Annotated in this window: 82 protein-coding genes, 1 tRNA gene and 6 pseudogenes; 37 read left to right on the top strand and 52 right to left on the bottom strand. The window is 60.7% G+C overall.

Features of this window, described 5'->3' with window-relative positions; genetic code table 11:
• Together P9230_RS29900 and P9230_RS29895 are read right to left on the bottom strand one after the other, a co-directional pair.
• The coding region (locus tag P9230_RS29900) for a DUF4347 domain-containing protein (RefSeq protein ID WP_127248742.1) at positions 1 to 1,335 on the bottom strand (1,335 nt) is incomplete at its 3' end.
• 92 nt (positions 1,336 to 1,427) lie between these two features.
• Complete coding sequence (locus P9230_RS29895; RefSeq protein ID WP_095826372.1) at positions 1,428 to 1,745, bottom strand: hypothetical protein; 318 nt, start codon at positions 1,743 to 1,745, stop codon at positions 1,428 to 1,430.
• Positions 1,746 to 2,814: 1,069 nt separating this feature from the next.
• Between P9230_RS29895 and P9230_RS29890 the strand changes: the two genes are divergently transcribed.
• Positions 2,815 to 6,582, top strand: a complete 3,768-nt coding sequence (locus tag P9230_RS29890; RefSeq protein WP_278121520.1) for a glycosyltransferase — start codon at positions 2,815 to 2,817, stop codon at positions 6,580 to 6,582.
• A 117-nt stretch (positions 6,583 to 6,699) separates the two neighbouring features.
• Entirely contained in the window at positions 6,700 to 7,776 is a 1,077-nt protein-coding gene (locus tag P9230_RS29885) for a glycosyltransferase (protein ID WP_278121518.1), read from the top strand.
• Between the two features lie 59 nt (positions 7,777 to 7,835).
• Here P9230_RS29885 and P9230_RS29880 read toward each other — a convergent pair whose 3' ends face one another.
• Positions 7,836 to 8,564: a glycosyltransferase family 25 protein gene (locus P9230_RS29880; protein WP_278121516.1), complete on the bottom strand. Its 729-nt coding sequence runs from the start codon at positions 8,562 to 8,564 to the stop codon at positions 7,836 to 7,838.
• A gap of 243 nt (positions 8,565 to 8,807) precedes the next feature.
• On the opposite strand from P9230_RS29880, the gene P9230_RS29875 reads away from it, so the two are divergent.
• Positions 8,808 to 9,668, top strand: coding sequence for a hypothetical protein (locus P9230_RS29875; protein WP_095802886.1), 861 nt, complete (start codon positions 8,808 to 8,810; stop codon positions 9,666 to 9,668).
• Positions 9,669 to 9,780: 112 nt separating this feature from the next.
• Here the strand turns inward: P9230_RS29875 and P9230_RS29870 are convergent, their stop codons facing one another.
• Positions 9,781 to 10,044: a hypothetical protein gene (locus P9230_RS29870; RefSeq protein ID WP_095802875.1), complete on the bottom strand. Its 264-nt coding sequence runs from the start codon at positions 10,042 to 10,044 to the stop codon at positions 9,781 to 9,783.
• A gap of 496 nt (positions 10,045 to 10,540) precedes the next feature.
• Here P9230_RS29870 and P9230_RS29865 point away from each other — a divergent pair.
• Positions 10,541 to 10,783, top strand: a pseudogene (locus P9230_RS29865) (transketolase C-terminal domain-containing protein); the annotation flags it as partial.
• Between the two features lie 39 nt (positions 10,784 to 10,822).
• Positions 10,823 to 11,023 (top strand): annotated as a pseudogene (locus P9230_RS29860) (dehydrogenase); the annotation flags it as partial.
• A gap of 134 nt (positions 11,024 to 11,157) precedes the next feature.
• Here P9230_RS29860 and P9230_RS29855 read toward each other — a convergent pair.
• The 8 genes from P9230_RS29855 to P9230_RS29820 all read right to left on the bottom strand — a co-directional run bounded on the left by P9230_RS29855 (position 11,158) and on the right by P9230_RS29820 (position 21,654).
• Positions 11,158 to 12,573 carry an aspartate ammonia-lyase gene (locus P9230_RS29855; RefSeq protein ID WP_278121513.1) on the bottom strand — a complete coding sequence of 472 codons (1,416 nt, stop codon included), beginning with the start codon at positions 12,571 to 12,573 and terminating at the stop codon, positions 11,158 to 11,160.
• 84 nt (positions 12,574 to 12,657) lie between these two features.
• On the bottom strand, positions 12,658 to 14,154 hold the full coding sequence (locus P9230_RS29850; protein ID WP_127323591.1) for a GMC family oxidoreductase: 1,497 nt from the start codon (positions 14,152 to 14,154) through the stop codon (positions 12,658 to 12,660).
• 9 nt (positions 14,155 to 14,163) lie between these two features.
• Positions 14,164 to 15,264 carry a sn-glycerol-3-phosphate ABC transporter ATP-binding protein UgpC gene (ugpC, locus tag P9230_RS29845; RefSeq protein WP_278121512.1) on the bottom strand — a complete coding sequence of 367 codons (1,101 nt, stop codon included), beginning with the start codon at positions 15,262 to 15,264 and terminating at the stop codon, positions 14,164 to 14,166.
• Positions 15,265 to 15,268: 4 nt separating this feature from the next.
• Positions 15,269 to 16,147: a carbohydrate ABC transporter permease gene (locus tag P9230_RS29840; protein WP_278086719.1), complete on the bottom strand. Its 879-nt coding sequence runs from the start codon at positions 16,145 to 16,147 to the stop codon at positions 15,269 to 15,271.
• Positions 16,137 to 17,021: a sugar ABC transporter permease gene (locus P9230_RS29835; RefSeq protein ID WP_095799992.1), complete on the bottom strand. Its 885-nt coding sequence runs from the start codon at positions 17,019 to 17,021 to the stop codon at positions 16,137 to 16,139. The genes P9230_RS29840 and P9230_RS29835 overlap by 11 nt, the downstream gene beginning before the upstream one ends.
• Positions 17,022 to 17,107: 86 nt before the next feature.
• A complete protein-coding gene (locus tag P9230_RS29830) occupies positions 17,108 to 18,358 on the bottom strand; it encodes an ABC transporter substrate-binding protein (RefSeq protein ID WP_127213911.1) in 1,251 nt (416 codons plus the stop codon).
• Positions 18,359 to 18,439: 81 nt separating this feature from the next.
• A complete protein-coding gene (gene hisD / locus P9230_RS29825) occupies positions 18,440 to 19,750 on the bottom strand; it encodes a histidinol dehydrogenase (protein ID WP_095832827.1) in 1,311 nt (436 codons plus the stop codon).
• A 101-nt stretch (positions 19,751 to 19,851) separates the two neighbouring features.
• Positions 19,852 to 21,654: a thiamine pyrophosphate-binding protein gene (locus P9230_RS29820; RefSeq protein WP_095826381.1), complete on the bottom strand. Its 1,803-nt coding sequence runs from the start codon at positions 21,652 to 21,654 to the stop codon at positions 19,852 to 19,854.
• Between the two features lie 487 nt (positions 21,655 to 22,141).
• Here P9230_RS29820 and P9230_RS29815 point away from each other — a divergent pair, with 487 nt between their 5' ends.
• On the top strand, positions 22,142 to 23,026 hold the full coding sequence (locus P9230_RS29815) for a sugar phosphate isomerase/epimerase family protein (RefSeq protein ID WP_278121510.1): 885 nt from the start codon (positions 22,142 to 22,144) through the stop codon (positions 23,024 to 23,026).
• Between the two features lie 64 nt (positions 23,027 to 23,090).
• Here P9230_RS29815 and P9230_RS29810 read toward each other — a convergent pair whose 3' ends face one another.
• The gene (locus P9230_RS29810) at positions 23,091 to 23,939 is read right to left on the bottom strand and encodes a DeoR/GlpR family DNA-binding transcription regulator (protein WP_278121508.1); all 849 of its coding nucleotides are present in this window, start codon (positions 23,937 to 23,939) and stop codon (positions 23,091 to 23,093) included.
• Between the two features lie 451 nt (positions 23,940 to 24,390).
• Here P9230_RS29810 and P9230_RS29805 point away from each other — a divergent pair, with 451 nt between their 5' ends.
• Both P9230_RS29805 and hisN read left to right on the top strand, forming a co-directional pair.
• Positions 24,391 to 25,575: a Gfo/Idh/MocA family oxidoreductase gene (locus P9230_RS29805; RefSeq protein WP_278121506.1), complete on the top strand. Its 1,185-nt coding sequence runs from the start codon at positions 24,391 to 24,393 to the stop codon at positions 25,573 to 25,575.
• A 29-nt stretch (positions 25,576 to 25,604) separates the two neighbouring features.
• Positions 25,605 to 26,393, top strand: coding sequence for a histidinol-phosphatase (hisN, locus tag P9230_RS29800; RefSeq protein ID WP_067330584.1), 789 nt, complete (start codon positions 25,605 to 25,607; stop codon positions 26,391 to 26,393).
• Between the two features lie 99 nt (positions 26,394 to 26,492).
• On the opposite strand, the gene P9230_RS29795 is transcribed toward hisN, so the two are convergent.
• Positions 26,493 to 27,314 (bottom strand): helix-turn-helix transcriptional regulator, encoded by an 822-nt coding sequence (locus P9230_RS29795; protein ID WP_278121504.1) that lies wholly within the window; start codon positions 27,312 to 27,314, stop codon positions 26,493 to 26,495.
• 131 nt (positions 27,315 to 27,445) lie between these two features.
• On the opposite strand from P9230_RS29795, the gene P9230_RS29790 reads away from it, so the two are divergent.
• Positions 27,446 to 28,501, top strand: a complete 1,056-nt coding sequence (locus P9230_RS29790; protein ID WP_278056349.1) for a Gfo/Idh/MocA family oxidoreductase — start codon at positions 27,446 to 27,448, stop codon at positions 28,499 to 28,501.
• Positions 28,502 to 28,532: 31 nt separating this feature from the next.
• On the opposite strand, the gene P9230_RS29785 is transcribed toward P9230_RS29790, so the two are convergent.
• From P9230_RS29785 to P9230_RS29750, 9 genes and pseudogenes are all read right to left on the bottom strand, one after another.
• Positions 28,533 to 29,348 (bottom strand): IclR family transcriptional regulator, encoded by an 816-nt coding sequence (locus P9230_RS29785; protein WP_245456852.1) that lies wholly within the window; start codon positions 29,346 to 29,348, stop codon positions 28,533 to 28,535.
• 59 nt (positions 29,349 to 29,407) lie between these two features.
• The gene (locus tag P9230_RS29780) at positions 29,408 to 30,982 is read right to left on the bottom strand and encodes an ABC transporter ATP-binding protein (protein WP_278121501.1); all 1,575 of its coding nucleotides are present in this window, start codon (positions 30,980 to 30,982) and stop codon (positions 29,408 to 29,410) included.
• Position 30,983: 1 nt separating this feature from the next.
• Positions 30,984 to 31,586: an ABC transporter permease subunit gene (locus tag P9230_RS29775; RefSeq protein WP_278121499.1), complete on the bottom strand. Its 603-nt coding sequence runs from the start codon at positions 31,584 to 31,586 to the stop codon at positions 30,984 to 30,986.
• A 114-nt stretch (positions 31,587 to 31,700) separates the two neighbouring features.
• A pseudogene (locus tag P9230_RS32460) lies at positions 31,701 to 31,814 on the bottom strand (hypothetical protein); the annotation flags it as partial.
• 17 nt (positions 31,815 to 31,831) lie between these two features.
• Entirely contained in the window at positions 31,832 to 32,788 is a 957-nt protein-coding gene (locus P9230_RS29770; protein ID WP_245418846.1) for an ABC transporter permease, read from the bottom strand.
• 72 nt (positions 32,789 to 32,860) lie between these two features.
• Complete coding sequence (locus tag P9230_RS29765; protein WP_278121498.1) at positions 32,861 to 34,441, bottom strand: ABC transporter substrate-binding protein; 1,581 nt, start codon at positions 34,439 to 34,441, stop codon at positions 32,861 to 32,863.
• Positions 34,442 to 34,522: 81 nt separating this feature from the next.
• Positions 34,523 to 35,401, bottom strand: a complete 879-nt coding sequence (locus tag P9230_RS29760; protein ID WP_278121496.1) for a dihydrodipicolinate synthase family protein — start codon at positions 35,399 to 35,401, stop codon at positions 34,523 to 34,525.
• A gap of 597 nt (positions 35,402 to 35,998) precedes the next feature.
• Positions 35,999 to 36,589: a DUF1349 domain-containing protein gene (locus P9230_RS29755; RefSeq protein ID WP_278121495.1), complete on the bottom strand. Its 591-nt coding sequence runs from the start codon at positions 36,587 to 36,589 to the stop codon at positions 35,999 to 36,001.
• Positions 36,590 to 36,717: 128 nt separating this feature from the next.
• Positions 36,718 to 37,425: a hypothetical protein gene (locus P9230_RS29750; RefSeq protein ID WP_278121493.1), complete on the bottom strand. Its 708-nt coding sequence runs from the start codon at positions 37,423 to 37,425 to the stop codon at positions 36,718 to 36,720.
• A 462-nt stretch (positions 37,426 to 37,887) separates the two neighbouring features.
• On the opposite strand from P9230_RS29750, the gene P9230_RS29745 reads away from it, so the two are divergent.
• The 3 genes from P9230_RS29745 to P9230_RS29735 all read left to right on the top strand — a co-directional run bounded on the left by P9230_RS29745 (position 37,888) and on the right by P9230_RS29735 (position 41,521).
• Positions 37,888 to 39,483, top strand: a complete 1,596-nt coding sequence (locus P9230_RS29745) for a GMC family oxidoreductase N-terminal domain-containing protein (RefSeq protein WP_278121527.1) — start codon at positions 37,888 to 37,890, stop codon at positions 39,481 to 39,483.
• Between the two features lie 135 nt (positions 39,484 to 39,618).
• Positions 39,619 to 40,794: an MFS transporter gene (locus P9230_RS29740; RefSeq protein ID WP_164750355.1), complete on the top strand. Its 1,176-nt coding sequence runs from the start codon at positions 39,619 to 39,621 to the stop codon at positions 40,792 to 40,794.
• 424 nt (positions 40,795 to 41,218) lie between these two features.
• On the top strand, positions 41,219 to 41,521 hold the full coding sequence (locus tag P9230_RS29735) for a hypothetical protein (protein WP_067330561.1): 303 nt from the start codon (positions 41,219 to 41,221) through the stop codon (positions 41,519 to 41,521).
• A 241-nt stretch (positions 41,522 to 41,762) separates the two neighbouring features.
• On the opposite strand, the gene P9230_RS29730 is transcribed toward P9230_RS29735, so the two are convergent.
• Positions 41,763 to 42,620 (bottom strand): universal stress protein, encoded by an 858-nt coding sequence (locus P9230_RS29730; RefSeq protein WP_082954130.1) that lies wholly within the window; start codon positions 42,618 to 42,620, stop codon positions 41,763 to 41,765.
• Positions 42,621 to 43,063: 443 nt separating this feature from the next.
• On the opposite strand from P9230_RS29730, the gene rnk reads away from it, so the two are divergent.
• Together rnk and P9230_RS29720 are read left to right on the top strand one after the other, a co-directional pair.
• A complete protein-coding gene (gene rnk / locus P9230_RS29725) occupies positions 43,064 to 43,528 on the top strand; it encodes a nucleoside diphosphate kinase regulator (protein ID WP_067330551.1) in 465 nt (154 codons plus the stop codon).
• A 159-nt stretch (positions 43,529 to 43,687) separates the two neighbouring features.
• Positions 43,688 to 44,251, top strand: a complete 564-nt coding sequence (locus tag P9230_RS29720) for a nucleoside-diphosphate kinase (RefSeq protein WP_067330548.1) — start codon at positions 43,688 to 43,690, stop codon at positions 44,249 to 44,251.
• Between the two features lie 8 nt (positions 44,252 to 44,259).
• On the opposite strand, the gene P9230_RS29715 is transcribed toward P9230_RS29720, so the two are convergent.
• Complete coding sequence (locus P9230_RS29715; protein WP_278121491.1) at positions 44,260 to 44,805, bottom strand: DUF488 domain-containing protein; 546 nt, start codon at positions 44,803 to 44,805, stop codon at positions 44,260 to 44,262.
• A 705-nt stretch (positions 44,806 to 45,510) separates the two neighbouring features.
• Between P9230_RS29715 and ctaD the strand changes: the two genes are divergently transcribed.
• Entirely contained in the window at positions 45,511 to 47,106 is a 1,596-nt protein-coding gene (gene ctaD, locus P9230_RS29710) for a cytochrome c oxidase subunit I (RefSeq protein ID WP_278121490.1), read from the top strand.
• A gap of 35 nt (positions 47,107 to 47,141) precedes the next feature.
• On the top strand, positions 47,142 to 47,771 hold the full coding sequence (locus P9230_RS29705) for a Tim44/TimA family putative adaptor protein (RefSeq protein ID WP_278056371.1): 630 nt from the start codon (positions 47,142 to 47,144) through the stop codon (positions 47,769 to 47,771).
• Between the two features lie 121 nt (positions 47,772 to 47,892).
• Here P9230_RS29705 and P9230_RS29700 read toward each other — a convergent pair whose 3' ends face one another.
• From P9230_RS29700 to P9230_RS29655, 10 genes and pseudogenes are all read right to left on the bottom strand, one after another.
• A complete protein-coding gene (locus P9230_RS29700) occupies positions 47,893 to 48,183 on the bottom strand; it encodes a universal stress protein (protein WP_278121489.1) in 291 nt (96 codons plus the stop codon).
• Between the two features lie 19 nt (positions 48,184 to 48,202).
• On the bottom strand, positions 48,203 to 48,712 hold the full coding sequence (locus tag P9230_RS29695; RefSeq protein ID WP_278121487.1) for a hypothetical protein: 510 nt from the start codon (positions 48,710 to 48,712) through the stop codon (positions 48,203 to 48,205).
• A 156-nt stretch (positions 48,713 to 48,868) separates the two neighbouring features.
• On the bottom strand, positions 48,869 to 49,159 hold the full coding sequence (locus P9230_RS29690; protein ID WP_278121485.1) for a hypothetical protein: 291 nt from the start codon (positions 49,157 to 49,159) through the stop codon (positions 48,869 to 48,871).
• 82 nt (positions 49,160 to 49,241) lie between these two features.
• Positions 49,242 to 50,771 (bottom strand): FAD-dependent oxidoreductase, encoded by a 1,530-nt coding sequence (locus tag P9230_RS29685; protein ID WP_278121483.1) that lies wholly within the window; start codon positions 50,769 to 50,771, stop codon positions 49,242 to 49,244.
• 370 nt (positions 50,772 to 51,141) lie between these two features.
• Positions 51,142 to 51,798: a fructose-6-phosphate aldolase gene (gene fsa, locus P9230_RS29680; protein WP_278121481.1), complete on the bottom strand. Its 657-nt coding sequence runs from the start codon at positions 51,796 to 51,798 to the stop codon at positions 51,142 to 51,144.
• Between the two features lie 125 nt (positions 51,799 to 51,923).
• Positions 51,924 to 52,294: pseudogene (locus tag P9230_RS29675) on the bottom strand (DUF488 domain-containing protein).
• Positions 52,245 to 52,499, bottom strand: coding sequence for a hypothetical protein (locus tag P9230_RS29670; protein ID WP_127241940.1), 255 nt, complete (start codon positions 52,497 to 52,499; stop codon positions 52,245 to 52,247). Before P9230_RS29670 ends, P9230_RS29675 begins: the two are co-directional and overlap by 50 nt.
• A 178-nt stretch (positions 52,500 to 52,677) precedes the next feature.
• Entirely contained in the window at positions 52,678 to 52,944 is a 267-nt protein-coding gene (locus tag P9230_RS29665; RefSeq protein WP_347404015.1) for a c-type cytochrome, read from the bottom strand.
• A gap of 118 nt (positions 52,945 to 53,062) precedes the next feature.
• On the bottom strand, positions 53,063 to 54,829 hold the full coding sequence (locus P9230_RS29660; RefSeq protein ID WP_278121479.1) for a GMC family oxidoreductase: 1,767 nt from the start codon (positions 54,827 to 54,829) through the stop codon (positions 53,063 to 53,065).
• 27 nt (positions 54,830 to 54,856) lie between these two features.
• Positions 54,857 to 55,615, bottom strand: coding sequence for a gluconate 2-dehydrogenase subunit 3 family protein (locus tag P9230_RS29655; protein ID WP_067330512.1), 759 nt, complete (start codon positions 55,613 to 55,615; stop codon positions 54,857 to 54,859).
• Between the two features lie 188 nt (positions 55,616 to 55,803).
• Between P9230_RS29655 and P9230_RS29650 the strand changes: the two genes are divergently transcribed.
• Positions 55,804 to 56,655, top strand: a complete 852-nt coding sequence (locus P9230_RS29650; RefSeq protein ID WP_095800316.1) for a LysR family transcriptional regulator — start codon at positions 55,804 to 55,806, stop codon at positions 56,653 to 56,655.
• Here P9230_RS29650 and P9230_RS29645 read toward each other — a convergent pair.
• The 3 genes from P9230_RS29645 to P9230_RS29635 form a co-directional block, all read right to left on the bottom strand.
• Complete coding sequence (locus P9230_RS29645; protein WP_082954127.1) at positions 56,645 to 57,502, bottom strand: ATP-binding protein; 858 nt, start codon at positions 57,500 to 57,502, stop codon at positions 56,645 to 56,647. The genes P9230_RS29650 and P9230_RS29645 overlap by 11 nt on opposite strands.
• A 98-nt stretch (positions 57,503 to 57,600) precedes the next feature.
• Positions 57,601 to 58,125, bottom strand: coding sequence for a plastocyanin/azurin family copper-binding protein (locus tag P9230_RS29640; RefSeq protein ID WP_278121475.1), 525 nt, complete (start codon positions 58,123 to 58,125; stop codon positions 57,601 to 57,603).
• Positions 58,122 to 58,535: a DUF5602 domain-containing protein gene (locus tag P9230_RS29635; protein ID WP_127334739.1), complete on the bottom strand. Its 414-nt coding sequence runs from the start codon at positions 58,533 to 58,535 to the stop codon at positions 58,122 to 58,124. Before P9230_RS29635 ends, P9230_RS29640 begins: the two co-directional genes overlap by 4 nt.
• A gap of 428 nt (positions 58,536 to 58,963) precedes the next feature.
• On the opposite strand from P9230_RS29635, the gene P9230_RS29630 reads away from it, so the two are divergent.
• A complete protein-coding gene (locus P9230_RS29630) occupies positions 58,964 to 59,608 on the top strand; it encodes a PTS sugar transporter subunit IIA (RefSeq protein WP_278121472.1) in 645 nt (214 codons plus the stop codon).
• On the opposite strand, the gene P9230_RS29625 is transcribed toward P9230_RS29630, so the two are convergent.
• Positions 59,565 to 60,077, bottom strand: a complete 513-nt coding sequence (locus P9230_RS29625) for an Lrp/AsnC family transcriptional regulator (RefSeq protein ID WP_278121525.1) — start codon at positions 60,075 to 60,077, stop codon at positions 59,565 to 59,567. The genes P9230_RS29630 and P9230_RS29625 overlap by 44 nt on opposite strands.
• A gap of 181 nt (positions 60,078 to 60,258) precedes the next feature.
• On the opposite strand from P9230_RS29625, the gene P9230_RS29620 reads away from it, so the two are divergent.
• The 10 genes from P9230_RS29620 to P9230_RS29575 all read left to right on the top strand — a co-directional run bounded on the left by P9230_RS29620 (position 60,259) and on the right by P9230_RS29575 (position 70,086).
• The gene (locus P9230_RS29620) at positions 60,259 to 61,320 is read left to right on the top strand and encodes a homoserine dehydrogenase (RefSeq protein WP_127324140.1); all 1,062 of its coding nucleotides are present in this window, start codon (positions 60,259 to 60,261) and stop codon (positions 61,318 to 61,320) included.
• The gene (locus P9230_RS29615; protein WP_278121471.1) at positions 61,320 to 62,729 is read left to right on the top strand and encodes an aldehyde dehydrogenase family protein; all 1,410 of its coding nucleotides are present in this window, start codon (positions 61,320 to 61,322) and stop codon (positions 62,727 to 62,729) included. Before P9230_RS29620 ends, P9230_RS29615 begins: the two co-directional genes overlap by 1 nt.
• 136 nt (positions 62,730 to 62,865) lie before the next feature.
• Positions 62,866 to 63,645: an ABC transporter ATP-binding protein gene (locus P9230_RS29610; protein WP_278121470.1), complete on the top strand. Its 780-nt coding sequence runs from the start codon at positions 62,866 to 62,868 to the stop codon at positions 63,643 to 63,645.
• Between the two features lie 46 nt (positions 63,646 to 63,691).
• Positions 63,692 to 64,462 carry a transporter substrate-binding domain-containing protein gene (locus P9230_RS29605; RefSeq protein WP_278111903.1) on the top strand — a complete coding sequence of 257 codons (771 nt, stop codon included), beginning with the start codon at positions 63,692 to 63,694 and terminating at the stop codon, positions 64,460 to 64,462.
• A gap of 161 nt (positions 64,463 to 64,623) precedes the next feature.
• Positions 64,624 to 65,346 (top strand): ABC transporter permease subunit, encoded by a 723-nt coding sequence (locus P9230_RS29600; protein ID WP_067330484.1) that lies wholly within the window; start codon positions 64,624 to 64,626, stop codon positions 65,344 to 65,346.
• Positions 65,347 to 65,356: 10 nt separating this feature from the next.
• Positions 65,357 to 66,046 (top strand): ABC transporter permease, encoded by a 690-nt coding sequence (locus P9230_RS29595; protein ID WP_095800025.1) that lies wholly within the window; start codon positions 65,357 to 65,359, stop codon positions 66,044 to 66,046.
• 114 nt (positions 66,047 to 66,160) lie between these two features.
• Positions 66,161 to 67,390 (top strand): aminotransferase class I/II-fold pyridoxal phosphate-dependent enzyme, encoded by a 1,230-nt coding sequence (locus P9230_RS29590; RefSeq protein ID WP_278121523.1) that lies wholly within the window; start codon positions 66,161 to 66,163, stop codon positions 67,388 to 67,390.
• Positions 67,391 to 67,412: 22 nt separating this feature from the next.
• Complete coding sequence (locus P9230_RS29585; RefSeq protein WP_278121468.1) at positions 67,413 to 68,822, top strand: aspartate ammonia-lyase; 1,410 nt, start codon at positions 67,413 to 67,415, stop codon at positions 68,820 to 68,822.
• 14 nt (positions 68,823 to 68,836) lie between these two features.
• Positions 68,837 to 69,646, top strand: a complete 810-nt coding sequence (locus tag P9230_RS29580; protein WP_095800027.1) for a phosphotransferase — start codon at positions 68,837 to 68,839, stop codon at positions 69,644 to 69,646.
• Entirely contained in the window at positions 69,643 to 70,086 is a 444-nt protein-coding gene (locus P9230_RS29575; RefSeq protein ID WP_127215640.1) for an Lrp/AsnC family transcriptional regulator, read from the top strand. Before P9230_RS29580 ends, P9230_RS29575 begins: the two co-directional genes overlap by 4 nt.
• A gap of 120 nt (positions 70,087 to 70,206) precedes the next feature.
• Here P9230_RS29575 and P9230_RS29570 read toward each other — a convergent pair.
• Both P9230_RS29570 and P9230_RS29565 read right to left on the bottom strand, forming a co-directional pair.
• A pseudogene (locus P9230_RS29570) lies at positions 70,207 to 70,951 on the bottom strand (amino acid ABC transporter ATP-binding protein).
• A pseudogene (locus P9230_RS29565) lies at positions 70,948 to 71,378 on the bottom strand (amino acid ABC transporter permease); the annotation flags it as partial. The pseudogenes P9230_RS29570 and P9230_RS29565, both read right to left, overlap by 4 nt.
• 399 nt (positions 71,379 to 71,777) lie before the next feature.
• On the opposite strand from P9230_RS29565, the gene P9230_RS29560 reads away from it, so the two are divergent.
• From P9230_RS29560 to P9230_RS29545, 4 genes are all read left to right on the top strand, one after another.
• Positions 71,778 to 71,948 carry a hypothetical protein gene (locus P9230_RS29560; protein ID WP_278121464.1) on the top strand — a complete coding sequence of 57 codons (171 nt, stop codon included), beginning with the start codon at positions 71,778 to 71,780 and terminating at the stop codon, positions 71,946 to 71,948.
• 351 nt (positions 71,949 to 72,299) lie between these two features.
• Positions 72,300 to 72,376, top strand: a tRNA-Pro gene (locus tag P9230_RS29555).
• Between the two features lie 64 nt (positions 72,377 to 72,440).
• Positions 72,441 to 72,776, top strand: a complete 336-nt coding sequence (locus tag P9230_RS29550; RefSeq protein ID WP_278121462.1) for a hypothetical protein — start codon at positions 72,441 to 72,443, stop codon at positions 72,774 to 72,776.
• A gap of 295 nt (positions 72,777 to 73,071) precedes the next feature.
• Complete coding sequence (locus P9230_RS29545) at positions 73,072 to 73,338, top strand: hypothetical protein (protein ID WP_127246169.1); 267 nt, start codon at positions 73,072 to 73,074, stop codon at positions 73,336 to 73,338.
• 36 nt (positions 73,339 to 73,374) lie between these two features.
• On the opposite strand, the gene hdaA is transcribed toward P9230_RS29545, so the two are convergent.
• From hdaA to P9230_RS29530, 3 genes are read right to left on the bottom strand one after another with little or no spacing between them, the layout of a single operon-like run.
• Positions 73,375 to 74,079 (bottom strand): DnaA regulatory inactivator HdaA, encoded by a 705-nt coding sequence (gene hdaA, locus P9230_RS29540; protein WP_095826476.1) that lies wholly within the window; start codon positions 74,077 to 74,079, stop codon positions 73,375 to 73,377.
• A 1-nt stretch (position 74,080) separates the two neighbouring features.
• On the bottom strand, positions 74,081 to 75,292 hold the full coding sequence (locus P9230_RS29535) for an AI-2E family transporter (protein ID WP_278121460.1): 1,212 nt from the start codon (positions 75,290 to 75,292) through the stop codon (positions 74,081 to 74,083).
• Positions 75,234 to 75,821, bottom strand: coding sequence for a CDP-alcohol phosphatidyltransferase family protein (locus P9230_RS29530; RefSeq protein ID WP_067330741.1), 588 nt, complete (start codon positions 75,819 to 75,821; stop codon positions 75,234 to 75,236). Before P9230_RS29530 ends, P9230_RS29535 begins: the two co-directional genes overlap by 59 nt.
• Positions 75,822 to 76,125: 304 nt before the next feature.
• Between P9230_RS29530 and purM the strand changes: the two genes are divergently transcribed.
• The 3 genes from purM to P9230_RS29515 are packed head-to-tail and all read left to right on the top strand — an operon-like array spanning position 76,126 to position 78,435.
• Positions 76,126 to 77,205 (top strand): phosphoribosylformylglycinamidine cyclo-ligase, encoded by a 1,080-nt coding sequence (purM, locus tag P9230_RS29525; protein WP_278086692.1) that lies wholly within the window; start codon positions 76,126 to 76,128, stop codon positions 77,203 to 77,205.
• Positions 77,202 to 77,909: a phosphoribosylglycinamide formyltransferase gene (gene purN, locus P9230_RS29520; protein ID WP_066995863.1), complete on the top strand. Its 708-nt coding sequence runs from the start codon at positions 77,202 to 77,204 to the stop codon at positions 77,907 to 77,909. The genes purM and purN overlap by 4 nt, the downstream gene beginning before the upstream one ends.
• A 7-nt stretch (positions 77,910 to 77,916) precedes the next feature.
• On the top strand, positions 77,917 to 78,435 hold the full coding sequence (locus tag P9230_RS29515; RefSeq protein ID WP_067330453.1) for a histidine phosphatase family protein: 519 nt from the start codon (positions 77,917 to 77,919) through the stop codon (positions 78,433 to 78,435).
• Between the two features lie 122 nt (positions 78,436 to 78,557).
• Here P9230_RS29515 and P9230_RS29510 read toward each other — a convergent pair whose 3' ends face one another.
• The 3 genes from P9230_RS29510 to P9230_RS29500 are packed head-to-tail and all read right to left on the bottom strand — an operon-like array spanning position 78,558 to position 79,324.
• Complete coding sequence (locus P9230_RS29510) at positions 78,558 to 78,764, bottom strand: DUF680 domain-containing protein (protein WP_278121457.1); 207 nt, start codon at positions 78,762 to 78,764, stop codon at positions 78,558 to 78,560.
• A 54-nt stretch (positions 78,765 to 78,818) separates the two neighbouring features.
• Complete coding sequence (locus P9230_RS29505; RefSeq protein WP_066995857.1) at positions 78,819 to 79,025, bottom strand: DUF680 domain-containing protein; 207 nt, start codon at positions 79,023 to 79,025, stop codon at positions 78,819 to 78,821.
• Positions 79,026 to 79,078: 53 nt separating this feature from the next.
• Positions 79,079 to 79,324 (bottom strand): DUF680 domain-containing protein, encoded by a 246-nt coding sequence (locus P9230_RS29500; RefSeq protein WP_066995852.1) that lies wholly within the window; start codon positions 79,322 to 79,324, stop codon positions 79,079 to 79,081.
• Positions 79,325 to 79,808: 484 nt separating this feature from the next.
• On the opposite strand from P9230_RS29500, the gene P9230_RS29495 reads away from it, so the two are divergent.
• Together P9230_RS29495 and P9230_RS29490 are read left to right on the top strand one after the other, a co-directional pair.
• Positions 79,809 to 80,477, top strand: coding sequence for a response regulator (locus P9230_RS29495; protein WP_067330446.1), 669 nt, complete (start codon positions 79,809 to 79,811; stop codon positions 80,475 to 80,477).
• 4 nt (positions 80,478 to 80,481) lie between these two features.
• Positions 80,482 to 81,879, top strand: a complete 1,398-nt coding sequence (locus P9230_RS29490; RefSeq protein WP_067330443.1) for a sensor histidine kinase — start codon at positions 80,482 to 80,484, stop codon at positions 81,877 to 81,879.
• On the opposite strand, the gene P9230_RS29485 is transcribed toward P9230_RS29490, so the two are convergent.
• The 5 genes from P9230_RS29485 to P9230_RS29465 form a co-directional block, all read right to left on the bottom strand.
• Entirely contained in the window at positions 81,860 to 82,735 is an 876-nt protein-coding gene (locus P9230_RS29485; protein ID WP_095826471.1) for an ABC transporter permease, read from the bottom strand. The two genes, P9230_RS29490 and P9230_RS29485, sit on opposite strands and share 20 nt — an antisense overlap.
• 13 nt (positions 82,736 to 82,748) lie before the next feature.
• Positions 82,749 to 83,603 carry an ABC transporter ATP-binding protein gene (locus tag P9230_RS29480; protein WP_278086690.1) on the bottom strand — a complete coding sequence of 285 codons (855 nt, stop codon included), beginning with the start codon at positions 83,601 to 83,603 and terminating at the stop codon, positions 82,749 to 82,751.
• Between the two features lie 164 nt (positions 83,604 to 83,767).
• On the bottom strand, positions 83,768 to 84,781 hold the full coding sequence (locus P9230_RS29475) for an ABC transporter substrate-binding protein (RefSeq protein ID WP_095779196.1): 1,014 nt from the start codon (positions 84,779 to 84,781) through the stop codon (positions 83,768 to 83,770).
• A gap of 177 nt (positions 84,782 to 84,958) precedes the next feature.
• Positions 84,959 to 85,738: a 4-hydroxy-tetrahydrodipicolinate reductase gene (gene dapB / locus P9230_RS29470; protein WP_067330434.1), complete on the bottom strand. Its 780-nt coding sequence runs from the start codon at positions 85,736 to 85,738 to the stop codon at positions 84,959 to 84,961.
• 112 nt (positions 85,739 to 85,850) lie between these two features.
• Entirely contained in the window at positions 85,851 to 87,956 is a 2,106-nt protein-coding gene (locus P9230_RS29465; protein WP_278121455.1) for a molybdopterin oxidoreductase family protein, read from the bottom strand.
• Positions 87,957 to 88,213 lie beyond the last annotated feature (257 nt).

The raw sequence follows: 88,213 nt of genomic DNA, 5'->3' as shown, positions 1-88,213 counted from the left end.
GGTATCGCCGGTAGCGCCTGTCGCTCCAGTTGCACCTGTCGAGCCGGTGGCGCCCGTTGCTCCGGTATCACCCGTGGAGCCGGTCGCGCCTGTGGCGCCGGTTGCTCCCGTCGCGCCGGTCGAGCCGGTGGCGCCTGTTGCTCCGGTATCGCCGGTGGCGCCGGTCGCACCCGTAGCGCCGGTCCCACCTGTAGCGCCGGCCGCTCCAGTCGAGCCCGTTGCTCCGGTATCACCCGTAGCGCCAGTCGCACCTGTAGCGCCGGTTGCGCCGGTTGCTCCAGTCGCACCAGTAGCGCCGGTCGCACCCGAAGCTCCGGTATCGCCGGTGGCGCCCGTTGCACCGGTCGCACCTGTGGCGCCCGTCGCACCCGCGCCGGTTGCGCCCGTCGCGCCTGTTGCTCCGGTGGCGCCGGTCGCGCCCGTTGCACCCGCGCCCGTGGCGCCGGTCGCACCCGTGGGGCCGGTCGCGCCAGCCGGGCCGGTCGGGCCTACTTGACTCGTGACGGCGAGACTGCCCCCATTGAATGTATCGCCATTGTCACCATTGTTACCAGCGTCGGTCGCAAAATTGTAAGTATTACCGGCGGCAGGCGTTAGCGTACCGTATAGCTCGAAGCCGCTGGTGTAAATTTGATAAGTATGGGTTGTATCAGGTACTGTAATAGTTATTGCAAAATTGAACGCCACGCCATTGTTCGACTGAGGAAGAACGAAACTTCCAACAATGGTATCTGGATTGGCAGTAGTATCAATGAGATAAAACGTATTTATGCTTTTACTGTTGCCATCGGCTACAGTGCCGGTAAGCGTCAGATTACCCGCCACCAGGAGCCCGATGTAACTTGCTACGCCAACTGGGGTCAGCGGCGGCAGGGGCGCCGACGCGCCCGCACGTGCGGGTAGTTCCCAAGCACCGCCCAGGACTGCCGCACCGACAAGCGAACTGGACGCGCAGACATCCACGCCGACGGCCGCTTCCAAAGCGTCGACGAACGCATCGCCTGCCCTTCCCAGCGCCGTCTCGCAGCTCCATAGCCGCAGTTCGCCGTCCGCAGCGAGCGCCCTGCCGATTGCGGCGAATTCCTCAGCCGCGCCCTTCAACGTCCCGACCGACCATTCTCCTGAAGCGAAATTAACCCGACCCGGCGCGCCATGCGCGATGATGTGGACCGCGCGGAGCTCTTCGTGCCCTCTCAGCGCCGCAGCCATCTGCGCCGCCGGCGCTTGACGGCCATCGAGCAGGATAGCCTGGACCCCCGGCCGGACGTTGCTCAGAACAGTCTCGAGATCGGAGATCGAAGGATCCACAAAGAGAATTTCAGAGGCACGGGCCATGACTGGCTCCTGTTCGCTTCCAATTCATTTCAAAAGGGAAACCGCCCACCGGCTTAGTCGGCGAGCGGCGCGGAAACGGCGCTTGGCCGCGGTCATCTTCCGGACGGCCCGACGGCGCCGCTTGGGCGGCCAACGAGGGGGGCCTCCACGCGGAGGAAACCGGAGGCTTGGAAATTCCCGCCATCGTCAAATGTCCCGATCGCGAGAGAGCCGGCGGTGCTCGGAACCTTCACGGTTATTGCGACAGCGTGGCTTCGCTTGACGGCGGCGGGAAGAATGACCTGGCCGACGATCGCGTTCTTGGCGGCATCCAGAATGAAATAGGTTATATGCTCGGTCGCGTCGCCGATGGGCAAAACGCCCCTAACGGTCACGTCCATTGCAGTAGACGAAGTTGCGTAGGTCATCATGCACTCCCCGATTAGCGGCGGCTGATGCCGCGGCTTCTCCTGCTTGACACTTGATTTTCAATCACCGCAGTGCTGCCCCCGACCCGACGGGCTTGGCCGCAAGGCCGCACGAAAGCTCGCGCGCGAAGACGTGATGGGCTGCAGCCTTTGCTCCAGACGACTCCTGGTCCGATCGGCCGGCAACAAGTCGCAGACGGCGCCGTTCGCCGACGGCCTCGGTTTGAACAGCTCTGTTGAGATTTGGTTTGGATGCGGGGCACGGGAGCCAATCCGCCGCACCTTGCAGCAACAAATTTCCCGCCGGCGCATAGATGGGCACGGGCTGCGCCGCTCAGTTGCGGATAGGTTTGAAGTTTGTCGAAGCGGCGGGCTTCAAACTCCCTGGGAAACGCACGTGATATCACGTGATACACGATCCACTCCCGTCACAGCCGACGCCGATCTCTTGGCGAAAACTCGCGAGAGAGCTCCGGAGTGGAAAAACCCGTTCGACCCGAACAAAAAAGACAAACGCTCACTCGGCCGCGCGCTCACCAACGCACGTGCCTTAGTCGTCCGCGACTTTGGCCTTGCTACTCCGGAACCCTCTGGCTTGACTCCCCTACGACTTCCGCAGAATGCCAGCTACCCACGACCTGTGGGCCCCCCCTCACAGCAGCAAATTAGTAAATTTGAAAATTAGCGATCTGTAAACTATGGAAGCGACTAAACCGGCCTACCTCGAAAGTATTAGGTCGGGAAATATTACAAACCGCAACTCTAGAAAATATTTTTGAAATCCATACCTTAACCCTCACCCGGGAACTTGCGTCAAACCCAGAAACGTGATCGGGATCGAGCTCCCGCTATCCCATTTCGGGGTGGCGATGGGGTCGACGCCAAGCACCGCTTCGTCGATCTTGACGTCGCTCGGCAAATGGCGGTGAAGTGAGCGGAGATCGTCTGAGGACCTTGGCCGCTCCGGTGGCGGGACAAGTAGACAATAGGAGCTTCGAGACGGCTCCGCGAATTCATCCGCGGCACGCAGAGAATGGCATTGCTTGAACGTCGCGCAACGTCAGAGCGAGAGATGGCAATTTCACGGATGACCACTGGCAAGCGACTTTGCCTGAACATGATCGTCAAGAACGAGATGGCGAACCTGCAGCGCTGTCTGGGGGCGGTTGTCGACCACATCGACTGCTGGGTCATCGGCGACACCGGGTCGACCGACGGGACCCAGGATTACATCAGGGCTTTCTTCGCCGATCGCGACCTGCCCGGCGAGTTGCATCAGTTCCCTTTCGAAAATTTCGAGCAGGCCCGCAACGCCGCGCTCGATCATGCGTATGCTTCGCCGCTCGTCTATGATTATCTGCTTTTTGACGACGCCGACATGGAGTTGGTCGTCGAGGACGCGGGCTTCAGGGCGCAGCTCGACTGTCCCGGCTATCGGCTGCTCCAGCGCTCCGGTTCCGACCTCGCCTATTGGAACACCCGCATCGTCAGGCGCGATACCGGCGCCCGCTACCGTGGCGTGACGCATGAATATCTCGACGTTCCCGGCGACGTGAAGGAACTGCAGGGCGTTTGGTACAAGGACCACGCCACCGGATCGAACCGCGTCGACAAGTTCGATCGCGACATCAAGCTCCTGCTGGAGGCGCTGGAGAAAGACCCGGAGAACCACCGATACTGGTTTTACCTGGCGCAGTCCTACCGCGACGCCGGACGCACGGCCGAGGCGGCGGTGGCCTACGCCAAACGCGCGGCGATGGGCGGCTGGGACGAGGAAGCATGGAACGCCCGGCTGCAGGAGGCGCGCTGCCTAAGAAAGCTCGGGGACGACGCAGGCTTCATTCGCCAGGCGCTTGCTGCCTTCAATCAGCGCCCGCAACGTACCGAACCCCTCTACGACCTCGCGCGGTTCCATCGCGAGAAGGGGATGAATGACGCCAGCGTGCTGTTTTCGGAAGCCGGTCTGGCGATCAGGAAACCGGAGCAAGACATCCTGTTTCTCGAGGATTTCATCTACACGACGGGCCTTCGCGAGGAATACGCGATCGCGGCAAACTACGCCAGCGATCCATTGCGCAAGGACCGCGGGTTCGCAGTGTGCAATTGGCTGGCGCTGAGCCGCAGCATCGCCGACGGTTCCCGCGATCTGGCGCGCTCCAACCTGTTCTTCTACATCGAGCCCGCCAAGACGATGATGCCATCGTTCACTGCTCAACCGGTCGGCTTCGTGCCGCCCGACGGCTATCGGCTCTCAAACCCCTCCGTGGCTCGCTGGGACAACCAGATCGTAGTGCTGCAGGGGGCCATCACCTTGGCGGAGGCGGAAGAGAACCTCCGGGCTCGAGCGCCGGATCGAGCGGCGGTGCACACACGCAATTTCTTGCTGCGCATCGACAGCGAATTCGGGATCGCGTCGGCCGACGAGATTTCACAGCCGACCGACTTGCCGCGACCTGCTTACGGCTGCGGCCTCGAGGCCATGCGTCCGTTTGCCTGGGAGGGGCAATTGTGGAGCAGCGCCTATATGCGCGCGTCGGCCGCAGAAGGCGAACCAGTCATCGCGCGCATCGACCATGGCGGGCCTGCACCATACCGGATGACCGACTGGCGCGTGCTCCGGCCGATCGGTGCGAAGGTGAACGGCAACAACTGGCTCCCCCTCGTCAAGCCGGCTGGCATCGGCACCGACCGGGAGCGGCTGCAGTTCGTTTCTGTGGGTGATTCCATCCGCATTGTCGGCGATCAAGGGCAGACGATATCGGAAAAGCCGTCTTCCGTCGCTGCCGACCAGCTCAAGGGAGGCACCCAGGCGATTGCCTTCGAAGGCGGATGGCTGACACTCGCGCACGAGACGCGGGCAAGGCCGGACGGGGCTCAGCCATACTGCCAGCACCGCTTCGTCTGGTTGGACGAAACAGGTTGCTTGGCAAAGATCAGCCGGCCGTTCTTCTTCAATGAAAAGGGGGGTGAATTTGCCGCCGGCCTAGCCTGGCACCCAAAAGACGAGCGCCTGCTGATTTCGTACGGCGTCGCCGAGAGCGAAGCGTGGATCGCCGCCGTCGATGCCTCGGAGGTAAGCTCGCTGCTGGAGAGGACCGACTATTTGTTCGCAAGCGAGGCATATTGGAGCTCACTTGCGACGACGTCGGCGGAGGGTGCGACCATACAAATTGCGGCGGCTCAGCAGCGCAAAGAACCCGGCGACCTCCATCAACAAACCCGGCCTGACAGCGGACTCCCGAAGGAGGCGAGCAGGATTGTCCTCTCCGGCAATGCGAAAGGCACAGAGGAGGTCCTGCTCGAGCTGGCGCCGTTCCTTCGCTTCGCAGACTCGCCGCATGAGCGTCGCGATCAATCCTGGGCGTTCGATAGCCGGATAGCCCCCTTCCTGGACAGGGGAGATGCCGCGCTGCCTCAGATCCACTGCTTTTACGAGGTGCTTTCCGACACTGCGAAGCATCTGACCTTGATTGCCGCCACCACGTCGATGCGCGCCGCAGGCCATCCCGTGAGGGTCTGGAGCTACTCGCCGAACAAGCTTCAATTCCTCGTGCCGCTCGGCGTCGAGGTACGCGCCGCGGATGACGTGATGCCGCGCAGCTTGTTCGAGCGAATGGTCGCCGGCTCCGAGATCCGCTATTTCAGCGACGCCTTTCGCTACGCCGTGCTTTACGAACATGGCGGGTTGTGGATGGATTGCGACGTGGTCATGCTGCGACCGTTTCCGTTCCGCGGCGATTACTTTTTCAATCTGCAATGGCGCGGCGGGCACCAAGGCCACTTCGTCTGCGGCAACGTCATCTATGCCGAAGCCTTCAGCCCCCATTTGAGAGCGCTCTACGAGATGTCAATCGAGCGCTTCTTCGGTGCAAGCGGCAAGGGGTTCGGCGAGATCGGCCCGAAACTGCTCTCCGACTACATCGCTTCGGATCAAGGCGCCGAGCTGCGCGATTGGGTCTTCGGGCCAATGTTCTTTAACGCGATCGATTGGACCGAGATAGGCGAGTTCGAAAAGCCACTCGCCGATGTGGCTGTCTACCTGAATGATGAGCGTGTCTTCGGAACACACCTGTGGACGGCACGAAATGAGGCTCGCTCGGGCGGGGAAGGAGCGCCGCTCATCTCCTTGCTGGTCGAGCCGCTGCGGAGCTTTCCCACACTCATCGATCTTGCTGATCGCTTCAACACCGACAAGAACCGCCATACCGGCAACCGGCATGCTTACGCACGCGTCTACGAGCGGCTGCTGTCGAGCCGGAGACTTTCCATGCGGAGGCTATTGGAGATCGGCCTCTGTCGCATCGCGGCGGAAGGCAACCAGTCCGAGACGCCCTCGGTCGCGCTCTGGCAGTCCTATTTTCCTTACGCCGAGGTGATCGGTGTCGACCTGACGGATTTTTCTCAGTTCAACAATGAGAGGTTCAAGTCTTTCGTTTGCGATCAATCCAAGCTGGAGGATCTGCGCTCCGTCGCGGCGAAGCTGGAACCGGGCTCGCTTGACGTGATTATCGACGACGGCAGCCACGCCTCGTTCGACGAGCAACTGACGCTGCGCGAATTCTTCCCGCTGCTCGCAGAGGGTGGATGGTATTTCATCGAAGACCTCGACTGGCAGCCAACAGGCGAAAATGCCGGTGAAATCACACTCACCAAGCATATCTTGCGAGAAATCCAACAGCACGGCACGGCCCGATCAATCGACCCGGTCGGTATCAGCGACCTTGCCGATCAGTTTGCCGAAATCCGGTTCTTCGACAGCCATTTCGAGCTTAGCCAGGCAAAATTGCTCGGAGGGCTAGTGGCGATCCGCAAGCGCGGAGGCGTCGGCCTTGTTCGATGAGCGTCACAGGGCGGTGCGGTCGGGTTCGGGCGAGTCCAGCCGTTCAGCGGGAGGTCGCTTAGCGACTGCGTCCAATCGCGGACCCCTTCCTTGAAGATAGCGGTCTACACCATCGCGTTGAACGAAGCCGCACATGTCGAGAGGTGGGCAAATTCGGCCGTCGGCGCCGACTATCGGATAGTCGCCGACACCGGCAGCACCGACGACACGGTATCCCGACTGATCAACGCCGGCGTCACCGTGCACCGGATCGCGGTCCGCCCATGGCGCTTCGATGACGCCCGAAATGCCGCGCTGGCACTCATCCCCGCCGACGTCGACGTGTGCTGCACGATGGACATGGACCGTTTCCTCGAGCCCGGCTGGCGCCCCAAGCTGGAGGCGGCCTGGAGACCCGAAACGACAGCCCTCTATTGCCAGACGATCTATAGAGCGAGTGTCGACGACCCCAGACCGTTGCGGCAATGGGCCACCAAGAATTTTCACCATCGCTGGGGATATCGCTTCAAGCGCCCCGTCCATGAGGCCCTCGTCTTCACCGGAGAAAGGGAGGTGGTCACGACCAGCAACGACCTGGTCATGTTCGAGGTGCAGGACCTGGCCAAACCAACCAGGAGCAGCTACCTGCCTCTGATGGAGGTTGCCTACAAGGAAGATCCCGACGACGCACAGATGTGTTTCTGGCTCGGGCGGGACCTGATGTGGGCGAACCGGCCCGACGAGGCCGTTCAATTGCTTGAGCGCTACCTTGGCTTGCCGACAAGCACCTGGGGCGAGGAACGGTCAGAAGCGATGCGCTACATCGCACGCATGATGCCGGACCAGAGATTGGTGTGGTTGGACAAAGCGCGAATGGAAGCGCCGCATCGGCGCGAGATCTGGGCCGACCTTGCGGAGGAACTCCACGGCAGGGCCGACTGGTTGAATCTGTTCTGGGCGTGCAGCAACGGAATCGAAAACACCCGTCGCACCGGAAGCTATCTCGATGACCCGAACTGCTGGGGCTTTCGGCTGTTTGATCTGGGCGCCATCGCCTCATGGCACCTGAATGCGATGGACCGTGCTGTGGAATGGGGGCAGATGGCGCTCGAGCTTGACCCGGGCAATGAGCGTCTCAGGAACAACCTCGATTTCTTCATTCGGCGCCGGCACGAAGATCGAGCAGCGCCGCTCGGCGAAGAAGGTGTTCGGTGAAGGCTATCGGTTGCCTGACGGGACGGACTGGCCGACTGCGGTCAACGCCAGCCTCTCGCTCACGTATTGATCCGTACCGATTCCTCCGGCCGTTCGTCACTGATGACAAGCGGCGGCAAGCACACATAGGCTTTGAGCGAGGGCATCACGCCCGCCATGATGCAATCGATGCCTGCATTGTTCAGCCTTAGGCCGAAGCCTGCAAAATCCACGATCATCGGCCGTATCGGAAGGCACCACTCCAACAGCGCGCGCGCGCCACGTGGCGAGACGGAGTAACAAACCGTGCCGAGCAGATAGCGCGCTCGAAGCAGAGCAGGTTCGATTGCCGCCTCCTGGAAGTCAGCAATATGCGTCATGACTTCGCCCGGAAAGAACTCCAGCCTCGCACCGGTTCCGCCAGGAAGGGCATCTAGCCAGGCATAGCATCGCAGACTTGCACTCCACAGGATGAAATCCCACTCGGCCGGGATGTTCGCCAAGAGCGCGTTCGTATGTCGTTCGAACTCGCGAGAGAAGATCGCATCATCTTCGGCAACCGTTATCACCTTGTGCCGACCGACGGCCTCTCTCCAGAGCGTCACGTGCGAGATGGCGCAGCCCAGACTCCCAGGCGCATACTCCAAATCCGAACTGATAACCCCACGCTCTATCAGCTTGTCGCGGTCGATGGATTTTCCGTCAAATCCGGAGAACCTCCGGACTTCCGGCAGGTGCGAGTTCAACTTGCGAAATTTATCCAGCCGCCCGACACTTCGATCGAGATTGATTACATAAATCTCCGACATGACGCTTTTAGCCCCATTTTGGCGATGGTTCGTCCATTCACTCACTTTGCATCGAGCGAACCAGCTTGCGCCCCGGCCTCCACTTGAGAGAACTTCAAGTCTAGCCGGATCGGTGGTAGCTGGCGAGACGGCCTGGACCAGGCATTCGAACTTTTGGAGGATTTGCGTCCGGCAACTGGAGAGGCTATGAGGCGCCGAGATTTGGCGGTTGGCATCATCGTTGCGGCAGCATCGGCTACCGCAATGGCAAAGTTTTCGGCCATCCTGGACCCGGGCTATGCAGCTATGCCATCCCCCCGGAATAAGACACCCGCGACGCTTCTGTCCGCCCCGCTCGAACTCGCGGGCAATTGGGGCCGCATGCTCCCGCAAGCGGCAGAACAGGTCGTTGAAAAGGCGCGGCGCGTCTGCCTAGACGGCATCCGACTGCTGTCTGATCGCCAGCCGGCAAGGCTCCGCGTCGACCGCCATGGCACCGGACAGCCGGCGATCTGGCTGCATCCCGACGGCAGCAGTATGGCCTGGATCATTGTCGACATCGGCGAACGGGACTGGTCGAAGCTTGCCTACCAGTTCGGCCATGAACTCGGCCATGTGCTTGCCAACAGCTGGCAGGCCGATGCGAAGCCGGCACCGCCTTGCCAATGGCTGGAGGAAGCTATGGTGGAGGCCTTCTCGCTGCGAGGCCTGGGACGCCTAGCGAAAGACTGGAAACAGGACCCGCCTTTCGCAGGTGACAACGCTTTCGGCGATGCCATTGCCGAATATCGCGAGAACGTCATCAAACGCTATACCGCGCTCGCCGACAGCCAGGGGCTAACCCGAAATGCTGCGACGTGGTTCGCCGACCACCGAAACGAGATCGAAATTCCAGGTCTCAATCCGTTCGCGCAAGCAATGTGCCCGACTATTCTCGCAGAATACGAACAGGTTCCCGATTGCGTTGAGGCGCTGGGCGCGCTCAACCGCTGGCCTGGCCGCAGCGGGGTTCCAATCGCCGAATATCTCCGCCGATGGAAAAAGAGCTGTACCGAATTGCACGCCTCGCCGCACCTGCCGGTCCGACTCCAGCAATTGTTGCATGTTACCCGGGAGCGACGCTAACCAAAGCTCGGCAATGTGGCGGGAATCTTGTGATCGGACACATACGGGGGCCTGCGCGGACGCTACGGGTTTCCAACAAAACAGGGTCCAGAACGCCCAAGCCGGCAGTTGGTCAGCGGCCGTCCGTATGTCGTGGCTGATGTGGAAGGGATTGTTGCTTGGCGGCGTCCGGATCGGTCTCCTTCGCCTTCGGCTCGGAGTGTCGCCGACCATATACAAGCCTGAACACAATCGCGAGATAGCCGACCTGCAACAGAAGCGCGGCTAGGAGGCTCCAGGCAATGCTCATCCAGACGGACCCCGTGGCCTCATAGGCCCAGGTTCCGACTACGCTCGACGTGATCAGCATTCCGACCAGAAACTGAGGAAAGTACATCTCCCCAATCCTGCTTCCAGGCACTCGAGGCGAAAATTTCACTATTTTAGCAATCGAGCAAGTATCGCCATCTGTACCAATTTCGACGCAGCACCGAGTTTCTCATTCGAGCAGCACGGTAACGGACGACGCTGGAACGTCAGGTCGAAGCTTGGAGGATGACGTGTTCCTAGGTGAATTCCGAGTTGGAAGGCGAGCGGATGTCCGGCGGGTGGCGATGTCAAACAAGGTCGCCAGCGTGTACACCCGCCGGGGAGTGAGCGACCGACGAAGATGTGGGGACTTTGCGTGGGCCTTTCTGCACCGATTCCTGCCGCAGTACGCCGTTCGTTTCGCTTTTCCATTTCTCCCCCGAAACGAAGACGTAAGCCTTACCCGCGAACTCGCCATTAGAAGGACGCAAAAAGGCGGACCAGGGAATACCGGGTCCGCCTTGTCTGCCGACGGGCTTCGGGGAAGAAGGCTGGGTTCGACAAACTATCCGAGGCAATCTCAGCTGGACAATGAGAGAATTCTTGCGGCCGCGCGCCAAGCTGGCCGGCTGGTGGTGGTGGCGGAAAACCACACCGTCATAGGCGGACTGGGTGAAAGTGTCGCCGCATTGCTTATGCGCGAGGGCGTGACACCCGCCTTTCGGCAGATCGCCCTTCCCGACGAGTTTTTGGACGCCGGTGCTCTGCCGACACTTCACGATCGGTACGGCATCTCGACAACTGAGGTCGTGCGCCGTATTCGCTAATGGACGGGTAAGTGAGGCACGATCTCGGCTCTGCTCTTGATGACGGTGATCGGCAGCCGTAACGCCACCAGGAGCGATTTCGATCAGGTCGCCGCATCGATCCGGGACGGCGAAATACCGATTACCAGGCTCGTGACCCACCGGACCACTCTGGCCAAGAGCCCTCACGACATTGCGCGCTGGTCACGCGAGAAGGCTGGGCTGATCAAGGCTGTCATCGCCGTCCACGACAGGTCCTGACCAGCTGACGTAAGGGCCAGCAGTCTCTTGCGAGCGGCGCCTTACCCATTTGGCGCTGTGCGAACGGCATCCGCTGCGCCAAGCCCGACGACCGGGATGTCCCGGTCATCACTTCCGAGACAGTCTTCCAATCTTCAAGCCGGGGAGGCGTCGGGGAGACCAGCGAACTCAGCGCTGTTGCCAAAAATATGCTCAACCTGGTCGGGAAGCAGAACCCCCGCTTCTTCAACGACTTGGCGTAAGGTCCTCTTCCCTGCCAAAGCGCGCTTGGACAATTCGGCTGCTTTGCCGTAGCCGATCAGTTTTGCTAAGGGCGTTGCCAGAACGAGGGATTGATCAAGCAGCGCTCTGCAACGATCAAAATCGACTTCGATCCCGTCCACGCAGCGCTCTTTGAAAATCCGCATTCCTCTCGTCAACAACCGCATGGATTGCAGGATGTTCAAGACGATCACCGGCTCCATTGCATTCAACTGAAGCTGGCCCGCGCTTGCGGCCAGTGTCACGGTAAGATCGTTGCCAATCACCTGGAAGCTGAGTTGGTTCACCATCTCAGGAATGACGGGATTGATTTTACCCGGCATGATCGAAGAGCCGGCCTGCACGGGTGGCAATCGAATCTCGCCCAGTCCGCCAAGCGGCCCACTGCTAAGCAGGCGCAAATCGTTGCAGATCTTGGTCAGCTTGACTGCGATGCGCTTCAGCACGCCCGAAAAGGAAACGAAGCCGCCGGTGTCCGACGTTGCCTCGATGAAATTACGGGCAGCAACAAGCTGAATGCCTGATATTCGCGACAGATGACCGCAAACGATGCCTGGGAACTCGCGGGGCACGTTAATCGAGGTGCCGATCGCCGAGCCCCCAAGGTTGATTTCCAACAACAATCTCGCGACCGACTGAAGTTGGACGATATCTTCGTCGATGAGTTCAGCAAAGGCTTCGAACTCCTGCCCAACTGTCATGGGCACCGCGTCCTGAAGCTGAGTTCGGCCAACCTTGAGCTCATTCGCGTGCTGGAGCGCCTTGGCGCGAAACGCATCACGCAAATTGACTTGTGCCGATACGAGCCCGTCGCAGGCCCGCAAAACCGTCAGACGGATTGCGGTCGGATACACATCGTTTGTCGACTGGGAAAGGTTTACGTCGTCGTTGGGGTGCAGCCTTGCGTAATCGCCAATTTTGGCGCCGAGTTTGATCAGGGCCAGGTTGGTCACAACCTCGTTGACGTTCATGTTTGTCGACGTACCGGCCCCTCCCTGCATCATGTCAACCGGGAAGTTTTCTTCGATCCCCTTCAGTTCGATGATATCGTCGCACGCATCTGAGATAGCCTGGGCCTTTTCGGGCGAGAGCAGTCCGAGTTCCATGTTTGCAAGACAAGCAGCCTTTTTCACCATCGCCATCGACTGGATGAACTCGGGAAAATCCTTCAGCCGCAGCCCGGACACATCGAAGTTCTGTTCTGCTCGACGGGTGTGCACGCCATAGAGCACGTGGCCCGGTACAGCGAGCGGTCCGATCAGATCCGTTTCGATACGGTCGGCAATCATGGTTGCTAACTCCGCTCAGCCAAGACCTCGGGCGTCACCCACACAGGTGCAAGATTCACAAGTCTGGATACTAAGATGAGGTCCTCACGACCGGCTGATGACGGCGCCAGCCTTGATGGCGAGCGCCGCGATAGTCAGTGCCGGGTTGACGGCCGCGGATGTCGGAAGCACAGAAGCGTCGGTTACATAGAGGTTTGCAATTTCGTGGGAACGGCAATCAGGCGACACAACCGACGTCTCCGGATCGCTTCCAAGCCTGGCAGTGCCACACTGGTGCGAAGTCGTCTTTCTGCCGAAGGTTCGAGTAAGAACGATGGGGAAGCCCGCCCTTCGCATCACACCTCGCGTCCTGCGGATCAGCAGCTCGTGCGCTCCCATGTTGCTGCGAACCCAATGCATGACGATGCGGCCATTCTGAACCGTGACCCGGCTCTCTGGATTGGGCAGGTCCTCGCTGGTCAAGAACCAGCCATAGCAATTGCGGGCTATCAGCCCCGCCAGCCACCGTGGCAGCAAGGGCGCGTTCGCCTTGAGGATGTTACCCGTGATATGTCCAAGCAATTGCACGTTGCCAAGCGGGAAACCTGTTTCCGGATCGGCGTTATAGAAGTCGTTGAATGCCAGGGTCTTCTGGTAGACCGACGTATTGGCCGACCGCGGATCGATCGCCAGCATGGCGGTGGTGTTGTGGTTCATGAAGTTGCGGCCGAGTTGGTCGGAGCCGTTGGCCAGCCCGCGCGGATGCGCGGCATTCGCCGACCGCAGCAAGAGTGCCGCGCTTTGGACCGCACCAGCCGCAACGGCGAAGACGCCAGCGCTGATCCGCCGCTCAACTCCATCCTTGAAAAACACCGCGGCAGTCACCTTGCGACCCGTCGGATCGGTTTCCAGCCGTACGACACTGGCCCCGGTCACGAGACTGACGTTGCTGCTGTTCAACGCGGCAGTCAGCGGTCCAACTTCGGCGTCGATCTTGCCGGAACCCGTGTTGGGAAACGCATCCCAACCGGTCTTTGCGCGGCGAAGCCACTCATTGATGTCGATAGCCAGGGGAAGGCTGGCTGGATGGATCCCCGCCTCTTTCAAGCGAGCGCGCACGGCCGCTATGGCCGGCTCGTCGGGTACCGGCGGAAAACGGTAAGGACCGGTGCGCGGCGGCTCGGTGGGATCCTGCGTGGGGTCACCCCGCACCTTGAAAATCGCCTCGGCTCGCTCGTACCAGGGCTCGAGCTCCTCGTAGGTGATCGGCCATCCAGGCGAGGCGCCGTCCATGTGCGGGCGGGGCGAGAAATCCTCAAGCCTGTAGCGGTACATCACCGCGCCGAAGAATTTGGAATTGCCTCCAACATAGTAATAGTTGCCGGGCAGGAAAGCCTGCCCATCGTCGCCGAGCCACTCTTCGGTCGAACGGTAGAAGCCCTCGAGAAATATCGCCCGGTCGTCGCGCGCCTGGGGCGCGTCGCGCAGGTGCTCGCCACGTTCCAGAATCACGATGCGCCTGCCGGTGCCGGCCAGGCTATGGGCCAGGGAAGCGCCTCCTATGCCTGACCCGATAATGACGATATCAGCTGTTTGATCCACGTCGATGCCTCAGTCTATGCGTTGCTCATTGTCGGCATCGAACAGCACGATCTTGCCAGTATCGACCGCGAGGGTCGCCGAAGTGCGGGCTGCCACGGCCCTTGGCGGCACACGAGCTGTGACTTCGACCCCGCCTGCCTGGAAAAGAGCAAGCGTATCGGGGCCCGTAGGCTCGACAACGTCGATGTTTACCGTGACCGCTTGCGCGGCTTGAGCGCCGGCGACGCTGAACAACTCCGGACGAACGCCCAGCAGAATACTGCGCCCAGCGTATTTGGCTGCCGCTTGTGAAGACAAAGGGATGCCTGAGAGGCGGGCAGCCGCCCCACCTGGGACGTCGATCACCGCGACTGGCCGACCGTCTTCCACGTCAAGTCTCGCCGGAACGATGTTCATGGAGGGCGAGCCCACGAACTTGGCCACGTATACGTTCGCCGGCCGGTCGTAGACCGACTGCGGATCGTCAAGGTGCTGGACCACGCCGTCCTTCATCACGGCAACGCGCGTGGCGAGCGTCATGGCTTCGATCTGGTCATGCGTGACGTATACGATTGTGGTTCCCAATCGTGCATGAAGACGCTTGATCTCGGTTCGCATGTCGACGCGCAACTTGGCGTCCAGGTTGGATAAAGGTTCGTCGAACAGGAACAGCTTGGGTTGGCGCACGATCGCGCGCCCCATTGCCACGCGCTGGCGCTGGCCTCCCGAGAGTTGCGAGGGCTTCCTGTCCAGAAGATGCGTCATCTGGAGCAGGTCGGCCGCCGTCTTGACCGCCTTGTCCCGCTCGGCTTGCGGCACGCCGCGGATCTTCATGCCGAACTCGATGTTCTGGCGCACGGTCATCGTGGGGTACAGGGCGTAGGACTGGAACACCATGGCGATATCCCTATCTTTCGGCGACAGGTCGTTGACAACCCTCCCGGCGATGCGGATTTCTCCACCTGAGATGTTCTCGAGGCCGGCGATCATGTTGAGCAGTGTAGACTTCCCGCAACCCGAAGGGCCGAGCAGCACCAGGAAGTCGCCGGTGCCGATGGAGATACTGACCTCCTTCAGGACTTCGAGGTCACCGTAGAGCTTGCGGGCCCGATCGATTTCAAGCGTTGACATAGCACTAGCCTTTCACGGCGCCGGCGGTCAGACCGCGCACGAAGTAGCGTCCAGCGACGACGTAGACGAGAAGCGTGGGGATGGCGGCAATCATGGCGGCCGCCATGTCGACATTGTATTGCTTGCGCCCCATCGTCACGTTGACGATGTTGTTCAGCGCCACGGTGATCGGCGATGATTGCCCTGCGGTGAACGACACGCCGAAAAGAAAGTCGTTCCAGATCTGCGTGAATTGCCAGATGCAAGAGACCACGATGATGGGAAGCGCGGTCGGCAACATCACTGAAAAGAAGATCCGGAAGAACCCAGCTCCGTCGATTTGAGCCGCGCGGGTCAGTTCGTCCGGGATCGTGATGAAATAGTTCCGGAAGAACAGGGTCGTGAAGCTTATGCCGTATACGGTGTGAACCAGCACGAGACCCGGAATGGTGCCGGAAAGGTGGAGGCGACCAAGCAGCTGCGCCATGGGCAGGATAACGGCCTGGAACGGCAGGAAGCAGCCGAACAGCAACAATCCGAATGTCGCGTTCGCGCCGGCGAAACGCCACTTCGTGAGGATATAGCCGTTTATCGCGCCTATCCCCGTGGACAGGATGACGGCGGGCACGACCATCAGGATGGAATTGATGAAGTATGGCCGCAGTCCCGTGCAGGCCGTGCCAATGCAGGCCTCCTGCCATGCCTTGTTCCAAGCTTCGAAGGTGATCGCCTGAGGCACCCCGATGAAGGAGCCGCCATAGATTTCATCCAGCGACTTGAGCGAGGTGACGATCATCACCCAAAGCGGCATCAGGTAGAAGGCGGCGAGCGCGATCAGCGAGCCATAGATGAACAGGCGACCGATCTGGTGTGAACGACGCGCCGAGCGTGCTTCAGTGCGCATTGCGGTCCTCCCTCAATTCCGAATAGAGGTAGGGAACGATGATGGCTGCGACCGTCATCAGCATCATGATGGCGCTGGCGGCACCTACGCCCATCTGGTTGCGCCTGAACGTCGCGGCGAACATGAAGGTCGAGGGCATTTCGGTGGCGCTGCCAGGCCCGGCATTTGTGAGGGCCAGAACCAGGTCGAAGCTCTTGATCGAGATATAGCTCAGGAGGACGATGACGCTCAGGAATGCCGGGCGCAGCATCGGCACGATGACGCTGAGGTAGATTCGCGGCAGGCTGGCTCCCTCGATCTGCGCGGCCTTGATGATGGAAGTATCGATCGCTCGCAGCCCGGCCAGGAAAATGGCCATCGCGAACCCCGTCGATTGCCAGACCGCTGCGATCACCACGCAGTAGATTGCAAAGCTTGGTTGTGTGATCCAGTCGAAGACAAAACCGGTCCAGCCGAGCTCGTTGACGACCTTCTGCAGGCCGAGGTCCGGGTTCAGGATCCATTTCCAGGCTGTGCCCGTGACAATGAATGACAAGGCCATGGGATAGAGGTAGACGGCTCGCAGGAAGCCCTCCGCCCTCACCTTCTGGTCGAGCAGAATCGCGAGGAACAAGCCCAGCGCGATGGTGATCGCCAGGAACAACGCCGTAAAGATGAAGAGATTGGCGACTGCAGTGTGCCAGCGCGGGGTCGACCACAAACGGACATATTGCTCGAGCCCGACGAAGTCGAACTTCGGGACCATCTGGGACGAAGATAGCGAGATCCAGGCCGTCCAGACTATGAAGAGATAGACGGCAATCAGAACGGCCAGCAGGCTGGGCGACAGGACGAGCCGCGGCAGCCATAGGTCCAATTTGTTTTTGAGCGACATGGGACTGACCAACCTCGCTATTGCGAGCATCGTTGCGGACGGTGTCCCCGCCGGCACGATTGCCGGCAGGGCTTTGGTGGCCTGGACTAGCGGGCGTTGTTGATCCCGTCGACCAGGGCCTGAACAGCATCCTTGGACGACATGTCGGTGACGAAGAATTTGCCGACGACGTCGGTGAAGACGCCGGCGAATTGAGGCTGGGCAGCAAAGCCTTCCGTGAGGCCGCCGAGCATCGCGCCGTTCTTCACCGCCGCCTCGCGGTCAGCATAGCTACGCTTCGCGCAGTCATCGAAACTGTCGACCGGAACGTCGGAGCGAGCCGGGATCGAACCCTTGATCAGGTTGAATTGCTTCTGCACCTCGGGATCCATGATCGATTCTGCCCAGGCGTCCTGGCCTGCTGTGGTCACGGCATCATCGACCTTGAACATGCCAAATGCGTCGATCACGAACTTGAAGTTGGGCTTGTCGGTCGGCGTTGGGAAGCAGAGGAAATCGACGCCGGGCTTGAGGCCCTTGGCAAGGAACTCGCCCTTGGCCCAGTCGCCCATGACCTGCATGGCGGCTTTGCCATCCGCGACCATGCCCGTTGCGACGGCCCAATCACGCCCGGTGAAGCCGTCATCGACAAGTCCGCGGACCTTCCTAAGCTTGTCGAACGTCGCGATCATTTCGGGGCTCGAAAGAGCGCCCTCGTCCAGGTCGATGACTGCCTTCTTGTAGAATTCGGGCCCGTTCACGTCGACAAGGATTGCCTCGAAGACCTCGAGGATCTGCCAGCTCTCGTCACCCATGGCGAGCGGGACCACACCGGCGGCCCGGAGCTTGTCTCCGTCGGCGATCAGCTCATCCCAAGACTTCGGTTCCTTGACGCCGGCCTTGTCAAAAACGGCCTTGTTCGCCCAAAGCCAGTTCTGCCTGTGCATGTTGATCGGGACGGAAATGAAGTCGTCTCCGTTTTTGACGAAGGCAAGCAGCTGCGGGGCGAGCGCCTTGTCCCAGCCGTTCTTGGTGTAGAGATCGTTGAGAGAGCGCAGGACGCCCTGCTTGCCCCAGTCGAGCCCTTCATAACCAAGGAACTGCATCGTTGCCGGGGGGTTCCCGGCGGCAAGACGCGTGCGCAGTGCCTGCAGCGCGTTGGCGCCGCTCAGACCGCCGACCGCGCTATCTTCCCAGGTGTAACCCTTGGAGGCCAGCTTATCGGTGATGACCTTGAGCGCTTTGACCTCGCTTTCGGACACCCAGTGATGAATGCCTTCGACCTTGCCCTTGCTTTCGGCCATTGCCGCGACCGGCATGAAGGCGATCGAGGCAGCTAGGATGGTGGTGAGCTTCATTGTAGTTCCCCTTGTTGCATGCGTTGATGGCTTGATGATCCGGCTCGATCCTGTCGGGCGCGTGCCGGGGCGTGTTGCGCATCAGAGCGGTTCGGCTGCCGATGCGTATGGAACGTTGCGCCGGCCATAGCGGCGGACGCGGATGTTGGACTGCTCGGCGTGGCCGGCGAAACCTTCCATGATGCAGAGGCGCGAGCTGTACTGGCCGACCAAGGCGGACGCCTCATCGGTCTCGATCCGCTGGTAGGTGCAGGTTTTAAGGAACTTGCCGACCCACAGACCGCCTGTATATCGGGCTGCCTTGTTCGTAGGCAGCGTGTGGTTGGTTCCAATCACCTTGTCGCCGAAAGAGACGTTGGTGCGAGCGCCCAGAAACAGAGCGCCATAGTTCTTCATCCTCTCAAGGAAATAGTCCGGATCACGTGTCATGACCTGCACGTGCTCGGAGGCAATGCGATCCGCTTCCGCCACCATCTCATCCAGCGTGTCGCACAGGATGATCTCGCCGTAGTCTTCCCAGGCTTTGCCGGCGACAGCCGCAGTCGGCAGGATTTTGAGCAAACGCTCGATCTCATCGAGGGTATCGCGGGCAAGTTTCTCAGAATTGGTGATCAGAACGGCGGGAGAGTTGACGCCGTGCTCCGCCTGCCCAAGCAGGTCGGTCGCCACGATCTCACCGTCGACACTGTCGTCAGCAATCACCAAGGTCTCGGTCGGACCGGCGAACAGATCGATGCCAACTTCGCCGAACAGCAGCCGTTTCGCTTCGGCGACGTAGGCATTGCCGGGGCCGGCCAGGATATCCACGGGAGCGATCGTCTCAGTGCCATAGGCCATGGCCGCGATCGCCTGGACACCACCAAGGCAATAGATTTCGTCCGCGCCCGCAAGGGCCTGGGCGGCGACGATCTTGTCGGCGATCTTGCCTCGAAACGGCGGAGCGCAAGTGATGACGCGTTCGCAGCCTGCCACGCGAGCGGTCAAGACCGTCATGTGAGCAGAGGCAAGCAGCGGATATTTGCCGCCCGGTACATAACATCCGACATTCTGGATCGGTATGTTCTTATGCCCCAAAATTACGCCTGGTAGCGTCTCGATCTCCAGATCGCGAAGTGTGGCCCGCTGGGCTTCGGCGAATTTGCGTATCTGGTCCTGGGCGAAATCGAGATCCTCGCGCTCGCGTTTGCTCAACGCGTTGATGCATCCGTCAATCTCAGCCTTGGTCAGGCGATAGCTGTCGCGGTCGAACTTGTCGAAGCGGATGGACAATTCGCGCACTGCCGCGTCGCCCCCTTTCTCGACTTGCGCCAGCAATGCCTGGACCGTCGCGGTGACTGCGGGCTGGCCATCGTCTGCGACACTGCCTTTGGCGGGCTTGACCGTGCGTATCATGGCAACAACTCTTGGTTTGCGGGCGCTTGCGCGCCGCATCATCAATGTGGTGGATGGCGAAATGCGAGGGCGGCGCATGACCAACCCTCGCGTCAATTTTGCTAGAGGTGCTGTTCGCGTGCACGCATCTGGGCGTAAGCAGCCTGCTCTTTTTCGTAGTAGGCTGGCGACGGGAAATCCCACCAGCCGGTGGCGAACGGCCCCGCAGCGTCACGCGACACGATGACTTCGACGAGAGCGGGCCCGCCGCATTCCAAGGCTGCCTTCAGGCTGCTTTCGAGATCTTCATCCTTCTCGACTTTCCAGGCCTCGAGCCCGAACGCGCGCGCCGAAGCCGTGATATCGGCCGAATAAGGCTGACCATTGCCCGAGTGATGGTTGAATTCGGAAGCAATGTGACGGCCCATGAACTTGCGCTGACCGCCTCGGATCGACATATATCCCGAATTGTTCAGCACGAGGAAGACCACATTGATGCCGTTCATCGCGGCAGTACCCATTTCGGGCAGCGACATCATGAAGTCACCGTCGCCAACGATCGCCACGACTTGGCGGTCCGGGCATGCGAGCTTTGCCCCCAACGCCGCCGGCACCGCCCAGCCCATTGGCGAATAGGAGCCCGAGGTCAGGTGGGTGCGAGGCTCGTAGACAGGGAAGCTTTGCTTCACCGAGCCCTGGGTATTGCCCGAACCGACAACCACAATACCGTTGCGATCGAGTACCTTGCGCAAAGCGACCAGCGGGCGCTGGGAGGTGAAAGGCGTTTCGCGGCTGTTTTCGCGCGGCGACACCTGAGCGATCCAGTCCGCCTTGGCCTTCTGAACGTCGGCCAGGAACTGCTCGCGTTTGCCCAGAGCCTTCTTAGCATCGCCCTCCGAGATGAGGGCCAGGATCGCCTCCAAGGCCACCTTTGCGTCTGATACGATCCCCACCTCGGTCGGATAGGTCTTGCCGATCTCGCGCGGGTCGAGGTCAATATGGATCAGCTTACCTGGAGGGATCGAGAACGAGACGCCCTTGGCGTAGGAAGATGCCGACCAGTCGGTGAAGCGGCAGCCGACCGAAACGACCACATCTGCGGAAGCAGTGATCTTGTTGCCGCAGGTCGTGCCGGTCTGGCCGACTGCTCCAATGAAGAGCTCGTGATCTTCCGAGATGGCGCCCTTGCCGTTCCAGGTGATCGAAACGGCGGCGCCGACGCGCTCGGCCAGACGCGTCAGTTCGCTCGAGGCGTTGGCCGTGATCGCACCGCCACCGGCGACGATGACCGGGCGTTCGGCACTCAACAGGACCTTGACCGCGGCCTCGATCGCGCTCGGATCGGGATAGGCCACGCCAATGGGAAGGCGCTTTTCCAGCGGATGAATGGTGACATCGGCCGCTTCGACCTGAACGTCCATCGGCACCTCGACATGCACGGGACCCGGGCGGCCGGTGAGCATGGCGTTGAAGGCGCGATGCATAATGCTCGGCAGGACCTGCACGGACTGGGCTTGCCATGCCCGTTTTGTCACCTGCTCGGTGATGCGGGGGAAAGCATTGTCCTGTTGGCGCTCGATCTCCTGCATGGTGCCATGGCCGTGCATGTAGGTCTGTGGCGAGCCGGAGACGTAGAACAGCGAGGTGGAATCGCAATAGGCTGTGGCGAGGCCAATAATTGTGTTGGTCGCACCTGGCCCGACCGATGTTGAACATGCCATTGGCCGGCCGCTTGCACGGAAATAACCGTCCGCCATGTGAACGGCGCTTTGTTCGTGCATCACCTGGATGAAGGGCAATTGCGAGCCTTCCTCCAGGAAGGCATCGAACAGAGACCAGATGCCATGGCCGGGAACACCAGCCACGTATTCGACGCCATATTCCTTGAGCGCTTTCGCGACGATCTGCCCGCCGGTCAGTTTCATTGTTCGACCCTCTTGTCTTTGTTGGCGAGGCGATTGTGGATATGCTCCTCGTCCATGCGCCTAGTAAGCAGTCATCTGTGGCTGCGCGACAAGTTCGCAGGGTAGCTTTAATAGACGCGATGTGACGCGCTGAGAAAGAAGCATTGCGACATATGGGATCGGTCGGTTCCCGTGGGCTGCGAACTCAGCCGCATAGCGGGCTCGTTTTTAATCGGAAGCCATTTTGCCCCCTTAGCAGCGAAATTTGGCGCAATGTGACGCGACCGGAACCTTAGGTCGCGCACGAATTCGGGCTGCCGCGCAGTTCCCCCTCGGCATGCGATATGTCTTGATTGCGCGGGTAATCGGCTCGCGATGGTGAAAGCCATGAGCAATCAGAGTGGTTATCGGCCTGGCGCCGCAGAGCCAGCGAGGCTCTATGCCACATCGTGATCCGGCAGGGACCTGGCATTGGACATAATCCGGTAGTCAAGCGACGGGCACAGCAATGACGACGAAGCGCAACCAGCTAATTCTGCATGCTCTCGTGGCGCGACACGGCACGCTGGCCCTAGATGTGGATATTGCGCGCGAGCTCGGCTTCGACGGACTGGAAGCCTCTGGGGCCAAGGTCCGCGCTTTTCTGGATGCCGGGTTCACTTTCCAGGAGCTGCGCCGCTTGATCGATGACATGTTCATTCCAGGCATCGGATTTCTTCTCGATGTGGAGCGCCACGGCAATGCCCGCAAAGCATTGCTGAAGGACGCGGAAGAGTTGATAGAACTCGCCGTCTCGGTTGGAGCGAAGGGCATTCAGGTCATCACCGGTCCAATCAGTCTCGCGGCTCTCGATCCCGAGGCCAGCAAGAGGCACCCGGATCTTTACCGAGGCGTCGTCGGGCTGCCGATCGAGGAGCAGATCGACATCACGGCGTCCGGGCTGGCAGCCGTCGCCGACCTCGCTGCTCAACGCAACCTGGTCATCTACCATGAGGCGCTGTCCTGGACCCCACTCAATACGATTGACAGGCAGCTTCTGACCATAAGGAAAGCGGCACGCGACAACATACGCGTCGTCGTCGATTTCTGGCACTGTTACACCTCCGGCGACGGCCCGGAACGCATTTCGCAATTGGACAAAGACCTCATCTACGGAGTTCACATTTGTGACTCTCTTGCGTTCAGCGGTAGCATCCCTAACGAGCCTGTTCTTCGCGACGTCGAAACCGGCAAGGGCGTATTGAACCTGAGAGAGTGGGTGGCTGCAGTGAAATCCACCGGCTACGACAGCTGGTGGAGTTGCGAGTTGTTCTGCAAAAAGCAGCACCAGATGGACAGCTACGATGTGGCGCGCGAGTTGAAAATCCTGATGCAGGATCTTGTCGGCTCCTAGTCTTGAGCGATCCGTCATCCGGCAACATCGGACCGACGGCTTGCGAAAGATTTTGTCGCAGTCCTCAGGCTATTCGGTGGATAACTGTGCCTTGGCGTCGAAACGGTTCGAGGGTCTCGGCATCAAGCTGGCGCCCAGCGAGCATATGGTCGATCGCGTCAGGTCCCGAAACCTGAAAGGGGGCGGTTTTCGCGATGCTCTCGGCCGTAGCGACAACTACTCTCGCGGCGCTTCGGCGGCACATAACGCGCTTGATTTCGGCGTCGGGAAGGTCAAAGGCGGTCAATCCGACGGAAGCATGGACCGCGCAATCGGCGACAAAGAACATGTCGGCGTTGAACTGCTCCAATTGCGAAAGGGCGGTAGTTCCAACAGAGCATCCCTTGTCCTGGTCGTACAAGCCGCCCAAAAGAACGACGCTCACTTGACGATGCCCTTCCAGCGCAGTCGCGACAAGTAGGGAATTCGTCACAATCGTTAAAGACATGTCGCGGGGTAAGGCGCCGGCGAAGGCAACACTGAGGGCTCCATGGTGCATCATGATCGTTGCGCCGGATTGTACGAGTTTCGCTCCGGCAGCAGCCAGCGGTGCGAGATCCATGGTCGAGGACCTCGACCGCTCGGGCCCGGTCTTGGCCTCCGATGCCCTTGCCAGCGCTCCGCCATAGACCCTGCGGCAAAGTCCGGCTCTGGCAAGATCGCGTAGATCGCGGCGCACAGTGTCTTCAGAGACACGAAATTCAAGAGCCAGCGCGTTGGCCAGGACCTTGCCATGCTCCGACAGTCTGTCGCGAATGATCACCTGGCGTTCCTCTGCAAGCATCATTCGAACATCCTTGAGACGATGATGTGCGACTTTCTTTGGTTCAGGCCAGCGGATATAAATCCCAAGAGCCTCGCGCTGCAATGTCATCGTGGACCGGCATCGCGCCTGGTCTACGACTAGAGCACCCCCTGCGGCACGCCGCTAGCCAATCCTGCCGACGCGCTATGGAAGTAGACTTCAAGCAGCTACGACGGGGTCTCAACCGCTTCGGTCTGGCGCGTTGCTGGGTTCTGCCTGCGGGCAAATGGTCAGAACGCGCGTTGACTTCTCAGTGACGCCCGGCGTCCTTGCCGCGATTCCATTCCGCCATTGCGGTGATGGTGAGGGAGATCTCGACTCCCATTTTCTGGCGGATCGGACGACCTCACCGATCGCATCACTGTGCGTCACTCATTGGCGCCGTGCGAACTTGTCGCTCGATTGAGCGAGTGGAAGGATGCGTCCAATCGTTCCGCAGCGCAGCCGGCTGTCGGATTGAGCGAGTGCGGCACCGGTCTCCCGACCGGTCCAGAGCTGGGCCGAATGCGCAAGGATATTTATGAACCTTCTGACAAATGACATCCCCCGCAAACCTCGCTTTCGCGCGGGTATGGTTGGAGGAGGGCGAGGTTCCTTTTTTGCAAGCCGGCATCGAACTGCCATGCGGCTAACCAATCGTTTCGAACTGGTGGCAGGTGCGTTCTCGTCTGACCGTCACGCCTGCATTGAAGCCGGGCAGGCCCTAGGAGTGGCTTGGGACCGCACCTACTTCAGCTTCGGCGACATGGCAGCGGCGGAAGCGGCGCGCGATGATGCCATCGAAGTCGCGATTATCGTTACGCCCAACCATCTCCATTTCGAGCCATGCAAATTGTTTCTCGAAGCGGGGATTCCCGTCATCTGCGAAAAGCCACTGGTCCACTCCTCAGAAGAGGCACGCGAGCTCCAGCGGATCGCTGCCGCAAACGAGACGTTCTTCGCTGTAACATACACCTATACAGGGTATCCAATGGTCCGAGACGCCCGCGCTCGCATCCGCGCGGGCGAAATCGGGCAGGTACGCTTCATGCATGTAGAGTACTTGCTGGAATGGTTGGTCAACGACCCCTCGAAGTTGGGCAAGGGCGGGGTATGGCGCGGCGACCCGGCAAAGGCGGGACCGACGGGCGCGCTGGGGGATATCGGAACCCACGCCTTCAACATCCTCGAATTTGTTTCCGGACTCCGGTGCACCGCACTCAACGCCAATTTGATGCGAACCGTTGACTCCTTCGGGCTAGACGACACTGACGTGATCCAGTTGGAATTCGAGGGCGGCGCCAACGGCCTCTTGTGGTCCTCTCTTGCCGCTCCGGGCCACCGCAACGGCCTGCGTTTAAAGATCGTCGGCTCGAAGGCCACCCTCGAGTGGCGGCAGGAGGCACCGGAGACACTCACTGTGTCCCGCCTCGCCGAAGGCGACCTTACCTATCGTCGCGGCCACGGCGACATGTCCTCGGACGCGCAACTTGCGACCAGTCTGCCGGCGGGCTCTCCTGAAGGCTACCTCGAGGCACTCGCCGTTCTATACAGCGATTATGCGACTGCGCTTGAAGCCGGCCGAAACTGGCGAGGTGCGCTCCCGGTGCCAATCGCAGACGTTTACGAAGGGCTGCGGGGCGTTCTGCTTTCCGAGATCAGCGTCAGTTCTTCAGCTTCCAAATCGTGGGTTGCCTTCCCCGGCTCCGAGCAGACGAGCCAATGATCTTCTATCGATCTTTGCCAAGGTGACACATGTCAAAGCTACCGGACTCATCATTCTTGCACCGTCTCGCTGATTTGGCGGATGCCGAGACGCTGCCCCGCTATATGGTCGACCTTGCCGTCGATACCAAGCCGAAGCCCGGATATAGATTCGATCCGGTGACCGAGGCTGATCGAGAAGCAGAAATCGCGTTGCGTGCCGCCATAATGGCGGAGTTCCCGGATCACGCTGTACTTGGCGAGGAATTCGGCGAGACGGGCGGCGGCGACTGGCGTTGGGTGCTTGATCCCGTGGACGGAACCCGACCTTTTATCTGCGGCATCCCCGTTTGGGGAACGCTCATCGGTCTGACGGTTCGCGGGCGCGCCGAGATGGGGATGCTCAGCCAGCCCTATATCGGCGAACGGTTCTGGGCGGACGCGACAGGCTCATGGCGCCAGCGCGCCGGTGAGCCCCAGCCACTCAGGACGCGTGGCATCGACACCCTCTCCGACGCCATTCTCCACACCAACTCCCCCGAACATTTTCACGGCGATCTCAAAGCTGGCTTCGAGCGGCTGAACAGCGCGGTCAAGATGACCCGGTACGGTGGGGAATGTTATGCCTTCGCCATGCTAGCGGCGGGCCGGATCGATCTGGCGGTTGAACCTTCCCTGCAGCCCTACGACATCGTCGCGCTGATCCCGATCATTGAGAAGGCAGGTGGTGTGATCACTCGTCTCGACGGCGGCCGAGCTGAGGAAGGAGGCCCCGTCCTTGCCGCCGCGACGCCGTCGCTGCATCGGTTGGCACTGAATGAACTCGTCCTGAACACCTAAACTGCAAGACATTCAAGCGATTGACCGGGTAGCGTGAAAGTCGGGTTCGTCAAAGCCGAATATAGGGCGGATGGGTAATGCTCTTAGTCGGATCGCATTTCACATCTGGATCATGTCCGAACCATCGCCCAGATATTGCAGCACTTCCCTCGGGATGCCTGGGTCGCTCCTGTCAATCACGGTAAGTTCCTTGAGGTGACTGCGTTGGAGCAAGCCTGGCCCCTTGTAGTGAAGGGCGACCTTAGTCGCATAGGGTTGTCGGAAGGCATTGGCTGCAATGCCGCTGGCGATGCCGAACATGAAGCGTTTCGCATTTCGCTTGACCTGGGCATAGACACCGAAGGTGAGCTCATTGCTCTGGATGCCTTCGAAATCCGCCGTAAATAGCCGGTCCGCAACTGGGAAGCTGAACCCATAGTACTTGAAGACATATTCGGTTCTTCCCGGTCTATCGAAGCTCGGGAACCGCTCGATATAGTAATGCTGGAGAAAATTGTTATTCCTATATAGGCAGAATGCCGATTTCAGAATGAAACCTTTATAGATCGAGGAAAACTGATACCGGTCATAGACACCCAGGATCTCCGAATCCTGCACACTACCGTCGAAGACAATATTCGAGAGGAAGTTGACAAACTCCGGCAGATGGCGCGCCGTTGACATCGCATGAAAAAAGTTGCCGTCAATCAGCGTCCTGAACTCCTCGGGGTCGGAGAAGAGGATCGGAACGCTCAATCCGAAGAAGTTAGCGATCGTGCGCAGATTGGCGCTGGACGGCACATGGGCGCCAGAGAGATATTTGTTAAATTGTTGCCGATTGACGTTTAATTTGCGACAAACAGCGGCGACAGACCCGTGGCGATCGCACAAGGTCCTCAAATTTGCCGCGAGCGCGGCGGTATCCCCCGCGATGTGGTTCACCTCGATCGCCTCCCCTATGACGCGAACAGACGCTATCTGTACGTCAGTTTAATGCAGACTTCAACGAGATGCGAAGTTGGCTGCCAGAGGCGAATGCGCCCATACTTGGGGCCAGATCAGGAGCGCCCGGCATGGCAATTCACGGCAAGACTGGGTGGTCAGTCATGGGGACCGGCACCATTGCCGCGGAGCAGATGGTCGCGGGCATCAGAGCGCAGGGGCATACTCCGTTGTGGGTGGTCAGCCGCCGAAAGATGGACGCAGCTCATTTCGCTCAGGATCTCGACATTCCGCAATGGACGACCAACCTGTCGGAGGCTCTCGGCGATCCTGACGTCGAGTTCACCTATGTCAGCGCGCGATTGAGGCGACGGGCCCATTACATCACTGCTGCGGCGAAAGCGCGCAAGAACGTCCTTTGTGACGGACCAATCTCCGAAAACAGCAAAGTAGCCGCTGAGCTTGCGCGTCTGTGCGACGCCGCCGGGATCGTGCTTGCGGTACATCACCCGTTCCGTGCGTCGGCCATACACCAGACCATGCGCAGACTGATCCTGGATGGTGACATCGGGAAGGTGCAATCGATCCTTCTTACCCGCGAGGGACCGTACAAGCCCGCTGCCAAGCGCAGAAAGGACGATCTCGACAACGAGGGCGACATCTATCTCGACATGTCCGTCGACGACATCGACCTTGCCAGGTTCCTGACGGGTGGAGAACCGCGCGAAGTCTCGGCCATTTGCACTGTTGCCGATGGCAGACCCAACCAGATTTCCTATTCCTTCCAACTCGACGATGGCAGCCTGTTTCATGCATTCGAAAGTTTTGCGATCGCCGACCTGGAAAGCACGGTTGTGGTGGCTGGAGATCGCGGCACGCTGATCGCCCACGGTACGCTGAATGGCAAGGCTTCGGGTACGCTCATGCGTCGGCACGCAGCCAAGAACGAGCTCGTGCCGGTTCGCGACGGGGATTCGCATGTTGCTGCAGTCGAGGACTTTGTCAGCGCCGGGGAGCGCAGGCTGACCTGGCTGGCACGGGGGTCAGATAATGTCGCCGCCCTGCGCGCCGCGGAGGCTTTGGCTAAGGCCGCCTCGAAGCGCCGCACCGCCACAGTTCAAGGAGGGCAGCCAACGAGGGGCCTCCTTAAGCGGGATCAATCTGCACAGGATGCTGCGGGCCAGTGACCCGCACCAGAAAGCGAGGAGCAAGAGCGGCCTAGACGTGCCTGGTGTCACGGGATGGCTTCCCCGAATACCCCATTGCACGGGAGATCTGCCCTGCGATCTCGGCAATTCGCCCTCCGGTCGAGGGGACATTCTCGTCGGTAACACGCGCGATTGGTCCACTGATGCTGATGGCGCCGAGCGGGCGCCCCGATTGATCGAAGACGGGTGCACCGATGCAGCGTCCTCCTATGGCGGACTCCTCGTTGTCGATCGCATAGCCTCGCTCCCGGATAAGTGGAAATTCGGCACGCAATTGGTCGACTGTGGTGAGGGTGTTATAGGTGTAACGGGGCAGCCCCGGCTGCTTCAGCAGCACGTCCACTTCATGCGGATCAAGCCAGGCGAGAATCGACTTTCCGAGGGAAGTGGCGTGCCATGGGTTGACTACTCCCACGGATGCTCCCTGACGCAACGTCTGCATGGCCTCGATACAATCCACGACAACAACCTCGTGGCGCAGCCAAAGTGCGAAGCTTACCGTTTCGTTGAACTGTTCATGCAAGGTTTCCAGATAGGGGTGGGCTACCGTCCGAACGTCCCTGCGGTGGAGTGATTTCTGCCCAAGAATATAAAGCCCAATGCCCAGGACATAGCGATTTCCATTCACCTTTTCGATCAGCCCATGCCCGACGAGACTGGCCACATAACGTGACGTGGTTGGCTGTCCCAGCCCGACCTCGCGCGCGATCATCGACAGCGACATGGGCTGATCAGAGCGCTCAAGAACGCGCAAGACTGCAACCGCCCGATCGACAGCGTCGAAGCGGGCACTTTTTTCCTCGTCGGTGAACAGGTCGTTTGGCAAGATCGTTCCAGCGAATCCCGTGGCAATCGCCCCCTTGGTGCTCCAAGTCGAACCGGTCGTCAATTAAGTCGCGGCGCGGCGTCCAACAGCATTCTTGTGTAAGAGTGCTTTGGCGAACGCAGGACGTCATTCGTTCGTCCCGCCTCAACGATGCTCCCATCCTTCATGATTATGATGGATTGTGCAATTTCGGAGACCAGCGGCAGGTTGTGGGTTATGAAAAGCATCGCAAGGCCGTCCTTCTTCAGATCGAGCAGAAGCTCGACCACGGCCGCCTGAACAGACACGTCGAGAGCCGAAGTGATTTCGTCGCACACCAGAAGCTTCGGTTTGACCGCGAGCGCGCGGGCCACGGCCACGCGTTGACGCTCACCTCCCGATAGATCGCCCGGGTAAAGATCGGCAACCCGTTGCGGTAATCGAACCCGGTCAAGAAGCGACCGCACTTCGGCACCGACCCTTGCTTTGTCAGCCAGCCCCGTCAGGCGAACGGCGCGGGCGATGCTTTGCGCGATCGATTCCTTTGGGTTGAGCGAGCGGTCAGGATTTTGGAAGACGATCTGCATGGCGCTCAAATCTACCTTGGAGCGCCTTGAGACGGCGAACGGCATCAAATGCCCCTCGAACAACAAGCCGCCCGAAGCGTTGCTGTGCAAACCGGTCACGCATCGGCCCGTAGTGGTTTTGCCGCTGCCGCTGCCGCCGACAAGGCCGACGCACTCGCCTTTGCCGACCGAGAATGAAACGCCGTGCACGACCTCGACGTGGCCATGGGCCGCGCGCAGGTTCTTCACCTCGAGGACGCTCTGGATTTTGGCACCGTCGGCCTCGGACGCCGCCGCAGGACCATCGGTTACCAGTCGTGGAATAGCGTCGAGCAGCATGCGCGTATAGTCGTCGCTCGGTGCTGCGAAGACCTGCCTGCGGCTCCCCTGCTCGACGATCCTTCCAGAAAGCATGACGGCCACCCTGTCGGCCACGACGTTCACGACCGCAAGGTCATGGGTGACGTAGACCACGCTGGCGCTGCTGGACTTGATCAGCCTCGCTATCAACTCAAGGATCGTTTGCTGGGTGGATACGTCCAGGCCCGTGGTGGGCTCATCCATCACGATGACCTGCGGAGCCGTGACGAAGGCCATGGCAATTGCGATGCGTTGCAGTTGACCGCCGCTGAGCTCGAAGGGATAGCGTCTCAAAAACTTTTCATCGTCTGGGAGATCGACGCTCCGCAACGCGTCACGCATCAGTTGCTTCATGCCGGTGCCCGAATGGCCGTGCGCCGCAAGAAGCTCGGCCATTTGCTTGCCGACTGACATGCGGGGGCTGAAGCTCGTGGTCGGATTCTGTGGAACCAGCGATACTTTGCCGCCCTGGAAGGCACGTTGCCTCCGGCCCGAGAGTGAGAGGATGTCGGTGCCGCCAATCAAAATGTTGCCGGAGGAAATGCGCATTCCCGGCCGCGCAAAGCCTAGCAAACTCAAGGCGACTGACGTCTTTCCAGATCCCGATTCACCGATGATGGCCAGGACTTCACCCCGCTTCACATGAAGGGAGACGTCGCTGACGATTTCGCGGCCGTTGAGGTCATGCATGAAAAGCGATTGCACAACGAGCGGGATTGCTTCGGTCATTTCAAATCTCTTTCGACCGACCGACCGAGCGCGCAAAGCTGTCGGCAAGCACGTTGACGGCAACGGAGAAGGCAGCAATTGCCAGAGCTGGCGCGATTGCGATCCATGGCGAGATCGTGATGCCAATCCGGTTTTCGCTGATTATCAGACCCCAGTCGGCCGCCGGCGGTGGCAGGCCCAGGCCCAGGTAGCTTAGCGAAGCGTAGAGGATGATCGACCCGCAAAGTCGGACCCCGAAGTCGGCCAGGACCGGTGTCAGCACGTTGGGCAGGATGTCAAGGAAGCAGATTGCGGCCCAGCTTTCCCCGCGCGCGAAGGCAGCTTCAACGTACTCGTTCTTTGATATGTCCATCGTGATCAGTCGCACGATACGGAAGATGCGGGGTGAATGCAGGATCACAATCCCTATGATGACTGTGGGCAGGCTTGGCCCGGTCGAGGCGAGAAGGACGAGAAGAAAGATGGCCGGCGGGAGCGCGTAGATCACGTCGGAAATGGCAATCAGAAAAATATCCAGCGGGCCTCGCCGCAGGCCCGAGTAGATGCCAAGCGGCACCGCGACTACATAGGCCGCCACGGTCGCGCAAAGCGCGACGACGAGCACAGTCCTCCCGCCATAGAGAAAGCGGCTGAAAGTGTCGCGCCCCAGGAAGTCGGTTCCGAGCCAATGCTCGTGGGTTATGGTCGCGAAGGGAGGCCCGACGATTTCATCGAAGGCGTACGGACTGAACAATGGTCCGAACGAGGCGAGGGCAACGATGATGACGACCAGGACCAGAGCGATGCGAGCTGCTGGCTTCGCCAGGGTCAGGCGCAGGACGGAGTGGCGCATACGGTCAATCTCTCCGGCTAGGTCGTACCGCGCGCCACGCGCAGCCTTGGATTAAGAAGAAGGATCAGCGCTTCGGACACCAGGTTGATAAGCACATAGGTCGCCGTGATGATCAGCGTGATGGCCAGCACTGTCGGCATGTCTCGGTTGATAACCGCTTCCGAGAGCGCGCTGCCGATGCCCGGCAGTTGAAAGACGGACTCGGTGACCACCACTCCGCCGGCCAACCAGGCCGCATTCAACGCGATCGTCTGGATGCTGGGTGTGATGGTGTTGGGAAGAACATGACGTAATAGCACCCGCGCGGGGCTTATGCCCCTCAGCCGTACCATATAGATGTATTCGGCGTTCAACACTTCGAGTGCCACCGCCCGCACCATGCGTACGACCTGGGCCAGCGTTGTGCCGAGCAGGGTCAGGACCGGCAAAATGAAAAGGGTCGATTGAGATGAAAGCGGAAGGCTGTCGTTGATCAGCGAAACCGGCGGCAACCAACGAAGATAAACCGCGAAAAGCACAATCAATACCGTGCCGATTACGAACTCAGGCAGGGCAACGGTCACGATTGTCGGAACTGATATCAGGTGGTCGGCCAATCTGTCTTTGTAGATCGCCGCGGCAACGCCGAGCACGAAGGAGAGCGGTATCAGCAGGAGCAGCGATGTGACCGTCAGTATCAGGGTGTTGACGGCCCTCGGCCCAATCGTCTCCCAGACTGGCCGGCCGGACGGAATTGACCGGCCGAAGTCGCCGGTGAGTGCGCCCCCGATCCAGCTGGCATATTGCACGACGGCCGGCCGATCCATGCCAAACTCGCGCCTGAGCGCCTCCACCGCCGAAGGGTCCGCCTTGGCACCGAGCGCTGCCCGGGCCGGATCTCCCGGCAGATATTGGGTCGCGGCAAAGACGACAATGGAGACGGCAAAAAGAGTGACGACAGCCAGGACTATTCTTGTCAACAGAAGCTGCAGCAAGGGTTTATTCAAGGGGTCTCACCTTCAGAGAAAGGGAGCCGCCGCGGCTTGGCCGGACACGGCGGCTGCAGTTTACCCGAGATAGACGCTTTCGAACTGATAATAGCCGAGATTTCTCTGGGTGGAGGGAACGATATTCTTGACGTTGGCGCTGGCGGCGTCGAGAAGATCACGGAAGCCCCAGATGATGTAAGCTCCCTCGTTCCACAGGACCTTCTGAGCCTCCACATAATATTCGCGGCGCTTGGGGCCATCGAACGTGGTTCTTGCCTTGCTTACCCACTTGTCGAACTCGTCACTGGTCCAATCCGGTTCGTTCCAGTAGGCACCCCGGGCATAGCCTTGGCCGAACTGGGATTCGAGAGTGTGCTGTCCCCAATCCGAACTGCCCATCTGCGTCTTTTTGAAGTTCGGGCCGGAATAGTAGCTGTCGGGCGGCACGACCAGAAGTTCGATGTTGACGCCGATCTTCTTGGCCTGGTTGGCGATGAGCGTAGCCGACGCCTGCATGCCTGGAGCGGCATCCGAGGTGTAGAGGGTGATCGCCTGGCTATTGTCAAAGCCCGCCTGCTTGAGCAGCGATTTCGCCTGATCCGGGTCGTAAGCGCGTTGCGGCAGTTCGGAGGCGTAGACTGGATCCGTGATGCAATGCAGGTCGTTGCCAATCCTGCCATATCCCGACAATGCGTTGTCGAGCAGTTGCTGGCGGTCGATCATGAGCCGGAACGCCTGGCGGACGCGCACGTCCGTAAAGGGTTTCAGGTTCGTCATCATGAATTGGTCGGTCGTGGCACCGCTCTTCGAGCGCAGCAGGGTGAGTGCGGGATTTGCTTCAATCAGGCGCGCAAGACTTCCATCGAGCTGAGCCACGGCATCGACCTGGTTGGCCACCAGCGCATTCATGCGCGCGGTCGGGTCGTTGATCGCGATGAATTCGACCCCATCGAGATATGGCTGGTCGGGCGTGCGATAGTTATCGCTGCGTGCCAGCGTCACCCGCTGACCGCGGGACCATGACACAAACTTGAAGGGCCCGGTCCCGATCGGCTTGTCGAAGTCGGTCGTGCCGTCCTTCATGAGGAACATGACCTTGCTGCCCAGCACTTGCGGCAGCAGCGCATAGGGCTGCTTCAATTCGACTTCGACCGTATTGGCGTCGAGCGCGCGTACCCCTTTCGGCTCCATGAGCGGCGCCAGGTTGGGGTAGGCATCGGCCTTGTTGTCAGAATTGAGGATGTACTGGATGGTGTAGACGACGTCCTTGGCCGTGAAAGGCGCGCCGTCATGCCAGACCACACCTTTCTTGAGCTTGATTTTCCAGACGTTGCCCTCGGCGTTGTGAGTGAAGTCATCCGCCAGCTTGTTGTAGAGATTGCCATCCTTGTCGAAGTCGGTGAGCCGGTCGAAGATCGACTGGGCGACGGCGAAATCCATATCGCCTGTCGAGATGAAGGGGTTGAGCGACGATTTCGCCCCGGCTGCGCCTAGACCGACGCGGAGCGTCCCTCCCCGCTTCGGTTCATCGGCCAGGGCCGGGCGAAGCCCCGCCCCGGCAAGCATCATACCGGTGCCCAACAACAAGCCTGTCTTCAGCACATCGCGCCGCCCGATAAGCGTCGAATCTGCCTTTGGGCGATTTATGTCCTTGCTCATTCCACATTCCCTCCTGTTTAGATGGTTTTCTTCGGCTTATTCATTCAACCAATGGGCGGAGCGCCCGCGCCTGGCCACGGCTTAGGCAAGCAGTCCAGCAAGCTTGAGGGCCTTCAGGATGTTTTCCTGATCCTCCTTGGCCAGGTTGCCATTGGGCTTGCGCGGTTCACCCACCTTGCGGCCTTGGGCGTTGATGGCAAACTTGATGCGGGCGGGGAAATTCACGCTCTTGGTCATCTCCCGTGCGAGCGGCGCGATCTTGTCCGTCAGCTTCCGGCCAAGGACGTAGTCGCCGGCTGCGTGGGCGGCGAAGATCTCCCCGTACTGTTTCGGGATGACGGTGTTGATGCCGGAAATCGAGGCCTGCGCCCCAAACAGAAAGCTCGCAATGTTCACGCTGTCCGCCCCAGCGGCAATGGCGACCCGGTCGCCGACGGTCTGGACGAGTTCCGTCACCGGCTCCAGCGCCACTTCCTTCACGCAGATGACTTCGGGCAGCTGGGCGACGCGCTGCATGACGGCAGGGGGGTTGAAGAAATGGTTGTAGTAGATGATGGGCAGAGAGGTCGTCGCCCCGACGTCCTGGATGAACTTCTCCAGCCCCTCCCCCGATGGGGTATTATAGATTGGCGGCCCAAGCATCAGCGCACAGGCGCCGGCCTGCTTGGCTAGCAGACCACGCTTGATGGCGTCGCGGGTGGTGGTTGTGATTATCCCTGCGACTACGCGCAGCTTGCTGTTGGCCGTGGCTGTTTCCACCAAGAGCTCGAGTTCTTGTGCGGAAAGCTCATCCCCCGAACCTGTGCTTCCGCCGACCACGGCAAGGCGAATGCCAGCGCTTTCCATGAACCGAAGCTCACCCTTGAAGAGCTCCAGGTCGAGATCACCATCGGGTCTAAACGTCGAAACGAGCGGCGGGATGATCCCCTTGATCTCGTCCTTTTGAAGCACAGTCGCCATTGCAGTTCCTTATTTCACCTAGTGAAAGTCACTATTACTGAATGAACATCCTGCGAAGCGCGGAGCTTGTCAAGGGCATTTCGCAATGACGGCGCTGAATGACCGAGACAGGCTTGCTGCGCTTGGTTTCAGCCCGCCGAACCCGTTCGCTGGTCAACAGGCATCTTCGTGCGGGGAGCAGTGAAGCCGGCCATAATGCGACGCGGTCGGAGCACCGATCTTGTGGCGCAAGACGAGAATGCACACAGCGGGGTCATGGCATGAGTTGCGCGGGCTTGGTGGCAACCAAATCCCGCACTACACCCTTTGCGACCTTTGCACTCCTGGCGCGGCGATCGCGCTTGTGCTCAAGGCCCCGTACCTCGGCCGATCCGTAAGGATCACTGTTCTTGCGACCTGGAAACAGGCCACCCCCGTAACGCGACGGCGTGACATCCGTGACCCCGATCACAGTGTCCTGCCCCATCTCGCATCACCGTCGGCGTCTGGCAGGGAAAGCGATGCGGACGACCATAAAGGACGGTCAGTCGCTGTTTGCCCGACCGAGATCGATGATATGAGACGAACTGAGGCAGCTGTCCTCAAGGCCAAAGTCAGCTATTGTCCGTTGCGCAGATCGCTGATCTTGGCCACAGAAAGCTGGACGTCAGAGAAAACAGCCGTCGTCCCCTCGCCCGTCGGCGATTGAACGCCCAATCCTATGCGCACCGGCCGCCTTTCGACGCCGGGCAGAGTGAACCAGCGCAGGAAATTCCAGTATTTGCCGTCTTCCGAAAAATGGAACGCGACCGTCTCGCCATCGCAATAAGCACGCAGCCACACGTGGGCGCCCGAATGACGAGGACCGTCCGAGTCGTCGGATGTGCCGCGCGTCACCACGCTCACGATGGTCGGCTTACGCGCGGCAGAAAATTCGAAGGCGATCTTTGCCCAATTGTTGTCGTCGCATTCGATGAAGATCGCGCCGGCGTCGTAAGCGGAGGCGAAGTCGACGGAGACCCTGGCAGACAGCGCAAAATGCTGCTCGTCGATCTCGCGCACCAATCGCGTGACATTCGCGGCCCGGCTTTTGCCGCTCGGGGCGAAGAACCAGTCCGTGTTCGCGTTGGCCCGCAGCCGCACCGAGGCGTTCTCGATTACCGCGGAGCCGTTGTCAGCCCCCTCAACGCGCATGCTGTCGAGCTTCATGTTTTTTCCTTCACTTCAACAAATTCCGCCGAGAGCCGGCCGGTTTTGACCGGCTTAAACAGCGCTGAGAACGGCACTCGGCGCCAATGCTTGATACCGCCCGCGAAGCGCGCCAAGGATCGCCGAATTCAGGGGTGGAGTTCTATGGCGAGCCACACCGAATCGGTATCCGCGTAGTAGCGGTGCCATGGGTAGGCCCACTCATTCTTGCCGCTGACCCTGCAGAAGGGGTCATGCGAATAACCGACCGGCATCACAACGTCTTCATAAATTGTCGTTTCGTCACGAAGTCGAAACTTCTGCATCCGGCCGGAGCCGTGGATTTGCGTGTGTGTTTCAAGGAAGCGATGCTCATTGTGAATGAAGCAGTCAGTGTCTCCCGGCGACCACCAAAGGTTCAGCTTGAGCGTGAACGTCTGCGGGGTGCCGGGTGCTGCGCGCTCGTTGGTGAATACCAAAGGATCGGTGCTGACCGTGCCGATCTCATCCTGCGGGGAAATGAACAGCGGCGTGTCGCGTGGGAAACTTTTGATTCGATTGCCAAGCCAGTCCCAGCCGCGGAACATGCACCCCCCAAGATTGGTGGCTTTTCGCACCTTCAGAAGCGCCGCCCGTTCCGCGGATTTGATTTGCCCGCCCTTCAGCCATGTCGATTTCCAGGCAGGCACGATCGCCGGATGCTCATCTCCGGTGATCATCGCGCTGGGGCTGACATTCACAACGACAGCGTCTTCAACGGGATAGTCGCGGACATCTTCGACGAGCTTGGCGAAGATGAAGTCGTCGGCAAACGAAAGGTCTCTCGTCTGGTTCGGCACGGTTTTGTCGTCCATCATCAGGGTAACCTGAGCCCGACCACACCACAATGCGGACGCCAAAAGAAGTGCGCGTCTGGACGATTCTTGTCGTAACTTGACGTCAATTCTGCGCCATATTGCGAAGTGCGCCGGTCCCGGTGGGTAAGCCGGCAATCGGGTGTCTTCGAAAGACTGGCTCTCAGGGCGCCAGCGATGCCAGGCAAAGAGTGACCTCACCACAGCGAACTTTCTCGCTCGGCGCGTCACATTGCTTCCATGTTCCATGCGTTGCGAACTTGTCATGAGCTCTCGATGTTTGCCTACTGGGCGAGATTGGCAGAGGCAGCTTCGACATTGCGTCGTATCGATGATCGAACAGGAGATCTGCCGCGCCAAAATCCGGCATGAAACCCGACCTCAGGCTGGAGCTCGATCAGAGGATCTCGACCCATGACAAAGTATGGCTCGGCGCTCTTGGGCATCCGACCGCGGGATGAAATTATGCAGACCAACTGTGACTACATAGTCGTTGGCGGCGGCTCGACTGGATGCGTGGTTGCCGCGCGGCTTTCGGAAGATCCTGATGCCTCGGTCTTCCTGCTGGAGGAAGGCCCACGCGACTTCAATCCCTACATCCATATCCCGGGTGCCTACTATAAGACCGCACAAGGGCCCCTATTGAAAAGGATTCCCTGGGAACCAACCGCAGCCCAATCCCGTGTCGAGCAGCCGACGATGGTCCAGGCCCGGGTGCTGGGCGGCGGCAGTTCCGTCAACGCGATGATCTATATCCGCGGGGCGCCATCCGACTATGCGCGGTGGGAAGCGCTCGGCGCGGATGGCTGGAATTATGATGATGTGTTGCCCTACTTTCGGCGGTCGGAAGACAACAACCGGTTCTGCAACCAGGCCCACGCCGTAGGGGGACCGCTAGGCGTTTCCGACATCGACCATATCCACCCCCTCACACGCGCCTGGCTGCAGGCGTGCCAGCAGGCTGGGCTGCCCTATAATCCTGATTTCAATTCCGGCGATCAGACCGGCTGCGGTCTTTACCAGATCACCGCCAAAAACAGGCGGCGCAGCAGCGCCGCAACGGCCTTCATCAAACCCGCCCGCCACCGACCTAATCTCCAGGTTCGAACGGGTTCCACGGTCACGCGGATAATTGTCGAAAAGGGGCGGGCCGTCGGGGTCGAGTATGTAGCGAAGGGCCGCAAATGGGCCCTCATGGCCAGTCGCGAAGTAATCTTGTCGGCAGGTGCGATTGCCTCGCCGAAATTGCTGATGTTATCAGGGATCGGTCCGGCCGACGCTTTGCGCGGACATGGCATTCCTGTCGTTGCCGATCTGCCCGGGGTCGGACAGAACCTGCAGGACCATATCGAGATATCGCTCGTCTATCAGTTGAACGGGCCCCACAGCTACGACAAATACAAGAAGCCGCACTGGAAAGCCGCGGCTGGCCTGAACTATCTACTGTTCAGGGATGGCCCGGCTTCTTCCAATCTGATCGAAGGAGGGGCGTTCTGGTGGGGCAACACAAGCGAAGCGATCCCGGATGTGCAATATTTCATGGTCGTGGGTGCGGGCATCGAGGAAGGCGTCGACGCCGTCCCGGGCGGAAACGGCTGCACGATAAACCTAGGACAGATCCGGCCTCGGTCTCGAGGGGAAGTGACGCTGAAAAGTGCCGATCCTTACGCCAACCCACGCGTGGCCCCGCGGTATTTTTCCGACCCCTATGATCTCGATGCGGTGGTTGAAGGAACGATGGGGGCGTTCGATATCATGGAGCGACCCGCCATCCGCCGCTACATTGCCTCAAGGCAGATCCCGTCCGCCGGGACAGCGACGCCACTACAGGTGAGAAAGTTCTGCCAGGAGGTCGCGCATCCGGCGCTGCATCCTGCAGGCACCTGCCGAATGGGCAAGGACGGCATGGCAGTGGTTGATCCCGAGCTTCGCGTCCACAGTATCGAAGGCCTTCGCGTGGCGGATGCGTCGGTCATGCCAACGCTCATATCCGGCAATCCCAACGCTGTGTGCATTATGATCGGCGAGAGGACTGCGAACTTTGTCCAGCATGGCAAGTAGAAACGCGCGACCCTGCTCCCTCTCAAAGATTAGCCGGCGCCCGCGGTGGCCTGCCTTGGCCACCACCAACCATGACGGCCTCGCTCCAATCACCGGTGTCTCAATTTGAACGCCACACCAGAGAGAATAGCGATAGTGAACTACAGCTCGACGATCTCCCCTGCGATCCGAAGCAGCCGTTTCTTTTGCAGCCTTTTCTTTTTGGGAGCAGGCGTCGGCATCGGAGCTTGGGCGTCCTCACTTCCAGTCCTCAGCGCTCAAATGGAACTGGACAAGGCGCAACTCGGGTGGATCCTGATTGGCTTCGCTCTGGGCGCAATTGTGATGATGACCAATATCGGTCGCTTGGCTGCCATTGCCCCGAGCAGTGTGCTCAGCTTGCTGGGATCTCTAACGTTCGGCGCAGCGCTGTTGGCCCTCCCGTACGCCGGTGGCACCTATTGGCTGGCGTTGATTGTGTTTTTTGCCGGTATCGGTTTCGGGACGCTCGACGTATCGATGAATATTGATGCCTCGACAGTGGAGCGTCACATGGGTCGGCAAGCAATGTCCTCTTTTCATGCCGTATTCAGTTTCGGAAGCCTGATCGGCGCATTCGTTGTCGGCCAGATACTGTCCAACGGCGGCGCCTTGGCCGTTTGTCTTGGGGTGGCGGGACTTGGTGTTGCGGCAGTCGCGGTCGTCGCCTGCATAGGATGGAACAATTCAGGCCGGTTCGACGATCCTGCCGACTCCATTGAGGCGACGGATGGCAAATTCGATAATGCAATAAGGAAGCATCTTTACCTGCTTGGTGGCCTGGCATTCTTAGGGATGCTGGCCGAGGGCGGGATGATGGATTGGAGCGCTATTTACATCGTGACCCGATCCGGAGGAGCAGAAAGCACAGGCGCCTATGGTTTTGCGGCATTTGCAACCATGATGGCAACCGGCCGCCTATTCGGTGACGCCATCGTTAAGCGGATCGGCCAGATGCCGATGTTGCGCTATTGCACAATAGTTTGCGCAGGCTCGGTGTTCACAATGATCCTGATGGGCGGCAATCTTCCTGTTGTTCTGATTGCGCTCGCCATATGCGGTCTTGGCCTAGCAAACGTCGTGCCCACACTTTTCGCCGCCGCCGGGCGTGCAGGTGGCACTTCTGCTGCTCGGGCAATGTCGATCGTGACGACGATGGGATACGCGGGATTGCTTCTTGGGCCTGGATTGTTGGGTTTTATTGCTCAGATTTCGTCGCTCGTCGGCAGCTTATCCGTCATCCTAATGGCATTTGTCGCAGTTTCGGCTTCAGCGCGCTCGAGCGAATGCTAGGGTTTGGCCACTCACCCGTCCGTGGTGAGGCGGATGGCTCGCATGCACATTCTTAGGCCTCGCCAAGGACGTAGCTGCCAGCTGTATGGCCTCGCGCAGTTAGCTTTTGACACTGACCTACAGCCGGGGGGCAGGTTTCGCGGAACAATGGTATTCGTCCGACTGGGCACAAGCCGATCGCGTGCTGCCGGGCTAAGTTATGTTGTAGGGGCGAACACGGTTACCAACTGAATATGAGACTGGATGTCTGAAAAGGGCCGAAAGCGGAACGGGAGCTTCACAATTTCGACACCAGCCAACGGCATCGGCCCTTCCCTTTTTCGGACTCGATATCCATTTCTGACGGGTCGAGCCATCGCGCCGGAGCATACTGGCTTTCAGCAGACAGCGATGTCGCTCCCGAAAGCGTCTGAAAGGGTAACTTATGACGATCACTGGAGCTCAATGCCGCGCTGCTCGCGCGCTGGTCGAATGGACCCGCGAAAAGCTCGCCAGCAATTCAGGCGTGGATGCGCTGGCCATCGAGGAATTCGAACGACGGATCACACTCCCCGACTACGAAGTCTGTAATAGGCTCCAAATCGCGCTCGAAGGCGCCGGCGCCTTTTTTATTGCCGAGAACGGCGGCGGTATCGGGGTTCGCCTGAAACTAAACCGCTCCGAGGTCAGGCGGATCAGCGTTCTCGAGAATGAGGGGGGCATCGTTGGCACGGATGCCGTTCCATAGATCCTGGGCAGGGTCCTCAACGGTACACCGCGCGCGAGGCGATGTAATCGAAATCAGCGAGCCCACCGCTGCTTCTGGGTACACTTTGAACAGTCTGCTCTTAGCGTGGTCGTTTGCGGGAAACTCATGGCACGCGCGGCGCTTCACGGGACCGCAGCGAGGGCATGGTGGCGTCCCGCTCAATTCGTGGTGACCGCGGATTCCCAAGACGAACAACGATGATGATCCATGCGGACCTTGATCAACTTCGGATAGGCGGTACCGCAAAAACATCCACGTCGACCGAACGCAGAAGGCTTTCTGTCACGCTTCCCAGAAATAATTTGATGAAGCCCGAACGGCTATGCGTTCCGATCACCAGAAGATCGGGCGCCACCTCGTTAATTGCCTCCATGATCGCCTCGACCGGGCCGCCTTCCCTAATTTGCAGCGACCAATTGTCGACGTCAAAGTCGTTCGCTTCCAGAAATGCTATGAGTTCTTTTTCCACCTGCGAACGTTCTGTCGCCACGTAGCTCGCCAACTCGTCCTTGCCTATTCCGGCATTTGACATTTTTCCCTTGGCGAAGGCATCGAACCCATGGACCAGCGAAAAACTGGCCTCGCCTATCAATCCGGTTTCCTTCGCCGTGCTTATTGCGCGCGCCGACGGCTCGGACATATCCACGGCAGCCATCACTTTTTTGTAGGAATGTTCTACCTCAGCATTCACCATGAGCACTGGGAATTGTCCGGTGCGGATCACACGTTCGATCGTCGTTCCCACAAAGACATCACGGAGCAATTGCTTGCGGTGCGCGCCCATGACAATGAGATCGACCCCGCGCGCCTCGGCCGCATTCAAAATGCCGCGGAACGGATTCCCGGTCACGACTGCGAAATCACATTGGAGTCCCTTCAACTCGGCGATCGAGGTCATTTGTTCTGCAAGATATCTTCGGGCCTCGCGGGTTTCGAGCCGGACTATGGCTGAGGGTTGGTCGTCGTCGACGACATGGACGAGCGTGAGTTCCGCGGCAACGTTCCGGGCCAGAAGGCCGGCCCGCCGCAATGCCCGTTGTGACCGGGTGGAAAAATCTGTCGCCGCAAGGATTTTCATGCCAGGTCGGTTCCGTCTTCCTCGTCCATGAGATCACCATCCCCTTCCTTCGGGAGACTTTGGGTAGTGATCTAAGTGACGATGGTCTCGTTTGTCCGCCGAGTCACCCCAGGCGCTGGCTCAACTGTTTCAAGGTGCCGCTTTTGGCAGGTCTTGCGGCTGAGCCTGCCATTGTCCGCCTTGACTTCACGAATTACGTCACCAACTATACCTATATGAACGCCGCAGCCAAATTCTGTCGTGATTTTCTTTTCCGGGTTTGCCCCATCGCGGGATCTTAACCCCCGGCCCGGCTGCCAATGCGCCCCGAGCCGAGGGGTAACGCTCAATCGACATGTTAGGATCAGCAGGGCTCCAACCTTTTGGCGCACTGGGATCAATTTCCGAAGTCGCCTGTCCGCCACCTTTGATGGCGGCTGAGCCAGTAGAAATATGAGCATTAGATGCAGAAAAACTCGAAAATCCGGCGCAAGCCGAATATCCGCATCTCGCAGTCGGATCATGCGCGCTTATCGGTGCTCGCGAGCACTTTCGCCGCACGATATCCGGAGGCTTCCGATGAGCTGCTCGCCGAGCTCGAGCGCGCGAGGATCGTCGCCGATGGTTGGGTCTCCGCCGGTACCGTCCGGATGGGTTCAACTGTGACGTTCAAGCCCGACACCGGTGATCGGAGAACGGTAACGCTGGTTTTCCCTGGCGATGCTGACATCTCCGAAGGCAAGGTTTCGATTCTTACACCGATTGGCACAGCCCTGATCGGCCTCTCGGCTGGACAGTCAATCATGTGGACCGCCCGAGACGGGCGCCGGCACGAACTGTTGGTGCTTGGTGTGACCCAGCCCGCCCCGCAAGGTGATGGAGTCAGTCAGCTCGCACCTGCGTCTCCAACGATGGCGGCGAGCGTCTGACATGGGCGTCTCCGTCCGTCTCCTCAATCATGCAGGCAGCTTGATCGCGGGAGTCTGACCCCTGCGCCGGCTCATCTCGGTCCGGCACAGGGGTACTTCCTCACATCCGATCAACTGCAGTTGCCGGATCGCCTTGTGCGGGCCGGCTGGAGACGTACCATGCCCAATATAGACACCTGCCAACTGACCACCAAGGATTACACGATTCTTCAAGTGATACGGGAACGCCATCCGATCCGCGACGAAACCTTCTCGACTATTCTCCAGCGGAAGATTTCGAGCGCAGTTGTCATGTTTCGCGATGACATCCCAGCGAACGTCGTGACACTCAGCAGCCGCGTGGCCTATCGGGTGAACGACGGTCCTGCCGAAACCCGCATCGTCGCACATGACCAGATGCGCGGTCTGGTTGGCATGCTTTTGCCTATCACCAATCCGCGAGGCCTGGCGTTGCTCGGTCTGGCCAAGGGGCAGTCGATGTCCATTCCGACAGCGGACGGGATGCTTGAAACGCTGACGGTGCATGAAGTGGTTTACCAACCAGAAGCCGCAAGGCGCGAGAGACTGAAACTGGCGGGAGTTGCTGCATCGGATTCGCTGCGGCTGGATGGACACGGTCCGCGGGCCGTCCATCGTTCCGATGAACCGCACGACGAAGTTCAGAACAAGGTTGCGGCGGCTTTCAACGCCGGGTTCGACGACCCGGGGCCGTCGGCTGCCTGAGGGCTCGACTATGCCGAAGGCTGTGAAGGCGGGTAGACAAGCATTCCATCGGCTCCTGCCCTCACGCCGTCGGTGAGTTTCGCCGGCACGACCTTGTCATGGCTCATCAGATGAAAAACGGACTCGCCGCGGCTGATCAGGTAGTCCGCGACGATCCTTCTGTGACAGCGCCACCACAGCGCTTCCGAGCACATGACGGCACACTGCCGCTCCCTGCCGAGCGATACAAGCCGGGCCAGGCCGTCATGAAACTCCGCCGACAACGCGTAGTCGGCGTAGTTGTGAAAACTCTGGTTAATCCAGAACGCGTTTAGCATTGGTGGAATGTCATGCGCCTTGCCCCGCAGGCCGCCAAGCTCGGCAATGTACTCATATCCAATGCCGAACGGGGCCAGGCTTTCCGCAAGCACCTCGGTGTTGAATTGCGGGTTCGCCCGCGAGCGTCTGACGGTTCTTATGTCGATTACCAGGGCGACTTCTCCCACATGCAGCAGGGCAACGAATTCTGGAATCGACCTGGTCGAGTGACCGATAGTGTAAAACGGATAAGGCATTTTCTCCCTTGTCGACCCACAGCCAGCCATGTGGCTTCGCGCCTGGGAGGAACGATCATCCACAACGTGTTTAAATCCGCCTCGCGCCTCCTGCAGTCCCTCACTCCCGCGGCATGCTCCCGAATAGATGATTCCGGCGCCTTGCGCGACCTCGAGCCTACCTGACTCAATATCGGGAGCTGCGGCGCCGATGCGGAAATATTGCCGGCATCAGTTGTGCTCCGTCGTGGCTATTTGATTCCTGAGACTCGCCCCCCGGCGTGCAGATGTGCGCTCACAGTTGTCTGCGTACAAAGGCGACCGCGGTCTTCCAGACGCTGCCCGAATGACGATTTCAAGCAAGGTGCGGGCGCGATTGATGCCCACCAGCTCGCTTGCAAGAGCAATAAATTTGCACTTACGCGGCATTTAATTCCGTTTGCCTTCCTCTTCCCTCCGTAGCACGTTTGGGGCGGTACGGAGCTGGCGCCTCGGAATGTGGCGGCGGTTTCTTCGACAGAAAGCTCGCGGCCATGCACAGGCGGACCGCTGGCCATTGGCTTACGCCCGATCGGCTCCAAAGCCCACGACATTGCGATGGACGCAATGTCACGGACGACTGAAAACACGAAGCAGACAGCGCCTGGTTCTCCGATCGCGGCGGATGAATGCCGTCCCTCGCGAGAGCCATCAGGCTTGCCTGCAATGAAAGGCAGGTAGCGCACCATGTCGAATCCAGCGGCAGCGATGGAAGGCCACAAGCCCCGGTTTCTGGTCAGGTGGCTGTACTCGACCAACCACAAGGACATCGGGACGCTCTACCTGCTCTTCTCGATCTTGGCGGGGATTCTCGGCACCGCGCTTTCGATGCTGATCCGGATAGAGCTCCAGGAGCCAGGGCTGCAGATATTCAGGGATCCGATGGCCTACAATGTCGTGGTCAGCTCCCACGGCCTCATCATGATCTTCTTCGTTCTCATGCCGGCCCTGATCGGCGGCTTCGGCAACTGGATGGTACCGATCATGATCGGCGCACCCGACATGGCGTTTCCGCGCATGAACAATATCTCGTTCTGGCTGCTGGTGATGGCGTTCATCCTCTTCATCACCTCGATGTTCGTGCCGGGAGCGCCAGGCACGCTCGGCCATGGCGGCGGCTGGACGCTCTACCCGCCGCTTTCGACCTCCGGCCAGCCTGGTCCCGCGGTCGATCTCGTCATCCTTTCGATCCACCTTGCGGGAGCGTCATCAATCCTCGGCGCGATCAACTTCATCACGACCATCTTCAACATGCGCGCGCCAGGAATGACGATGCACAAGATGCCGCTCCTTGCCTGGGCGATGCTGGTGACCGCTTTCATGCTGCTGATGTCGCTGCCGGTGCTGGCCGGAGCGATCACGATGCTGCTCACGGACCGCAACTTCGGCACGACGTTCTTCGTTCCTGATGGCGGCGGTGACACGATCCTCTACCAGCACCTGTTCTGGTTCTTCGGCCATCCGGAGGTCTATATCATGATCCTGCCCGGCTTTGGCATCATCAGCCACGTCATCTCGACCTTCGCCAGGAAGCCAATCTTCGGCTATCTCGGCATGGCGTATGCGATGGTGGCGATCGGCCTGATCGGCTTCCTCGTCTGGGCGCACCATATGTATACGACCGGCATCTCCCTCGACAGCCAGCGCTACTTCGCCTTCGCCTCGATGGTCATCGCCGTTCCCACAGGCGTGAAGGTGTTTTCGTGGCTGGCCACAATGTGGGGCGGATCGATAGAGTTCAAGACACCGATGCTGTGGGCTATCGGCTTCGTCTTGCTCTTCACCGTCGGCGGCGTCACCGGGATCATGGTCGCCAGCCCCGGAATCGACCGCTCGTTGCACGACACCTATTTCGTGATTGCCCACTTCCACTATGTGCTGTCACTGGGCGCGGTCTTCGCCATCTTCGCTGGCTGGTACTACTGGTTCCCGAAGATGACCGGATACATGTACAGCGAGACGCTCGGGAAACTGCATTTCTGGACGATGTTCATCGGCGTCAATCTCGTCTTCTTCCCGCAGCATTTCCTCGGCATGGCCGGCATGCCGCGCCGCTACGCTGATTATCCCGATGCCTTCGCCGGCTGGAATTTCGTCTCCTCGATCGGCTCCTACATCTCGACCGCGGGGCTGTTCATCTTCTTCGTCGCGGTCGCAGAAGCTTTCAGCCGCAAGCGCTTGGCCAGCGCCAACCCGTGGGGCGAAGGGGCGACCACACTTGAATGGCAGCTGCCGTCGCCGCCGCCATTCCATCAGTGGGAAAGGCTGCCCCGGATCCACTGATATGGGCATCTTCGACAAGTCGATGGGTGAATGTCATGAGCGAGACCTCAGACCCGACCAGCCAGATCCTTCTCGTTGCGATTCTCGCGCTTTATTGGGCAATGCTTGGGAGTTGGAGCCAGCTCCTCTCCCGCTGGAACGACGAGAGGGCCAAGCGGGACACTGCAGCGGCGCGGCGGGACGAAAGTGCCGAACACACATCCTGTGCGGACATGTCCCAGGATGCGCTTCGCAAGATCGACCCGGATTTCGATCTCGCGGCATTTCTGGCCGGCGCCAGGAGGGCCTATGAAGCGATACTGCGGGCGTTTGCGGAGAGTGACATCCAGACATTGCAGCGCCTCGTCGGGCCGGAAGTGCTTGATGCCTTCGAACGAGATATCGTCGGGCGGCGCGATCGGCAAGAGATGCTGGAACTCACCTTCATCAGGACAGACGAAACGAAGGTTGTCGATGCTTTCGTGGAGAATGGCACCGCTGAGATAGTTGTTCGATACGTTTCCGACGTAGTCAGCGTTACACGCTCTGCCGACAATGCAGTCGTCGCCGGCGATCCCTGGGAGATCGTTGAGATGATCGATACGTGGACGTTCGCCTGTCAAACCCAGTCAAGGAAGCGGAACTGGATGTTGATCGCCACCGAGGGCGAACAACAACAAGCCTGAGTTCTTGCGATAGGGTCCGGCGGCAGGCTTGTCACGGTTAACGAGCACCAACCCAGCGGGCTGGGATGCGTTCGCGAAATCTGTCAGCAGGTGGGATGCACTCCGCCATCGGTGCCGGCGATCAGTTCGACATGAGCCCGTTCAGCCGATCAGCTTCAAGTAGCGAGCGGGTAGCGCCGCCGAAGATCCACTCCCTGAACCTGCTGTGGCCATAGGCGCCGGATATGACGAGATCCGCGTTCATTGCGCCGGCGACGTCGGCGATCGTTCGGCCATTGGATTTTTCCGGAAACACCTCCGCCTTGGCCTCTACGCCGTGCATGTCCAGGAAGGCGACAACATCGTCCAGCCCGTTCCAGGTTTGGTCAGTTGGGCCATCGTCGATCGTAATGACCCCAACCTCCTGAGCCATCCGCAAAAGGGCATGGCATCTAGAACCGCGCGCCTGGCTTCACGCGTGTCCTTCCATCCGACCAGAACCTTGTTGATGCGGAAATTCTCCTGGTTGGTCGCTGCCACAAATACGGCCGTCCGGCCTGAAGGATCAGATTGCCGAGGTCGGTCGACCGATACGCGTCGTCGAAACTGGCACCCTCCGGCGATGCTGTGACGATGACATCGGCCAACCGCGCCGATTCAATTAGCGAGCGGGTCGGATTGCCCACGGTCCCACGCCATTGCGTATGAACCGTCGTGCCAGCAATGCTTTCGAACTGCGCGTGTAGGTCCTCGAGCCGTCGCTTGATGTTCTTGCGCTGGCGCATCATGCTCTCGCCTTCGAAGGCCACTCCACCTTCCATTACAACCGGCGGCGGAACGTCGGCGGCCGACAGACCTATCAGGCGCGCGTCGAAGCGCTGGGCGAGATCGACTCCGAGCTTGACAACAGGAGCGACCATCCCGTCGATGTCGAGGTTGAGAACGATCGACTTGTAGCCCATGTTGGCTTTTCTTCCGTTGGTTGCGGTTGATCGCGGCGCCGGAACGCAAACGTCAACAGGGCCCGCCGCGAGATCCGGCAAGGTTTCAACAAACTCAAGGACGAACGATGGTTGGAGTGAGGAGTTCGCCGGCCGGCGCGATCGTCAGGTCCCCGCCTACTCGAACATAATCCGAGCGGTGCCTCTTTTGGCGATCAAGGCTCTGCGAACTTCCTGAACCCGTTCAGCCTCTCGTTTGGTATAGGGGCCCATCGGCCGGGTCTTTTCATTGCCGCGACGGACCTGGCAGTACCAACGATCGCTGTCGGAGAAGATTGCGACCGACGTCGGCATCTGATGGGACTCTTGTTCGGCAACCTCCTTGGCGAACTCGACGATCTTGGAATGATGCTGAGTGGGCGCAATGATTTGCAAATCCCTGGCAACGTCCTGTTGCAATGCGGACATAGATCGGTCTCCCTTTCGGTCACGGTGACATGCTCGGCTGCGTCATTCTCGGTGCGCTCCCACCCGTGCTCGAGAGCGCGTTCTAGCTTGCCGTTTGGCGCTCCATTTCCAGCTCGGCCTGCAAACTTTCCAGGTCGCGGAAGATCGAGGCGACAGCAAGCGTGCGCCCCTCCCGTTTGAATCGGAGCAGGCAATCCCTGGCCGCGACGTCTCCATCGACCGAGATCTCGTCCCATCGCTCGGCATGGCCGACATAGTTGATGGGCACATCGTAATGCTGGCTCCAGAAGAACGGCACAGCCGCGAACCTCTCGCGATGGCCAAGCATGTTGAGTGCGGCGGTGCGACCTTGTCTCTCCGCAACCACCCAATGCTCTACCCGAAGATTCTCGCCACTATGCGGATCGGGCCACCGGGCAATGTCGCCGGCCGCGAAAATTCCGGGCGCGCTTGTTTCCAAAAACGCGTTCACCGCAACGCCGCGATTGAGTTTGAGCCCGGCCTTTTCGGCGAGACCTATGCGTGGCCTGACGCCGACGCCGGCCACGACGAAATCCGCCATCAACGTGCCGCCGCTGCTGAGCTTCATCTTGTTGCCGCCGATGCTGGCCGCAGTCGCCTCGAGATGGAAGACGACACCCTTCTCCTCATGGAGGGCGCGGATGAAGTCGCCCATCCGCGGACCCAGGACCCGCTCCATAGGCCGTCTGTCCGGCGCTACGACATGAACGTCGATGCCGCGCGAGCGCAGCGCCGCCGCAACCTCGAGGCCGATGAAACTGGCGCCGAGCACGGCGCAGCGTCGCGCATTCGCGGCCCGCTCGATAATCGCCTTGCAGTCGGCGAAAGAGCGCAGCGTGTGGACAAATGATTGCTCGGCTCCGGGGGTAGCAAGCCGAACTGGTTCGGCCCCCGTGGCAAGGAGCAGCCTTTCGTAAGAAATCGTGCTGCCATCCGACAGCACAACCTCGCGGGACCGCGGGTCGATGCGGTCGGCCTTTGTGTCGAGACGCAGGTCGATGTTGTTTTTCGAATAATACTTCTCGCCGCGCAGCGGAATCCAATCCTGCGGCGCCCTGCCGGCGAGATAGTCCTTTGAGAGGTTCGGTCTGTCGACGGGCGGCGCCTGGTCATCGCTGATCATGGTGATGCTGCCCTGGTATTGCTCACGCCGCAGTGTCTCGACGGCAGCGAAACCAGCCGCGCCACCCCCGACAATGACAATTCTTTCCGGAGCCGCACCGCCATCTCGCACCACCGGTGCCGTTCGCTTACGCTTCTCGACCACGAATATCTTGCCTTCTCGCTGTTCCACAGACCAGCAGGCGAGCGGGCTGAAGGCGGGCGCGCGCAGCGCCTCGCCCGTGCGCAGATCGAAGCACGCGTGATGCCACGGACACCGAACCGTGTCTTCTGCTACCAGACCGTCGACGAGCGGCCCGCCGTAATGCGTGCATGTCGCGCTGACCGCGAATACCTCGCTCCCGCGGCGCACCAGCAGCACCTGCTCGTCGCCGCAATGGCCGACGAGCTTGCCGCCATCCTCAAGATCGGCGATCGCGATGCCCTGAACCAGATCCGGACCGTTTGCCTTCGAATGGCTCCCAGCCATTTTCGTCTCCGTTGGCGATTCTCAGCGCAAGATCGATAACTGGAGCCTCGATAGACTTCGCACGCCCTGAACATGTTCCATCCAGGCGCGCCTTCAGACCGACGCTTTCGTTTTCACCGGAGCTCCCGACTAAAGCGGAACCGCTACGTCCCAGTCTCCTGCCATCCAGGGCACCATGCAAACGAATTTAGTGAGCGATTGAATGCATTTTTTGTGTTGGATTCCAGGAGCATGTGATGGACGGACGAAGTGAGGACAAAGTGAACATGCCGGCCACTTTGAGGCTGTCGGTGTCACCACGGCGCGTGTTCTCGACCAGCCCGTCCCTTGGGCTGCTCACGGCTCAAGTCGGACCGCCGGCCAGCAAGTTTTAAAGGATCGCTTGCCTGGTCTTGCCCCAGTCCGCGAGAAAGGATGCCAACCCCTTGTCGGTGAGTGGATGCTTGGCAAGGCTCCGAAGTACAGTTGGGGGAATGGTCGCAATATCGGCGCCTGCAATTGCCGCAGCTTTGACATGGAGTGGAGTGCGTATTGAAGAAGCCAGGATTTCCGTCGTGAAGCATGCGTCGTTGTCGTAGATCGCGCGGATTTCCCGGACCACTTCCATGCCGTCCAATCCGAGGTCGTCGAGCCTGCCGATGAAGGGCGAAATGAACGTCGCGCCCGCCTTGGCCGCAAGCAATGCTTGGTTTGCGGAAAAGCACAGCGTGACATTGACCTTGTGGCCGAGGCGAGCGAGCGCCCGACAAGCCCTGAACCCATCCCAGGTGGATGGTACCTTGATGGCCACGGTGGTCGCGATGCTCGCCAAACGCTCTCCTTCGGCAATCATGCCGTCGAAGTCGGCCGCGGTGACTTCCGCTGAAACCGGGCCTTCGATCGTCCCGCAGATCTCCTTGATCACATCCCTGATCGGCCGACCGGTCTTCGAGATGAGCGACGGGTTCGTGGTCACCCCATCGACAAAGCCTGCCGCGGCAAGCTCGCGAATTTCAGATATATCGGCTGTATCGACAAAGAATTTCATTGTGCGTCTCCTCGATGATTTGATGAACCTTGCTCGGTTTGGTTCCAGAAAAGTGATTTGAACCCGCTGTAGTGGTCACACGCCCCATGTCCTTGATGGCACAAAGGCAGGGCGGCGCGACGTCTCTAGCGATGTCCCAGCAAAATCTCTCTCAGGACGACGGCATCGTTGTGGGCCTCGTCATGAGCCGAGTAGACGAGCGTGACAGGGCCGTGTCGTATCAGGTCGCGGAGCCGGTCGAGCTCATCGCCATGCGCGTGGATTTCCGCCGCATATCTCCGACGGAATTCGTCCCAGCGGGCGGGATCGTGTCCGAACCATTTCCGAAGCTCGGTGCTTGGCGCGAGTTCTTTCATCCAGCAGTCGATGCCGGCATCGATCTTCTTGACCCCGCGCGGCCAAGCCGGTCAATCAGCACCCGCGTGCCATCGTCGGCAGCTGGGCTCTCATAGGCGCGCTTCAGTTTTATGCTCTCGTCGATGGCTTTTCCGCTCATCCGTCCGTCTCCTTTCGTTGACGGCATCGAGAAGCCCGGAGAACTCGTTTCGAAGGATCATCTCGTCGGCTTGATCGGATACGATGACGAAGATGCTGCCCCGATACCGTTCGATCCAGTGATGGCCGGTTCCGTGGCTTCGCAGGTAGTCGCCGATCTGATGAACGGTCGAATACCCCAGGCCCTGATGCAGGAGGAATTTCATAAGATTGTGCTTTGCAAGCCGGACAGATCGTCCCTGGCTCAGGGAGAGGCCTTCTGTCCTTGGGCGTTGAATTGTTTCAGATAGGCGATCACATCGGCGATCTCCTGGTCTTTGCTGAGACCAGCGAATGTCATCTTCGTGCCGGGCACCAACTTGCGCGGCGCGTGCAGATATGTGGTCAGCGTCGGTTCATCCAGGTCAGGCCCGAATTCTTGTTCGCCGCGGAATAGCTGTAACCAGGGTAAGTGCCTGCCGCACGGCCAACGACGCCATTCAATACCGGCCCTACCCCGTTCTTGGCGTCGGGCCCGACCGCATGGCAGGCCCTGCATCTCTTGAAGACCGAGGCGCCGGCGTCAGCATTGCCAGGAGATTTGTCCTGCGCCTGCGCAGAGCCGACTGCGGTGAGAACCGCGGTCGTCAATCCAAGAATCGTCGATCTCATCTTCGCGTGCTTCAATCAGGGGCGGCTTGGTTGTCGCCAAGCCACCCTGGTTATGTCGGTATTCGAAACGCACAGCCTGCCGGATCCGAAGCTTGGATCCGGACCCGGCAGACTTGCCTCAGGAGGGAACCAATGGGCCGGGGTTCTTCAGATAATTCTTGATCGCGTCCGCCGCCCAATAGGCAAGAGCGCCCACCGGTCCGGTCGGATTCTTCCCGGCGTTCTGCGGAAATACGCAGGCGCCGGTGACGAATACGTTCGGGACATCCCAGACCTGAAGATGTTTGTTCAGGACACTGGTGGTGGGGTCGGCGCCGAAAACGGCCCCGCCGGTATTGTGAGTGCTCTGATAGGGAACGATGGAATAGGGCACCGGCGGAATGCTCCGGTCGACCCTGATCGCGCCCATCTCCTTGGCGATTGTCACGCAGATGTCGGCCTGGCGGTTCATCTGCTTTATTTCGTTATCCTGGAAATCGAACGTCATCCTCATCAGCGGGCGTCCGAAGATGTCCGTATAGGTCGGATCGAGGCTGAGATAGTTCTGCCTGTAGGCCATCACCGCGCCTTGATTGCCAACGTTGGCAGCATGGTCATAGTTGTCGACCACTGCTTTCTTCCAGTCCGAGCCCCAGCGCGGCGTGCCATGGGGTGTCGGATGTGACTGGATAGGCCGGGCGCCCGAGTTGCTGCAACTGATACCGCCGCCGCCGATGTATCCGGCCTTCACGAAATCGTAGTTGTCGCCGTTGAAATCATCCATGCAGGTGCCGAGCGCGCCGGCGCCCATGAAGCGGTTCAGGATGGTCTTCTTGTCGAAGAAGGCGGTAGCCCCGCCGCCACACTGGTAGGCATAGTTTCGGCCGACCACGCCTTTCCCCGTGGCGGGATCGTAAGGAACGCCGATCCCCGACTGCAGCAGCAGGTTGACGTTGCCGAGCGCGTAGGCCGACAGGATGATGAGGTCGGCAGGTTGTACGAATTCTCGCCCGCGAGCGTCGAGATAGCTTACGCTGACGGCCTTCTTGCGGATCGAATCGAGATTGACCTTCAGCACGATCGAATTTGTGCGCAGTTCGAAATTCGGATTCTTCAGCGCCAGCGGAATAACGGTGAAATGTGGGCTGGCTTTTGCATTCGCCTCGCAGCCGAAACGCTCGCAGTAGCCGCAGTAGTGGCATTGGCCGAACGCCACGCCATCGGGATTGACGTAATCGCGAGACGCGTTGGACGAGGGGTTTGGGAAGGGATGGTAGCCGAGATTGCGGGCCGCCTTCTCGAACATCACCATGCTCTGCGCGGCGATCATTGGCGGGTTGGGATAATCCTCCTTACGCGCGCCCTCGAAGATATTGCCGCCGTCGATTTTCTTGCCGTTGAGATTGCCGGCCTTGCCGGAGGTGCCGCAGGTCTTTTCGAACTTGTCGTAATAGGGTTCGAGATCGTCATAGGTGATCGGCCAGTCCTGCAGGTGCATGTCCGAAGGGATGATCTTTTCGCCGTACTTGTCGACGGTCCGGGTGCGCGCCTGATGATCCCATTCGAGCCAGCGCCAGGTCACGCCGTTCCAATGCACGCCGGCACCGCCGACACCCTGCCCTGGCAAGAACGAGCCGAGTTGACGCATCGGCAGCGCCGTTTGCGATTCACTATTGCGGAATGTAATGGTTTCCCGCCGCACGTTCTGCATGAGGTCGTGGCGGGCGGCGTAGCGCAGTTCGTCGTGGATTTCAGGATCGATGAAATCCGGATTGGTGTCACGCGGGCCTCCCCGCTCAAGGGCGACGATCTTGAGCTTGGTGGATGCAAGCTCCTTGGCAATGATGCCGCCTGTCCATCCAAGACCGACAATCAGCACATCGACCGGGTTCAGTTTGGTGGCCATGTCAAAGTCTCCTTTTTCTTGCGGCGATCAAATGAGGTCCTGGATGCCCTTCGGTTCAGCCTTGTAGGGCTTGTTCCGGAACGGCTCGATCTTGTCCACGTACATGGCATCTGCGCCGGGGAAGCCGATCATCTTCCAGGCAGCTGCGTCCTTGTTCCCGCCGTACATCGGGTCCGCGAAATAACCCTCGATCGTGAGCTGCAGAAGGAGGCTGAAGAAGGTTGCAGCGGGCACCGTTGGAAGCTCGGTCTTCGTGGCCTCAAGGTCCGCCATAACGGCGGCGCGGTCCTTTGCCGAAAGGGCCGCGAAGCTGTTCTTGTGGCTTTTCTGTACGACGGCATTGACGTCGGCGATTCCCGCCCGGATCAGTTCCGAGGGCGTCATCGGCAATTGATATCCCTGCCCGGGCGTACCCTCGCCGAACGGCCCTTCCAGATAAAGCCGGTCGCCCTTGCCGTATCCGCTGGCCATCTGCCGGTCGATGTATGTCGCCACGCCAAGCTCCTTGGCTCCGGGACCGGCCGCATCCTTTGGAATGAGCGTGTCGACCGCCGCCTCGACGAAGGCGGATTCGTCGACATTGAAGAATTCGTAGCCACCGCCTCGGGCACGAGGTTCGGCGGCGTGATGGTGCTTCGTGTCCGTGGCGGCAGCTGCCACGATCTCGTCCGCCGATGTGGATCCGCCAAACGGCAGGGTGCCCGCTGCCGCGCCGGCTGCGCCGAACAGTTTTAGAAAGTCACGACGTCCGACATCGCCTTGGCCGTTCTTTTCTTTCGTCGACATGATCGCTCCTGTGACACTGCGGGCAAAACGAGGGTGAGGATGGAAAGGCCTATGCCCGCTCCATCCCGGCGCTGCGCCGCATTCAGCGCTCAATCCGGTGAGTATTCGGAGAGCCTAATGTTCGCGCCTACTATGTGGCAAACGAAATTCATTGACATTTAAGCGCAACTTTTATGCTATCAGCGGTCATGGATATCGAACTCGCTCGCACCTTTGTTGAGATCGTCTCGACCGGGAGCTTCATTCGCGCCTCGGAGCGCTTGAACGTCGCCCAGACGACCGTCAGCGCACGGATCCGCAACCTCGAGCAACAATTGGGCCGACCACTCTTCGTTCGCCACAAAGGCGGCGCTTCGCTCACGCCCGCGGGTGAGCAATTTCTGCGGCACGCTCCGATGTTCGTCCAACTATGGCAACGCACCCTTCACCAGGTTGCCGTGCCTACGGGACGCCGGGCTGTTCTGACGGTCGGCAGCGAAGTCAGCCTTGCGCAACCTCTTCTGCTCGATTGGGTCCGATGGATGCGCCGCTCGCTTCAGGATATTGCACTTAGAGTGCATGTCGATGTGCCACAGGACCTGATCAACCAGGTCGCCTCGGGAATGGTCGACATAGCCATCATGTACGCGCCCCCACACAGACCGGGCTTGAAGATCGATCTGCTTCTTGAGGAAAAACTGGTTCTCGCGACCACCAACCCCGAAGCGCAACTCCTGGACGGATCCGATTATGTCTATATGGATTGGGGGCCGGATTTTGAGCTTCATCACGGCGTGAATTTCCCGAGTGCTGCGCCGGATCTTTCCTTCGACCTCGGTCCGCTCGGATTGAACTATGTTCTGGCCGCTGGCGGGTCCGGATATTTCCGAATGAGCTCTGTGCAACCTCACATAGAAGCCGGCCGGCTTCATCTTGTGCCTGAAATGCCCCAGTTCTCCTATCCGGTGTACGCGGTGCAATCCGCGAGTGCGGATGAGAGCGTAGTAGGTCCTGCCCTGTCAGGATTACATGCCGTTGCAGGCGGCGACGTTAAATTCTAGTCATTCTTGACGAGGCTTTGACATCCGGTCGGATTGACGGGAACAGCAGGTCGACTGTCGTCCCAATCCCCGGCTCGCTTGCAATGCGAACATGGCCGCCGATCATACGCATCAATGCGCGCACTTGCGGCAGCCCCATGCCGGTACCTTCCTCACCCTTCGTGGTGAAGAAAGGATCGAACGCGTTTCGCAACACTTCGGCGGTCATGCCGCAACCTTGGTCCTTGACGCTAACGCAGACATAGGTTCCCGGCCCCGGCGGATCGGGTGTCGCGGTCTCCTGCACCAACGGTCCGGTGATGACTCTGATCTCGCCGCCATTTGGCATGGCATCGCGCGCGTTGACGACGAGATTAAGCACTGCGGTGTCGAACAATGCGGGATCGATCAGGCAGTCGGGAGTTTCTGCACCGAGTTCAAGCTCGACGCGCACATCGGGTCCGCCGCCGTACCTCAGCAAAGGCGCGAAGGATCTGAGGAATTCATTCACGTCGCCAGCATGAGCATCAAGTTCCTGGTGCTTTGCAAAGGCGAGGAGCTGCGAGGTCAAATCGATCCCGCGATTGATTCCTTCCCGCGCCAGCGTGATGCAGGCCCTCACACGGTTGGGCTCGTCGGCTCTTGCTTCGGCAAGCCTCAGGCCAGACTCGATGACCGCCAGCAGGTTCCTGAAGTCATGCGCAATGCCGCCAGTCATCTCGCCCAATGCAGCAAGCCGATTCCTCGCACGCTCGCGTCCCTCGACTACGGCCCAGCCATCGATAGAAGCGTCCAGCAGCTGAGAGCGCCCGCCTCGCGCAGCTTGAGACCGCGACTGATTTTCGCATGTATGCACGTCGCTTGCCATGAGAGCCGTCCCCCAATCGACGACAGCCGGGAACTCGTGCCCCGGTCTGACGCAGCATCCAATCCTTCCTTGTTTCAGCCCGGTCCCGCAGGCGTGGTCTAGTCGCGCCGGACGAACCCTCGTGCCATGATGTCTTCGACTTTCGGAAATGCATCGAGGGCCGCCTCCGGCAGATCGCCATTCGCGCCAACCAGCTCGCTCCAGCCATGTGCCTCGGGCGTGCCGACGATGATACGTCCGACCATTCCGGCGTGCTCATGCGGGATGCAATAGTAGTCATAGACCCCCTTCTCGGTGAAAATGACCGAAAAGCTCTCGTTGGGCAGGAGGTAGTCGGAATCCCACGGTTTTGCCGCCTTGGGCATGCGGCGCGGTCTCTCGAAGTTCGTCGGACTGTAGGCAGTCGCCGTGTGCGAATTGCCGGAATTGAGATTCGTCCAGCGCACCGTCTGTCCCGGTTCGACCAGGATGCCGATCGGGTCGAACCAGACCTGTGAGCCGTCGTCGCGGCCTCGCATTCTGATTTCCACCACCTCGTCGGCCCACGCGACCTGGGGAGAGAGGGAAAGGGCAGCCACAAGCCCGCCACCCCCGCCCAGTACCTGACGACGTGTGACGCTCATTTGGCGACACGTGCTTCGTCGGCGGCAGAGACGTGCCACAACACGACGTGGGCGTGCGGTTCCGGAACGCCGGGATGCCCGGCATTGTAGTAGATGTCGACATGGTCGACATTGCCGCCCGGCGCCTTGAGGTCGTCCAAACGCTTGTCCGGATTGAGATCCTTGATCGGCAGCATGTAGATGGTGCTGACAAGCTTGCCGTCATGGTCATAGGCAAGGAACGGGCCGGCAGGCAATGTCGTCGGATCGACGAAAAGTTGGCCCATGCCCGGCAGGAAGTCGGGCAGCTTCACGAGCTTGCTGACCTGTTCGTAAGGAGCCGCTGGTGGGGCTTTGGTGACCTCATCCGCCGCCATGGCGCAAAGCGAACTGCCCGCTGTGAAGGCAACTGCGAGGATGAGTTTTTTCATCACGGTATCTCCTTGTTGAACTAAAAATGCGACCACCGTTGATCTATAGGAAGGTCGACAACTGATATTCATTGGTGAGACGGCCTTATCGCGTCCAACCAGCAAGCAGGAGACTGTTCCGGTCGTCAAACGAAATTAACTGTTGTCTCAGTGCACTATTTTTGCTCGTCAGGTCGCGTACGGTTTGCTTGATTTCGAAAAATCTTTCACTACCTTCAAACTGCTATGCGTATTTTTAACCTCGATTTCCGGCGAATGCCGAAACGCCTCAAAACGGGCCATTAACCCGGACGCGAGAGGGCCCTGGCTTCGCGTCCGGGACGGCCAGGATCTGAACTTCATTCGAAAGTGATTTCGGCTCTGCCTAAGCAGCGCGGCTGAACACTCATTTGCGCTTGCGTTTGGATCGACGCGGAGGTTTGACCCCGATGATCTCCCCCATCTTGTCGGAAGAAGACATCTCGCTTGACCTTGTGACAAAGGGAAAGCAATCAGCCTTGTCGAAAATCGCGATCAGGATCGCTCGAAGGAGTGGACTTGACGAGAAGGTGGTTCTCCGCGGTCTTTTCGACCGCGAGCGCCTCGCCTCGACCGGCATCGGTCGTGGCGTGGCGATCCCGCACGCTCTACTGGATAACATCTCCTCGCCTGTCGCGTCTTTGACACGCTTGGTCCCGCCTGTGGATTTCGACGGTCCCGACGACGACCCAGTCGATCTCATTTACACTATCCTTTGGCCGCGCTCAGCCTCTTGCGCCTTCCTCCCTGCCCTTTCGCGAATATGCCGGCTGCTTCGGGCATCTCAGGTTCGAGAGCGGCTCCGCCTTGCACAATCCGCAGATGAGGCGTTGACGGTTCTCGAAACTCAGCTGCTCCCGAGTTCCACCAATTTGCATATTTCCCCGGATCAGATGCTCGGACAGCGGACCGACAGCTTTCGCGTACCAACGAAGCCTACCGGCGCGGTCACGATCACCGCCACGCCGGCAAGCATTGCCGAGACTGTAAACATCACCACGGTCGCATTTGCTATGGCGATACTGGGACAAACATTCCTGTTTTTATGTCCTTGAGGACAACATTGGTGTGCATTCGCTTGATCTGTGGATTTTGGGACATGATCTGCGCGGTGATCTCGTCGTACTGCTCCACATCCTGTGCCGTGATGATTGCAACGAGATCCACTGATCCAGTCACATAGTAGACCTGTTGGATGTGATCCTGTTTCTCGACCCAAGCCCGGAATTTCGATAGAGCATCGTAGTTTTCGCGCTCGATCTCCATTCCGACAATGAACGTCATCGGACTTCCAGCAACCTTGCGGTCCACAAGGGCGATTTCCGCGGAGATGATCCGTTCCTCCCGCATCCGCTTAATGCGACGCTGAACAGCGGACGCTGAAAGGCCAACCATCTCTCCAATGGCTTCCGCCTTCATCTGACAATCCCGCTGCATGATCTCAAGGATGGTTCGGTCGAACTGATCCAGTAACTCCGATTTTCTCCTCGCGCCTGAGACTTTCCGCTGACTATAGTTCCCAATCGCGGTCAATCGTCAAAATTTGGCCGATGCTCGCTTCTCCCGCGACAATTGATGAGTTTTGCGCGTTCCGGGCATTTTGCCGGCTCAGCGTGCAGGCTGACCAGTTCTTTGGCCATTCTGCGAGCTTCGACCTGCCTCTCGGCTCGTTCATCATCATCCATCGCTCACGAGAGGAATTGGCATGACACAGTACAATATCGCGCTTATCGGTTTCGGCGGTGTCAACCGCGCCTTGGCCGAGCTGATCGCAGGAAGCAATGATCGTTGGAATGCCGAACTCGGCTTCCGTTTAAACATCGTCGCTGTTACCGATCTCCATCTCGGCTCAGTCATTTCTCCCAACGGCATCGACGCGCGCATGCTGGTGGAAACCAGATTCGCGAGGGGCGGGTTCGCACAACTGTCCGGCGGCAGTGCCGAAGCCGACAACGAAAAGGTCATCAAGCAGGCTCCGGCTGACATTGTCGCCGAGGCGACCTTCACCAATCCGGTCGATGGCGAGCCGGCCGTATCCCATTGCCGTTGGGCACTCGAAAGCGGCAAGCACGTCGTCACAACCAACAAGGGCCCGGTTGCCCTGGCGGCCACGGAGCTGAAGGCACTCGGGGCGCGGCACGGCGTGATGTTTGAACATGAGGGGGCTGTCATGAGCGGCACCCCGGTCATTCGTATGGCCCAAAGGACGCTCGCGGGCGCCGGGCTTCATGGTTTCGAAGGGATTCTGAACGGCACCTCGAACTTTGTTCTTGGCCGCATGGAGGGCGGGCTTTCCTTCGCGGAGGCGGTAAAAGAAGCAAAGGACCTCGGTTATGCGGAAGCCGACCCTACTGCCGATGTTGAAGGTCACGATGTCCGGTTGAAAGTCGTCATCCTCGCAAATGAACTACTCGGTGGAAAGCTGACGCCGCAGGACGTGGACTGCAAGGGTATTTCGGGCCTGACCGTGGCCGATATCGACGCGGCGACGCGAGAAGGCTATCGCTGGAAGCTGATCGGCTCGGCCTCGGTTCGCCAGGACGGTGGTATCGCAGCCCGTGTGGGACCGCAGCGCCTTGCGCTCGATCATGCGCTCGCCGCCGTTGGCGGGGCGATCAACGCCATCTCGCTCAAGACAGACCTTCTCGGCGCGGTGACGGTGACCGGACCCGGCGCAGGCAGGGTCGAGACGGCCTATGCGCTCCTCTCGGACATCATCACCATCCATCAGTGCCGCCCTTCCGCCGACAAGAAGGAGGCCGCGTGATGACCGCTGCAAAATTGCGTGTCGCCGATGTGTTCGAGCAGATAGCCGTCAGAAATCCCTATGATGGAACGGTGATCGGCAGCGTCGAAAGCACTGCTGCCAACCAGATTGCGGCGCTCATAAATCGCGCCAAAACCGGAGCTGTCTTGTCGCGAGCGCTGCCGAGACACCAGCGAGCGACTATATTGGAAAAGGCCGCCCGCGCCGTCGAGCGCCAGAACGAGGATTTTGCCCGCTTGATTGTACGGGAAGCCGGCAAAACCATCGTCCAGGCCCGCAAGGAAGCCTCTCGGTGCGTCAACACGCTGAAGCTCTCCGCGGAAGAAGCAAAACGCAACGCCGGTGAGGTCATTCCGTTCGACGCTTACGCCGGTTCCGAGGCGCGTCAAGGCTGGTTCACGCGGGAGCCGCTAGGGATCATCGCAGCGATTACTCCTTACAACGACCCGCTCAATCTCGTCGCCCATAAGCTCGGGCCGGCAATCGCCGGCGGCAACGCCGTCTTGCTGAAGCCGTCCGAACTGACCCCGCTTTCGGCGATCCGCCTTGTCGAAACGCTGGTCGAAGCCGGGTTGCCTGAGGAGATCATCACGGTCGCTGTCGGCGGCGCCGACCTGGGCAGCGCGATCGTCTCGGCGCGCGATGTCCGAATGGTGTCGTTCACCGGAGGTTTTGCGACCGGAGAAGCAATTGCCAGGACAGCAGGGCTGAAGAAGCTCGCCATGGATCTCGGCGGCAATGCACCTGTCGTAGTCCTGGCGGATTGTGACTTCGCCAAGGCGGTCGATGCGTGCGTGTCGGGCGCGTACTGGGCTGCCGGCCAGAATTGCATCGGCACCCAGCGGATTATCATCCAGGCGCCGGTCTATGAGCGGTTCCGTGAAGCGTTCGTGGCTGGTACGCGCAACCTGCTTGCCGGCAATCCAGAGCGCGAGGATACCGACGTCGGCCCGATGATTTCGGAACAGGCGGCCAAACGCGCGGAGACGATGGTCGACGACGCCATTGCCGCGGGAGCAAAGCTCCTGTGCGGGCACCGTCGAGCAGGAACAGTCTATCAGCCAACCGTGCTGGAAGGTGTGCCGAAGACATGTCGATTGTGGGCGGAGGAAGTCTTCGCGCCCGTCGTCCTCCTGCAATCCTTCGATACACTCGCCGATGCGATCGTGATGGCGAACGGTCCCGAATACAGCCTGCACGCAGGCGTCTTCACCAACAACATCGGCGACGCATTGGATGCCGCCGGGCAGATCGAGGCAGGAGGAGTGATGATCAACGACTCTTCCGATTATCGATTTGATGCCATGCCGTTCGGCGGTTTCAAGTATGGCGCCATGGGGCGTGAAGGCGTTCGCTTTGCCTACGAAGAGATGACACAGCCAAAGGTCATCTGCATCAATCGAGCCTAGCTGTCTTTCTCCCGCAAAAGAGCCGCCTTGAGAGCTCATTTTCCGCGCGTCTGACCACGAATACGCGGGAAAGCCGCATACCGGGCCGGGTACTATCCGGCAAAACCCAATAAGAATTCCATAGGGAACTACAGGCATGACGAAAAAGGCTCCTCCTGCCTTGCTCGTGGATAATGTCCACAAGAGCTACGCCAAGCATGAAGTCCTGAAGGGAATATCGCTGTCGGCTGAGAAGGGCGATGTCATCTCGCTCATCGGGTCTTCGGGGTCAGGCAAAAGCACCTTTCTGCGGTGCATCAACTTTCTCGAGATTCCGGATCGCGGCCGCTTTGTCATCAATGGCGAAGAGGTTCTCATGAAGTCCGGCCAAGGCGGACGGGGGTATCCGGCCAACTGGCGGCAGATCGAGCGTATGCGGACCGGCCTGGCCATGGTGTTCCAGAGTTTCAATCTCTGGCCCCACCTGACGGTGCTCCAGAATGCCATCGAGGCCCCGGTTCATGTGCTGGGGGTGAGCCGCAGCGAGGCGATCGATCGGGCCGACAGTTTGCTTGCGAAGGTCGGACTTTATGAGAAACGGCACGCCTATCCGGCCTTCCTGTCGGGCGGCCAACAGCAGCGCGCGTCCATCGCTCGTGCCCTTTGTGTCGACCCGGCCGTGATGCTGTTCGACGAGCCTACTTCCGCCCTGGATCCTGAACTTGTCGGCGAGGTCCTGAAGGTTATCCGAGATCTCGCGGACGAGGGCCGAACGATGCTCCTCGTGACGCATGAGATGAAATTCGCTCGCGACGTCTCCAGTCACGTGATGTTCCTGCATCAGGGGCGCGTCGAAGAAGAAGGGTCGCCGGATCAAGTCTTCGGTGCGCCGATAACTGCCCGTTGCCGAGAATTTACCGGCGCGTTGAGCGGCTGACCCTCCCTGTTTCCAACCTGACGAAAACTCAAGAAAGGGGAATTGAATGAAATTGCTGTCCATCCTGCTGACAGGGGCCGCGCTCGCCCTGTCAATCGCCACTGCGAGTGCCGAAGTTCGCTTTGGCATCATGAACGAAGCCTATCCGCCCTTCTTCACCAAAGACCCCTCCGGCAAGTGGGTCGGCTGGGAAATCGAGCTGATGGATGCTGTCTGCGCCGAGATGAAGGAAACCTGCTCTGTCGTCGACATGTCCTGGGACGGCCTCATTCCAGGGCTTCAGGCGAAAAAATTCGATGTCATCTGGTCGTCGATGTCGATCACCGACGAGCGCAAGCAGACGATCGACTTCACCGACAAATACTACAACACGCCGAGCAAACTGATTGGCGCCAAGGATGGCACGACCGGAGCTTCGCCGGATGATGTTTCGGGAAAGACGATCGGCATCCAGGTGTCGACCATTCAGTCCGAATACTACAAGAAATATTTCGCCGACAAGGCATCGGAAAAAACCTACACGACGCTCGATGAGGCGTTCCAGGATCTTGCCGCTGGCCGGATCGACTACGTCTTCGGCGATTCCATACCGCTGTCGGAACTCCTCAAATCCGACTTCGGCAAGGAATGCTGCAAGGACATGGGAAATGTGAAAGACGATCCGGCCATCCTTGGATCGGGCATCGGCGGTGGACTGAGAAAAGGCGATCAGGCACTGCGCGAGAAGCTCAATGCAGCAATTACGGCTGTCAGAGCAAACGGAAAGTATGCGGAAATCTCGAAGAAGTACTTCGATTTCGACCCGTACGGTGAATGAGTGTGGCTACGACAGACGACGTAAGCGCATCTGCCGTAGCCCGCTTGTCCGCCGGTTATGTCTCGGGTCATTGGCCGGTGCACCGCCGGCGTTGTTCGCCGGATGCGAAGCATCGCGCTTCGCGGCTCTCGTTCCCGCCCAAAAATCAAGGTTGAACTCAGATGTCGACCTCCCAGTCGATCCTGGAAATGCTTTCCCCCTATCCGCCTGGATGGGGCGGCGTGCTTCTCAAAGGCGCGCTTTCCACCATTTCGATATCGTTGGGTGCTTACCTTCTCGGGATGCTGATTGGTCTTGGCGGGGCTCTTGGCAAACTCAAGGGCAACCCGCCGGTCCTGCTTCTTCTCGACGTCTATACGACTGCGGTTCGGGCCATTCCCGAACTGATCCTGATTATAGGTCTGTACTATGCCGGCACTGACGGTCTGAACCGAATTCTCTCGAGCTTCGGGCTTCCCAATGTCGAGATCAACGGGTTTGTCGCGGCAATCGCAGTGCTCGGAATCGTCCAGGGCGCCTACATGACCGAAGTGTTTCGTGGCGCAATCCTGGCGATTCCTGTTGGACAGATCGAGGCCGCCAGTTCCTTCGGCATGCGCCCATGGTTGAGGTTTCGCCGTATCGCTCTGCCGGCATTGATCCCGAATGCCCTGCCTGGGCTTGCCAACCTCTGGATGTCGGTGACGAAGGACAGTGCGTTGATCGCGGTCGTCGGCTATCAGGAGTTGGCGCTCGCCACGCGGATCGCGGCCGGCAACACGAAGCACTATTTTCTGTTCTTCCTGGTCGCCGCTGCCGTCTATCTCGTCATCACGCTTGTCTCCAACGTCGTCTTCGGCCTCCTCGAGAGCCGCTATCGACGCGGGCAGCCGAAAACCGCTTAGGACGCTCGCGATGAATTTCTCATGGGTATCGTCCTATTGGCCGCTCATTGCCGCAGGCGCGGTTCAGACGGTCCTCCTTCTCGTCATTTCCGTCGGGGTCGGCTTCATTCTGGCGATCGGTCTTGCGCTCGCGCAGGTCAGCGGTCCGCGATGGCTGAAATGGCTTGCCCGTTGCTACTGCACCTGCCTTCGCGGCACGCCACTTTTGATCCAATTGTGGTTGCTCTATTACGGCATCGGTTCGCTGCTGCCGATGATACCAGGGCTGCGCGCGAGCTTCCTCTGGCCGATAGTGCGGGAGGGCTTCTTCTTCGCAGCGCTCAGTTTCACGCTCAACTACGCCGCCTATGAGGCCGAAGTCCTGCGGGGTGCGCTTCTCGCCGTCCCGAAAGGCGAGCTCGAGGCAGGTCGCTCGTTCGGTATGACTTCCTGGACGCTGTTGAGACGGATCTGGCTGCCTCGCGCCATACGTATCGCACTGCCGACGATAGCTGGCGAGGTGGTTCTGCAACTGAAAGCGACACCCCTCGCCTTCACCGTGACAGTGATGGATCTCTACGCCGTCGCGTACAAGGTGAGGCAGGACACCCTGCTCGTTTATGAACCGCTGATGATCGTCACGGTGTTCTACATCTTGCTGACGCTTCTGATCACCCGCACCTTCAGGCTCGTCGAGGCGCAAATCCCGGTTCGCAGCTGAATTATCAGCTCGGCCCCAAGACGATGAAATTCCAGGAATTCTGCAGGAAGGTCTTCCATGTCCTCGAACATCTCTACTCCCTTCGCAACTGACAGTTGGGGCTCGAATGCACGCATGACGCTGTTGCCGCCCGTAAGCGGCGGTGTCGTCCTACGTCGGGAAACCCTGGCGCTCGACGGCGGACTGATCATCGATCCGATCACGAAGGCTATCGCGCCTAACATCTCAATGTCGGTCAACAACATGTTGGTTCCTGGTGACGGCGCCTTTTCCGCGGACGGGGTATCAGACCTGACTGCTCTGCCGTTTCTGTATGCCCGCTGGACCAATCCGACCGTGCGGCAACTCGAGCAGCGCATGGCCGCACTCGAAGGTGCGGAGGATGCGCTCGCAACAGCAACCGGCGTGGCCGCGATCGCAGCCACCTTCCTGACCTTTCTCAAAGGGGGGGACCATCTGATCATCAGCGACGTCTGCTATGCCGGCGCCTACGAACTGGCACACCGCATATTGCCCGAGTACGGGATCGAGGTGAGCGCCGTGAACATGTCGGTCATTGGCGACATTGTCGCAGCCTTCCGACCCAACACGCGGCTCGTCCACTGCGAAAGCCCCTGCAATCCAATCCTGCGCCTGACCGATCTGGCCGAAGTCGCGAAGCTGGCACACGAACGCGGCGCGCTGGTTTCCGTCGATTCCACGCTTGCCACTCCGGTCGCGACCCGCCCGGCCGTACTCGGCATCGATCTCGTCATTCACTCCCTGACCAAGTTCATCAACGGGCACGGCGACGCCTTGGGTGGCGCCGTGTGCGGGCGCAAGGATCTGGTGGAAAAAATCCGCTCTCGTACTGGAGTTTATCTCGGCGCTTCTTTGTCTGCCCAGAATGCCTGGCTCATCATGCGCGGGATCGACACGCTCTTTCCCAGGCTCCGGACCATGTCCGCTTCTGCGATGCAGATCGCCCGTTTTCTCGCCAAGCATCCAAAAATCAGGTCTGTCACCTACCCCGGCCTGGAAAGCCATCCGCAGCATGCCTTGGCAACACGTCAGATGGATGTATTCGGGGGAGTTCTGACCTTCCAGACCGACGACCCGCAGGCGATGGCAGCCCAACTCGCTGACAGGCTCCGCGTAGCGCACTACGCCTTTTCGCTTGGTCACCAGCGCAGCATCGTTGTCCTTCTCGATACGAACGAAATGATGAAATCGACTTACGGTCTGCGGGGCGCTCAGCTCGACGACTACCGCGCCTTCGCGGGAGACGGCGTCTTTCGCCTTTCCATTGGCCTGGAGTCGGTGGACGACCTGATCGAGGATCTTGACCAGGCGCTGCGTGCCTAAGGCTCTTGCGCGAGGGGATATGATGACCGTTGAGAGGACCGAAACCGATATGCTCGGCGAGCGGGATCTGCCCGCCGACGCGCTGTTCGGCATCCACACGCTGAGGGCAGCGGAGAATTTCGACGTATCCGGAATCCGCCTGCGGGACTTCCCGGAATTCGTTCAATCGCTTGCCATGGTCAAAAAGGCGGCTGCACGAACCAACAAGGAGCTGCAACTACTGGCTCCCGATGTTGCCGATGCAATCGATCGAGCCTGCGATCGACTGATCACCTGCGAGGACCTCACCGACCATTTCCCGATCGACATGATGCAGGGAGGCGCCGGGACCTCGACCAACATGAACGTCAATGAGGTGGTCGCGAACCTGGCGCTTCTGGAGATAGGCAAGGTGCCGGGCGACTACGCCGCGGTTCACCCCAATGACCATGTCAACCTGTCCCAGTCGACTAACGATGTCTATCCGACGGCCATCCGGGTAACGGTGATGCGCGGCTGCGCCGCCGTGCTCGAAGCGCAGCGAAGGCTGCGAGATACCTTTGGCAGAAAGGGTGAGGAATTCGCTAATATCGCCAAGGTCGGACGCACCCAGTTGCAGGACGCGGTTCCAATGTTCCTTGGTCAGGAGTTCGACGCTTTTGCCGAGACCATTGACGAAGACATAATCCAGCTTCGAAAAGCCATGGAACTGATGCGGGAAATGAACCTCGGAGGCACCGCCATCGGCACCGGCTTAAATGCGCCCGAGGGATTCTCAGTCAGCGCCTGCCGTCATCTTTCGGAAATTTCTCGGCTTGAAATGGTCCCGGCACGCAACTTCGTGGAAGCAACGTCCGACACCGGAGCCTTTGTGTCGTTTTCGGGCACGCTGAAGCGGATCGCTGTCAAGCTTTCCAAGATATGTAACGATTTGAGGCTGCAGTCCAGTGGCCCTCGGGCTGGCCTTGGTGAAATCAGATTGCCTCCGCGACAGGCCGGCTCGTCGATCATGCCGGGCAAGGTCAACCCAGTCATTCCCGAGATGATGAACCAGATTGGCTTTCAAATCATTGGCAACGATCTGACGGTGACACTGGCGGCGAGCGCTGGACAATTGCAGTTAAACGCGATGGAGCCCGTGATCGTTCTCAACATCCTGCAATCGATGCGACTTCTGGCGCGCGGCATGGATATCCTGCGCGAACGTTGCGTCGACGGCATCGAGGCGGATGCCGATCGCTGCCGCTTTCTCTATGATCAGTCGCTCATTCTGGCCGCATCGCTCAATCCAGTTGTCGGATATAGCAAGGCTGCGATCTTGGCCAAGGCGGCGCTCGCTTCCGGCACAAGCCTTCGCCAGGCTGCTGAGGCCGATGGCTCGTTCAGCCGTGCACAACTGGATCAGATTTTCGGCGTCGCGCAGTCCTCCTCTGTTGTGCTGAAACGCATTTAACTCCCGAATCGACCATGGCCGTATTTACCCAGCTTTCCGACGATGACCGCGAAGCGATTTCGGTCGCCTACGGCATAGCCCCGCTGACCTCGGTGATTGGCATCGCCGACGGAAATACCGAGACGACCTATCTCTTCCGGTCACAGCGGGGCGAGTACATCGTCACTCTGTTTGAAAACGGCGCTGAGCCGTTCGATCTTGAACGCGCGTTTCGGACCATGGAGTTGTTGTCGGCCGCGTGTGTTCCCTGCCCTAAAACGTTCCGCACCGAAACGGGCGGGGCGACGATCCGTCTGTCCGGGAAGCTCGTGGCGGTGGTCGGCTTTGTCCAGGGCACGCAATCGGCTTGCGCAAGCCCGGCCCAGTGTTTCGATCTCGGGCGGCGCCTCGCGCAGATCCATCGAACGCTGATGCCTGCCTCTCCCGAAAAGAGGGAGGGACTGCCAAGGGGACCAATCCATGGGGCGCTGTTTCCGGACAATGTGTTTTTTCTCGGCGATTGCGTCAGTGGCATCATCAATTTCAGGCTTCGCCATGACGATGTCCTGATCGCAGAACTGGCAGACGTGTTGGTTCGATGGACGATGCTGAGCAACGGGGCGCTGGATGGAGAGCGCGCGGAGGCAATTCTCAAGGGATATTGCCGCGTCCGCCAGTTGCAAGACAACGAGCGCCAAGCACTGGCGGCCTTTGCTCTCGCTGCGGCTGCGACTTTTATAGCTGTGTCGGAAGGTAGTATTGATCTACGGGTTCGTGCCGAGAACGCGTTCCTATCAGCGCAAAGCCTGTTTGCAGCTAGAGAAACTCCTATTGGTGCCGCATGAAAAGGCTTCTTGACCGGGCAGACGAGCGTATTCTTATGGAACTGACCAGGAACGCGCGTATTTCACATGCGGACCTGGCCGCGAGGGTCAATCTTTCTCGCAACGCCGTCCGCCAGCGGATTGAACGCCTGGAGCGGGATGGCCTAATTCGGGGATATACGATCGTTGCAGGCGAAGGACGCATCGCGACTTCAACGATTGCGGCACTGATGTTTGTTTATCGCAATGACCGGATGCGGGGGGCCGACGTCATTCAAGCACTGCGACGGATCCCAGAGGTCGTCGCCTGCGACGTGATGAGCGGCGAATTCGACCTGGTCGTCCGTGTAGAGGCGACGGAGGCCGATCGCACACGGCAGATCTGGCAGGAGATTTCCGCATTGCCCGGTGTGCGAGACACCCTCACAGCGTTCGCGCTATCGTCGATGATCCGGCGTTGAACCTTTATGGATTCCCCTCCTTAGGCCGTGCGACCGATGGGAGGGATGTCCGACTTGGGGGCCGAGAGCGGGCTGTCCGCTTTCTGCAAGAAAGTCGAAAAGCCACCTTCTCCCGGAAGGCTAGTGCTTCAAGATCTGGCTGAAGAACAATTTCGTTCGCTCGTGGCGCGGGTGACTGAAAAACTCGTCGGGCGTGCCCTCTTCGACGATCTGCCCAGCGTCCATGAAAATGACGCGGTCGGCCACTGCACGGGCAAAACCCATCTCATGCGTTACACACACCATGGTCATGCCGTCGCGGGCCAATCCAGTCATGGTCTCCAGCACCTCCGAGACCATTTCCGGGTCGAGGGCAGAGGTCGGTTCGTCGAAAAGCATGACGTCCGGTTTTATGCACAGGCTGCGGGCGATCGCGACACGCTGTTGCTGGCCGCCCGACAGCTGGACCGGGAACTTGTTCGCCTGCTCGGGAATACGGACCCGTTCGAGGAACTGAATAGCGGTCTTGCGTGCTTCCATGGCGGAAACACCTTTGACCCACATTGGCCCGGCCATGCAGTTCATCAACACCGTCATATGCGGAAACAGATTGAAGTGCTGGAACACCATGCCAACATTGGAGCGGACGGCGGCGACGTTCTTCATCTTGCCATGCAGAGCGACGCCGTTGACGACGATATCGCCGCCCTGATGCGCTTCGAGGCGGTTGAAGCAGCGGATCAAGTGTCGACTTGCCCGAGCCGGACGGCCCGCAGATGACGATGCGCTCGCCTTTGTGGACAGTCAGGTTGATGTCCTTCAGCTCGTGGAACTGGCCGTGCCATTTGGAAACTGCCCTGGCTTCAATGATAACCCGCGCGCTCATCGCACTTTGCTCCTGGCGTAGTGCCGTTCGATCCGCGACTGGATCAGCTCGAGGCAGATCGACAGCACCCAATAAATGATGGCGGCCGAGATCAGCATTTCCATGTGCTGGAAGGTCTTCTGGCCGAGCGTTCGTGCCAGGAACATCAGCTCCCAAACGCCGATGACGGAGACCAGCGAAGAATCCTTCAGCATCGAGATGAACTGGTTGCCGGTCGGCGGAATGATGACCGGCAATGCCTGCGGCAGGATGATGCGGCGCATGATCAAGGCGAAGCCGAACCCATGGAGCGCGAGGCCTCCCATTGGCCCCGATCGATGCTCTGAATGCCGGAGCGGAATATCTCGGTCATGTAGGCGCCGTAGCAGAGCGACAGCGCCAGTATGCCGGCGGGCACGGCATTGATGACGAAGCCGAGCTGCGGCAGCATCTCAGGTTCGGGAGCGGCTCCGCCTTGCACAATCCGCAGATGAGGCGTTGACGGTTCTCGAAACTCAGCTGCTCCCGAGTTCCACCAGTTTGCATATTTCCCCGGAGGGGTTGGAGTTGTCTCGTATGGGGATGCAGCGCTGCCTTGCGGGGCGCGGTGCGATGGCCTCATTTCCGAGCACCCCTGACCGCTACACACCGCGATGATGCCCGAAAACTTCCTCGTAGGCCCCCCGTTCCCCGGCTGCATTGGCGACGGGCGAGCCAGCGGGCCACTAGGAACGCTGGAACTACGTGAGATGGCTGCGTGTGGACAATTTGGTGCAGTCTAGGCTTCGACTGGACGGGTGTCACACTACCGCATGGGAAGAGCGCTCTTTCTGGGAAGTAGACGAGAATGGTTAAGCCGAAGAAAAACGACAAGCCAGTTTCAAGGCAGTTCGAGTCTAACATCAACCGTGACAGCAGCTTGCTGCCGATGCTGATCGGCGGGCTTGTCCTGAATCATTATCGGGGCAACCGTCGTTATGATGTTCGTTTAGTTTCGCATGGGTACCGACGCGAATAGCGGCCGTGACCCACCCGCCATTAGGCCTGCTGATCAATTTGACAGGACTCTGGCCTCGTTACGTGGATGTGTGGTGACGCGAGGCTCAACGGCGGGCGCGGTCGATAGAGATGTTGCTGGGCGCGCATCCGTACGCCGCCGCGTCTCCGCCTGCCCATCGCCCGCAGCCGACATCGAGACTTATTACATTTTTGACCTTCGGCTCGAAAGCAGGAGGGGGAACGACTGGGCAACACTGTGGGACTTTCCGTGGGACTTTGCGTGCCGAACTCTGCCAATGTACGCCGTTCGTTCCGCTCTTCCATTTTGGGGCTTGCTCAAAATGGTTCGGAACCCTATGGGGATGCCGTTCGGAGTGTAGCGCAGCCTGGTAGCGCACCTGATTTGGGATCAGGGGGTCGCGTGTTCGAATCACGCCACTCCGACCAGTTTCCTGAACATCCTAGAGCCCGCGCTTCGGGAACCCTGTCGGCCTTCAGAAGTTCTGTTGCCATGGCCGACACTCCAAGGACCCCCACCATCGCCCGCATGTGGCGCGGCCGGACCTTGCCGGAAAAAGCCGACGATTATGAAGCTTACAATTACGAGACCGGCATCAAGCCGCTCATCGAAAAGGCAGTCGGCGTCCAGACATTTCGCGAGGACACGGCGACCCATTCCGAGTTCGTGACGATCTCCTATTGGGAGAGCATCGAGGCAATGGCGCGCTTCACCGGCGGCGGGCCGACCCAGGTCCACCACCTCGACCGCGACGCGGAATTCCTGATCGAGCTGCCGAAGAGCGTGCAAGTGCTGCGCTTGCTCACCAGCCATGGCAAGACGGGCTGAAGGTGTCCAGCATCGAGCAACAGGCCTTGACCTCTGAAGGGAGCCGTCGGCGTGGAACCGAGTAAACCCGCCGGGCGAGTCCCCAACAACCTCGAGCCCGGCGAGCCTACAACCCGATCTGCAATGTGACCGGGACCGGGATCAACCGGCCTCTTCCACACTGCAAGATGGATGCCAGGGAAATGGCTCGAAATGGGACAGCCACGATCGTCCCGCAACTCCGGACGGAAAACCGCTACGCACTTTTCCCGGAGTTGCTCTAGACTCCGGGCAAACGGGGCAAGGGGGACTCTGGATGCCTATACTCGAGGCGCTGCTGTCGCTGATCGGCCCGGCCTATTTGGCCTATTATGGCTTCGCGGTTCCGGTCGCGGTCGCCTGGGCAATCCTGTGCGCTACTCTGTGGGTCTGGAACAACCGGCCGAGCAAGAGGCAGAATGGCAGCGTCGCCCCGTCGCGGATCGCCAGCCTAGTGCTCTTCGTCTTTGTCGCCGCATGCTGCGTGGCGACGCATACGGGGGTCTATCTGCTGGCTCGGCATCTGGCCGGATTATGGGCGTAGAGAGCGCACAATCCCGGAACAGCCTTCCTCGACATCCTAAATATCGAACTCGCCCTGGCCCTCGTCCATGGCGCTGACGGTCTCGGCGGCGAGCGCTCGGGTGATCGGCGTCTTGCGCTCGAGAGCGGCGCGGTCGAGGCGCTCCACGACCCGCATGGCAGTCGCCAGCGAGCGTTCGATGCGCCGCACCAGATATTGCACGACATGCGGCTCGACCTCGACCTGGCGGTCGGCGAAGAGCTTGGTGATAACGCCGGCGAGCAGCAGGTCGTCCGGCTCGTGGATCTCGATGGTCGCCGCCGCTTTCAGCCGCGAGATGAGGTCCGGCAGCGCGACGCGCCAGGCCGAGGGAAAGCGCCGCGCCGTCAGAAGCAGCGTGGAGCCGGCGCCGCGCACGGTGTTGATCAGGTGGAACAGGCCTTGCTCGTCGATCGAGAGCTTGTCGATGTCGTCAATCAGCGCGGGGCTCGCACCTAGCCCGCCAATGTGCTCGCCGATGCTGTCGGGAGCGATGGCGACAGCGTGCGCATGCGCTTGCCAGATCTGGGCGAGATGCGTCTTGCCGGACCCGGGAGGGCCGGCGAGCACCACCACCGGCGCGGGCCAGTCCGGCCAGCGGTCGACCAGTGCTGCGGCCTGCGCGTTGGCGCCTGAGACGACGAGCTCGTCGCGCGAATAGCCGGTACCGTGGCCGAGATCGAGCGGCAGCTGGCGCGGTGGACCGGTTCGTTCGCCAGCCATTTCAGCCACGCGGCTGTGAGCGGCGGCCGCCGCCGCGATCCGCCGGCAAAGGAGGTGCGGGCTCGGTGGCATGGCCGTTGTAGAGCGGCGATTCGAGGTAGCGGGCAATCGCAAAGCGCACCAGCACGGCAATGGCCGCCGAAGCCGGCACCGCAATCAGCAGGCCGACGAAGCCGAACAGCGCACCGAAGGCAAAGAGCGCGAACATCAGCCAAACCGGATGCAGGCCGACGCTTTTGCCGACCAACCTCGGCTGCAGGATATTGCCCTCGATGAACTGGCCGACGAAGAACACGCAGGCCACCGCCACGATCATCGTCCAATCCGGCCAGAACTGGACGAAGGCGACGCCGACAGCAAGCACCAGCCCGGTCAGCGAGCCCACATAGGGGATGAAGGAGATCAGCCCGGCGAAGAAGCCGATGAGGATGGCGAAGTTCAGCCCCGTCAGCGTCAGGCCGGTAGCGTACATGGCGCCCAGCACAAGGCAGAGCGTGCCCTGCCCGCGCACGAAGCCGGCGGTGGCGGTGTTGATGTCACGGGCAAGCGCCCTGACCGTCTCGACATAATCTCGCGGCACCCAGCTGTCGACCACGGCCACCATCCGGTCCCAGTCGAGCAGCATGTAGAAGGCAACGACCGGGGTGACGACGAAGAGGCTGACCACCGAAACCAGCGCCACGCCCGAGCTCCAGATCGAGGTGAAGACGGTGGTGAGCAGCCCGAAGCCGGTGGTGAGCAGCGAGTTCAGTCCTTCGCGCAGGCTGGCCGCGTTGACACCAAAACGCTGCTCCAGCCACTTCGGGTCGAAGCTGGTGATGAGCGACTGCAGGCGGGTGAGGTATTCCGGCAGCTTGCGCGCGAAATCGGCCATCTGCGTGGCCAGCACAGGCACCAGGATAACGAAGGCGAGCACTACGACGACGACGAAGGCAATGAGGATCACCACCGTCGCCATCAGCCGGGAGAGGCCGAGCCGCTGCAGCCGATCGGCCACCGGATCGAGAAAATAAGCGAGCACCATGCCGGCGACGAAGGGCAAGAGGATGCCGGAGAAGACATAGAGGAACAGCGCCAGAAGCACGGCAACGATCAGCCAGAATGCGATCTGCCGGCGCAACGCGGTCGAGGCCGCGGCCGTCCAGGCTTCGCCGTCAGGTGTCCGTGCTGGAATTGCCCGACTTGGTGTTGCTCGTCCGGGAGCCTTCGCCATAGCCACTCATATGCCTTAGCCAGGCCACGAGATAGGCCGCGGCCGAAGCCACGGTCAAGACCCCGGAGAGCAATATGAGCGCCGGCCGGAGCGGATAGAGATGCATGGAAAAGGCAAGCTCGCCCAGCACAAGCGCTGCCAGCGCGATCTGCACGGCGGTGTTCACCTTGGAGACCAAGAGCGGCTTCATCTCGACCGGCTGCGCCATCACGCTGGACAAAAGCACCGCGCAGACGATCAGCGCGTCGCGCGAGACCATGGTCACGACAAGCCAGAGCGGCAGTTCCCCGGCATAACCCATGACGACGAAGACCGAGACCAGGAGGAGCTTGTCGGCGACCGGATCGAGATAAGCGCCGAGCCGCGAGAACAACCGGTAGCGGCGAGCGATGAAACCGTCGACGCCGTCGGAGATGCCGGCGACGAGGAAGCCGGCAAAGGCCCAGTCCCAGCGCGCCTGCAGCATGGCCAGCACCACGGCCGGCACCAGCAGCAGCCGCATGATCGTGATCATGTTGGGTATGGTCACGTGATGTCCCATCATGGGTTTTGTTGGAAGATAGTTGATGGAGATGAGAGGCGCACGCAAGGGAGGAGTTGCGGATCTCCCCGCTCGAGGGGGAAGATGGCCGGCAGGCCACAGGGGGTCGCCTCACGTCGATCGCCGACCTCCATCTCTGGCGCACAAGGCGCTGGAGCTCCACGCGAGGCGACCCCCCTCTGTCGCCTCCGGCGACATCTCCCCCTCAAGGGGGGAGATTGGCTCTCACGCGCCTTGCCCCTCGAAACCATTCATGCGATGAGCCCGCAATGGAAACAGGGATGAGCCGAAGATGAGCAACGGCGACAAGGCCAAGCGCAAGAACGGGCTCACCTATGCCGAGGCGGGCGTCGATATCGATGCCGGCAATCTCATGGTCGAGAAGATCAAGCCGCTCGTGCGCGCGACGCGCCGGCCGGGCGCCGACGGCGAGATCGGCGGCTTCGGCGGCCTGTTCGATTTGAAAGCCGCCGGCTTCACCGATCCGGTGCTGGTCGCGGCCAATGACGGGGTCGGCACCAAGCTCAAGATCGCCATCGATTCCGGCAAGCACGATACGATCGGCATCGACCTCGTCGCCATGTGCGTCAACGATATCGTCGTGCAGGGCGCCGAGCCGCTGTTCTTCCTCGACTATTTCGCCACCGGCAAGCTCGATCCGGACCAGGGCGCGTCCATCGTCGGCGGCATCGCGCAAGGCTGCCGTCAGGCCGGCTGCGCGCTGATCGGCGGCGAGACCGCCGAGATGCCCGGCATGTATCACGACAAGGATTACGACCTTGCCGGCTTTGCCGTGGGCGCGGCCGAGCGCGGCCAGTTGCTGCCCACCGACGACATCGTCGAGGGCGACGTGCTGCTTGGCCTCGCCTCCTCCGGCCTCCACTCCAACGGCTTTTCGCTGGTGCGCCGCATCGTTGCCGCGAGCGGACTTGGCTGGAGCGATCCTGCGCCGTTCAACGATGAGCTCAGCCTCGCCGAAGCGCTGCTCGAGCCGACGCGCATCTACGTGAAGTCGATCCTAAAGGCGATCCGCAACACGCATGGCATCAAGGCGCTTGCTCATATCACCGGCGGCGGTTTTCCGGAAAACATTCCGCGCGTGCTGCCCAAGGATTTCTCCGCCGAGCTCGACCTCGAAGCGATCGACGTACCGCCGGTATTCTCGTGGCTCGCCAGGACCGGCGGCGTCGCGTCGCAAGAAATGATGCGCACCTTCAACTGCGGCATCGGCATGATTCTCGCCGTTGCTTCCGGCCAGGCGGCGCAGGTGGCGGCGGTGCTGCAGGAAGCCGGCGAGACGGTGACGCCGATCGGCCGCATCGTGCCGCGCCGCGACGCCGGCGTCATCTACCGGGGCTCGATCGAACTATGAGCAGGAAACGCACGGTCGTCCTGATCTCGGGCCGCGGCTCCAACATGACGGCGCTGATCGCGGCAGCCAGCGACCCGACCTATCCGACCGAGATCGTCGGCGTCATCTCCGATCGTGCGAACGCCGCGGGCCTCGGCCTCGCGCAGTCGCGCGGCATCGCCACCAAGGTCATTCAGCGCGCCGACCATCCGAGCAAGGACGCACATGACGCTGCGATCGATGCCGCGCTTACCGGCTTCGGCGCCGAGATCGTGGCTCTGGCCGGCTATATGCGCATCCTCGGCCGCGGCCTGGTCGAAAAATGGCAGGGGCGCATGGTCAACATCCACCCTGCCCTTCTGCCTGCCTTCAAGGGGCTGGACACGCATGCGCGCGCCATCCGCGCGGGCGTGCGCATCCATGGCTGCTCCGTGCATTTCGTCACGCCCGAGATGGATGACGGCCCGATCATCGCCCAGGCCGCCGTGCCGGTGATGGTCGGCGACAACGAGGACACTTTAGCCGCGCGGGTGCTGAAGGTGGAGCACCGGCTCTATCCGCTGGCGCTAGGGCTGGTCGCCGAAGGCAAGGCGCGCATGGAAAAGGGCCACACCGTGCTTGCCCATTTCGCCGACGACGCCGACAACGCCACTTCAGTGGTGATGGCGCCCGACCCGCTGCGCGAGGAAACCGACCTCGAACAGCTGGCGCGCATCACGCCGTAGGACTGCCATGGCGACGCCCAGACAACTCCTTGTGCTGCGCCATGCCAAGTCGAGCCGGGACGATCCCAAGCTCGCCGATTTCGACCGTCCGCTCGCCCCGCGCGGGCTGAAGACGGCACCGCTGATCGGGCGCGAGCTTTCGCGGCGCGGCTGGCTGCCGGATCTGGCACTGGTCTCGCCGGCGCTGCGCACCCGCGACACCTGGCGACTGGTCGCCGCCGAATTGCCGAAGCATGGGCCAGCGGAATTCGCCGAGGAGCTCTACGCGGCGGCGCCGGCCGCCATCCTGGCGTGCGTGCGGCAGGCGAAAGCCACCAGCCTGATCGTGATTGGTCACAATCCCGGCCTGCAGAATTTCGTGCTGCGGCTCGCCGGCACCGGATCGGATGAGGGCGTGTTCAAAAAAGTCGAAGCGAAGTTTCCGACGGCGGCACTGGCCCGGTTCACGGTGAAGGAGGATTGGGCGAACCTCGACTTCGGCGGAGCGCGACTGACGCATTTCGTCAGGCCGAAGGATTTGGAATAGAGCGCCTCTGTGCGCAGCCGGGCCTATAGTCACGACACAAGCCGGCCTGCGGATAGCCGGCTCCATAAAAGCAGAGCGGCGGGACAAACCCGCCGCTTTCAGGTCTATCGACGATCGACCGTCTAGTGGTTGCCGAACAGATCGCGGTCGGCGCCCTGGGCAACCGGCTTCTGGACGTTCGCATCAGACTTCTTGACCGAAGCGGTGTACGAGGTATCGACCGAAGCAGCCGGCTGGTGGGCGTTGGCCGAACCGTAGTTGTCGGAACCGGCGAAAGCGGCACCGGTGGCAACGAGAAGCGCAGCGGCGGTAAGAGCGATCTTGGTCATTTCAGTTACTCCAGATTTGAGGGGTGAGTTTGAAGAGGTCGGGCTGGCGGCCGGTTAGTGGTTGCCGAACAGGTCGCGGTCGCTGCCCTGGGTGACGGGCTTCTGGACATTCGCATCAGACTTCTTGACCGAAGCGGTGTACGAGGTGTCGACCGAAGCAGCCGGCTGGTTGGCGTTAGCCGAACCGTAGTTGTCGGAGCCGGCGAAAGCAGCACCAGTGGCAACGAGAAGGGCAGCGGCGGTAAGAGCGATCTTGGTCATTTCAGTTACTCCAGATTTGAGAGTTGTGGTTCTGATCGGTTCGGGACGGAGGCCTAGCGGCCCCAAATGCCCTGGCCGGATTCCGGCTGGTTCTGATCGGGCGTGATCCTGAGATCGCGCTGCTCGAACTTGCGGATCGAACCGGTGATGCTGCGGTCGATGTTGTCGCCCGACCGCGGCGCAACCGACTGGGTGACGGCCGGCTGGTTGACGTTGTCGGAACCGTAATGGTCGCTGCCGGCGAAGGCGCTGCCCGTGGCAACGAGAAGGACCGCGGCGGTAAGAGCAATCTTGTTCATTTTAGGTACTCCAGATTTTCAAAATTCTGTCCGTCAAGTGGCGTGCCGTAATGGAAATTCGCGTCGCTCGGACCACCCCGAGATGGGTCGGTCCTGTTGCCATTTCCAATCACGAAGATGTGCAAATCGAACCGTTCGGTTCGACCTTGAAATCGCGTGAACAGCGCGGCTGCCACATTCTTTTGTTTGAATATCAACTACTTGCAGTGTTAGCCGACGAGGTTTCACGGTCTGGACAACGAGCCAGCGTTCACCTGAGTTACACGAACCGTCAACATAAATTGAACCGAACCGTTCGGTTTTATCCATCGCGCGAGCGAATTGGGCCTCCAGGCTGACCGACGGAACCGATTTCAGCCGGCGTTTGCCTTGTCCGCGGATCGAGACTATCGATTGCTTTCAAACTGTCCGTTCGGACCGCCGGGCCGCGCTTGCGAAAGCCCGGCGCCACCCGGATGGAGGCATTGCCGAACAGCGATGGACGATGCGGCTCCTGCTTGTCGAAGACAATCGCGAACTGGCCGATTGGCTGAGCAAGACGCTGCGCCAGGCGAGCTACGTCGTCGACGTGGTACATGACGGCGAGGACGTCGAGCATGCGCTGGCGGCCGGCGACCATGCGCTGATCATCCTCGACCTCGCCCTGCCGCGCATGGGCGGGATGGAGGTGCTGAAGCGGCTGAGGGCACGCGGCAACCCGGTGCCGGTCATCGTGCTCACCGCCAACGCCAGTCTCGACGGCCGGGTGAAGGGCCTCAACGAGGGCGCCGACGACTATCTGGCTAAACCCTTCCAGATCGAGGAACTGGAAGCGCGCATCCGCGTGCAGCTGCGCCGTGCCAACGACCGGACAGCGCCCGTCATCTCCTGCGGCGACCTCGTCTTCGACACCAACACCAGGCTGTTCTCGCTCGGCGGCGCGGCGCTTTCGCTGACGCCGCGCGAACATGCGGTGCTGGAACAGCTGGTAGTCAAGGCGGGGCGCACGGTGAGCAAGGCGGCACTCTCGACGGCGATCTACGACTTCGACACCGACGCCGATCCCAGCGCCATCGAGATCTACGTGCATCGGCTGCGCAAGAAGCTGGAAGGCTCGCGCGTGCAGATCGCCACCTTGCGCGGCCTTGGCTATCTGCTCCGCCATGAAGATTAGGGCCATGAAAATTAGCAGCCTCCGCCTGCAATTGCTGGCCTGGGTGGTGCTGCCGCTGACCGCGCTGGTGACGGTCAATCTGTGGACCAGCCAGCGCAACGCGCTGGCGACGGCAGATCTGGTCACCGACCGGATGCTGGTCGGCTCGGCGCGCGCGATCGCCGAGCGGGTGGCGATGGCCGAAGGCGTGCTCGACGCCACCATTCCGCCGGCGGCGATCGAGATGTTCGACACCGGCGACCGCGACAGCGTCTACTACCGGGTCGAGACCGCCAACGGCCGGCTGCTGACCGGATATCCCGACCTCCCCCAGGCGTCGCAGAGCGGCAGCATCGAGGCTTCCTATCGCGATCGTCGGCTGCGTCTGACAACGCTCAGCCATGCCGTGATCGGCGCCGGCACGGATTCGCCGATCAGGGTCACGGTGGGCGTCACGCTCGCCGGCCATGACGCGATGGTGCAGCGGCTGTGGTTCAGCGCCTTTGCCCAGCAGCTGGCGCTGGTGGCGATCGCCGGCCTCTTCGTGCTGCTTGGCCTGCGCCGCGGGCTGGCGCCGCTGATGCGCCTGCGCGATACGGTGCGCTCGCCGGATCGCAGCGATCTCGACCCGGTCGAGGTGCCGGGCGCGCAAAGCGAGATCCGGCCGCTGATCGACGCGCTCAACGCCTATATGGAGCGCGTGCGGGCACAGATGGCGGCGCAGCGCCGCTTCATCGCCAATGCCGCGCACCAGCTGCGTACGCCGCTGGCGCTCATGTCGACACAGGCGAGCTATGTGCTGCGCGAAAGCGCCGCCGACCGGCGCGAGGAGGCGCTGGTGGCTCTACAGGCAGGCTCCGGCCGGCTGGCGCGGCTGGCCGAACAGCTGCTCACGCTGTCGCGCGCCGAGCCGGGCAGCCGCCGGCCGCGTGCCGACCGCATCGACCTCACCGAAGCCGCCCGCGAGGTGCTGGAAACACATGCGCCGAAGGCCGTCGAGCGCAACATCGATCTTGGGCTCGAGGAAGCCGGACCTGTTCCCGTCATCGGCGACGGCACCATGCTGCGCGAGATGATCGTCAACCTGGTCGACAACGCGCTGCGCTACACGCCAGCCGGCGGCACGGTGACCGTCCAGCTGGCCGCGATCGGTCGCGAGGGCGTGCTGACGGTCACCGACACCGGTCCCGGCATTCCGGCCGAAGAGCGCGAGCAGGTCTTCGAGCGCTTCTACCGCATTGCCGGTGCTGCCGAGGAAGGCAGCGGGCTCGGACTCGCGATCGTACGCGAGGTGGTCGAGAATGCCGGCGGCAGCGTTGCGCTTGGCGGGGCCGCCGGCAGCGGGCTCAGGGTCGAGGTCCGGCTGCCGCTCGCCGCGCCCCAGGACAGGCCGACTGGAGCGGTCAGGCCCCCTGCTCGTTGAACGGCGCCGGACGCCATTTGACGACGTAGTTCTCGAAACGGGTGATGATGAACTCCACCACCAGCGCCATCACCGCCAGGATAATCATGGCGGCGAAGACGCCATTGGCGTTGAACGCGCCCTGGGCGGTCGAGATCAGCAAGCCCATGCCCTGCTTGGCGCCGAGGAACTCGCCGACCACGGCGCCGACCAGCGCGAAGCCAAAGCTGACATGCAGGCTCGCCAGGATCCAGCTCATGGCCGATGGGATGATGACTGTGGTGGTGATCTGGTAGGGCGAGGCGCCGAGGATCTGAGCGTTGGCGATCATCGCCCTGTCGGCCTCGCGCACGCCCTGGAAGGCGTTGGCGAAGACCACGAAGAACACCATGACGACGGCCAGCGCCACCTTGGAGGCCATGCCGAGGCCGAGCGCTATGATGAAGACCGAGCCCAGAACGACGCGCGGCACCGAGTTGGCGATCTTGATGTAGATCGAGAAGACATCCGCCAGGAGCTTGTTGCGGCCAAGGATGATGCCGGCGGCGATGCCGCCGACGGCGCCGATGGCGAAGCCGAGGAAGGTTTCCTCGAGCGTCACATAGATCTGCAGCCAGAGCGGCCCCTGCGAGGTGCCCTCGGTGACCCAGGACCAGATCTGCTCCCAGATGCCGGAGGGGCTTGAGAAGAAGAACGGATCGATGACGCCGTGATCGGCGCCAAGCTCCCAAAGAGCGAGGAAGACGATCAGGATGGCGAGCCGCAGGCCGATGACCAAGGCATGGCGGCGGCGCAGCCGCGCCCTCGCCCGGGCTTCCGCGGCGACGATCGAGGTCGCGCGGGCGGCTTGGTGAGAGGCTGGAGAGATGGCGGTCATGGCAAGTCTCCTTTCAATGGCCGGTCTGCAGGCCGCGGCTCTGGCCGAGCTGCACTTCCTCGCGCAGGTCGTTCCAGATCACCTTGGCGATCTCGATGAATTTCGGATCGTAGCGGATGTCGGCCATGACACGCGGGCGCGGCAGGTCGATGCGGTAGACACTCTTCACCGTGCCCGGCCCGGCGGTGAGCACATAGACCTTGTCGGCCAGTGCCACCGCCTCCTCGAGATCGTGAGTGACGAAGACGACGGAGGATTTGAGATCCGACCAGAGGCCGAGCAGCTCGTCCTGCATGGCGGTGCGGGTCTGCATGTCGAGCGCGCTGAACGGCTCGTCCATCAGCAGAATCTTCGGCTGGTTGATGAAGGTTTGCGCTAGCGCGACCCGCTTGCGCATGCCGCCAGAGAGCTGGTGCGGATAGTGTTTCTGGAAACGCGCAAGGCCGACGCGTGCGATCCAGTCGCGCGCCCGGTCATAGGCTTGCGCCTTCGGCGTGCCGCGATAGAGCGGGCCGGCGGCGACATTGTCGATGACGCTGCGCCACGGAAACAGCGCGTCCGCCTGGAAGACGAAACCGATGTCGCGGCTGATCTCGGTTACGGGATTGCCCATGACGCGGACATTGCCGGTCGTCGGCCTGAGCAGCCCGGTGACGAGGTTGAGCGTCGTCGACTTGCCGCAGCCGGTCGGCCCGACGACGCAGGCGAACTCGCCGCGCGCCACCGTCATGGTGAAATCGCGGATGGCCGTCATCATGTGGCCGTCGGGGGTGACGAAGCGCAGCGTCACATCGTCGATGGCGATCGCGGCATCGGCCGGCGCCGCGGCCGGAGACAATTTCTCGGCCGCCATGGTTTGCAACTGCATGGCACACTCCTGTAGCGATGGTGCGAGGATGGCTGGGGGCTCGGGCCCATGGGCCCGCCGCGCCTCGGCATCCGGAAAGGCGCCGCTGCCGAATTGATTCCGACAAGCGGCGCAACTTGTTGTTCTTCAACGACCGAGCCGGCAGGCCCGGCTCCCTGTCGGCGCTACTTGGCGGCGTCGACGAATGCCGTGGTATAGGTCTTCGACAGATCGATCTGCTTGCCCTGCAGGCTTTTCGAGAAGGTCGACAGCACCTTCAGCACCGTCTCCGGGCCATCGGCGGGCATGCGGCCGTCAGGCGTGAACATCGCCTTGCCGCCGGCCAACCCTTGCACATAGAGGTCCTTGTTGCCGGCGTAATAATCCTTCGGCATCTGGTCCGCGATCTCTTCGGCCGAATGGCTGGCGATATACTTCATCGTCTTGACGAAAGCGTTGGCGAGCTTCTGCGCCTCGTCCTTATGGCTCTCGATCCAGGCGGACTGGACATAGAAGGATGCCGCCGGATAGTCGCCGCCCAGCGCTTCCCTGGTCTTTTCGGGCGTGCGCATATCGACCAGCACCTTGGCCTCGCCGGTCTGAAGCAGCTTGGCGATGGTCGGCTCGGTGGTCATGCCGGCCTGGATCTGGTCCTGCTTGACGGCGGCGATGAAAGTGTTGCCGGCGCCCACCGGCAGCAGCGTGTAGTCGCCCGGCTTCAGGCCGTTGCGCACGGCGAGATACTGCGTCAGGAAATCGGTCGAGGAGCCAAGACCGGTGACGCCGAGCGTGGCGCCCTTGAAGTCGGCCGGCGACTTGATTTCCGGATGCTTGGCCGAAACCAGCTCGACCTCGCCCGGCGCCTGGCTGAACTGGACGATCGACTGGATGTATTTGCCCTTCGACTGCAAGTCGACGGTGTGATCATAGAAGCCGACGACGCCCTGCACGGCACCGGCCAGCAACTCATTCTCGGCCTCGACGCCGGCGCGGGAGTTGACCAGCTCGACATCGAGCCCCTCATCCTTGAAGTAGCCGAGCTGCTGGGTGAGCACGGCCGGCAGGTAGATCTGCTTTTCCATGCCGCCGACGATGATAGTGATCTTGTCGGCAGCCGATGCCGCCGTGGCGCCCGCGGCGACGATGGCAAACGAAAGCGCCGCCGAACGCAAGACGCACTTCGAGATGAAACCGGTCACGTAACTTCCTCCACCTGGGCGGCGTGCCACCAGGCCACGCCGCATTTCCTCCTTGCCGGCCCGCTCCCGGACCGATCCCGCGGCGAACGCCGCAAAAATGTCATGGCATGCCCAAGCTTTCAGCTGGCTTTCAGTCATTTTAGCGGCCGAAAGAGCGAATTCCGCAGCTATCGCTGGTCACGAAGCGGCGAAGCCAAGCACATCGTGCATGCCGTATTCGCCTGGACACTGTCCGGCCACCCAGAGTGCCGCCGCGATGGCGCCGCGAGCAAACATCGAGCGGTCGCCAGCCGAGTGCGAGAGCGTCAGCGCCTCGCCCTCGGCGAGGAAGCTGACGGAATGCTCGCCGATGATGCTGCCGCCGCGCAGCACGGCGAAGCCGATCTCGCCGGCAGGGCGTGTGCCGACAATCCCATTTCGAGCGCGCCGCGCCACTTCGTCCAGCCTGACGCCGCGTCCGCGCGCCGCCGCCTCGCCCAACATCAGCGCCGTTCCGGACGGCGCATCGACCTTGAAACGGTGGTGCGCTTCCAGGATATCGATGTCGCAATCGTCAGCCCCAAGCGCCCGCGCCGCCTGCTCCACCAGCCCGGTCAGCATGTTGAGACCCAGCGAGTAACTGCCGGAGCGCACGATCGCGATCGTCTTCGCCGCGTCGGCGATCGTCTCCAGCTCGGAACCATCTAAGCCGGTGGAGCCGATCACCAGCGCCGGACCGCCGCGCGCCGCGCATGCCTTTGCTAGTTCGACCGACGCCGCCGGCGTGGTAAAGTCGATGACGACGTCGGCAAGCGCCAGCGCCGCGTCGCGCGCGACCAGCCCCTCGCCCGTGCTGCCCGGTCGATGGAAGCGGGCGACAAGCTCCAGCCGCGGATCGACCTGCACCGCCTCCGTCATCTCCCGGCCCATGCGGCCGAGCGCGCCGGCGATGGCTATTTTCAATGGCTGTTGCGGCAAGGGACACCTCGCCCGTCGCTTCGCTCCTTGCTCCGTCCTTGGATGACGAAGCAACGGGCGTTTTCGGCTAATCTCCCGGGCATGCGACCTGCCGAGCTCGCGCCACAGACCATCACAGCGCCCTGAGCCAGACCTTGTTGTCGTGGAGGGCAGCACCGCCATAGGGCGCCGGGGCGTCGGCACCGGTCAGCACGTTGATGCCTTCGCCGCGCTCATGCGCACTGTTCGGCCAGATGCCTTCCGCAATCACCACGCCGCGCTTCACGCCGTCGAAGAACCTGGCATGCAGCACCACGTCGCCGCGCCGGTTGCCGATCTCAACGCGGCCGCCGTCCTCGATGCCAAGCGCCGCGGCATCTTCCGGGTGCAGCAAAAGCTCCGGCCTGCCTTCCTTGGCTTTCGACACCGGCGTCTCGGCAAAACTGGAATTGAGGAAGTTGCGCGCCGGCGAAGTTGCCAGCCGGAACGGATGCTCTTCGTCCGCGACCTCGATCAGCTCGACATGGTCGGGGAATTGGGGCAGACGCTCGACCGGTCCGAACAAGCCCATGCTCTTCGGCGGCCGGTTGGGCGCTGACTGCCCGGTCCAATTGGGCCGGAAGTGGAATTTCTTGTCGGCATGGCCGAAGCCGTTGATGAAATGCGCGTCGTCGAAATCGGGTTGCAGGTCGACCCACTTCTGTTCCTTCAGGCTGTCGAAGCTGCCTAGCCCGCGCTTGCCGAGGATGATGTCGATATGTTCTTTCTCGGTCAGGCCAAAGCCCGGCCGGTCGCCGACGCCCAGCCGTTTGCCGAGCTCCTCATTGAGGTAGTGGTTGGTGCGCGGCCCCTCCGGCGGCTCGATCAGCTTGGGGCCGAGCGTGATGTGCTGGTTGCCGCCACCCTTGTAGATGTCGTCATGTTCCAGAAACATCGTCGCCGGCAGCACGACGTCGGCGAGCTTGGCCGTATCGGTCATGAACTGCTCGTGCACGCAGGTGAACAGGTCCTCCCGCAGGAAACCTTTTCTGACCAGCCGCTGCTCGGGCGCGACATTGGCGGGATTGGTGTTCTGGATCAGCATCGCCGTCACCGGCGGGCCGCCATAAAGCGCATCCTCGGCACCGGTCAGCACCGGGCCGATGCGCGAATGATCGAGATAGCGCACCTTCGGGTCGCGCATCGCGGTGCCTTCGAGCACATCCTGGTTCAGCTTGAAGATGCCGGAATTGGAGTGAAAGGCGCCGCCGCCCTCATATTGCCAGGCGCCGGTAACCGCCGCGATGCATGAGGCGGCATGCATGTTGACCGAGCCGTTGCGCTGGCGCGCAAAACCGTAGCCGAGGCGGAAGTAGGTCTTCTTCGTTGTGCCGACCAGATGCGCGAAGGTCTCGATCTCGGTGACTGTCAGACCCGTGATTGCCGCCGCCCATTCGGGCGTGCGCGTCCTCAGATGTTCTTCCAGCCCGCGCGGATCGTCGGTGTATTTTTCCAGATAGGCGCGGTCGGCCATGCCGTCGCGAAACAAGACATGCATGACCGCGCAAGCCAGCGCGCCGTCGGTGCCGGGTTTGAGCACCAGGCCGAGATCGGCCTGCTTCATGGTGGCGTTGTCGTAGATGTCGATGGCGACGATCTTGGCGCCGCGCTCTTTTCGCGCCCTCGTCGCATGGGTCATGACATTGACCTGTGTAACCACGGCATTGGTGCCCCAGATCACCACGCAGTCGGACTTCGCCATCTCACGCGGATCGGGGCCGCGCAGAGCGCCCGCTCCCATCATCCAGCCGGTCCAGGCGAGATTGGTGCAGATCGAGCCGAAGAAGCCCGAATATCTCTTCGCGTGCCGCAGCCGCTCGATACCGTCGCGCTGCACCAATCCCATCGTACCGGCGTAAAAATAGGGCCAGACCGTCTCCGAGCCGTATTTCTCTTCGGCCGCGATGAACTTCTCGGCGACGAGGTCGAGCGCCGCTTCCCAACTGGCTTCCTTCCAGGCGCCCTCCCCCTTGCCGCCCGCGCGCACCAGCGGCTTCAGCAGCCGGTCGGGGTGATGGACGCGGTCCGCATAGCGCGCGACCTTGGCGCAGACGACTCCTGCCGTGTAGCTGTTCGCTTTCGCGCCGTGGACGCGGCCGATGCGGTTATTGTCGAGCAGCTCCACCTCGAGCGCGCAGGTGGAAGGACAGTCATGCGGACAGGCCGAATGGCCGATCCCGAGCTTGGCGTGCTGGTTCATGCGAGGGTGTGTAGCGGGTTTTGCGGGAGAGGTGTAGGGCCAGATGGGGCTCCTCCTTCTCCCCTTGTGGGAGAAGGTGGCCGAGCGAAGCTCGGTCGGATGAGGGGTGTTGGAAGGATCGCTACGACAAAGAAATGGGCGATCGAAGCCGCCTGTTGTTCGGCGCGTCACTCCATCCAACACCCCTTGTATCTGCGCGGAGGAGACTTTGTGCGAGAAGAGCGACTGAGCCTCGAACCGGACGGCCATCCGATTCG

It is taken from the genome of Mesorhizobium sp. WSM4887 (assembly GCF_029625865.1).
Classification (GTDB): Bacteria; Pseudomonadota; Alphaproteobacteria; order Rhizobiales; family Rhizobiaceae; genus Mesorhizobium.
The sequence above is the reverse complement of the archived record's forward strand: the minus strand, read 5'-3'. Positions and strand labels throughout refer to the sequence as shown.

Coding starts and splice junctions, on each gene's coding strand:
- hisN (WP_067330584.1), top strand. CDS start 25,605: ATGTCAAAGCTACCGGACTCATCATTCTTGCACCGTCTCGCTGATTTG.
- rnk (WP_067330551.1), top strand. CDS start 43,064: ATGCAGAAAAACTCGAAAATCCGGCGCAAGCCGAATATCCGCATCTCG.
- P9230_RS29670 (WP_127241940.1), bottom strand. CDS start 52,499: ATGAAATTCCTCCTGCATCAGGGCCTGGGGTATTCGACCGTTCATCAG.
- P9230_RS29490 (WP_067330443.1), top strand. CDS start 80,482: ATGAAAATTAGCAGCCTCCGCCTGCAATTGCTGGCCTGGGTGGTGCTG.
- P9230_RS29610 (WP_278121470.1), top strand. CDS start 62,866: ATGACGAAAAAGGCTCCTCCTGCCTTGCTCGTGGATAATGTCCACAAG.
- P9230_RS29660 (WP_278121479.1), bottom strand. CDS start 54,829: ATGGCCACCAAACTGAACCCGGTCGATGTGCTGATTGTCGGTCTTGGA.
- P9230_RS29705 (WP_278056371.1), top strand. CDS start 47,142: ATGAGCGAGACCTCAGACCCGACCAGCCAGATCCTTCTCGTTGCGATT.
- hdaA (WP_095826476.1), bottom strand. CDS start 74,079: ATGGCTGGCGAACGAACCGGTCCACCGCGCCAGCTGCCGCTCGATCTC.
- P9230_RS29580 (WP_095800027.1), top strand. CDS start 68,837: ATGGCCGTATTTACCCAGCTTTCCGACGATGACCGCGAAGCGATTTCG.
- P9230_RS29820 (WP_095826381.1), bottom strand. CDS start 21,654: ATGAAACTGACCGGCGGGCAGATCGTCGCGAAAGCGCTCAAGGAATAT.
- P9230_RS29720 (WP_067330548.1), top strand. CDS start 43,688: ATGCCCAATATAGACACCTGCCAACTGACCACCAAGGATTACACGATT.
- fsa (WP_278121481.1), bottom strand. CDS start 51,798: ATGAAATTCTTTGTCGATACAGCCGATATATCTGAAATTCGCGAGCTT.
- P9230_RS29835 (WP_095799992.1), bottom strand. CDS start 17,021: ATGTCGCTCAAAAACAAATTGGACCTATGGCTGCCGCGGCTCGTCCTG.
- P9230_RS29515 (WP_067330453.1), top strand. CDS start 77,917: ATGGCGACGCCCAGACAACTCCTTGTGCTGCGCCATGCCAAGTCGAGC.
- P9230_RS29700 (WP_278121489.1), bottom strand. CDS start 48,183: ATGGCTCAGGAGGTTGGGGTCATTACGATCGACGATGGCCCAACTGAC.
- P9230_RS29840 (WP_278086719.1), bottom strand. CDS start 16,147: ATGCGCACTGAAGCACGCTCGGCGCGTCGTTCACACCAGATCGGTCGC.
- P9230_RS29685 (WP_278121483.1), bottom strand. CDS start 50,771: ATGGCTGGGAGCCATTCGAAGGCAAACGGTCCGGATCTGGTTCAGGGC.
- P9230_RS29735 (WP_067330561.1), top strand. CDS start 41,219: ATGACGATCACTGGAGCTCAATGCCGCGCTGCTCGCGCGCTGGTCGAA.
- hisD (WP_095832827.1), bottom strand. CDS start 19,750: ATGATACGCACGGTCAAGCCCGCCAAAGGCAGTGTCGCAGACGATGGC.
- P9230_RS29655 (WP_067330512.1), bottom strand. CDS start 55,615: ATGTCGACGAAAGAAAAGAACGGCCAAGGCGATGTCGGACGTCGTGAC.
- P9230_RS29755 (WP_278121495.1), bottom strand. CDS start 36,589: ATGAAGCTCGACAGCATGCGCGTTGAGGGGGCTGACAACGGCTCCGCG.
- P9230_RS29855 (WP_278121513.1), bottom strand. CDS start 12,573: ATGATTGCCGACCGTATCGAAACGGATCTGATCGGACCGCTCGCTGTA.
- P9230_RS29510 (WP_278121457.1), bottom strand. CDS start 78,764: ATGACCAAGATCGCTCTTACCGCCGCTGCGCTTCTCGTTGCCACCGGT.
- P9230_RS29765 (WP_278121498.1), bottom strand. CDS start 34,441: ATGAGCAAGGACATAAATCGCCCAAAGGCAGATTCGACGCTTATCGGG.
- P9230_RS29590 (WP_278121523.1), top strand. CDS start 66,161: ATGACGCTGTTGCCGCCCGTAAGCGGCGGTGTCGTCCTACGTCGGGAA.
- P9230_RS29595 (WP_095800025.1), top strand. CDS start 65,357: ATGAATTTCTCATGGGTATCGTCCTATTGGCCGCTCATTGCCGCAGGC.
- P9230_RS29640 (WP_278121475.1), bottom strand. CDS start 58,125: ATGAGCGTCACACGTCGTCAGGTACTGGGCGGGGGTGGCGGGCTTGTG.
- P9230_RS29535 (WP_278121460.1), bottom strand. CDS start 75,292: ATGGCGAAGGCTCCCGGACGAGCAACACCAAGTCGGGCAATTCCAGCA.
- P9230_RS29605 (WP_278111903.1), top strand. CDS start 63,692: ATGAAATTGCTGTCCATCCTGCTGACAGGGGCCGCGCTCGCCCTGTCA.
- P9230_RS29585 (WP_278121468.1), top strand. CDS start 67,413: ATGACCGTTGAGAGGACCGAAACCGATATGCTCGGCGAGCGGGATCTG.
- P9230_RS29495 (WP_067330446.1), top strand. CDS start 79,809: ATGCGGCTCCTGCTTGTCGAAGACAATCGCGAACTGGCCGATTGGCTG.
- P9230_RS29750 (WP_278121493.1), bottom strand. CDS start 37,425: ATGATGGACGACAAAACCGTGCCGAACCAGACGAGAGACCTTTCGTTT.
- P9230_RS29665 (WP_347404015.1), bottom strand. CDS start 52,944: ATGAGATCGACGATTCTTGGATTGACGACCGCGGTTCTCACCGCAGTC.
- P9230_RS29500 (WP_066995852.1), bottom strand. CDS start 79,324: ATGAACAAGATTGCTCTTACCGCCGCGGTCCTTCTCGTTGCCACGGGC.
- P9230_RS29620 (WP_127324140.1), top strand. CDS start 60,259: ATGACACAGTACAATATCGCGCTTATCGGTTTCGGCGGTGTCAACCGC.
- ctaD (WP_278121490.1), top strand. CDS start 45,511: ATGTCGAATCCAGCGGCAGCGATGGAAGGCCACAAGCCCCGGTTTCTG.
- ugpC (WP_278121512.1), bottom strand. CDS start 15,264: ATGTCAACGCTTGAAATCGATCGGGCCCGCAAGCTCTACGGTGACCTC.
- P9230_RS29830 (WP_127213911.1), bottom strand. CDS start 18,358: ATGAAGCTCACCACCATCCTAGCTGCCTCGATCGCCTTCATGCCGGTC.
- P9230_RS29790 (WP_278056349.1), top strand. CDS start 27,446: ATGGCAATTCACGGCAAGACTGGGTGGTCAGTCATGGGGACCGGCACC.
- P9230_RS29895 (WP_095826372.1), bottom strand. CDS start 1,745: ATGATGACCTACGCAACTTCGTCTACTGCAATGGACGTGACCGTTAGG.
- P9230_RS29760 (WP_278121496.1), bottom strand. CDS start 35,401: ATGGCGACTGTGCTTCAAAAGGACGAGATCAAGGGGATCATCCCGCCG.
- purM (WP_278086692.1), top strand. CDS start 76,126: ATGAGCAACGGCGACAAGGCCAAGCGCAAGAACGGGCTCACCTATGCC.
- P9230_RS29745 (WP_278121527.1), top strand. CDS start 37,888: ATGCAGACCAACTGTGACTACATAGTCGTTGGCGGCGGCTCGACTGGA.
- P9230_RS29815 (WP_278121510.1), top strand. CDS start 22,142: ATGACGACGAAGCGCAACCAGCTAATTCTGCATGCTCTCGTGGCGCGA.
- P9230_RS29695 (WP_278121487.1), bottom strand. CDS start 48,712: ATGGGCTACAAGTCGATCGTTCTCAACCTCGACATCGACGGGATGGTC.
- P9230_RS29715 (WP_278121491.1), bottom strand. CDS start 44,805: ATGCCTTATCCGTTTTACACTATCGGTCACTCGACCAGGTCGATTCCA.
- P9230_RS29630 (WP_278121472.1), top strand. CDS start 58,964: ATGATCTCCCCCATCTTGTCGGAAGAAGACATCTCGCTTGACCTTGTG.
- P9230_RS29635 (WP_127334739.1), bottom strand. CDS start 58,535: ATGAAAAAACTCATCCTCGCAGTTGCCTTCACAGCGGGCAGTTCGCTT.
- P9230_RS29810 (WP_278121508.1), bottom strand. CDS start 23,939: ATGACATTGCAGCGCGAGGCTCTTGGGATTTATATCCGCTGGCCTGAA.
- P9230_RS29880 (WP_278121516.1), bottom strand. CDS start 8,564: ATGTCGGAGATTTATGTAATCAATCTCGATCGAAGTGTCGGGCGGCTG.
- P9230_RS29465 (WP_278121455.1), bottom strand. CDS start 87,956: ATGAACCAGCACGCCAAGCTCGGGATCGGCCATTCGGCCTGTCCGCAT.
- purN (WP_066995863.1), top strand. CDS start 77,202: ATGAGCAGGAAACGCACGGTCGTCCTGATCTCGGGCCGCGGCTCCAAC.
- P9230_RS29890 (WP_278121520.1), top strand. CDS start 2,815: ATGGCAATTTCACGGATGACCACTGGCAAGCGACTTTGCCTGAACATG.
- P9230_RS29645 (WP_082954127.1), bottom strand. CDS start 57,502: ATGGCAAGCGACGTGCATACATGCGAAAATCAGTCGCGGTCTCAAGCT.
- P9230_RS29730 (WP_082954130.1), bottom strand. CDS start 42,620: ATGAAAATCCTTGCGGCGACAGATTTTTCCACCCGGTCACAACGGGCA.
- P9230_RS29650 (WP_095800316.1), top strand. CDS start 55,804: ATGGATATCGAACTCGCTCGCACCTTTGTTGAGATCGTCTCGACCGGG.
- P9230_RS29575 (WP_127215640.1), top strand. CDS start 69,643: ATGAAAAGGCTTCTTGACCGGGCAGACGAGCGTATTCTTATGGAACTG.
- P9230_RS29875 (WP_095802886.1), top strand. CDS start 8,808: ATGGCAAAGTTTTCGGCCATCCTGGACCCGGGCTATGCAGCTATGCCA.
- P9230_RS29545 (WP_127246169.1), top strand. CDS start 73,072: ATGCCTATACTCGAGGCGCTGCTGTCGCTGATCGGCCCGGCCTATTTG.
- P9230_RS29615 (WP_278121471.1), top strand. CDS start 61,320: ATGACCGCTGCAAAATTGCGTGTCGCCGATGTGTTCGAGCAGATAGCC.
- P9230_RS29560 (WP_278121464.1), top strand. CDS start 71,778: ATGGTTAAGCCGAAGAAAAACGACAAGCCAGTTTCAAGGCAGTTCGAG.
- P9230_RS29690 (WP_278121485.1), bottom strand. CDS start 49,159: ATGTCCGCATTGCAACAGGACGTTGCCAGGGATTTGCAAATCATTGCG.
- P9230_RS29600 (WP_067330484.1), top strand. CDS start 64,624: ATGTCGACCTCCCAGTCGATCCTGGAAATGCTTTCCCCCTATCCGCCT.
- P9230_RS29780 (WP_278121501.1), bottom strand. CDS start 30,982: ATGACCGAAGCAATCCCGCTCGTTGTGCAATCGCTTTTCATGCATGAC.
- P9230_RS29550 (WP_278121462.1), top strand. CDS start 72,441: ATGGCCGACACTCCAAGGACCCCCACCATCGCCCGCATGTGGCGCGGC.
- P9230_RS29480 (WP_278086690.1), bottom strand. CDS start 83,603: ATGCAGTTGCAAACCATGGCGGCCGAGAAATTGTCTCCGGCCGCGGCG.
- P9230_RS29870 (WP_095802875.1), bottom strand. CDS start 10,044: ATGTACTTTCCTCAGTTTCTGGTCGGAATGCTGATCACGTCGAGCGTA.
- P9230_RS29805 (WP_278121506.1), top strand. CDS start 24,391: ATGAACCTTCTGACAAATGACATCCCCCGCAAACCTCGCTTTCGCGCG.
- P9230_RS29485 (WP_095826471.1), bottom strand. CDS start 82,735: ATGACCGCCATCTCTCCAGCCTCTCACCAAGCCGCCCGCGCGACCTCG.
- P9230_RS29505 (WP_066995857.1), bottom strand. CDS start 79,025: ATGACCAAGATCGCTCTTACCGCCGCTGCCCTTCTCGTTGCCACTGGT.